The 115343-nt window shown below is 52.6% G+C and carries 104 protein-coding genes, 4 tRNA genes and 6 pseudogenes (2 of these 114 cut by a window edge); 62 read left to right on the top strand and 52 right to left on the bottom strand.

The window, feature by feature from the left end:
* The 7 genes and pseudogenes from KRAC_RS22635 to KRAC_RS22590 all read left to right on the top strand — a co-directional run.
* Positions 1-67 carry the final stretch of an RNA-guided endonuclease InsQ/TnpB family protein gene (locus KRAC_RS22635; RefSeq protein WP_007911105.1) on the top strand. Its footprint begins 1229 nt before the window's first position, so only the last 67 of its 1296 coding nucleotides appear in the window; its start codon lies beyond the left edge, outside the window; it ends in the stop codon at positions 65-67.
* A gap of 182 nt (positions 68-249) precedes the next feature.
* Positions 250-942: a phosphatase PAP2 family protein gene (locus tag KRAC_RS22630; protein ID WP_007911102.1), complete on the top strand. Its 693-nt coding sequence runs from the start codon at positions 250-252 to the stop codon at positions 940-942.
* 593 nt (positions 943-1535) lie between these two features.
* The gene (locus tag KRAC_RS22625) at positions 1536-2741 is read left to right on the top strand and encodes an RNA-guided endonuclease InsQ/TnpB family protein (RefSeq protein ID WP_007911101.1); all 1206 of its coding nucleotides are present in this window, start codon (positions 1536-1538) and stop codon (positions 2739-2741) included.
* 406 nt (positions 2742-3147) lie between these two features.
* A pseudogene (locus KRAC_RS79655) lies at positions 3148-4361 on the top strand (ISAzo13 family transposase).
* A 33-nt stretch (positions 4362-4394) separates the two neighbouring features.
* A pseudogene (locus tag KRAC_RS22610) lies at positions 4395-4967 on the top strand (IS607 family transposase); the annotation flags it as partial.
* A 35-nt stretch (positions 4968-5002) separates the two neighbouring features.
* On the top strand, positions 5003-6421 hold the full coding sequence (locus KRAC_RS22605) for an RNA-guided endonuclease InsQ/TnpB family protein (protein WP_007911097.1): 1419 nt from the start codon (positions 5003-5005) through the stop codon (positions 6419-6421).
* An 872-nt stretch (positions 6422-7293) separates the two neighbouring features.
* Positions 7294-8488 (top strand): annotated as a pseudogene (locus KRAC_RS22590) (IS3 family transposase).
* A gap of 63 nt (positions 8489-8551) precedes the next feature.
* On the opposite strand, the pseudogene KRAC_RS79650 reads toward KRAC_RS22590, so the two are convergent.
* Together KRAC_RS79650 and KRAC_RS22585 are read right to left on the bottom strand one after the other, a co-directional pair.
* Positions 8552-8698: pseudogene (locus tag KRAC_RS79650) on the bottom strand (HIT family protein); the annotation flags it as partial.
* 64 nt (positions 8699-8762) lie between these two features.
* On the bottom strand, positions 8763-8960 hold the full coding sequence (locus KRAC_RS22585) for a hypothetical protein (RefSeq protein ID WP_007911089.1): 198 nt from the start codon (positions 8958-8960) through the stop codon (positions 8763-8765).
* A 432-nt stretch (positions 8961-9392) separates the two neighbouring features.
* Here KRAC_RS22585 and KRAC_RS22580 point away from each other — a divergent pair, with 432 nt between their 5' ends.
* Positions 9393-9797 carry a hypothetical protein gene (locus KRAC_RS22580; RefSeq protein WP_007911088.1) on the top strand — a complete coding sequence of 135 codons (405 nt, stop codon included), beginning with the start codon at positions 9393-9395 and terminating at the stop codon, positions 9795-9797.
* 257 nt (positions 9798-10054) lie between these two features.
* On the opposite strand, the gene KRAC_RS22575 is transcribed toward KRAC_RS22580, so the two are convergent.
* Together KRAC_RS22575 and KRAC_RS22570 are read right to left on the bottom strand one after the other, a co-directional pair.
* On the bottom strand, positions 10055-10828 hold the full coding sequence (locus KRAC_RS22575) for an SDR family NAD(P)-dependent oxidoreductase (RefSeq protein WP_007911087.1): 774 nt from the start codon (positions 10826-10828) through the stop codon (positions 10055-10057).
* A gap of 60 nt (positions 10829-10888) precedes the next feature.
* Positions 10889-11734, bottom strand: coding sequence for a cyclase family protein (locus KRAC_RS22570; protein WP_007911086.1), 846 nt, complete (start codon positions 11732-11734; stop codon positions 10889-10891).
* A gap of 532 nt (positions 11735-12266) precedes the next feature.
* On the opposite strand from KRAC_RS22570, the gene KRAC_RS22565 reads away from it, so the two are divergent.
* Positions 12267-13091 (top strand): maleylpyruvate isomerase family mycothiol-dependent enzyme, encoded by an 825-nt coding sequence (locus tag KRAC_RS22565; RefSeq protein ID WP_007911085.1) that lies wholly within the window; start codon positions 12267-12269, stop codon positions 13089-13091.
* 2038 nt (positions 13092-15129) lie between these two features.
* Positions 15130-15495: a glutathione S-transferase family protein gene (locus KRAC_RS22555; protein ID WP_007911082.1), complete on the top strand. Its 366-nt coding sequence runs from the start codon at positions 15130-15132 to the stop codon at positions 15493-15495.
* Positions 15496-15587: 92 nt separating this feature from the next.
* Here the strand turns inward: KRAC_RS22555 and KRAC_RS62240 are convergent, their stop codons facing one another.
* From KRAC_RS62240 to KRAC_RS79640, 3 genes and pseudogenes are all read right to left on the bottom strand, one after another.
* Positions 15588-16847, bottom strand: coding sequence for a serine/threonine-protein kinase (locus KRAC_RS62240; RefSeq protein WP_007911081.1), 1260 nt, complete (start codon positions 16845-16847; stop codon positions 15588-15590).
* A gap of 343 nt (positions 16848-17190) precedes the next feature.
* Positions 17191-17439, bottom strand: coding sequence for an acyl carrier protein (locus tag KRAC_RS79645; protein ID WP_040444736.1), 249 nt, complete (start codon positions 17437-17439; stop codon positions 17191-17193).
* A 138-nt stretch (positions 17440-17577) separates the two neighbouring features.
* A pseudogene (locus KRAC_RS79640) lies at positions 17578-17832 on the bottom strand (Dabb family protein); the annotation flags it as partial.
* A 348-nt stretch (positions 17833-18180) separates the two neighbouring features.
* Between KRAC_RS79640 and KRAC_RS71540 the strand changes: the two are divergent.
* Positions 18181-18354, top strand: a complete 174-nt coding sequence (locus tag KRAC_RS71540; RefSeq protein ID WP_007911079.1) for a hypothetical protein — start codon at positions 18181-18183, stop codon at positions 18352-18354.
* An 89-nt stretch (positions 18355-18443) separates the two neighbouring features.
* On the opposite strand, the gene KRAC_RS22540 is transcribed toward KRAC_RS71540, so the two are convergent.
* A complete protein-coding gene (locus KRAC_RS22540; RefSeq protein ID WP_007911078.1) occupies positions 18444-18665 on the bottom strand; it encodes a helix-turn-helix domain-containing protein in 222 nt (73 codons plus the stop codon).
* A 145-nt stretch (positions 18666-18810) separates the two neighbouring features.
* On the opposite strand from KRAC_RS22540, the gene KRAC_RS22535 reads away from it, so the two are divergent.
* Positions 18811-19218: a response regulator gene (locus KRAC_RS22535; protein ID WP_052568517.1), complete on the top strand. Its 408-nt coding sequence runs from the start codon at positions 18811-18813 to the stop codon at positions 19216-19218.
* A gap of 176 nt (positions 19219-19394) precedes the next feature.
* The gene (locus KRAC_RS22530) at positions 19395-19802 is read left to right on the top strand and encodes a hypothetical protein (RefSeq protein WP_007911068.1); all 408 of its coding nucleotides are present in this window, start codon (positions 19395-19397) and stop codon (positions 19800-19802) included.
* A 477-nt stretch (positions 19803-20279) separates the two neighbouring features.
* On the opposite strand, the gene KRAC_RS22525 is transcribed toward KRAC_RS22530, so the two are convergent.
* Complete coding sequence (locus KRAC_RS22525; RefSeq protein WP_052568514.1) at positions 20280-21443, bottom strand: RNA-guided endonuclease InsQ/TnpB family protein; 1164 nt, start codon at positions 21441-21443, stop codon at positions 20280-20282.
* Positions 21444-21667: 224 nt separating this feature from the next.
* Here KRAC_RS22525 and KRAC_RS22520 point away from each other — a divergent pair, with 224 nt between their 5' ends.
* The 3 genes from KRAC_RS22520 to KRAC_RS22510 all read left to right on the top strand — a co-directional run bounded on the left by KRAC_RS22520 (position 21668) and on the right by KRAC_RS22510 (position 25035).
* Complete coding sequence (locus tag KRAC_RS22520) at positions 21668-22255, top strand: hypothetical protein (RefSeq protein ID WP_007911063.1); 588 nt, start codon at positions 21668-21670, stop codon at positions 22253-22255.
* Positions 22256-22703: 448 nt separating this feature from the next.
* Positions 22704-23336, top strand: a complete 633-nt coding sequence (locus KRAC_RS22515; RefSeq protein WP_007911062.1) for an FMN-dependent NADH-azoreductase — start codon at positions 22704-22706, stop codon at positions 23334-23336.
* 229 nt (positions 23337-23565) lie between these two features.
* Positions 23566-25035: a cytochrome P450 family protein gene (locus KRAC_RS22510; protein WP_007911061.1), complete on the top strand. Its 1470-nt coding sequence runs from the start codon at positions 23566-23568 to the stop codon at positions 25033-25035.
* A gap of 100 nt (positions 25036-25135) precedes the next feature.
* Here the strand turns inward: KRAC_RS22510 and KRAC_RS22505 are convergent, their stop codons facing one another.
* Positions 25136-26263: an RNA-guided endonuclease InsQ/TnpB family protein gene (locus KRAC_RS22505; protein ID WP_007911060.1), complete on the bottom strand. Its 1128-nt coding sequence runs from the start codon at positions 26261-26263 to the stop codon at positions 25136-25138.
* Positions 26264-26318: 55 nt separating this feature from the next.
* On the opposite strand from KRAC_RS22505, the gene KRAC_RS78400 reads away from it, so the two are divergent.
* Positions 26319-26534, top strand: a complete 216-nt coding sequence (locus KRAC_RS78400; protein ID WP_274532128.1) for a ribbon-helix-helix domain-containing protein — start codon at positions 26319-26321, stop codon at positions 26532-26534.
* Between the two features lie 201 nt (positions 26535-26735).
* On the opposite strand, the gene KRAC_RS22500 is transcribed toward KRAC_RS78400, so the two are convergent.
* On the bottom strand, positions 26736-27575 hold the full coding sequence (locus KRAC_RS22500) for an alpha/beta hydrolase (RefSeq protein WP_083814787.1): 840 nt from the start codon (positions 27573-27575) through the stop codon (positions 26736-26738).
* Positions 27576-28464: 889 nt separating this feature from the next.
* Between KRAC_RS22500 and KRAC_RS74650 the strand changes: the two genes are divergently transcribed.
* Together KRAC_RS74650 and KRAC_RS62235 are read left to right on the top strand one after the other, a co-directional pair.
* On the top strand, positions 28465-28779 hold the full coding sequence (locus KRAC_RS74650; RefSeq protein WP_007911059.1) for a hypothetical protein: 315 nt from the start codon (positions 28465-28467) through the stop codon (positions 28777-28779).
* Between the two features lie 273 nt (positions 28780-29052).
* Positions 29053-29880 carry a pentapeptide repeat-containing protein gene (locus tag KRAC_RS62235; RefSeq protein WP_007911058.1) on the top strand — a complete coding sequence of 276 codons (828 nt, stop codon included), beginning with the start codon at positions 29053-29055 and terminating at the stop codon, positions 29878-29880.
* 348 nt (positions 29881-30228) lie between these two features.
* Here the strand turns inward: KRAC_RS62235 and KRAC_RS22480 are convergent, their stop codons facing one another.
* From KRAC_RS22480 to KRAC_RS22470, 3 genes are all read right to left on the bottom strand, one after another.
* The gene (locus KRAC_RS22480) at positions 30229-30738 is read right to left on the bottom strand and encodes a hypothetical protein (RefSeq protein ID WP_007911056.1); all 510 of its coding nucleotides are present in this window, start codon (positions 30736-30738) and stop codon (positions 30229-30231) included.
* 21 nt (positions 30739-30759) lie between these two features.
* Positions 30760-31113, bottom strand: coding sequence for a hypothetical protein (locus KRAC_RS22475; protein WP_007911054.1), 354 nt, complete (start codon positions 31111-31113; stop codon positions 30760-30762).
* Between the two features lie 185 nt (positions 31114-31298).
* Positions 31299-31544 carry a MerR family transcriptional regulator gene (locus KRAC_RS22470; protein WP_007911052.1) on the bottom strand — a complete coding sequence of 82 codons (246 nt, stop codon included), beginning with the start codon at positions 31542-31544 and terminating at the stop codon, positions 31299-31301.
* A 206-nt stretch (positions 31545-31750) separates the two neighbouring features.
* On the opposite strand from KRAC_RS22470, the gene KRAC_RS22465 reads away from it, so the two are divergent.
* The 7 genes from KRAC_RS22465 (at position 31751) to KRAC_RS22440 (ending at position 33998) form a co-directional block, all read left to right on the top strand.
* Positions 31751-32080, top strand: a complete 330-nt coding sequence (locus tag KRAC_RS22465; RefSeq protein WP_007911050.1) for a hypothetical protein — start codon at positions 31751-31753, stop codon at positions 32078-32080.
* A gap of 115 nt (positions 32081-32195) precedes the next feature.
* Entirely contained in the window at positions 32196-32633 is a 438-nt protein-coding gene (locus tag KRAC_RS22460; protein WP_007911049.1) for a hypothetical protein, read from the top strand.
* A complete protein-coding gene (locus KRAC_RS22455) occupies positions 32634-32879 on the top strand; it encodes a hypothetical protein (protein ID WP_007911047.1) in 246 nt (81 codons plus the stop codon).
* Positions 32880-32945: 66 nt separating this feature from the next.
* A complete protein-coding gene (locus KRAC_RS22450) occupies positions 32946-33170 on the top strand; it encodes a hypothetical protein (protein ID WP_007911045.1) in 225 nt (74 codons plus the stop codon).
* A 61-nt stretch (positions 33171-33231) separates the two neighbouring features.
* On the top strand, positions 33232-33408 hold the full coding sequence (locus KRAC_RS71530) for a hypothetical protein (protein WP_007911044.1): 177 nt from the start codon (positions 33232-33234) through the stop codon (positions 33406-33408).
* A 48-nt stretch (positions 33409-33456) separates the two neighbouring features.
* Positions 33457-33705, top strand: a complete 249-nt coding sequence (locus KRAC_RS22445) for a hypothetical protein (protein WP_007911043.1) — start codon at positions 33457-33459, stop codon at positions 33703-33705.
* 26 nt (positions 33706-33731) lie between these two features.
* A complete protein-coding gene (locus KRAC_RS22440; RefSeq protein WP_007911042.1) occupies positions 33732-33998 on the top strand; it encodes a hypothetical protein in 267 nt (88 codons plus the stop codon).
* A 96-nt stretch (positions 33999-34094) separates the two neighbouring features.
* On the opposite strand, the gene KRAC_RS66380 is transcribed toward KRAC_RS22440, so the two are convergent.
* Positions 34095-34667, bottom strand: a complete 573-nt coding sequence (locus KRAC_RS66380; RefSeq protein ID WP_007911041.1) for a DUF3761 domain-containing protein — start codon at positions 34665-34667, stop codon at positions 34095-34097.
* Between the two features lie 570 nt (positions 34668-35237).
* Between KRAC_RS66380 and KRAC_RS22435 the strand changes: the two genes are divergently transcribed.
* The 3 genes from KRAC_RS22435 to KRAC_RS22425 all read left to right on the top strand — a co-directional run bounded on the left by KRAC_RS22435 (position 35238) and on the right by KRAC_RS22425 (position 38131).
* Positions 35238-35726, top strand: coding sequence for a MarR family winged helix-turn-helix transcriptional regulator (locus tag KRAC_RS22435; protein ID WP_040444014.1), 489 nt, complete (start codon positions 35238-35240; stop codon positions 35724-35726).
* Positions 35723-36628 carry an alpha/beta fold hydrolase gene (locus tag KRAC_RS62230; protein ID WP_007911039.1) on the top strand — a complete coding sequence of 302 codons (906 nt, stop codon included), beginning with the start codon at positions 35723-35725 and terminating at the stop codon, positions 36626-36628. The genes KRAC_RS22435 and KRAC_RS62230 overlap by 4 nt, the downstream gene beginning before the upstream one ends.
* A 189-nt stretch (positions 36629-36817) precedes the next feature.
* A complete protein-coding gene (locus KRAC_RS22425) occupies positions 36818-38131 on the top strand; it encodes an NF041680 family putative transposase (RefSeq protein WP_007911037.1) in 1314 nt (437 codons plus the stop codon).
* Positions 38132-38212: 81 nt separating this feature from the next.
* Here the strand turns inward: KRAC_RS22425 and KRAC_RS22420 are convergent, their stop codons facing one another.
* A complete protein-coding gene (locus tag KRAC_RS22420; RefSeq protein ID WP_007911035.1) occupies positions 38213-39586 on the bottom strand; it encodes a transposase in 1374 nt (457 codons plus the stop codon).
* A 678-nt stretch (positions 39587-40264) separates the two neighbouring features.
* Here KRAC_RS22420 and KRAC_RS66375 point away from each other — a divergent pair.
* Positions 40265-40516 (top strand): hypothetical protein, encoded by a 252-nt coding sequence (locus KRAC_RS66375; RefSeq protein ID WP_075164333.1) that lies wholly within the window; start codon positions 40265-40267, stop codon positions 40514-40516.
* A 931-nt stretch (positions 40517-41447) separates the two neighbouring features.
* Here the strand turns inward: KRAC_RS66375 and KRAC_RS22415 are convergent.
* From KRAC_RS22415 to KRAC_RS22385, 7 genes are all read right to left on the bottom strand, one after another.
* Positions 41448-41822 carry a VOC family protein gene (locus KRAC_RS22415; protein WP_007911032.1) on the bottom strand — a complete coding sequence of 125 codons (375 nt, stop codon included), beginning with the start codon at positions 41820-41822 and terminating at the stop codon, positions 41448-41450.
* A 100-nt stretch (positions 41823-41922) separates the two neighbouring features.
* The gene (locus KRAC_RS78395) at positions 41923-42054 is read right to left on the bottom strand and encodes a hypothetical protein (RefSeq protein ID WP_007911030.1); all 132 of its coding nucleotides are present in this window, start codon (positions 42052-42054) and stop codon (positions 41923-41925) included.
* 272 nt (positions 42055-42326) lie between these two features.
* On the bottom strand, positions 42327-43511 hold the full coding sequence (locus KRAC_RS22405) for an MFS transporter (protein ID WP_007911025.1): 1185 nt from the start codon (positions 43509-43511) through the stop codon (positions 42327-42329).
* A 142-nt stretch (positions 43512-43653) separates the two neighbouring features.
* A complete protein-coding gene (locus tag KRAC_RS22400) occupies positions 43654-45300 on the bottom strand; it encodes an FtsK/SpoIIIE domain-containing protein (protein ID WP_007911023.1) in 1647 nt (548 codons plus the stop codon).
* Positions 45301-45311: 11 nt separating this feature from the next.
* A complete protein-coding gene (locus KRAC_RS22395) occupies positions 45312-45878 on the bottom strand; it encodes a hypothetical protein (RefSeq protein ID WP_007911021.1) in 567 nt (188 codons plus the stop codon).
* Positions 45879-46214 (bottom strand): hypothetical protein, encoded by a 336-nt coding sequence (locus KRAC_RS22390; RefSeq protein ID WP_007911019.1) that lies wholly within the window; start codon positions 46212-46214, stop codon positions 45879-45881.
* Between the two features lie 183 nt (positions 46215-46397).
* Positions 46398-47504, bottom strand: coding sequence for a tyrosine-type recombinase/integrase (locus KRAC_RS22385; RefSeq protein ID WP_007911010.1), 1107 nt, complete (start codon positions 47502-47504; stop codon positions 46398-46400).
* 226 nt (positions 47505-47730) lie between these two features.
* Here KRAC_RS22385 and cutA point away from each other — a divergent pair.
* Positions 47731-48048 (top strand): annotated as a pseudogene (gene cutA, locus KRAC_RS76195) (divalent-cation tolerance protein CutA).
* 134 nt (positions 48049-48182) lie between these two features.
* Here the strand turns inward: cutA and KRAC_RS22375 are convergent.
* The 3 genes from KRAC_RS22375 to KRAC_RS22365 all read right to left on the bottom strand — a co-directional run bounded on the left by KRAC_RS22375 (position 48183) and on the right by KRAC_RS22365 (position 50600).
* A complete protein-coding gene (locus tag KRAC_RS22375) occupies positions 48183-48695 on the bottom strand; it encodes a fascin domain-containing protein (protein WP_040444011.1) in 513 nt (170 codons plus the stop codon).
* 381 nt (positions 48696-49076) lie between these two features.
* Positions 49077-49523, bottom strand: a complete 447-nt coding sequence (locus tag KRAC_RS66370; RefSeq protein ID WP_244422226.1) for a Fur family transcriptional regulator — start codon at positions 49521-49523, stop codon at positions 49077-49079.
* Positions 49524-49691: 168 nt separating this feature from the next.
* On the bottom strand, positions 49692-50600 hold the full coding sequence (locus KRAC_RS22365; protein ID WP_007911004.1) for a metal ABC transporter solute-binding protein, Zn/Mn family: 909 nt from the start codon (positions 50598-50600) through the stop codon (positions 49692-49694).
* 226 nt (positions 50601-50826) lie between these two features.
* Between KRAC_RS22365 and KRAC_RS22360 the strand changes: the two genes are divergently transcribed.
* From KRAC_RS22360 to KRAC_RS22335, 6 genes are all read left to right on the top strand, one after another.
* Positions 50827-51798 (top strand): ATP-binding protein, encoded by a 972-nt coding sequence (locus KRAC_RS22360; RefSeq protein ID WP_007911002.1) that lies wholly within the window; start codon positions 50827-50829, stop codon positions 51796-51798.
* A gap of 201 nt (positions 51799-51999) precedes the next feature.
* Positions 52000-52389, top strand: coding sequence for an SCO5389 family protein (locus KRAC_RS22355; protein WP_007911000.1), 390 nt, complete (start codon positions 52000-52002; stop codon positions 52387-52389).
* A 230-nt stretch (positions 52390-52619) separates the two neighbouring features.
* Positions 52620-53315, top strand: coding sequence for a hypothetical protein (locus KRAC_RS22350; protein ID WP_007910998.1), 696 nt, complete (start codon positions 52620-52622; stop codon positions 53313-53315).
* A 169-nt stretch (positions 53316-53484) separates the two neighbouring features.
* Positions 53485-55359 (top strand): copper resistance CopC/CopD family protein, encoded by a 1875-nt coding sequence (locus KRAC_RS22345; RefSeq protein ID WP_040444009.1) that lies wholly within the window; start codon positions 53485-53487, stop codon positions 55357-55359.
* A gap of 152 nt (positions 55360-55511) precedes the next feature.
* On the top strand, positions 55512-56021 hold the full coding sequence (locus tag KRAC_RS22340) for a vitamin K epoxide reductase family protein (protein ID WP_007910994.1): 510 nt from the start codon (positions 55512-55514) through the stop codon (positions 56019-56021).
* A gap of 123 nt (positions 56022-56144) precedes the next feature.
* Positions 56145-56657 carry a hypothetical protein gene (locus KRAC_RS22335; protein ID WP_007910992.1) on the top strand — a complete coding sequence of 171 codons (513 nt, stop codon included), beginning with the start codon at positions 56145-56147 and terminating at the stop codon, positions 56655-56657.
* Positions 56658-56729: 72 nt separating this feature from the next.
* On the opposite strand, the gene KRAC_RS22330 is transcribed toward KRAC_RS22335, so the two are convergent.
* Both KRAC_RS22330 and KRAC_RS22325 read right to left on the bottom strand, forming a co-directional pair.
* Positions 56730-57521, bottom strand: a complete 792-nt coding sequence (locus tag KRAC_RS22330) for an ABC transporter permease (protein ID WP_007910991.1) — start codon at positions 57519-57521, stop codon at positions 56730-56732.
* Between the two features lie 2 nt (positions 57522-57523).
* Positions 57524-58504, bottom strand: coding sequence for an ABC transporter ATP-binding protein (locus KRAC_RS22325; RefSeq protein WP_007910989.1), 981 nt, complete (start codon positions 58502-58504; stop codon positions 57524-57526).
* A gap of 489 nt (positions 58505-58993) precedes the next feature.
* Here KRAC_RS22325 and guaB point away from each other — a divergent pair, with 489 nt between their 5' ends.
* Positions 58994-60496 carry an IMP dehydrogenase gene (guaB, locus tag KRAC_RS22320; RefSeq protein WP_007910988.1) on the top strand — a complete coding sequence of 501 codons (1503 nt, stop codon included), beginning with the start codon at positions 58994-58996 and terminating at the stop codon, positions 60494-60496.
* A gap of 472 nt (positions 60497-60968) precedes the next feature.
* The gene (locus KRAC_RS22315) at positions 60969-61412 is read left to right on the top strand and encodes a transglycosylase SLT domain-containing protein (protein ID WP_007910987.1); all 444 of its coding nucleotides are present in this window, start codon (positions 60969-60971) and stop codon (positions 61410-61412) included.
* Between the two features lie 58 nt (positions 61413-61470).
* Here the strand turns inward: KRAC_RS22315 and KRAC_RS22310 are convergent, their stop codons facing one another.
* Positions 61471-61989: an N-acetylmuramoyl-L-alanine amidase gene (locus KRAC_RS22310; RefSeq protein WP_007910986.1), complete on the bottom strand. Its 519-nt coding sequence runs from the start codon at positions 61987-61989 to the stop codon at positions 61471-61473.
* A gap of 294 nt (positions 61990-62283) precedes the next feature.
* Between KRAC_RS22310 and KRAC_RS22305 the strand changes: the two genes are divergently transcribed.
* The 3 genes from KRAC_RS22305 (at position 62284) to KRAC_RS22295 (ending at position 63795) form a co-directional block, all read left to right on the top strand.
* Positions 62284-62649: a roadblock/LC7 domain-containing protein gene (locus KRAC_RS22305; protein ID WP_007910985.1), complete on the top strand. Its 366-nt coding sequence runs from the start codon at positions 62284-62286 to the stop codon at positions 62647-62649.
* A 61-nt stretch (positions 62650-62710) separates the two neighbouring features.
* Entirely contained in the window at positions 62711-63205 is a 495-nt protein-coding gene (locus KRAC_RS22300; protein ID WP_007910984.1) for a roadblock/LC7 domain-containing protein, read from the top strand.
* Between the two features lie 14 nt (positions 63206-63219).
* Positions 63220-63795, top strand: coding sequence for a GTP-binding protein (locus KRAC_RS22295; protein ID WP_007910983.1), 576 nt, complete (start codon positions 63220-63222; stop codon positions 63793-63795).
* A gap of 182 nt (positions 63796-63977) precedes the next feature.
* Here the strand turns inward: KRAC_RS22295 and KRAC_RS22290 are convergent, their stop codons facing one another.
* From KRAC_RS22290 to KRAC_RS22280, 3 genes are all read right to left on the bottom strand, one after another.
* Entirely contained in the window at positions 63978-64913 is a 936-nt protein-coding gene (locus KRAC_RS22290) for a DMT family transporter (protein WP_007910982.1), read from the bottom strand.
* Positions 64914-65128: 215 nt separating this feature from the next.
* On the bottom strand, positions 65129-65590 hold the full coding sequence (locus KRAC_RS22285; RefSeq protein WP_007910979.1) for an HAD family hydrolase: 462 nt from the start codon (positions 65588-65590) through the stop codon (positions 65129-65131).
* A 203-nt stretch (positions 65591-65793) separates the two neighbouring features.
* Positions 65794-66309, bottom strand: a complete 516-nt coding sequence (locus tag KRAC_RS22280) for a ribonuclease FAU-1 family protein (RefSeq protein ID WP_157506962.1) — start codon at positions 66307-66309, stop codon at positions 65794-65796.
* Between the two features lie 251 nt (positions 66310-66560).
* On the opposite strand from KRAC_RS22280, the gene serS reads away from it, so the two are divergent.
* From serS to KRAC_RS22260, 4 genes are all read left to right on the top strand, one after another.
* Positions 66561-67823 (top strand): serine--tRNA ligase, encoded by a 1263-nt coding sequence (gene serS, locus KRAC_RS22275; protein ID WP_007910977.1) that lies wholly within the window; start codon positions 66561-66563, stop codon positions 67821-67823.
* Between the two features lie 109 nt (positions 67824-67932).
* A tRNA-Ser gene (locus KRAC_RS22270) sits at positions 67933-68016 on the top strand.
* Positions 68017-68284: 268 nt separating this feature from the next.
* Complete coding sequence (locus KRAC_RS22265) at positions 68285-69787, top strand: DUF4388 domain-containing protein (RefSeq protein WP_007910976.1); 1503 nt, start codon at positions 68285-68287, stop codon at positions 69785-69787.
* Between the two features lie 123 nt (positions 69788-69910).
* Positions 69911-70939: a sigma-54 interaction domain-containing protein gene (locus KRAC_RS22260; RefSeq protein WP_169460929.1), complete on the top strand. Its 1029-nt coding sequence runs from the start codon at positions 69911-69913 to the stop codon at positions 70937-70939.
* A gap of 55 nt (positions 70940-70994) precedes the next feature.
* Here KRAC_RS22260 and KRAC_RS22255 read toward each other — a convergent pair whose 3' ends face one another.
* A complete protein-coding gene (locus KRAC_RS22255) occupies positions 70995-72215 on the bottom strand; it encodes a molybdopterin molybdotransferase MoeA (RefSeq protein WP_007910974.1) in 1221 nt (406 codons plus the stop codon).
* An 83-nt stretch (positions 72216-72298) separates the two neighbouring features.
* A tRNA-Glu gene (locus tag KRAC_RS22250) sits at positions 72299-72372 on the bottom strand.
* Between the two features lie 437 nt (positions 72373-72809).
* On the opposite strand from KRAC_RS22250, the gene KRAC_RS22245 reads away from it, so the two are divergent.
* From KRAC_RS22245 to KRAC_RS22230, 4 genes are all read left to right on the top strand, one after another.
* Complete coding sequence (locus KRAC_RS22245) at positions 72810-73802, top strand: DUF929 family protein (protein WP_007910973.1); 993 nt, start codon at positions 72810-72812, stop codon at positions 73800-73802.
* A gap of 178 nt (positions 73803-73980) precedes the next feature.
* The gene (locus KRAC_RS22240; protein WP_052568510.1) at positions 73981-74790 is read left to right on the top strand and encodes a histidine phosphatase family protein; all 810 of its coding nucleotides are present in this window, start codon (positions 73981-73983) and stop codon (positions 74788-74790) included.
* A gap of 82 nt (positions 74791-74872) precedes the next feature.
* Positions 74873-75709 (top strand): hypothetical protein, encoded by an 837-nt coding sequence (locus KRAC_RS22235; protein WP_007910969.1) that lies wholly within the window; start codon positions 74873-74875, stop codon positions 75707-75709.
* Between the two features lie 279 nt (positions 75710-75988).
* A complete protein-coding gene (locus KRAC_RS22230) occupies positions 75989-77212 on the top strand; it encodes a glycosyltransferase (protein WP_007910967.1) in 1224 nt (407 codons plus the stop codon).
* Between the two features lie 116 nt (positions 77213-77328).
* Here the strand turns inward: KRAC_RS22230 and KRAC_RS22225 are convergent, their stop codons facing one another.
* Entirely contained in the window at positions 77329-79200 is a 1872-nt protein-coding gene (locus KRAC_RS22225) for a S53 family peptidase (RefSeq protein ID WP_007910965.1), read from the bottom strand.
* Positions 79201-80253: 1053 nt separating this feature from the next.
* On the opposite strand from KRAC_RS22225, the gene KRAC_RS22220 reads away from it, so the two are divergent.
* Positions 80254-80535 carry a hypothetical protein gene (locus KRAC_RS22220; RefSeq protein ID WP_007910963.1) on the top strand — a complete coding sequence of 94 codons (282 nt, stop codon included), beginning with the start codon at positions 80254-80256 and terminating at the stop codon, positions 80533-80535.
* A 119-nt stretch (positions 80536-80654) separates the two neighbouring features.
* Here KRAC_RS22220 and KRAC_RS22215 read toward each other — a convergent pair whose 3' ends face one another.
* Positions 80655-81071, bottom strand: a complete 417-nt coding sequence (locus tag KRAC_RS22215) for a hypothetical protein (protein ID WP_007910958.1) — start codon at positions 81069-81071, stop codon at positions 80655-80657.
* A gap of 405 nt (positions 81072-81476) precedes the next feature.
* Between KRAC_RS22215 and KRAC_RS22210 the strand changes: the two genes are divergently transcribed.
* From KRAC_RS22210 to lepA, 3 genes are all read left to right on the top strand, one after another.
* Positions 81477-82451, top strand: coding sequence for a PP2C family protein-serine/threonine phosphatase (locus KRAC_RS22210; protein WP_007910956.1), 975 nt, complete (start codon positions 81477-81479; stop codon positions 82449-82451).
* A gap of 477 nt (positions 82452-82928) precedes the next feature.
* Entirely contained in the window at positions 82929-84104 is a 1176-nt protein-coding gene (gene mnmA / locus KRAC_RS22205; RefSeq protein WP_007910955.1) for a tRNA 2-thiouridine(34) synthase MnmA, read from the top strand.
* A complete protein-coding gene (lepA, locus tag KRAC_RS22200; RefSeq protein WP_007910953.1) occupies positions 84101-85912 on the top strand; it encodes a translation elongation factor 4 in 1812 nt (603 codons plus the stop codon). Before mnmA ends, lepA begins: the two co-directional genes overlap by 4 nt.
* 58 nt (positions 85913-85970) lie before the next feature.
* Here the strand turns inward: lepA and KRAC_RS22195 are convergent, their stop codons facing one another.
* Together KRAC_RS22195 and KRAC_RS62225 are read right to left on the bottom strand one after the other, a co-directional pair.
* Entirely contained in the window at positions 85971-87896 is a 1926-nt protein-coding gene (locus KRAC_RS22195) for a bifunctional homocysteine S-methyltransferase/methylenetetrahydrofolate reductase (RefSeq protein ID WP_007910951.1), read from the bottom strand.
* A 975-nt stretch (positions 87897-88871) separates the two neighbouring features.
* Entirely contained in the window at positions 88872-89525 is a 654-nt protein-coding gene (locus KRAC_RS62225) for an SRPBCC family protein (RefSeq protein WP_007910950.1), read from the bottom strand.
* 665 nt (positions 89526-90190) lie between these two features.
* Here KRAC_RS62225 and KRAC_RS22185 point away from each other — a divergent pair.
* Positions 90191-90391 (top strand): hypothetical protein, encoded by a 201-nt coding sequence (locus KRAC_RS22185; RefSeq protein WP_007910948.1) that lies wholly within the window; start codon positions 90191-90193, stop codon positions 90389-90391.
* Between the two features lie 337 nt (positions 90392-90728).
* Here the strand turns inward: KRAC_RS22185 and KRAC_RS62220 are convergent, their stop codons facing one another.
* Together KRAC_RS62220 and KRAC_RS62215 are read right to left on the bottom strand one after the other, a co-directional pair.
* A complete protein-coding gene (locus KRAC_RS62220; RefSeq protein ID WP_007910945.1) occupies positions 90729-91943 on the bottom strand; it encodes a tRNA dihydrouridine synthase in 1215 nt (404 codons plus the stop codon).
* Between the two features lie 269 nt (positions 91944-92212).
* Positions 92213-92959 (bottom strand): glucosaminidase domain-containing protein, encoded by a 747-nt coding sequence (locus KRAC_RS62215; protein ID WP_007910944.1) that lies wholly within the window; start codon positions 92957-92959, stop codon positions 92213-92215.
* A 316-nt stretch (positions 92960-93275) separates the two neighbouring features.
* On the opposite strand from KRAC_RS62215, the gene KRAC_RS22170 reads away from it, so the two are divergent.
* Positions 93276-94469 (top strand): acyl-CoA dehydrogenase family protein, encoded by a 1194-nt coding sequence (locus KRAC_RS22170; protein ID WP_007910942.1) that lies wholly within the window; start codon positions 93276-93278, stop codon positions 94467-94469.
* A gap of 6 nt (positions 94470-94475) precedes the next feature.
* Here KRAC_RS22170 and KRAC_RS22165 read toward each other — a convergent pair whose 3' ends face one another.
* The 9 genes from KRAC_RS22165 to KRAC_RS22125 form a co-directional block, all read right to left on the bottom strand.
* A complete protein-coding gene (locus KRAC_RS22165) occupies positions 94476-95048 on the bottom strand; it encodes a class F sortase (RefSeq protein ID WP_007910940.1) in 573 nt (190 codons plus the stop codon).
* A gap of 124 nt (positions 95049-95172) precedes the next feature.
* Complete coding sequence (locus KRAC_RS22160; protein WP_007910938.1) at positions 95173-95889, bottom strand: DedA family protein; 717 nt, start codon at positions 95887-95889, stop codon at positions 95173-95175.
* A gap of 344 nt (positions 95890-96233) precedes the next feature.
* Complete coding sequence (locus tag KRAC_RS22155) at positions 96234-96887, bottom strand: hypothetical protein (protein ID WP_007910936.1); 654 nt, start codon at positions 96885-96887, stop codon at positions 96234-96236.
* Between the two features lie 64 nt (positions 96888-96951).
* On the bottom strand, positions 96952-97638 hold the full coding sequence (locus KRAC_RS62210) for a P-loop NTPase family protein (protein ID WP_007910934.1): 687 nt from the start codon (positions 97636-97638) through the stop codon (positions 96952-96954).
* Between the two features lie 16 nt (positions 97639-97654).
* Positions 97655-98467 carry a YveK family protein gene (locus KRAC_RS22145; protein ID WP_007910932.1) on the bottom strand — a complete coding sequence of 271 codons (813 nt, stop codon included), beginning with the start codon at positions 98465-98467 and terminating at the stop codon, positions 97655-97657.
* 48 nt (positions 98468-98515) lie between these two features.
* Positions 98516-99652: a glycosyltransferase gene (locus KRAC_RS22140; RefSeq protein WP_007910929.1), complete on the bottom strand. Its 1137-nt coding sequence runs from the start codon at positions 99650-99652 to the stop codon at positions 98516-98518.
* 6 nt (positions 99653-99658) lie between these two features.
* A complete protein-coding gene (locus KRAC_RS22135; protein ID WP_157506956.1) occupies positions 99659-101254 on the bottom strand; it encodes a sugar transferase in 1596 nt (531 codons plus the stop codon).
* Positions 101255-101421: 167 nt separating this feature from the next.
* Positions 101422-102597: a glycosyltransferase family 4 protein gene (locus KRAC_RS22130; protein WP_007910924.1), complete on the bottom strand. Its 1176-nt coding sequence runs from the start codon at positions 102595-102597 to the stop codon at positions 101422-101424.
* A 397-nt stretch (positions 102598-102994) separates the two neighbouring features.
* Entirely contained in the window at positions 102995-104296 is a 1302-nt protein-coding gene (locus tag KRAC_RS22125; protein ID WP_007910922.1) for a zinc-binding metallopeptidase family protein, read from the bottom strand.
* 396 nt (positions 104297-104692) lie between these two features.
* Here KRAC_RS22125 and KRAC_RS62205 point away from each other — a divergent pair, with 396 nt between their 5' ends.
* The 5 genes from KRAC_RS62205 to KRAC_RS22100 all read left to right on the top strand — a co-directional run bounded on the left by KRAC_RS62205 (position 104693) and on the right by KRAC_RS22100 (position 110581).
* Positions 104693-107086: a Stp1/IreP family PP2C-type Ser/Thr phosphatase gene (locus KRAC_RS62205; RefSeq protein ID WP_007910920.1), complete on the top strand. Its 2394-nt coding sequence runs from the start codon at positions 104693-104695 to the stop codon at positions 107084-107086.
* 198 nt (positions 107087-107284) lie between these two features.
* Positions 107285-109093 carry an aspartate--tRNA ligase gene (gene aspS, locus KRAC_RS22115; RefSeq protein WP_007910919.1) on the top strand — a complete coding sequence of 603 codons (1809 nt, stop codon included), beginning with the start codon at positions 107285-107287 and terminating at the stop codon, positions 109091-109093.
* A gap of 459 nt (positions 109094-109552) precedes the next feature.
* Entirely contained in the window at positions 109553-109981 is a 429-nt protein-coding gene (locus KRAC_RS22110) for an ArsR/SmtB family transcription factor (RefSeq protein WP_007910917.1), read from the top strand.
* A gap of 400 nt (positions 109982-110381) precedes the next feature.
* Positions 110382-110457: transfer RNA gene (locus KRAC_RS22105), tRNA-Arg, on the top strand.
* Between the two features lie 51 nt (positions 110458-110508).
* Positions 110509-110581: transfer RNA gene (locus tag KRAC_RS22100), tRNA-Arg, on the top strand.
* 84 nt (positions 110582-110665) lie between these two features.
* Here KRAC_RS22100 and KRAC_RS22095 read toward each other — a convergent pair.
* The gene (locus KRAC_RS22095) at positions 110666-112012 is read right to left on the bottom strand and encodes an MFS transporter (protein ID WP_007910915.1); all 1347 of its coding nucleotides are present in this window, start codon (positions 112010-112012) and stop codon (positions 110666-110668) included.
* Between the two features lie 382 nt (positions 112013-112394).
* Between KRAC_RS22095 and KRAC_RS22090 the strand changes: the two genes are divergently transcribed.
* Entirely contained in the window at positions 112395-113750 is a 1356-nt protein-coding gene (locus tag KRAC_RS22090; protein WP_007910913.1) for an RNA-guided endonuclease InsQ/TnpB family protein, read from the top strand.
* An 8-nt stretch (positions 113751-113758) separates the two neighbouring features.
* On the opposite strand, the gene KRAC_RS22085 is transcribed toward KRAC_RS22090, so the two are convergent.
* Both KRAC_RS22085 and KRAC_RS69200 read right to left on the bottom strand, forming a co-directional pair.
* Positions 113759-114622, bottom strand: coding sequence for a tyrosine-type recombinase/integrase (locus tag KRAC_RS22085; RefSeq protein WP_157506952.1), 864 nt, complete (start codon positions 114620-114622; stop codon positions 113759-113761).
* Between the two features lie 11 nt (positions 114623-114633).
* On the bottom strand, positions 114634-115343 hold the 3' portion of the coding sequence (locus KRAC_RS69200) for a transposase (protein ID WP_244422293.1). It continues 376 nt past the right edge of the window; 710 of the gene's 1086 nt are visible here — the last part of the coding sequence; its start codon lies off the right edge, out of view — the gene reads right to left on this strand; it ends in the stop codon at positions 114634-114636.

Raw genomic sequence — 115343 nt, 5'->3', positions numbered from 1 at the left:
GGATCTCAATGCCGCCTTGAATTTGCTGTGGTTCGCAACAGAAGAGCTTCGCCAGCTTCACGCGTAAAGCTGGTTGTCCTGGAGAGTGGCTACCGCCGGACGTAAAATGCCTGGGGAGTTGATGTGAGACCAAAACGGGAGGGCCGATCCAAAGGTTCCCGTGCGCTGGCTATCGACGATGAAGCAGGAAGAACTGACCGCTCGAGGGTGTTTACACACGTTCGAGTATGAGAAAGGTAGCAGAAGTGTATGTCAATTTTATTACAAGAGAACTATCAGCTTTTTCAAAAAGTGAACAGCTATGCAGGTCATTGGCCGTGGCTTGACCTGATCATGGTATTTTGTGCCAATACACTCATTTTCTTCTGGCCGGTCATCCTTCTGCTGCTGTGGGGACGCCCCCTTTCATGGAGAAAGCGGCTCTTACGCCCCGGTGAAGAAGCGATTGCACAGGTGTGTCGTGCGGTCGTGCTTTGGGTGCCCCTGGCATGTGTGTTGGCCTATCTTCTCAACCTGAGCGTTGAGCAATTCATCTTCGAGCCGCGCCCTTTTGTGTCACACCAGGTGCATCTGCTCACCACGCATCTTGCGGATGACTCCTTCCCCAGTGACCATACTGCGTGGTCTTTCGCGGTGCTGGGGATGATGCTCTTCTCGCTTCCTTCGCTGTTGCTTTCAGCATGGTCCCAGCGCATCAACGAGAAACGTGCCGGAAATACGACGGCGTTGCTCTTTCCGCTTCTTCTTATGGGGATGGCGCTGGTCATGGCAGGGAGTATCGGGCTCGCGCGCGTCTTTGTTGGGGTTCATTATCCAGGCGATATTCTGGGAGGAGCGAGTAGTGGCTTGATCGCTGCGAGTATTATGACTCTTCTTCGCCACAGGATGCGCCAATTGACCCAGGGCATCATGCATAGGATGCAACGCATCCATCTTGCCTAGTAGCAGCCCGCCACTCGTAAGGGCACTTTTGGGAAACCTCTCTCAACCAATTCAGGGGAGAGGCTTTCCTTTTTAGTGAAAGACCCGCCCGCCAGAGCGATACCCGGTTCCTGATGAGTTGCGTACAGAGGCACACGCGACCAGGGGAAAACAGCGCAGAAAGTACAACGCTCCTTGTTTGCAAGTAGTTCGGCTACGGTGAAGAAGGACGGGTGTTTTGTCAGTACGCCCCTTCTGTGTCGGCCGATGAAACCAAAGCAGGCTTGTCCTGAGTTGAGGCGGAGGCTAGACACAAGCTCGTCCCGTTCCACGGGATGGAGTATCTGACGTTTATGGGCTTTAGCCCGCCGCAAGCCGCAGGGATTTATCCCTCGCGGTCAGGCGTCCCTGGTTTTAACCCTTGCTTGTTGTAATGTTGCTAAATTAGTGCTATACTGGCAACATGAAAGAGGAAATTATAGCAACCAATACCCGCTATCCAAAGCAACTCCATGATGCTTTGGTCCGATTAGCGGGAAAGCACAAGCGTTCATTTAATGCCGAAGTCATGTGGGCCTTAGAGCAATACATTGAGAGAGAGGAGGGGAAGCGACATGTATCAGATCAAACGGGTCAAGATCGGCAAGACGAAACAACTTGATGAACTGGCCCATGCTTGCGGCGAAGTCTATACCGCTACCCTTGTCTCTTTCTGGCGTACGGTCAGGAAAAAGGGTATCTGGCTCAAGCCTAAACACCTGATGCGCTGGCACAACTCCAACACACTCCACGCTCATACGGCTGATGCCTGCGTACAAGCCTTCTTTGCTTCGCTCAAAAGTTGGAGGGAACGGCGCAAAACGGACACGACTGCCAAGCCACCACGGCGGCGTAAGTGGTACTTTCGCATTGAGTACAAACGCTCTGCTATGAGGATGAAAGATGGCAAGCTTCTCCTCTCCAATGGCAAAGGCAATGAGCCTCTTGTTCTCGATTGGCCTTGGACGATGCCACAAACACTGGTGATACGCTGGACTGGCGCCGAGTACGAAGCCATTGCAACCTATGAACCCTGCTTCTTGCCAGTCCCAGAGAACGGAGACAAGATCGCTGGTATCGACTTAGGTGAAATTCATATGGCTGTCAGTCACGATGGGGAACAGACCTATATCCTCAATGGACGGTTACTCAGGTCGAAGCGGCAATATCGGAACAAATTGCTAGCAAGGTTGCAAAAGAAGATTGACGCGAAAAAGAAAGGCTCGCGTCGTCGCAAAAGGCTTGTCCGATCAAAGCAAAAACAACTGAAGAAATTGGCAAATCAGATCAAAACTATTGAGCATCAGAGCACGTCAAGATTGATCTCCACACTTCAGAAAGACGGTGTGCAGACCTTGGCAATAGGTGATGTGCGAGCTATTCGACAAGACCTCGATGTTGGCTCCAAGAACAATCAAAAATTGCACCAATGGTCCTTTGGCTCTCTTCGACACAAACTCACCTACAAGGCTGAAAGAGTCGGTATGGTGGTAGAGATACAGGAAGAGTCGTATACCAGCAAGACGTGTCCTGTCTGTGGGAAACGGCGCAAAAGCCCGGTTCAAGGACGCAATTTCTGTTGTACGAACAAAGCATGTGGGTGGAAAGGGCATCGTGATTTGGTAGGAGCCTGCAACATTCGGTACAAGTATCGTGGGGAAATGGGTATCCCTCACGTAGTTGGGGCTGATATGGCTGCCCCCATCGGGCTGAGGTTCATGCCTCATATCGGTGTAGCTCGCAAGGAGGAAATGTACTTGCGAGAAGCCGCTGGTCTTTAGACCATGCGGAGAAGTCACTAAGACAAATTGTCTCAGCGAACTCTAGCGCCTCCTACTGTGGTAGGCATTGATCCGCATCCGATAGATGGTGGTCGTCTTTGTAAACCCTCTCTTAAATGCTAAGGGCCGACCCGGATGGGCCAGCCTCCCTACGAAATCAAACTATCTAAAAAGCGGCTGCTTATACACAAAGCGCCATGTATCCAGAGCTTTCTGAAGAGAAAGCTCTAGTGCTCCGTTCGCTAAATATGGGGTTAAAAATATTTTTAGGGCACATTGACTAATATGGATATTTCATGGTAATCTATGGACATGAAGTTAGGGAAACTAAAAAAATAAATCACCCCAGAAACGCCCTTGCCAGAGATGATAGACTAGAAGCAAAAAAGCTCTGGAAGGATGGAAGATGGAACTGGCAGAGGAAGTGAAAGAGTTACTGATCAAGGCAGCAAAGGAATTAAAAGGCAGCGCTCGTCGTCTTTTTATGGCACGGACGGTACGAGCATTGGGAGAAGGAGGGCAACGTCGAGCCGAAGAGGAGTTGGGCTGGAATCGTGCAACGATCAGGAAAGGCGAGCATGAACTGAAAAGCGGACAGGTGTGTGTGGATGCCTTCCAGCTTCGAGGCAGAAAACGCAGCGAAGAGCATCTGCCGAACTTGCTGAAGGATATCACCGCCATTGTGGATGGGCAAAGCCAGGCCGATCCGCAGTTTCGTAGTACCCGGCTCTACACGCGTTTGACCGCCACAGAAGTCCGTCGCCAGTTGATCACAACGTTCCATTACACCGATGCTGAATTACCAACGGTAGTCACGATCACGACCAGGCTCAATGCGCTGGGATATTCCCTCAAAAAGGTGGCCAAGACGCAACCCCAAAAAAACTCCCGGAAACGGATGCCATCTTCGAGCATCTAAAGCAGGTCAATGCTCAGGCAGATGCGCAGGACTCGACCTTACGCCTTTCGATGGATGCCAAGGCAACGGTCAAAGTCGGTCCCTTTGCACGAGGAGGAAAGAGCCGTGTGCTGACCAAAGCGGCTGACCATGATTTTGAGGCAAAAGCCACGGTGACGCCGGTGGGCATTTTCCTGCCCGCTTCCGATGAGTTCTTTCTGTACGGGGTCGTCTCCAAAGTGACCAGCGACTGTCTGGTGGATCGCCTGGTGCAGTGGTGGGAGAGCGTGAAAGAGCGCTTTTCCCACATCAAGACACTTGTCATCAATGTGGATAATGGACCAGAGAATCACAGTCGTCGGACCCAGTTCATGCAGCGTTTGCTCGCATTTGTGCAGCAGTATCAGATCACCGTCCGTCTGGCATATTATCCACCCTATCATAGCAAATACAATCCGGTTGAGCGCTGTTGGGGCATTTTAGAACAGCACTGGAATGGGACCTTGCTCGATTCGGTGGATGCTGTCATCCAGTTTGCCAAAACGATGACATGGAAAGGGAACCATCCGATGGTTGATTTGGTGACGACCACGTATCAAACTGGTGTGAAGCTGACGAAGGAAGCCATGCAAGTGGTGGAAACCCACCTCCAGCGATGGCCTTCCCTGGAGAAATGGTTTGTGGATATCACCTATTCTCTGTCTGTTGGCAGGGATAATTAATTATTTGAGAGTCCCTTAAGTCAGTATGCCAAAAAAGCTGGAGTCACCTATAAAACCGCCTGGCGGTGGTATAAAGCCGGGACGCTCGATGCCTACCAAACGCCCACAGGGACGGTGATCGTGCGCGATCCGGTGGCGGAGAAGCCAGAGACGGGGCGCATCGCCTTGTATGCGCGCGTGTCCTCTGCTGATCAAAAAAGCGATCTCGAGCGCCAGGTGCAACGCCTGCGCAACTACGCGGCGGCCCGTGGCTACCCAGTGGCCAAAGAAGTCGTCGAAATTGCATCGGGCCTCAACGACAACCGCCCGAAATTCCTCAAGCTGCTGGCCGACCCAAGTATTGGCACCATTCTTGTCGAACACCGCGATCGTGGCACCCGTTTTGGGTGGAGGTATCTCACAACGCTGCTCGAAGCCCAGGGACGCCGCATCGAAGCCATCTTTCCCCATGAGACGCAGGACGATCTCGTCGATGACGTTGTCAGCCTCATTACCAGTATGGCGGCCCGGATGTACGGCAGGCGCGGCTCTCGGCACAGAGCCGAACGAATCAAGCAGTGCGTGGAATCTCTCATGAAAGAGGAGCGGACCGAGGAGTGCGTTTGATGAGGCATTCTTAAGATGCAGGCAGGACCGGATCGATGCTGATTACACGCGGCTATCGCACGCAATTAGATCTCAATCACCAACAAATCACCCTCTGCAAACAGCATGCAGGCGCAGCGCGTTGGTCCTGGAATTGGGGGCTCAGACGCAAGCAAGAGGTCTATCAACAGGAGAAACGCTGGATCAGTGCGATGGAACTGCACCGGGAATTGAACACGCTCAAGCAAACCGAGATTCCCTGGATGTACGAGGTGTCAAAAGCCGCGCCGCAGGAGGCGTTACGCGATCTGGATCAAGCTTACAGGAACTTTTTCCGCCGCTGTGACCTCAAGAAAGAAGGCAAGTGGAGGGGCAAGCCGGGGTTCCCCAAGCCGAAGACCAAACGGAAAGGAGTGGGCAGTTTCCGGCTGACAGGCAGTATTCATATTTACGAGCAAGCCATTGAACTGCCGCGCTTCGGACGGCTGCGCCTGCACGAGTGTGGCTATTTGCCTACCGGCGGCGTCGCTGTGCTCTCGGCCACGGTCAGTGAAAAGGCAGGGCGCTGGTTTGTCTCGGTGCAGGTGAGTGAGCAGGTGCCCGATCCCCCACAGGCAGCTGGTCCGCCGATCGGCGTAGATACCGGGATCAAAACCCTGGCCCAATGCTCCGATGGGCGTGCCATTGCCAACCCCAAAGCCCTCACATCCGAACTCAAGCGGATCAAGCGGCTGCATCGCTGGCTCTCCCGGAAACAGAAAGGGAGCAAGAACCGCGCCAAAGCCCGTCAAAAATTAGCGCGCAAGTATGCCCGCGTCGCTTATGTGCGCGAGGATGCTCTCCACAAAGGCACAAGCCAGCTCACCCGCGCCCAACTTCCTCCAGAAGAACGTGAAATCCGCAAAGCTGAGATTGCTGCTACGTTGCCAGAGCCGAAAGCCAAGGTGAAGCCAAAGCGTGGCAAGCGATCGAAGAAGAAGCCGCCCCCAGAGCCCCTGCCGAAAACCATTGCGAACAAGGTCAAAGCCAAGCAGATGAAAAAACTGCTGCGCCAGGCTCGCATCTCGGATGCCCAGAGGCGTCCTGCCGTGGTCGTGCTTGAAGATCTCAATGTGGCAGGGATGCAACAGAACCACAAGCTGGCTCTGGCAATCAGCGATGTCGGATTAGGCGAGTTCAAGCGGCAAATGGGCTACAAAACGTTCTGGCAAGGAGAAAACCTGCTGTGGGCAGATCGCTGGTTTGCTTCCACCAAACTGTGCTCTGGCTGCAACCATATCAAAGAAGAGATAGACCTTTCAGAGCGCATCTATGTCTGCGAGCATCCGGCCTGTGGGCTGGTGATTGATCGTGACCTCAATGCCGCGCTGAACCTGGCAGCGCTGGCGATCTTGTATCTGAGCGGCCAGCCAGGTCCCTACCGGGAGTTCCTCGGGAAGGGTGAAACGCCTGTCGGAGAGGGCAGCTCTGGCTGATCCGTCGTGAGATGGTTCAGTGAAACTGCCCTCGGTGAAGCAGGAACCGATCCGGGTGAATGTGGCTTGTCCATATTTGTCCAAGTGTCGGAGAACGGTCCGTCAAAAGTTTAGCCGGCCTGAAAGGATAGGTCGCATGAGCCGCAGTGGTGGTCATTATCATGCCCTTTGGCTTTGGTGCAAATACTATCCGTAAATGGTTGCTTGCAAGATGTATGGGCTGCTTGGCATTTTTCCTGGTATCCTGGTAGTTCTTCCATCTCCTTTATTTCATTTCGCTTTTCGACTCTTTCTTTCTCGATGTTAGTCATCTACTGTTCACTTCCTTTCCTTGATTCAAAAGTCGTTTTCTAGTTAGAAATTAGTTCCTATCCTCTGCCGGGAACCCCAAATTTTTCATCTGCCCTACCTCTACTGTAGCCGGGGAAACCAAATGTAAATCACTGTTCCCGTTCTAATTAGCACCTTCCGCGGCAGTACGTAGGGCAGTAGACATTGATCCGCGTGTTTTGATGGTGGTCTTCTTTATAGTGATGTGCGTGCGTTCAAGTTCTGCAATGCTGGGAGGTCGGACAAGCTAGAAATGTAGACCGTATCACCGCCTGTACTCACCAGGGAGGTATCAGATACAAGCGTCTGCTGAAGGACGGAACGGCGGCGTAGGTTTTTCTCAAGTGCAGGCGCCCAAAGTTTGGGAACAAGGGCGGACAACCGGGAGGTAGTTATATCAGAAGCCGCTTTCTGAAGGAGCATTAGCAGCAAGTGATATTGTGGGGAAGAACCTTTCAAGGGATTAATTGAGAGGTGGAATTACCCCGAATTCGGGGGGTCGGAGAAGAGAAATTTGGTACAATTAGGAACAGGAGGGTTCTATGGGCAAATCTCAACCGACCTACACCAAAGAATTCAAGCGACAGGCAGTCAATCTATTTGAAACTAGTGGAAAGAGTAAAACACAAATAGCAAGAGATCTCGGTATTTCTGATAGTGCTTTAAGCAAATGGTGTAAAGAATTTGGAGAACAAGGCGAAGAGGCTTTTCCAGGAAAAGGACATCAGATCTTAGTAGAGGAAGAAAATAAGAAATTAAAGCGTGAAATTGAAATATTACGGCAAGAAAGGGATATAGTAAAAAAGCGGTGAGCATCTTCGCGCAGCCCCATCCGTAAAATTCCAATTTATTCATGAGCATCGCCAGGCGTTTCCCATCATCCGCATGTGCCAGGTGCTAGAAGTCTCAGAAAATGGCTACTATAATTGGCGTAATAGAGGCGAAAGCCAAAGGAAATGGGAAAACAAGCAGCTTGCGGAGCGTATTGAAGATGCGTATCACCAAAATAGGGGTCAGTATGGAAGTCGTCGCATCCATGCAGAGCTAAAAGCGCAGGGAATTTCTTGTGGAAGAAAACGTGTAGCACGGCTGATGCAAGAAAAACAACTCAGTGCCAGAAGGAAGAAGCGAAAAGCACGAACAACGAACAGCAACCATCGTTTTCCACTTGCTCCCAATCTCCTGGAGCGAGATTTTACCGCTGATGCTCCAAATGAAAAGTGGATGGCAGACCTGACCTTCATTGAAACGCGGGAGGGGTGGCTCTATCTTGCAGGAATACTCGATGCGTATTCACGGAAGATCGTTGGATGGTCTATGAGCGAGCATCATGATACAGAACTAGTAAAAGCAGCACTTCGTATGGCTCTGCTTCAGCGGCGGCCAGGAGTTGGCCTCATTCATCATTCAGACAGGGGAAGTGAATATGCAAGTACCAGCTATCAAACTCTGCTGCATGAGAAAAATATTCAGGTAAGTATGAGTAGAAAGGGTGATTGCTATGATAACGCGATGATCGAGAGTTTTTGGAGAACACTGAAGGAAGAGTGTTGTGGGCAGACCATCTTTTCCAGTAGAAATGAGGCAAAATTAGCGATTTTTGAGTATATAGAAGTGTTTTATCATAGAAAACGAAGGCATTCTTCTTTAGAGTACTTGAGTCCAGTCGATTATGAAAAACAAGGAGAGCAGAAAGAAGTACCATCTATTAAAAAAATAGGTGATTCCATGCTATAATTGTTATATAGGTATGGTATTTATTTCCCTGCTTTTCATCTCTTTTGATGAATCTCCTCTGACTCAATTTCCATGTTTGAGTCCCCCCCAAAATCGGGTCAATTCCACATCCTGGTAGCGCTGTCTGAGCCAGAAAAAGCCCTTGAGTCCGTCTTTCCTGTGGCGTGGAACGAGATGGAGGTGGAGATGAGGGATGCTTTCTAGAAGGCGAAGCGCTTGGCTGTGAAGGCTTCTCTCCTATCCTTTCCTCCCGCCCAAAGGGAAGCGATCGCCTCTAGAAGCCCCGTTCCTCCTGTGTGCCCAGATGAAAATACACGAGAGCGAGCAGCAAAGGGAAAAAGCTGAGGATGAACACGGCCGTGCGTGTTGATGAGGACCAGTCCAGCGCCACACCTATGAAGATGAGGACCAATGTGATCCCGAGAAAGACCAGGCCTAATATCCTGTAGAGCATGGGATGACGATGGACCATCCTTTTCTCCTATTTCGAGGCGAGCATGCGGAGACTTTCACTATTCAGGATCGCGGCAGATTCCTAACATAGCCAATCCTAATGCTCCCTCTCGTGCGCTTACTGCTGACAGCGGAACCCACACCATGAGTATCAGGAGCAGGATCATACTTGCAATAACGATACCAGCTTTCCACACATCTCTTTTGAATCTGTGCATGGTAGAACCCTTCCAACGTTTTCATCCTTCACAGATAGTTTACACAAAGTGCAAGTGGTGAAAGAGAATTCTCTACTGCCTTTGAACGCCTGACAGGTGAGCAGGTGCCTGGTTGACAAGTTCTTACTGCCCTCTACCGCTCGCTAACGCCGCCTAACGCCACCTGACACAAGTGCCGTTTTGTCAGGGAGTGTCAGGCAGGATTGGGTACACTTGAGAGGGGAGGCGTGGGTGTGTTCACGAGTATCGTCAAAGGCGCTGCCGCCATCTTGCCTCCGTGGCGAGATGAAGAAGGAGTATGCTTGCTGTTATGGAGTGGGCCAGGGGTGGTGGTAGGGGTCGAAGGCGAGTTGAGTTTGATAGATGGTAGGCAGATGGGTGATGGAGATGTCAAACTGGGTGTGCCAATCGTCGTTGTCGAGGGCGCGGCAGACCAGTTCATGCGGGTGTGTTGCTCCTGCAATGACCTGGAAATAGCAGGAGTCGGAAAACTCACTGTCGATCTCCTGGGGAGTAGGGGCAGGATGGACATTGATGCTGAGGATCTCTTCTGGAGCCACTACTGTCTGGAGGGAGAGGCGGTGGGCGGCGGGTGGATCGAAGCCAAGGAACTGTTTTCCGTGTCCGGTCGGGCATAGCCAATCGAGGCTGAGGGCACATACGAAACGGCAGACCAGATGAGATGCAGCATGACAAAAACGTAGTGTCCAGATTCCATCTCGGCGAGTGTGGCAGCGATAGAAACTCGACGCTCGATGTCGGAAGCTGGTGCTACTGGTGGCGGTGGAGACGATGTGTCTGATAGCTGAAATCGAGAAATGGGCTGCTACGCTCTGTGCGCGCCTTAAACCACTCCTACAAGAATTCGGCGCTTCCCAGGTCACGGGCTAGAGACTTAGAATGCGTAGTTTACAGAGCCGCCGTCAATAAATAAATTCTGCCCTGTTATATAGCTAGCGCTATCCGAACAAAACATAATAACAGGTGCAATCAGTTCTTCTAAGTTTCCTAGTCTCCTCATCGGTGTCCTTCTCTCAACAAGGGTACGGAACTCTTCATTCTCTAGCATTTTGGCATTAAGAGATGTTTTGAAAAACCAGGGGCTAATAGCATTCACCGTAACTCCTTGTGTTGCCCATTCATTTGCTAACTGATGTGTTAATTGAACAACACCTGCTTTACTTGGTCCGTATGGAGTTCCTGTCGATAAAGTTAAAGCAGAAGCAGCAGATGCAACATTTACAATTCGACCATATTTTTGTGCGACCATGTGCTTTCCCACAGCTTGAGACATTAAAAACACAGATTTTAAATTAATGTCTATTACCTTATCCCAATCGTCTTCCGCTAACTCTAAAGCAGTTTTTCTCATGCTGGTTCCAGCGTTATTAATGAGAATGTCAATATGTCCAAAGTGTGCGATCGCTTTTTCAACTACTTCTGTCACAGATGTGCCGCTCGCAACATCACAGGTTAAGGCGAACGTTTTTCTTGCCGTTCCTTTAGAAATTTCGTCGGCTGCGCTTTTAATTTCCCCTTCTGTCCGTGACACCAGGACAATATCTGCTCCAGCACTTGCCAATCCTTCAGCAAGCGTTCTACCAATTCCTCTTCCTGCTCCAGTCACAAGAGCTACTTTGCCACTCAAATCAAAGTTTGCCTTGAGCATTTCTATTTCCTCCTCATTATGAGCCTCAAGCGCTCCTCAAAAATCAACATGCAAAGCTTCCTAAAAAAGGGCGATTGGCCGCAAGGGAGAACCAGATCTACCTTTAATTTTGAGGGGCAATGCGAGAAGATAGAAGCAAGCTGGCACCTTTGCTAACCCATACAGGCCCTCTACAATGAAGATACCATTGGGCAAAAAATAATGCGCATGACCGAAGTCTGCCGTTACTTGGCCGTTGATCTGAGCAGTATCGCACGCAGGCGTATCTGATCCAACGGCTTTAACGCCCACCTCCGAGAGAAAACGGCAGACATCTTCGGCCAATCCCGGCTCGTTCTCTCCCCACCAGTTTCTTTGATGTGCGGGTTTCTTCTCCACATCGACGAGATACCTGTCATAGCCGAAATCAAAAACAACAATATCTCCATTCTCAATGGTTATTCCCGTGTGTTTCATCACTTCCTCAACCTTGCTCAACGATGCGAGATCACCGGGGGCATAGTTTTCTTGCGAGAGATCGATCTTCTTTGCTATGCCACACAACGCGTTTGCAGGAAAGATATCTATCGTCTGATCGGCTTTGTCAGGAAGGATATGGGCAGGAGCATCGACATGGCAACCGCTATGCTCCGGCAGAAAGAGGGTCTGAAGAAAATACCCGTTCTGTGCAAAATTTCGCGCATCCTCCACAATCATTACATTTGGGTGAGAATGCCAGCCTGGCATATTCGTATAGAAGGTTGGTGAGAGATCAACACATGCATACTGCTCAAAAGCTGCGCTAACATTTGTATCGATTCCATCAGTGCACTCCAGAGGAAAAGGAATGGCGGTGTACCCAGGTTTGGTGACACCTGATTTCCAGTAACAATGCTCGTTGTTAACTATCCACAAGCGTTTTCTCACCGTTTCTTTCCTGGCACTTGTGGCATTGGCAGCGATGCGCTTTATGCCAAAGGGGAGAAAAAAGGAGCCAGAAGACGCTTCTTCTCCTTAGAGGATATGACATCCAGGGATAGTGTCAACATCAGCCTAAAATATTCACTACTGCAAGAGTTTGGTGCTCTGCTTCCCAGGTCAAGGACTAGAGACAAAGCCCTGAGGCAGGAAAGCAGGAGCATACGAGCATCTTTAGCCTGTGCCATCACGCTCAACTGAAATCTTGCTACAGTAATTAGAAGAAAATTGCGCCCTCCACTTGCTCCCAGTCACTCCAAAACTGCACCCCATTCACTCTAGTGCAAAGTCACAATCTACAGCAAGCCCCGAGGCTTTCGGGCGTTTGGCTATCTCAAGAAACGGCCGAGAATAAAACGATCAAAGTGAGTGCATAAGATGAACAAGGAGAAAGAGGAAGGTTCTTGAAGAAAAGAGGGAAGTATGAGATACTCATTCAGTCAAGCTGTGTTCTTTTCTGGAGAGCAGGAAAGGTCTTTATATGAAGGCTGTTGAGCCAATCATCGTGATTGATTTATTTGAACCATTGCTTGGGCATCTGCTGGGCCTCCTCTCTCGCCTCGATGAGCAGGATTGGGGTCGTGCGACGCCATGTCAAGAGTGGACAGTGAAGGACGTCGCACTACATTTGCTTGGAGATGACATCGGCCTCCTGTCACGAGGCCGAGATAAGGAAACCACTTCGCTCCTTCCCCCTGGTCCTGATCTGGTCAGCCGCATTAATGCGCAGAATCAGCTATGGGTTGAAGCGGCACGAAGGATGAGTCCACGTCTGCTCTGCGATCTGCTAGAGCACACTGGGCACCAAGTCATCGACTACTTCAGAAGCCTGTCCCTTATGGAAATGAATGGCGTGGTCAGTTGGGCTGGTCCCGATCCTGCTCCGGTATGGTTCGATCTGGCTCGTGAGTACACGGAACGCTGGCATCACCAGCAACATATCCGCGAGGGGGTTGGGCAGCCAGGACTCACCGAAGCGACCTTTTTAACGCCAGTCTTAGATACCTTTGGGCGAGCCTTACCTTGGACGTTTCGTGCCGTTGAGGCGGCCGAAGGGACAGCGGTTGCGTTGCATGTGATGGGAGATGCTGGCAACCAGTGGTTTTTAGTGCGACAAGAGGGAAAGTGGTCCCTGTTTACCGAGCATGCTTCTGCTCCCATGACCGTTGTGACGATGAAGCAGGAGATGGCTTGGCGACTCTTTACCAAGGGGATGGCGAAAGAGCAAGCCATGGAAGACGCATCCATTGAGGGAAACAAGGCCTTCGCCGAAGTGTTGTTTGAGGCGGTGGCTATCCTTGCGTAGGATCCCTGGTGAGAAGGGCAAAGGAAAAGGTGAAGGAGCCCCACCTGGCAAACCAGGCCCTGGTCGCGCTATAACAGGCAAAGGCACCTGAATACTATTCAAGTGCCTTTGTGCCTAAACATGATCACTTGAGTCGTTGAACGACGTCTGGGCGAGTGAAGAAATTGCTTACAGCGCATGCTACAGTCTTGGATAGCATGATATGGGGAAGGGTTGGATCAGTCTGGTAGCCTATATCTTCAATGGCTATGCAGCCGTCCTCGTAAAGTGTGATAACGAATCCTTCATGTACTTCTTCGAAGACAACCTTTGCAATACCGTCGCTGTTCATAAGTGTCCTCATTTCCTCATAGAAGAACAGTAAAAAAACGGAGTCGTGTTTTTTCTGGCATGTGAATGTACTATCTGCGTCTTCTCTTTCTCCTGAGAAGTGACGAACAAAAAGGCTGATTTCGTCACTCCATCCTCCTTTACAGCTTCTTTCTACCTTCCCAACTGTGCTATTGCACTAGGGGATGCGTGCATAAGTACATCAGTACGATAGGTGGAGCGTTGGGATGTCACATAAGTGTCATGATCCTCCTTATTTGTAAGTGCTATAACGAGCATCGTATATGGGCTTTGACTTTGTCATAAGGTAATCCACACAGTTGTAGATCCTGGCCGGGTTTCTCCTCTGTGTATGTCACTCTACAAGAACCAAGGTGAGGATATTCTGCGACGCTATGGGAAGAGGCCCCTCCTGAGAACGATGCACGCCGAGACATCCTTTTCTCAGTGTTTCAACTGTTTATATCCCCATCTTTGCGATATGAATAGAACCGTTGAAACGGGCTGCAAACGACCTACAAGGGTGATATCCAATCCTGCCAGAAGACTCTCACTCCTGGCAGGTCTGCACTATAAGGCCAATAGAATAAATCGTTGTAACATCTCACATAAGGCGGAGACAGACCTGCATCGCCAGGTGCAACGCGAACCCATTCGTTACGGCGAATGCCACCAGCTCCTGAGGAAGCGACTCCCATCATTGCCTGATGTAGGCGAGTAGATGCGGCTCCGTTCCATTCGGCGAGTTCATCTGCGTACTCGAGCACTCAAACGCCCTGCTTGGATCCCCACTGACGTGAGGAGAGTACTGTAGTCCTACTATCGCAGCAACTACATTGACTTCTTAAGCCACCTGGGAACGACCAGGGGTAGTTGTAAATCCCCAACTACTAAGGATAGACTGTCCAGTGGCAAGAACTTCGTTCTACCAGCATATCAGCCCTGTCTTTGCGCTTTGCGCAAAACGTTTCAGATGTCATATGCCGCCAGCAATGTCTCATCACTTCTCGGCTCCAATGCATCTGATCTCTACACCCAGAAGTATATCTGATCAACATGGGTGCAACATAGGGAAAAGATGGGAAAAACGCGGGAAAAACGCGACAAAAAACGGATGAAATTCGAAAAACCTGGAGGAAATCTAGGAATGATTGCATCGTCCTTGATAGCGCGTGGCGCTTCTCATCTTGCTTATGACATGCTTCTCCTGTTCGGTCTCTAGCATAACACCTGAGATCTGAATGGCATCTGAAAACGCACTGAAATGGAACTGAACTGGAGTAGAACAACGACTGAAAACGCGCTGAAATGGATCTGAAAGGAATGCAGACATCGGCGTCCGTTTGAATTGCAACTGAAATGAACCTGGAAGAAAACCAGGAACGAGCCTGACAAAAGAATAATAAATCTGCAAAAGGGGTATGGGGCGCTTACAGCTACACGCAGTGAAGCCTTTGTTATTGGGGAGTATGGTGCCTGTCGTAGGAGCCCCAACGTGTCAGCTTAACACCTATCCTCCAGTGAACTTCTTTTCAGCGCTGTATTTTAGAGAGAGTGATGCCGAGAAAATTATAAGTCTCACGGGATGTGCAACGAGGTTACAGAACTGAACAATAAATGAGGAGAACTGGCAAAAACAGAAGAAATGTGCCTCATGAGAGAAAAGGTCAAGCGATTGATTTCCAGATAAGGAGAACACATCACCAGTATGACGCAATCCGCTGTCACCATCCAGATTACGCCCGTCTCAGTTCCCTCAACTCCATCCTGGCTGGGAGAAGCGGCTGCTTTCGCGCAGGTTCTCATCCATCTGGGGCTGCTCAAAACCATCCAGGAGCAGGTCCGCTTCACCCGCGCACGCTTTGGGACCTACGACACGATCGATTTTGTGGTGGTTCTGATCGGCTATGCCCTCAGTGGAGAACCCACCCTGAAAGCCTTTTACGAGCGGCTGAGCAGTGGGTCACTTTTTACAACCAGCGGCGACCACACCAAAGCCTGGGATATCCGTTCTCCCAATCAATTTGCCCAAGAGAATGGGCTTTCTCTTGTCTCTTTTTCACCCTTACGTTGAAGTTTAGGGTTTTTGGTTCTCCGTCATCTTCCGTGCAGGAAAATATGGTAGAATGAAAAGAAAGATACCCGTATTGTCCGCTACTCTGCACCTCATTTACTAAGTATCTCGAGCACTAAATCTCTTCCCACCCGCGCATCTTCATGTTTAGGGTTGAGCCTTAGAGCCGTCTCGAACATTTCCAATGCTTCATTGTATCGCCTCAATTTGTTGAGTGTGAACCCCTTGTTAGTGTAGTAGAGAACATTCCTGGAGGCGAGGCGAATGGCTTCATCGTAGACTGCAAGTGCTTCCTGATAGAATCCAAGAGAATAAAATTTATTCCCTTGTCTGTTGTAATCACTCGCGCTCATACCGGGTGTTTCAGTAAGTGGGTGAGCAGGCAATGGCGTGTGTGTAGGTGGATGATGCGCCGTCGTGTGGGGGTAAAAAGCAGGTGGGTTAAGGGAAGCGCTTAGGGTTGGAGGGAGTGATGGCTGCTGAGGAGCGCTAGCGGGTGCATAATGTGTCACCGCTTCGAGGGGGGCAGAGATAGCTTTAAGAAAGGCGGCAACGTCGGGGTAGCGGTGGCTGCGCTCCTTGGCGAGCGCTGTAAGCAGGGCGGTCTCGCAGTCAGCAGGGAGTGCGGGATTGCGTTCGCGTGGTGCGGTGGGCGGGACTTTAGTGTGTTGAAACCAGTAGGCCTCCAGGCTGGGGGCTGAGACAGCAAAGGGCCTGCAACCCGTGAGCAGTTCATAGGCCACGCATGCCAGGGCATACTGGTCGCTTTTGGGACTAACATAGCCCTCAAACTGTTCTGGGGCCATATAGGCGGGCGTGCCGCCCAGGCCCATTTTGCGTGTACTGGCTGTTTCCAGTACGACCGCGATGCCGAAGTCGGCCAGCAGGGCCTCGCCACGCGCGTTGAAGAGGATGTTGCCGGGCTTGAGGTCGCGGTGAATCACCGCTTGCTGGTGCGCGTAGTGCAGAGCCTCTCCTATCTGGGATATCAATTGCAGGGCCGTTTCGAGCTGAAAGGGATTCCCTGCCTGCTTGCGAATGCGCTCATAGAGTGATCCGCCTGTGGCATACTCAGTCGCTAGGAAAGGTTGCCCCTGATGGATTCCAGCGTCAATAATAGGCAAGACATAGGGGTGCCTGAGTTTGCGCAACAGCTTAGCCTCTTGCAGGAAGCCACGCTGCTCTTCAGGAGAATTGAGATGGGTGTGCAGTAATTTGAGCGCGACGAGCGGGTCATCATCGAAGACGGCGTGTCGTGCCTGGTAGACACTGCCATAGGTCCCGCTCTGTACCTGTGCCGTGAGAATATAGCTTCCAATCTGCTGCCCAACCAGGCTGCGATCGTGTGTCATAACACCACACTTTCATGTGCAATTGTGTATCTGAAGAGGCAAAAATACTTTATTAGTATGTTTTATATGATGCATCTATGCAACAATGACAAACGTTACTAAAAGAAGCAACCTCCGCTCTCTCTAAGAGTGTCAATGTTGAAGTTCTATGGTTCTTCGTCGTCTTCCGTGCTAGGAGACACAATGCTTGAAAATGCCGTTTGCAGAATTGGCTGCTGAAGCCAACCAGCGTGAATTACCTTTTCTCTAAGCATAAGTTTAGCACGAAAGGTGGCGGAGAACCAGGTTTTTGGGACTAGACAGTCTTATATATGCAACTCATTTTAGATGATGCAGCTTTGGCTCAATTCTTTGCATCCTGCAAGACGCCTTTTTCTACAAGATAGTTCTGTATGTCGCCAATAGATCTCATCAGGACAGAAATGTCTTCATCGGGAATTTTAATGTGAAATGTTTCCTCAAGAGCGAGCATGTATTCAACTAAATCGAGTGAATCAGCGTTGAGATCCTCAACGAACGAGGCGGTAAAGACGACTTCCATCTCATCCACTCCCAGTTGCTCGACGGTAAGTGCGACAATTCTTGGATCTATCTGACGATACGCTCTTGTAGTTCCCCGTTGACGCTTTGTCTGTTTCGATGTAGTGGGTGACGTCTGTGGTTGAGCAGAGGGAGTGGGAGGTGGTGAAATGACCTGATTGAGAGGGAGGATCTGTGGAATATCAAAAGTAATCCATGTGTCGCACAAAGAGGCCAACTGCTCAATGATATTCTGATAGAGGCTCTGTTTCATTGCCTGTTGTAGATGCTGGTTTTCTAAAAAGTGTAAAAGAATGCCATGCGTCCATCCTTTGTGCTGGAGGCTGTGATTTTCTCCAGTAGTAACTGCAACGAGGTGTGGAATGTAATGTTGCATAGCATGCATTGATTGGAAGAGGGAGTCTATATCTCCATCCGTCGTCGTTGGCTTGAGCTGAAGAAGCATAATGTGCGTCATAAGCGAATGCTCTAGCCTTATCTGTGTATCACTCGTGTTTTTATCTACAGGCATACATCCTCCTCAGATAGGTAAGCAATAGATTTTATAACAAGCATACATCATAAATTGCTGGTGTTGCATGCAAAACTTTTGGAACGTAATAGAAGGAGTTTATTGAAAATATAATTCATGTACCTGGAGCTTAGAAGATGCCAAAAAGAAGAGGATAGGCGCAACTCGCTATGACGTCTCTCTCGATGAGGAGAGGTGGTGGAATTAAGGTCGATTGCAGGCGTACATTTGCGCAAGAGTAACAGGTGATTTACACTAGTATTCCGGAGGTGCGGCAGTATCATGAGCCTGGCTTGCCTCTATCTAGCGGAAGGACGTTCCTCTGATGAAGAGATCGACGACAACCACGGCTACGCATATACACAGATCGTTTTCCCCATCTATTCTAGGCAGAACCAGCGGCTCATTACCCATTCGAGAATTGTACGCCAGCCAGGACTGTTACCAGGTGATTAGCCGCTATATCTCGCTCAATGAAAAGGGGGAGTGCAAGTGTTCACTTGGAGACCACCACACCAGCGGAGAAGGTACCCCTGCAAGGAGGACTAGGCATTGGGATCCTCTTCGTCTGGGATGCTTTCCAATAACGTGCTAGCGTCAACCTGCAGCACTTTTGCGATCTTATCCAGGGTCTCTGTTGAGACAGGCAATGTCGGCTTTTGATAGATGCGCCGAACTGTCTTGATGTCCATGTCGGCGAGCCTGGCCAGCTTCCCCTGACCAATCCCCTTTTCTGCAGCAACTTCTTTGACTTTCAACCTGATCATAGCTACCCCCTCATGTGTAGTGCTTGTGCTTGCATTGTATGGGGGTGTACCAATTGACAACAGATTGAACGTAATGGTAGTGTATGTAGCGGTAGCAGTTGTAACTGTAGGGAATGTATTCCCCTGTGTGGAAGTTGTGAGGGATATGAGGATACTCGTCATTGATGATTCGCCACTGATCCGCAAAATACTTGAGACGTGCCTGCAACGTGCTGGCCACCAGGTCATGTCATACCCTGATGGCGTAGAGGCCATGCGCCAACTTCTCTCTCCCCAGGCTCTCCTCCCTGAGTTGATCTTCCTCGATATTGACCTGCCCAAACTCAATGGCTATGAAATCGCGCGAAAGTTCAAAGCCAAACCTGCCCTCGCCGCCATCCCCATTGTCATGATCTCGCGCCATGCTGGCATCATGGATCGCCTTAAAGCGCGCTTGGCTGGCGCAAAATCGTTTCTTGCCAAACCCTTTACGACCCAACAAATTCTTGAGGAGGTTACCAATGTCGCATCACCAAACAACACCCCAGCTGGAGCACCAACAGAAAATCGATGAATTGAACCGTGCAAGGGCTGCGTTCCAGGAGCTGGAGATTGGCAGTCTTGAACACAAACACAAAAATCTCGAATTCTATCAGCTCGCGCAAAAACTCAAACGCGAGGGTATAGTTGTACAATACAACCCAGGGACTGACTGCTATATGCTGGCCGCACCAGAGGAGAGTTGACACCATGCTCAAAGTGAACTGCTGGTATCAAACCGAAAGCAACAGCTTCGTGCAGATCCTGGGGAGAGATGAGAAGAACAATGTCTTTATCGGAAGCATCGAAGGCAAGCTGCTCTGTTACGATGCAGACGGTAAACCGTATTTCCCAAGCACTCAGATTGTAGAGGAGGCTCCCGAGATTTACCGACTCAAACACGTTGAACCAGTACCAGCTCCGCTGCTCCGGGAATATATTCTGCATATCCGCATTGAGGCCGCCATCAAAGTAAAAAGTATCAACGTACGCGAGGCGGCAACGCTCGCGCCAGACCTGATTGATCTGAGGGCGCTGAGTGATGACGTTTTAGAGCACAACATCAATAGCATAAAAGTGATCGATGGGCACCTGGCTCGCGCAAAAGAACCCCTCTAATCTCTATCGCTTTATGACCAGGGATACCCGTGCAGGGGGTCCCTGGTTTTTTGTTGCCCGCAAACTACAGAAACTACAGAAGCCCCAAAACCACAAATTTTAGCTCATTTTTGATACTATACTCCGCTTCCCAGGCGGAACGAAAAGACAAACTACAGAACCACAGAAACTAAAGCTGGGGAAAGGCGTGAAAATATTTGGTATTTTGTCCGAAACTTCGAAGAAATTTTGCCTGAAACTTCGAAGGTTTGTCTGAAACTTCGAATACACAACCATAGCAGGCGCGTTGGCCGTCTCCAAAGATGAGTGCAGATTATCGCTCTTTCCCCGCAAAACGAAGCTGAGTTTTTCATGGCTCGCACTCATCTCTCCTGCTCCGATAAATGTAGTAAAACATATGCAAGCACAGTTTTACTGCATCGTTCGTTGTTGCTGCTTCATTCCCAACAGCCTCAAGACCCATGAGCCTTTTTGGTCTTACGTCAAGTCCACAGCCAAGTTTCCGTCCTCGTCCGAGCCAGTACCGCTGACGACTTGATCAATCAGCCCGATCAAGCGAAGGGCTTCACCCAAAATATTCAAGGCCGCATTGCGATCTCTCTCCTGGGAGAATTGATAATAGGCGCAGTGCGCGTTTTGGCAGAGAAACACCCGATCAGAAAGCTGCATGTCTTCCCACTTCCACCCGCAACCGTGGCACGTTTTGCTGGAAGCAAAGAAGCGATCTACCTTGATCACTTGCCCACCACGCTGCTCCACTTTCGTGGTGAGCAAGGACAAGAGCTTGCCTAAAGCCGCATCCGAGAACGAACGGGCAAGCGTGCGATTCTTGAGCAATCCTTTGAGATTGAGATCTTCAATGCCAATGATTCCATAGCAATTTGCTAGCCCGGTCGTGAGCTTGTGGAGGACATCATCTCTTAAAGAGGTGATGCGATAATGCAGTCGTGCCACCTGCCTGCGTGCTTTCTCGCGGTTTTTTGATCCCGGTTTGCGACGATGCAACCGTTTGTTCGCCTGGCGCAGTTTCTTAAGCGCCGTTTTGAGGAAGGCTTGGTTCTCAACTTCCTCTCCTGTACTCAAGGTTGCCAGCCGATTGAGCCCCACATCGATGCCAATAGCCGCCGGTCTCTTCACAGAGATAGGGTCAGGCATTTCGACCTGAATGGAAACAAACCACCAATCTGCCGTTTTGGTGATACGTGCGCCTGTGATCTTCCCGACAAAGCGTACCTTCTCTGCCATATTCACCCATCCGAGCTTGGGGACCCAGATCCGATGATCACCCAGCTCAAATTGATCGTTAGCAAGATAGAAGCTTGGCCTGCTGCGCTTTTTGCTCTTGAAGCGTGGACGGTGAGCATGTCCCTCAAAAAACGCGGCGAATGCCCTGCCCAACTCTAGAAAGGGCTGATCAGAGGCATTCTTGGTCACTTCCCAGGTCCAGGGGAATTGCTCGCGTCTGATCTCGTTGAATTGCTTCTTGAGCTTGTAAGCAGTGGGTTTTTCTCCGGCCTCATATTGCTGGTTCCACTCAGCCAGCGCCCAGTTCCACACAAAGCGAGCAGTGCCAGCGGCTTTGGCAAAGTACACTGCCTGTTCAGCTGTGGGATGCAGTCTGATCTTATGGGCGCGAATCATACGGTTCTGCTCTTTCTTTTGCCTCATATGTTCTTCAGTATAGGACAAACGTTCTCATCTGTCAAGAAGCCCGAAAGCGTGGCGTTTTGCCCATGGTTGATCCCTTTTTCCTCCTTTTTTGGAAACAGTTGCATTCTCTTTTGCTCTGTTTGGTAGGCGGGCGAATAATTGATATGTGTAAATTCATACATCTGATATGTCCGTCGTACGAGAGAAGGAATGTGATGGAGACTCAGCAAACGCCCTCAACGTGTGCTGGAACACCAGGTCTTGATGTGTTCAAGATTGCTGGAAAGTCCGTCTCCGGTTATGTGCCCAGTCGCAAGACTGGTGATGACCATCGCGTCCGAGTGCCATATACGACTCTTTTAGAGCAACGACTTTCGATCTACTTAGAATATCATCCTCATGTTCGTTGCTACCAACGTGGAGACGCGAGCGAAGCCTTTGTTCCGGCCCATCATATTGCTGTCCCCCTCGGGACTCCTTATCCCATCGACTACTTCTACGAGGGAAAAGCTCATAAATATTTACCAGATTTTATTGGTACCCTTTGCGATGGAGGGCTGCTCATCGCAGAAGCTGGCCGCGAGGAGGAAAAAAGCCAGAGGCGAGCAATCGCAAAAGCAGAAGCAGCCCAGCGTCTTGCACAACTGAAAGGAGGAGTCTATTGGCTTGGTACGAATGAGAACCTTTCGGAGTGCCGCCACTACAATCTGATTTATCTGCATGCACGTCGTCGATCATTTTCCACCTACCAGGAAATCGTAACAACGCTACCCGCTCAGTGGCCTTGGGGGCGAGACATATAGCGTAAATGAACTCATCCAGCGTTTTGGTACTCGTTGGTCTGAAGGAGAAGTTGAGGCTGCTGTGTGGAAATTGGTTGGAGATGCTGCGGCAGTAGGTCGGCTCCTTGTCGATCTCTCTGAAATCGTTTTGGATCATACAACGCCGCTTGCCTTGCTCGATCCCACTTCTCCCCCTATTCTGCCTGATCCTCTCCCGAGTTCATTAATCTGTCCATGATGGAAGGGAAGAGAAGTACAAGCTCATTCCATGAGCAAATTTCATCGGGAGAGAAACGTTTCTTTCCCTCCAAGAGTGTCTGTAAACACAAATTTTAAACTGGCGGAATTTAAACACCTACAGTTAAGGAGACAACTCACCCACAGGATAATTACGAAAGAAATCACCAGTTTAATCCCAAATTGACAGAATCGAGTCTTTCTAGTGACAGCCCATTTGCGAGGCCAGGTCATGCGTCTACTCAACATCGAATCCTCTCCGCGCGGATCCAGGTCTGCGTCTATCGCCGTCACCAGCGCCTTCCTCGAAGCCTACCGTCAGGCTTGTCCTGGGGTCATGGTCGATACCTTGAATGTCTGGGAGGAAAGGCTGCCGGACTTCGACCAGGAGGCCATCGGGGCGAAGTACAAAGGTGTGAACAAAGAACCGATGGACCAAACCGAGACCGCCGTCTGGAACAAAATCCAGGAGTTGGCGGTTCGCTTCCAGCAAGCAGACCGCATCGTGCTCGGTGTGCCCATGTGGAACTTCGCCTACCCTTACAAACTGAAGCAATTGATTGATCTGGTCTGTCAGCGGAACATGCTCTTTACCTATGACGGCATCGAGTATGGCCCTTTGCTGAAAACGCCCCGCGCTTTCGTGGTCTATGTGCGAGGCGGGACCTACGCGGAAGATTCGCCGACGCCCGCTTCCCGGTTCGACCATCAGAAAGGATACATCGATTTCTGGCTGAAGTTTCTCGGGGTCAAGGAAGTTCAGACGCTGGTGGTGGAAGGCACGACGTGGGGCGGGAAAGAGAAGGGGGAAGAGGCCATCGCGCGTGGTCAGGAGGAGGCAAAGAAGGTGGCTGCAGATTTCTAAGCGTTGCCCACCTTTCGACGCGGACGTTCAGTGATCGAACCCGCGACCCATCGAGGGAAACAACCATGAGCGGCCCACAAAATAAGCTTTCGTTTTGCCGGCAGCTAAAATGAGTCTCTTTTTCACTGTTCTTTTCTCGGGATGGTCTTGACTCATGCTTTTCGGGTCAAGTCCACACTCGGATGAATATCGTGACTTCTATGGTCTCTCAATCAATAAGGAGCAGAACATGAGTGATCCATCAAAAACGACCGAACGGCAAGACAGGCCACCCGACACCAGGATGATGCCGTCCACCTTCAACCCGGCCTATGTCCAGGGGGCCGTGAAGCCGTTTTTTCTCAGCGCGACATATCAGGGCGAACGGCCCCTGCTTTCCACGATCGACCTCACCTTTAGCAAGGAGATGGCGTTGCCGGCTCACTTCTTCGGGATGTTCTACGACCATTGGAAGCCAAATGTGGAAGAGGAGGGATCCGCGGTCTTCTTCCGAGGGTACCAGAAGCGTGGACCAAACAACGAGAGAAAAAGGATCTACTACTCGGCTCTCACGCCGGATCTGTATGGTCCGATGTACTCAGACAAGATCAAACGCTTCCTCGATGCCCTCTTCGACGAACCGAACGAAGGTAAGCCACTGATGCAACAGTACTATCAAAAATACTTCGACTTGTACTGGAACCTGCATCTCGGCATCGCGGGGGACGACATTCCGCCCGAAGTCAGGCAGATCGGGCAGAGCTTCATGGTCGTCCTCGGCTTCTGGTACCCGACCCTGCAGATCGTCCATGACAGCTACATGCGTGTGCGCCAGCTCCGTCCACTCCTCAAGGACTGGATTGACCAGCGGGTGCAAGATATAATCGACAGCCGTGTGCCCAATCCAGAGAAGACCATGGTCTACTACTGGCTCAAGAACGGTGCGCTAGGAGAGAACTTCAGGAGGAAGGACATTGTCTTCGAGTGCTTCCACAACTTTATTGCGTTCAGCCAGTGGGGCAAGATGTTCTACAACACGATGGCCCGTCTGGAGGAAACAAATGGGGACCAAACTGTTCGCTCGTGGTTTGAAAAGGCAATGAGGTATGGCCCCGACGAAACGGACAACTCCGCGTTCACACGGCTTGATCGTTTAGTGATGGAATTGTTCCGGACCATCTCGCCCAACGCAGGCAGCGCCTCAATGCTGTCTGCTCAGGAACAAGCTTTTCATACTGGAGACACTGGCTTTAGCACCATTGTTACGCCTCATCTGGAAACTAGCAGAGACCCTCTTCACTGGAACAACCCGAATGACTTCGACCCGGATCGCTATAAGCAGGCTCCGACGAGTGAACAGAACGACGAGGCCAGATGCAAGCAAGTCGGGTTGGCCCAATGTCCCTTCAGCAAGGAAGTCTTTCACGTCAAGGACGGACGGCAGGTTTCGATAACCAATAGTGCGTTCGGCGCCGTGTATGCGCGTGTCGGCGACCAAGCCTATCCGGTGTGTGACGCCACCGGGTATGCGCCATTCGGCTTCGGATACCGCCGTTGCCCAGGCGAATTCCTCAATATTGGTTTCTTCAAGGATCTCCTAAGAAAGGTGTGGAACGAAAAAATCGCCTTTACGAGGCTTCACATCGACGATGCCGAGTTGTTACCGGTGGGATCAGGAACGGTTGTGCCGGATAATATAAGCTTCAAGAGGCTATCTTGACACTCCCCCAGATAAATCCAGGGGGATTCTTCCTTCATCCAGGTGACTTGCACCATCCCATTGCTGAGACAGTGTAGAGGCCTTCCTGTCCAGAAGCGTTTCATGCACTCACAGGTGCATCAGTTCCCGTATGCCCTACGGTACTGAGAGCCTTTTGCAAAATGTTCAATGCGGCGTTATGATCCCTGTCTAAGACCACACCACACCCCGCACACACATGTGTGCGCACACTCAAGGTTTTCTTCACGAGTGTGCCACATGTAGAACACTCTTGACTCGTATAGTGTGGGGAGACTGCTATGACAGGGATTGTATGTATCGCTGCATAATACTTGACCCAAAGCAGAAATTGCTCCCATCCAGCATCGTGGATACTCTTGGCAAGGTGCCTGTTCCTCACCATATTGCGAATCTGCAACTCTTCAAAGGCAATCAAATCGTGAGATGTGACGAGCACGTTTGCCTGCTTTCTGGCAAAATCTTCGCGCTGCCTTTGGACTTTCAAATGAGCATACGCCACGGCTTGGCGGGCTTTTTTGCGGTTTTTACTCTTCTTTTGCTTGCGTGAGAGGCGACGTTGCAAGCGTTTGAGGCGATTTTCTGCCTTACGATAGTGGCGGGGATTCTCGACGGTGTTCCCTTCAGAGTCGGTGAAGAACGCTTTTAACCCAACGTCAATTCCGACCTGTTTGCCAGTGGGAACATGTTCCACCCTTCGCTGTGCCTGGATACAAAACTGAGCATAATACCCATCGGCACGCCGAATGAGGCGAACACGAGTGATGGCGGGTATGGGGCGAGTCGCAAGATCACGACTCCCGATTAAACGCAACCTCCCAATGCCACACCCATCGGTGAACGTGATATGTTTGCCATCGGGGTCCAACTTCCAACCTGTCCCCTTATACTCCACCGAGCGGTTATCGTGCTGAAAACGGGGATAGCCTTTCTTGCCGGGCTTGTTCTGTTTGCAGTTGTCATAGAAGCGTACAATGGCAGACCACGCCCGATCCGCACTGGCTTGACGAGCCTGAGAATTGAGCGAAAAGACAAAGGGGTGTTCTTTGGCAAGGAGAGCGCAATACATTTGCAAGTCATTCCTGGTGGCGTGGTCATCCATCCACAAGCGGAGGCACGTATTGCGAATGAACTGCACACTGCGAATAGCTTCATCAATGGCGGCGTATTGTGCCTTGGTGCCATCAATCTTATATTCGTAGATGAGCATTGCGCCCCTTGCTCCTTCCCTCTGTGTGATGCTCTAATTATACATCAAAATTTTGATGTATGCAAGAGGTGAAAGAGTGAGACGTACAAACATTTACCTGAATGAAAAGCAACACCAAAAATTGCATGAGCAAGCTGAGAAAGAGGGGGTCTCTGTCGCAGAATTAGTACGGCGTGCCGTGGATGCATTCCTGTTGTGGTATGATCCGTCCTACTGTCCAACTCCACCCAATCCACCCCAAATAAGGAAGAGCCATTCATCCCCCGGATAAATGAAACGTGGTGCGCCGCGCCAGCGGCGCATGACGTTTCATAAATCACGGGGCTTTCTGGCTCGTTTTCTGTAACATCGCGCGTGAAAATGCGGGGCCATTCCAGTGAATAGGTTCGCACGTATCGCCAAACGGCGGCCTATGAGAAAGCAAGGGAGAAGTGCAAAGTCTGGGTTGAGCCACGTCGAGGGTCATTTGGGATCATCTTTTGCGAGATGCTGCCAGAATGAGTTGGAAGACATCTTCGGGATGGGAAACTGGCGATGCGTGGCTTGAGGCGATCTCAAGAGTTGTCGCACCTATTCTTTTGGCCATAAAACGTTCGAGATCCGGATTAATCGTGCGATCATTTTTGGAAACGAGATACCACGATGGCACCTGTTTCCAAGCGGGTGCTCCTGATGGGGTACTAAAACATACGGGCGCAATTGGTTTCTGACTCACTGCGAGGACCCTGGCTACCGGTAACGGCACATCTTGGATAAAATCTGATGGAAAGGCTGGTGGATCAACCCAGCGGAATCCGCTACGATAGGAGGGACTGATATGTTTGGCTATTGGCGCTGGGGGGAATTTTGCGGTGAGGTCGTTGTGACTTTCTCCTTGCTCTGGGGCATAAGCCGCAGCATAGACCAGGCCAAGAAGGTTGGAGACATTGGTCCCAGCATTGGTGATGACCATTCCAGCGTAGGAGTGGCCAACCAGGATAGTGGGACCGGCGATTGAGGCGAGCGCCTGGCGAGTCACGGCAATGTCATCGGCTAAACTCGTGAGCGGAATCTGGACAGCGAGCGCATTATATTGGTGGGCTTGCAGTAAGGCGACCACCTTACTCCAGCTAGAAGCATCGACAAAGCTCCCGTGGACCAGGACAACAGTGAGTCCGACTCCAGATGCTGAGCTTTGTAGCACTTCCTGCGAACTTGAACTTGCGGCAGATGCTGAGAGTGTATTGTGACCCAGGAAAGCTGTGGTGGCAACCGCAGCACCTGCACCTTTGAAGAACGTACGGCGTGTGAAACGCGAACCCTTTTCGAGCATCTTTTCCTCCATTCCTGGTAAATGAACTGATTGGCGGAACAATTTTGCACTGAAGCAGAGAAATGGACGCTTCGATGGCTGGGAAAAGCACTCCAGAGGCGGATTTTTGTGCACCGTTTTTGTCCATTCGAGAAGTCAATGCTGAGTCGCATCACGCGCAAAAACATCACCAATCTACACAAAGAAACGGACTGAAGGTTCAACTGAGACTCTCGATCTCTCAGTTCATCTGTGCGCATTTCGCTTCTTTTCAGCGAAAAGAGGCGAATATGAGACGGGCTATGTTGCTGTGAATGTACCCATGTAGAGTGCCGTGAACCGTTCCAAAGGCTGTTTCTCAACAAACGATTAATATTTGAGCTGCTCAACATTTCCCCTTCAGTGCAAGATCGTTCCACTCTTCCGTTGGTTTGCCAATCCATGAGTGTAACTATTGAAATTCCGTGAGGTAATTTGACAATTATCTGAGGTAATCTTTTATCAAGAAAAACCGCTTCACAGGCCATTCGGACTCCTTTCCCACGTGGAGATTACCTCACATAATTCCCAAAAGAGTACCTCATCGAATTTCAATAGTTACACCATGAGAGTAGAGAGCAGATGAAAACTTGATACAGAATGAATAGCTATCAGCATAACGTCACAGTAGATTCCAAAGTTTCTGGCTCAGTTATTCATAACTGTGGTAATTGACCTGAATATCGGGCCCTGAGAAGCGGTTTGTCTTACGTTTTTTACTGAGTATGTTCTACTCCACAAAACCCAGGCACTGTGCTCAGGAACTCTCCGAGATCGAACGGGTGTCGCGACGGACGCTACGCGAAGTGCGCAGGCAGTAGCCGGATATCGGCAACCAACACTTGCAAGCGAGTTAGAGGGAGCCCCGCAAATGCTGGAAGCGACGGGGATCGATGTGCAGATCGAGCACCTCAAAGAGTCCTTTCCACAAGCTCTGGAGGCCGCACTTGCCTGGACAGTACGTGCTCGCAAACCAGAGAAGCCGTCGTTTTGCAGTTTCTTCTCAATGAAAACGTTTATTGCGCTGACAGTTTGCCAGGCAGGTCGTTCCTCTTCTCTCTTGAGGCTACAATTCATTCGAAGTTTCGGGCAAACTACCAATATTTCTGTTGTTCCTTGCAAAGGGGTCTTGTCCGTACAAGTCAATTTCTCTCTTTATAAAAAAGAAGAATATCTTCTTTATTAGTATGCCATTTTGTTGGGTTGTACGTATGGGTGGTGCTATATAGGGCAAATTTAGATAGGTTACCTACCTATTCCCTTGCAAGGGAGAGGATATATGTGATTTTTAGAAAAATGTCTGTAGTTTCTGTACTCTGCCCTTGCACGGCTTGTGGAGCGGAAAGAATCTAAAGAAACTGTTTCTGTAGTTTTCTTCGTTTTCTTTAGTTTACGCCTGCTATTTTTGACAAAATTTCACGTTTAACCAACAATACAGAATATTGTAAAGAGGAGTGCGATGATCGCAAAATTTCATTTGTCATGGCAGGTCATTAAACGCCCATTAGTAGTTGCTGTTATTGTTGGGATCGTTTTGGTTTTAATAGTTGTCGATTGTATGCTCTATGGGACCGGATTAGTAGGAAAAACGCTGTGGGATTGGTTGCAACTGGCTATTATTCCTTTCATGCTTGCCGGTGGTGGATATGTATTTAGCCAGGTACAGAAGAACAATGACCAGAAGATTGCCCAGGATAATCAGCAAGAAACAGCATTGCAGGCATATATAGATAAAATGTCAGAGCTTTTGCTTCACGAGCAGCTAGGTGAATCCTCACCTCCAGATAAAGTGGTTGCTATAGCGCAAGCGCGAACGGCAACAGTACTGCGTATCTTAGATCCTGCTCGGCGGGCAAGTCTCATTCAGTTTTTGAGTGGAGCCAATATCCTTTTAGTTTGCGTAAAAGATTCACTGGAAGGGATTGATCTCCAGGGAGCCAACCTTGCCCGATTGGATTTAACTGGAATCTCTATGAAAAAGGCGAACTTGCAGCATGCAAATTTGAGAGAGACGCGATTGGTAGATACAACATTGGATGGCGCAAACTTGCGAAGAGCTTATTTGACAGATGCTGATTTGAGCAAAGCCCGGTTGGTAGGAGCTGATTTGCAGGGTGCTCGACTCTTAAGTACCAATTTGGGGGAAGCCAAATTCCTAGGTGCCAATCTAAAAAATGCTAATTTATCGTATGCGGCTTTGCATAAAGCCAGTATCTCACAAGAACAATTGCAGAGCGCGATGCACCTTCAAGGTGCAAAAATGCCTGATGGCTCAACACATTCATAGTTCTTTAACTCGCTTATTATCGCCGCCCGGTACAATGACTACAGAAGCCGTTCAGCCTCCCCGCAAAACAACGGCGTATTGCGCCCTGGATGGCTTCACGCTTGCTATACAATGACAGAGAAGCCATCCAGGCCTCCATAAATGGTCCATGCCTCTCCTGGGTGGCTTCTTGTTGGACTGTATCAGTATCTATAAACACTATCGTTTCTTCTTCTTTGTATCCTAAGTAAGGAAAGGCCGTTTTATCCCTCGACCAACTGTACATTCCGTCCCTGATAGCCGTGTTTACTGCTCACAAAAAAGAGCGCCCAGGCGATACTCCCAGGCGCTCTTTCCCCTTGCAAGGATTCATACTGACTCTTCACATACAATAACCTCAACATTTAATCTGTTTGCCATTGCAACGTCTACTTTTTCTTTCCTATGGGGATATCCAACCACAACAGCTTTGGCTGAAGGATTGATACAATCTCGGTAGAGTAAAACCTGAGCAATTGCTTTGTGCAGTGTGCTTCGAGAGAGAGAGGCTTTGATCTCGTATATGGCGTCAGGGGTTACTATATCGGCTCTCCCATGTTCACAACGAACCTGATATTGAACAGGAATACCCTGGGCGGTAAGTTTTGCTCCAAATTCCTTTTCTAATTTTTCCTCTTTCCCACGTGGCTTTTCTGCCTTGACATTCTCTTCTAACACCTCTTCTAATGTTTTGTTTTGCCCTTTAAGCATGGCGAGAATAATTGGAAGTGAAACTGCAAGATAACCCTGTTTATGTTTAGCTAATTTATTAGCTACATCATGTGATAGAAGGCGAACCGATTCAGCAAGCTCATCTAGCACATGATAAACACCATACATACTCTCTCTCGACTCTTTACTTTAAGGAATACTTATTGCATCAAAGCAAAGTAGAAGAGATACATGCATTGGAGGGAGCATCGCAAATTCTTCTTGAAGAGATGTTGCCCTTAAATCATATTTATCCCATTCAATGTCATTGAACAGAAATTTGAATTTAGAGAGCATTTTTATCTTTTTGAGCGCTAATTTGAAATTTTGAACCTCTTTAAGAAATGCAATCCACTCATCATGAGTTTTGTGAACGTGAGGTTTAACGCCCTGAAAAATGAAACGAGAATCATATTTTGTCGTCTCAGCTGTTCTGCTGTCTTTGGATCGCTGATGGTCCATATACGTTAACACTTCGTAAACAATAGGGTGCAATTCTGGCATCTATTTTTCCTTTCTGGGAGAAAACGTACAACCTGCCTTGCTGTCATACGGACAAACTACAGAAATTAAAGAACTAAAGATCTGATGGTGGGAAAATGCTCTAGAATATGTTATGATAGAGGCCGTTGATAGGGCCTGTGCAGTGGCTACTCAGTTGTCCAGACCGTGAGCACTGCACAGGCGACCTAGGCCGCCTCATCAGCGTTTTTTGAAGATCCTCTCTTTTCTCCTGCGGTCCAGGGCTTTTCTTTTATCTCTTTTAATCGCTCTACATCACTGACTTTGAGATAGGTCTTCCTGTTACGCAGGAATTTGTGCTTTTCCATTCCCAGTTCTTTTACCCACTCAAAGACAGTCGCGCGATTCCATCCAATGATTTGAGCAGCTTCGTCTATAGACAAGTACTCTTGTCCCGCTATGTGCTCGCTCATAAGAAGTACCTCCATCTTGCGAACTGTCGTGCATGTGTTTTCTAGCACAGATAAATTGTAGCAGACATGAAAGACATGTGTCAAGCTTGCGTGTCTTAAATGTCGTAAAGTGACATCGAATTATCGGTAAAGTATTGAAAACTGTCGCATATGTGGTATACTTAGATCAGTAAATGAAAACAACGTATTCGAAGGAGATAAATCAGATGTCAAGATTTCAGCCAACCCCTCGCCACTCGCTCACCCGGGGAGCCGCTGCCGCTGCCGCTCGTGCAATCAACGCCCATCGCGTTCCTTCACTCCGCGCCCTGGCCGAAGTCATCGCCGTGACTGTTAAGATCGAGGGCGAGAAGCCTGACATCATCGTTCGCAATGGCCGCTTTGGTACCCTATATCTGCCCTGCTCTGCGATTACACCCACCCGCTTTTATGCAGTCAACTGGACAAACGGTCAACATACATTCGATTGCGATGAGGTTACTGGCCGCCACCTGGTCAAGCGCATCGAAGCGTACAGCCAGACACTCGCCGCCTAACGATTCGCCAAAAATAAAAAACGCGCTCCCTGCTCTTCAGACCTGGAAAATCGACAGAGCAGGGGCGCCCTCACCAAGCCACACAAGTGGCCTGTTTCAAGGAGAAGTATACCATATGAGCACTGAGCAACCTACCTCCATTTTTGATACTGAAGCACCGCTTCGTGTGAATCGCGCCCTCCATACAAGGCAGGCGCAGGAGATAGAATTTACTCTTTGGGAAGATGGAAGCCTTTCTGTTGAACACTGGATGCACAAGTTCGTTGGCGATGACACCCTTGCGCATGCCCAACTCACCAATAGTCAAGCGCGCTCCCTTCGTAGACTCCTGAATAAGCCTGTTACCAAAGAGATGCTTGGCATTCCTCAACTCAAGCCAGAGCACATCATAACAGAACATGAAGTACAACTTGGAGAGCATTACGTTGAAGTCCATGAAGATGGCAGTGTTGCTATTGGCAATGCTCGCACCGTAGCAGAGTTGGGTGCAGGCGAAGCCTACCGTCTCTATACGGTCCTGCACGAACTCTTTGCACACGGAAGGGGCGCGTAAATGTCAGAACAGACCCTCGCCTCTGCCGTTGATTATTCCCTGGATATCAGCCATGTCACGGGTGGCTTTCTGCACATGTCGCTTTCCAAAGCTGCAGATAACACTGTGACTTTGATTTTCAGTTGGAGTAAAGGCCCTGAAGTGGATGCCCCTGTCGATCAGGAAATCACCCTGACCGCCCATGAGACACAATTGTTGCGTGGCCTGCTCAATAGCCCTATTGCGCAAACATTGCTTGAAAGTTAATCAGCACGGAGGTGCTGAGATCTGAACTTTAGTACCTCATCTAGTGCACCTGGCAAGGAGATAAATATGCCAAGAAATCTAGGTATGGCAGGACATACGTCACCATGGAATGCTTCAGATCTGCAAGCGCACCTGGAAGATGAGTTTCCTATAGTTTTGATCGAAGAGGACGATGAATCTATCCATAGCACAACAGGCTTTTGTGTGGATCCAACCTGCCCCTGTCACGAAGACCCTGACCTCATTGGAGAGGTTAATCAGATGTACCAGGAGGGCCTGCTTACCGACTAGGAAGCGACGGATCTCGTTGCCGGCAAGACAATTTAACCGCCCAACAGGAGAGTTAGCAACCATGGAATTCGAGAAGAAAGCATTGGCGCAAGCAGCTGCGCGGTACGGTGCAGAGAATATGAAGCTACGAGCACTGCTCGCTGAAGTCGAAAAAGAACTTAAGCATGCATTGGTCTCTGATGCTCCTGGGGAAATTCTTGAAGCGCTACTTTGGAAAGTGGAAGCGGCCAATAAGTAGCACCACACACCGGGCGGAACTGCGCAGTTCCGCCCCTGGAGGATAACGATGGCAGAAACACAAATCACACCAGCTTTTAAAACTCCAATGAACTTTACCATTGTAGAGATGATCGAATTGAAAGTTATCCTTTCTTTACGCAAGGATGCGCTGGAGAAGCAACTCGCGGGTTTACCCAAGGAGATGGCCGCATCGAGAGAAGTTGTTGAGGATTGGCTCACCAAGGTCTCTGGACTTATCGAGACGGTTGAACAGGCAGACAGAATAAGTATCATGTATCCGCGTGAACGTATGTAGTTCTGCCTTTGGAGGATAAAAGCACGATGAAAGAGCAAACGTTAGCACTCAACGACAGAGTGCAGGTCATAGGAGCATGGCCCCGTAACGCAAAGGGCAAAGTTGCCATTCTCATTGGCGGGCGTAGCCCGATTGTGCGCGTGGATTTCGATCGTCCCCACAGAATCGAAGAATGTGCATATCCCTATAGCTGGTATAAGCTAGAGCAGATACAGCGTTTACAGCAGGCAGAGGAGAAACACAATATTTCGTTAAAAGCGGTAACCAACATCAAGCGGCCCATCTCGACATGAGGATAGCAGAAGAAGTGGAAGAAGTCAATATAGTTCTTTACAGACCACTCGTATCTATATAGCTACCCTCTCCGAGGCCTCGGAGAGGGCTTCTTGTTAATGCTGATAAAGTGTTTGGGCAATGCCTCCATTGCGCGAACAGGTACTTCGCCTGTCGCCCGATTTGCTATATTGACCATCGCTACATTGCACTACGTAGCCTGCTCCATTCCAAAAATTGGAGATGCACTTGAAGTAACTGCAAAAATCCGGATTGGGGTTAGTGACCACCTGTCCTGGATTAAAATCATATCCCCAGGGATTCCCATTCACACCTGTTGTGGCCGGGATAGGTGTTGGAGTAGGAGGCGGAGCTAGCGGTTGTGTTGGCGTTAGCCTGGTCGGATTTGTCTGTGTGTGCTGCATTGTTGCTGCAGGCAGGGCTTGCTGGGCTAACAAGTTGTCTGATGACGTGTCTTCGCTTGCACTGGTGCACATAAAACAGAGCAGCAATGCTCCCAGTAGCGTAAAGCAGCCAATGTTGTCCTGAACCTTCTTTGATCGTTTTCTGAACCAGGCCCAGGGCGCAAAACACGAAGGGTGAGATGGTGTCATTGGTGCGTGTGTTATTGAAGAGTAAGGCGGAGGCGGAGATGGAACCTGAAATGGATGCGTTAAATCATTATTCATCCCTAACATCTTCCTTTCCAAATCAACATGCCAAAGGGTAGACGTAAGTTCTAGAAGAAATTAGGGGATGAACAAAGAGCGCCTTCTTTATTAGAAGTATGCCAGGCCAAAAAACAAAAAGAAGATGCCTGGTGGGGGTAACCCCAGACATCTTCTCAAAGCATCTTCTCTCGTCTTTATGGAAACAAGTCTTCGCATCACCAAAGTTTGCTTTTACCGATTATACCAAAAATAGGCACCTGTTCCAACGTTGTGGCACTTTTGTGGTATCAATAAAGAACAAATGAGAAAAGCTTATTTGATTTGTCACTACCTTACTGTACAAGCGTTCTGAGATATTTTATACTGCTTGTCAGTTCTCGTTTAGACTAAATAAGCTCAGCTATCCTCCGGAGTGCAGAGGATAGCCTCGTAGGGTACTGTTGCTGTCATAGCAAAAACAGGGTTCTCCGGCGCAACGAGTTGAAAGCAGCGTACACATTGGCACAGTGAAGAAACATACAGTAGTGTACCATTTTGACAGCATACTGTCATTTTGACAGTATGCTGTCAAAATGGTACACTACTGCTATGAAGTCAACAGGAAAACCAAACGATCCTCTCGGCAGGTTCGCGTTAAGCATTTTTTGGATCAACGGGTTGCTTCTGCGCAACGGCGATAGACTGACGCGATCCATCGGCCAAAGCAGCGCCAGGTGGCAAGTGCTTGGTCGAGTCGGCTATCAGCCGCAGACGGTGGCGCAGATCGCGCGGGACATGGGCCATGCTCGTCAGAGCGTGCAGCGTGTTGCGGACGTTTTGGCAAAAGAAGGCCTGGTTGTCTACCGGGAGAACCTGGCAAACCGGCGTTCACCATTGCTTGAACTGACGCCGCACGGGGCAGACATTCTCAGGACGATCTATTCCCTCAACGAAGAATGGACGCGACATATGATGACCAAACTCAACCCGGAGCAATTAGACGTGGTAGCTGACGCACTTGAGGAGATTGCACACATCATGGAGGCTGATGAACAACAGATCAGCCAACACGAGACGAGAAAAGAGGAACGACTATGAACGACCCGTACTTTATTGGGCTAGACAGTAAGGATCCGGCGAACGTTGTACTCGGCGCGGCGTTTCAGTCCTACACTGTACAATTACGTGATGCGTCAGTACATTATGTCTCGGGCGGTAGCGGTCCGGCGATTCTTTTTCTGCACGGATTTTCGGAAGACTGGTACGAGTTCAGCAAGGTGATGTGCCTGCTTGCTGGCCGATACACCGTGATTGCCGTTGACTTACGGGGCATAGGAAAGTCCAAAGCGACGCGAGACGACTATGATGCGGAGACACAGGCGCATGATATTCACGAGCTGACCAGCCAGCTTGCTCTGAAAGATCCCTACCTTGTTGGCCATGATATGGGCGGCATGATCGCGTACGCGTATGCTCGCCTGTACCCGTCCGAAACGCGAGGGATCGCGATCTTGGACGGCCCGCTCCCCGGTACAGCCAGCACCGACCTCATGGTCAAGATGCCATTCCTCTGGCACTTCACCTTTCACCGTCTCCCCAAACTCCCCGAACGGTTGATTGGTGGTCGTGAGTACACCTATTTTAAAAGGGCATTCTTCCTGCGCTTCGCAAAGAACAAGCAGGCCATGACAGACGCAGACATGCGTCACTACGCGAGCGCCTATCAACTTCCCGAACAGCTGCGAGCTGGGCTTGGCTTGTATCGAACCTATCAAAAGAACCGGGTCTTCATGAGATCTCACCGCGACGAGTTGGATGTGCCTCTCTTGCTCATCGAGGGTGACCATATGGGCTCCGGGAAGCCGGGGCCAACGGCCAATGAGCTCACCAAAAAGTTTGGTTGTCGCAAGGTGATCGCACAGGTAGCGGCAGGCTGTGGGCATTTTATGGCCACTGAACAGCCACAGGTTATTGCCGACCTTCTCCAAAACCAAGCGTAGTCATGTTGCAAGGAGAAGCTTGTCGCGACCTTACGGAGAGCCTCGTGGGCTCTCTGTCCTTCCGGGTGAAAGCAGACGGAAGGGACGAATTGACGTGTAGACCAGAAAAGCTCAAGCGATCCTTCACAAGAGGGATCGCTTGAAGCGAGTAAGGTTCCAACCAACAAAAAAAGCAGGAGCATTCCTCAAATGAACCTTCACACATTGCAAACCTTTCGTCACGAGGTCTACGCCTGCTTTGGGACAGCCAAAGATGTCTTGTTCAACACGGTGGATGCGTTGCTGACCGAAGATCGTGCGCGCTCGTTCCCAGAATTGTCGTTGTCGGCCAGCTTTGAGCGGCGCTGGCCCAGTTTGTACGAGGGTTTGGAAGATGGACAAATTAACTCGTCGCGTTTGTGCGAGGTCTTTACCCAGTTTTTGCCAGCCTGCATGCGGGAGCAGACCCTCTGGGTGGGCATCGATGTGAGCGGGATTGCCCGTCCTCGTTCGCGCACCTCGGCGGATCGCAGTGCCCAACATGTGCATAATCTGCCGGAGTGCAAAAAAACGGTCACGTATGGATGGCAGTTCTCGACTGCGGTCGCTTTGCCACCGACGCCAAGCAGTTGGACCTACGCCCTGTGTGAACAACGGGTCACGACCGAGACCACGCCTGCTCAGGTCGCGTTGGCGCAGATGAAACAGCTGGTGACGTTGTTGCCAAAGGATACCATCTGTGTCCTGGATCGCGGCTACGACTCGACCTGGTTCTGGTGCCAATGTAGCGCATTGCCCCACAAAGGAACGTTGATCCGCTTGAAAAGCAACCGCTGCTTCTATCGACCGGCTCCCGAGAAAACGGGCAAACGCGGTAGTCCCCGCAAAGATGGCGACAAACTGCGCCCAGACACCGAGGCCACCCATGGCAGCCCTGACGGACAGTGGGAGGGTCTGGATGAGAAAGAGCGACCTGTCCGCCTGCGCTGGTGGAAACACCTGCATCTCAAAGAGGCGCGCTATCTGGACTTGACCGTCATTCGGGTTGAACGGCCTCACGCCAGCAATACCGAGCGTGATCCGCGCGTGAGTTGGTTCGTTTGGATTGGTGATCCTGAGGTCGATCTGGTGACCATTGGCCTGGGGTACGTCTTGCGCTTTAGTCACGAGCATGGCTATCGCTTCCAGAAGCAGTCCTTGCTCTGGGATCAGCCACGTCTGCGCACTCCTGAGCAGTTCGAACGCTGGACGCATCTGGTGGCGATTGCCCACAATCACCTGGTTTTGGCCAAAGAGATGGTCGAATCCGTCCTTCGTCCTTGGGAAAGCAAGCACCGGCCTGCGACCCCGCAACAGGTGCATCGCGCGATGGACAAATTGTTGCCGCAGTTGGGGACGCCTGCTCGTCACCCACAACCACGCGGGAAATCGCCGGGGCGGGCAAAAGGGACCAAAATCGGCAAGGCTCAGCGCTTTTCGATCGTCACAAAGACGCCAAAACTGCCAAAACTGGTCCCGATCTAGCCCTTTGGCTCGCTCTCTCATGGCTTTGCTATCTTTTCACAGAACCCCTGGAGGAGTTCTGGTGGAGGGCGTTTAGTCTACCTAAGTTTCGCCCAAAATAACAACAATCTGGAAGGGAGCAAGCAGCTCCTGCAAGGGATAGAGGAGTGAGTGAGCCAGGGGAGCGTCCTGATTGAGCTCGATCTCAACCACCTGATGCAACGCATTGAAACGGAGCAAACCGCTGACATGAAAGACATCACGCACCATACGCAAGATGCCATAACGATGGATTTTTGGGCTGTTCAGCCAGCGACGTGCCCAGACCACCACGTTGTGAGCCAGTGAGCCGAGCAGCGCCAGCATGTACTGCGCCTCAAAGCGCTTCTTATTGCGTTTCGTCAGTCCCAATCCCTGTTTATCACCCTTGAAGGAGGTTTCGATGCCTCCACCACGCTGATCATAAAAGGTCACATAGGCCAAGAGCACCGCCGTGGGATCAGCTGCTTGCGATGCCTCCCATCCCAGAAGGGGAAGAACCTGCTCAATCGAGAGCGAACACATCAGAATGCCATAAGCAAATGTGCCATCTCTTCTGCGACAGCGTACCGCAATACGTCGCATGGGACGGACGTAGCCAGCGGCTTCCTCGCTCACCCAGCCAAAGGAACGTTCCGACCAGGTGGGGTCCTGGACCCATTCCTTGACCGTTTGAGACAGTCGCGTGATACGTCGTCCCGAGTATTCTTTCGCCATGACCTCGTAGCCTCGGGAGAGCAGCCAATGGAGGTCGTCCTCGGTTCCCGCACCTGCATCGACACGGATAATGGTCCGTCTGCGTTTGGCATCGTCCAATTGCAAGGTCGTCTCAGCAGTCTCTACCAGCGGTTGCAGAGCCTTGATCAGTTGGACATTGCCTGCAAAAAGCTGATCGACCACGACTTCTTCATACTGGGTCGCCAGCACACGACCCAATTGCCGCCCTCGGCGATGATAGAGTCCTGCAAAATAGCCGCGCGTGGCAAACGCCGCTTTTGGTCCACAAGGCATGCCCGTCAGGTCCACGTCCAAGAGTTGAAAAGCGGCCTGATAGTCATGATGAAAGCCTTGGCTCTGAGCGCGGTAGATCTCATCGAGCGCCTGATGCAACTGAAGGACATTTTCCTCAGCACAGGCAGAAAGCGTCTCTTGCACCACCGACTGCTCAGCACAAGAGGTTCGACCGAAGGCTCGTTGCAAGCCCGGATCGGCTCGCAGCCGACTGTTGATTTCTACCAGTCCATGGGCTCCAGCCAACAGACTGATAAACGCATCCATCAGCTTGTCGAGAGGCGTATGCTTGATGGTTTTCTGCCTGATCTGCACTCTCTTGCGGATCGGGCTCAAGACATCCAATTGCTGCAATTTGGCTCCTATGGCGGCCAGGATGGCGCATCCAGTGAAATGGTTCGTTGTTGTTGTGATAGACTCGTTCATGGTGATACTCCTTTTTCTAATGAAAGCTCCTTTGTTCCTTCATTAGCTATGGAGTATCGCTCTGCTTTTTGCAAGCTCTGCACTGGCTCGCTGGACTGTCGTCAATTTGGGCGAAACTTAGGTAGGCTAAACGAGAAAGCCTCGGACAAAGAAAAAATCCGTTCACGTCATTCCCACATTTACATCTACGCGCCTCGACCATCTGCAGATCTTCGCTAGAGCAACACTTTTCAGATCAGAAGCAGATGGAGATGGAGCGGGAGACTCCATAGTTCAAGCTATTTTGTGCTTGTGAATTTACCAAAACGAAAGTGGTCAACCTCGCTTTTTGAGCCGCGTTGGTCGGCAGTAACAGACGAGCTGCTCAAGTGGGAGGGCAAGTGCTTACATCGGAGGGCCAAACTCGCTCATGTCGCAAGTCATTTACCAATTACTCTTATTCATGAGGCTATGCCAGTGCCCCCTCCTTGCAAGGGAGAGGGCTTTTTGTTGGGCTAATGGGAATAGAGTGGCCGCATGTCGCCCCCATGTCGCGAACAGCTTCCACGTATCCCACCAGACTTGCTATACATCCCATCCTGGCACTCTTCAACGTATCCATTGCCATTCCAGAACGAGGCGATACAAGAGAAATAGGAACAGAACGCTCCAGGTGGCGAGTAAATCACGTTCCCCGGGTTGAAATTATATCCCCATGGATTACCATTTACGCCAGTTGGCGGCGGCGGCGGTTGTGTTGGCTTAGGAGCCGGCGGTTGTGTCGGTACTGGCGTGGGTGTAGGTGGTACAGGTGTGGGCGTTGGTTTAGGCGTAGGTGACGGTGTTGGTGTTGGCGTGGGGCTGGTCGGGTTGGTTTTGGTGTATTGCACCTTTACCGCGGGCGAGCTGGAGGACTGCTGGGCTGCAAGTGAGTTGCCCGATGATGGATGAGCATTTGCCATGGCGCATGTGCAACAAAGCATTACGGCTACCAGTATGGTCAGCGTCGCGATGCAGCCTTGTGCCTTCTTTGATTGCCTTCTGTACCAGGCCCAAGGTGAAGCAGGTTTATTGGGTGGAGGACCTGGTGGGGTTAATGGCCTATAAGGCGGCGGAGGTAGGAATGGAGTCTGATACGGTTGGGTTGGGTCGTTATTGTTCATCCCTGACATCTTCCTTTCCATCTTTAAAAATGCAAAGGAGTAGACGTAGGCTCTAGAAGGAATTAGGGGATGGATAGAGGGAACTCTCTTTATAAGACGTAAGCCAGGCGCAAAAATAAAAAAAGAAGATGCCTGGCGGGGGTAACCCCAGACATCCTCTCAAAGCATCTCTTCTCTCTTTATGGAAACAAGAACTCGCATCACCAAGTTTTGCTTTGATCGATTATACCAAAAAATAAGAAGCGGTTCCAACGTTGTAGCACTTTTGTGGTGCTATTGAAAAACAAATGTGAAAAGCTTGTTTGATTGGTACTAACCAACTATACAAGCGTTCTGAGATGTTTTATACTGCTGTACAGCGCCCACAACAAAGGTCTATCCATGGTTGTTAAGGTTCAAAAAAGAGCAAGTCGTAATGACTTGCTCTTTTTTTCGGGAGTGGGGTACTGCAAATAGTATAATAAATTGTTGTGTTTATTCCAAATGTAAACCTACTCCAGCATATGCTTCCAGCCGCACACGCAAAGGTTCAAGTGTTTTCTTGAGCTCAGGGACAGTAAACAGATGCTCTGTGACCTGTTGTAATGTTGGCATAAGTGGATCCAGGAAGGCGCTTACCGCGGCCTCGCCCACGAGACGGTACACTTCTTTTCAGGTCAATCTCATCTAAAGCAGGAGAGGGGCTTCATATCATCTTTCCTGCTTCTTTTCTTACCTTCTTATTTCTTCTGACTGACGAGCAAAACATTCCCATCAGGATCCTTAAAAGCTAGGAAATACATTGAGCCAATATCTTCAATATCGCTTACCAGTTCGATATCTCTGGCCACCAGAAAATCATGTGCCGCTTCAATATCAGCTGTTTCGAGCATCAACAGGGGGGGCCTGCCATCTGGTTGAGTGAGCGTCACGTTGGCATCCAGCGTTAAAAAAGGACTGTGTTGGCGATCCATAGGCACATCATAAATGGTGCCTTCGTGGGTAGTGCTGCTTTGGGAGACGCCGAGCAACTCATTATACCACTTACTGGAGCGCTGCATATCCGTCACATGCACAAAGACACTGGTGACGCGATTTTGGATTGGACTCTTCATCGTTTTGTTCTCTCTTTAAAATTGGTTCTTTCTACCCACAAGGCGGGCAGATATGATACTATTCTTGTGTTACATGAAAAAAAAGGAATGTTAGGGTTATTTAGATGCGATTGCCTTGGACTTCTTTTGCCTCTTCTGGCATCTCAAGCCAGGAAATCTCTAGCATCCCTGGGCGCATGAATCTTGCATTGTAAACAGCCTGGCCGAGTTGATCACGAAGTTGTTTATCCACTGTCATCCTCCTAAAGAGTAGGCCCGTAGGCCCTGGCCAACATCGACCAGGGCAAGAGACTATTTTGCTTGCTTCTTACCTTGAAGGTCGTTCAGTACAAGCCTGAACACTGTTACTATGGCGTCATTTGGGGACGCTTCAGGGTGGTACTCCACATATTTGCAGAGGGCCGTTAGAACGATCAGAAGAAACATACCGACTATACCAACGATGCCACCAAAGATGCATGCAAGAATGATTGCTGTAACCATGTGTATACCTCGCTTTCTTGTTTACCCTTCCGTTTCCTGTATACCCTCTTCTGTTTCCAGTTCTGTTACCACTATGGCATTGGGTACCGGGCGTAAACGCTGCAGATGTTTACTTGCCGTCTTACGGGTACACCCCAACCGTTGCTCAATGATGGTCGTGGTAACGTGGGGGGCCTCCTGGTACATCTGCTCGATCAGCGTACCATAATCAATGGTTTGTTTACCCCTTTCTGGCTTCTCAGGCGCGTCTACTGCCTCTTGCTCTGTTTCCTGGTCCTGAGTATTTCCAGCAGGTAACGCCATGTGTGTTGTTGGTTCTGGGAGCGCGACCGTCGCCACAGTCCGTTCAATAGTTTCGCGTACCAGCTCCACCGTCACCGTCGAGAAACGGTTAAGCGTTTCCTGATTCATTGTCTGCATCGCCACCAGGTTCTGGGTATTCATCTCTTGCATAGCCTGGATGACCTGGGCGAGGTCGCTGGTCTGTATACCCTGTGTAGGTTGTGCGTTTACCAGTTGTTCCTCTTCTGTTACGTGTGCCTGTTTACCCTGCTGTTTGTTTCCTGCCGCGATCTGCATACGCCAGCGTTCCATGGTCCTATCGACTGCCATCAGGATAAGCAGAAATGTCGCGAGCGCGGCACGTTCGTATACAAAGCTCGTCGAGTTGATGTTGAGTATACTCATCGCCTGCGCGATCGTGCCCGGTACGTCTCTACGCTGGGTAAACACGGCGCCAATGATGATGGAGACATAGGCCAGGAACGACAGGAAAACAATATTGAAGGTGACCAGCACCCACTTGCCGACAGGATGGCCAACCATACGCGCGAGATCTGGCACACGCCCGATCACCAACAGGATCTGGAAGTCAACGCCCAGGCCCATGATGAGAAGCCACACATAGAACAGGAACGGGACGTGGCCCAGCACCTCGCCATTGCTCAGGACATCCATAAAGCCCAGGACTGAGGCGATGGCCAGGAGATACCCCAGCACCAGGTTGATGATTTTGTCGGCGCGGTGTGTCCATTCGATGGCCCGCTCATAAAAACTATCAGGATCGGTTCGAGTGACATCAAAGGAAGCGTTGGCAGCCTGTTCTTGTTTCTTGTTGGCGCGGGCAATTTGTTTGGCAAGTTTGGCCTGCGCACGTCTCTCCGCCCGGGTAAGTTGCTTTTGATCTTGTATCTGTACTTCTTGCATTTCTCTATCCTTTCGCCTGTGTGGCGGTGTGTATAATGTGTGTGCACGTTTGTGTGAGCACTGTGCGTGTGCCTGTGTGCACAGAGTTTTGCGTGTGTGCCTGAGCCCAAAACCCTTGCAATGAAGATACACACACACAACCTCACACAGCGTTACTTTTCCGAGTGATAAGTCCAAGTTTCTCCATTTCGTCTAGCAACTCGCGTGCCTGGTTGAAGTTAAGATCCAGGGCCTCTTTCATGGTTCGAATAGACTGGGCTCCGCCCTCCCAGGCTTTTAAGGCTTTTTCATATAGTTGTTCACGCTCTGTCAGTTCCGGCTCTGGCTTACGTGGCTGTAAGTCTTCCATAAAAGGCCGTGTCTTTGGCAGCGCATAGAGCCGACGCGTAGCCGCTGGTGGCAATGATGGCCTGGATAGTGGCTCTTGAACTACTGATGTAACAGGCACAGGTGGTGCTTCACGTTCGCGTTGGGCCTGGATCTGTTTGTTTAAGGCTTTGAGCCTTGCCCTCAGGTCATAATCAGGGGCCAGGATCAGATCTTTGCAATCAGGCATTTCTACGACGGCCTGGCCAACCTGGTCCTCTCGCGCGTTTCGTTGAAGCAGTTGCGTCTGGTAAAAGCCCGCGGCCTGAGCAGCTGATACACGTACAGAGAACGACATGCCCGAGGTAACATTGATCAGGGCTTCCTGCAGATCCTCATCGCGATAATCAACCTGAGCACACATAAGGAACTGGACCAACACTTTCAGTCCTCGCCGGGCAAGCTTTTTGATGCAGAAAACCAGGCGCGCATAGTCGCGTTTCGCGCGCTCTTTCTCATCAGGCACAACAGCATCAATTCGCTGCTTAAAGTAGTCCTTGAGGTCGATAAACTCCTCCAGGTAGACAATGATGAGTGGCTGTTGTTCCAGCTCCTCCTCGCTCAGGTTGTTGTAGCGATAGTCGACCAGGGCCAGCAGGTACTCCAGGTACCGCAAGACTTCGTCCTCGTTTCGTGCGTGGAGGCGTACCGGGAAGCCTGCGACATCCATTTTTACAATGTGTGGCGCGCTGGCAAACAGGCGACTGGTTTTATTTTCCAGGTCCAAGAGCGCGATCTGCACACGATCTGGATCATGGGTGCGAATAATGGCATCCAGGAGGGCCGCGGCCATGCTCGACTTGCCATGCTGGCTCGCGCCAATGAGCTTCAGGTGGCGCTTATAGAAGTTAATTTTGACCGCCGGATTGCGCGGCCTGGTCAGTGATCGGCCAATATAGACCTCATAGTTGTTGCGCTGGGTGTGGCTGACGATACTGTCGATGGTAATCCTGGGCGGCGTTGCCTCGGTTTGTGCTGTGCTCGCTTCAAATGGATTGGCCTCTTCTGTTGATTCATTTGTCTGTTCAGGATCTGGATCCACCTGATGGATCTCTGGCTCTGGCGAGGAAGCTGGGGCGGTAGTCTCTTGTTGTGGAGCAACAATATTGCCCTCTTCGTCGATCTGTCCCAACAACGCGCTCCAGTTAGCATTGCGGAACTGCTCAATAATGGGAATGTTGATGTTGTGTCCATTGGCACGTTCCTTATCGATAACGTGTTTGCCTACCAGGCCAATGGTAACAGCTCCAACAGCTCCAATGGCGACTCCTGTCCATCCTAGATTAAGGGCTTCCGCAGCCCCTGCCAGGAGCGGCAGGCCAACAAAGCCTGTCGCAATCTCAACCGGGGTACCCGTACTCAGGTCCATGAGACCGTTGCCATAATCTTCTTCTTGTTCCTGGTTAATGATGTCTTCGCTCATTGCCTACCCCGCTATGCGGTTCGTGGTTGACGGAATACAGGGGTCAGTATTTTCTCAAGGCGATAAAAACCACGGATACCCATGAAAATGCTACCCGCGCTCATTGCTGCGATGTAACAGAGACTGACGAGCCACCCGCCATTGCCCCAATTGAAGATCCAGACGAACGCGCCGCCCAGGGTTGTATTTGTGGCAATGCTGTACCACAAGTCAGTTGTCACTTCAAGCACAAAAAAAGCCCCAATGATCCAGCGATGCAACAATTTGCTATGAATTGGCGAACCAGGCATTGCCAGGCCCCAGAAAATGACCTGACAAACCACTGCAACTGTCCATCCAATTTTGTTGTATTTATCCATGTTTGATTGCAGAAACATGAGTAGTTGTTGTGCGGTGATGTTGGAAGGAACAATCGTGCCGCCTTGCATGATGCCAACAATACTGTCGTGAGTGGTGACAATCTGTTGAAATGAGCAATAGAGCCATGTGCCAACCTCAAGCAATGCATAAAGTCCTTGCATAAGAACCAGCTGCTCGCCAGATGTTGCCCTGGCTGTTGCGGTTGATGATGTTCGCATTTATTCAACCTCCTCCGTGCGTGCATAAACTGAGTAATCTTCTACCAGTTCTTCATCCTCGAGAATGGCGAGAAAAAGCGGATCGATATGGCAGTACTCCCACTCCAGGATGATAAAACCAAGATTCCCTTTACCAGACCTGCCTGTTGCGACCAGGATCACCTCATCTCGATTCGCGAACCAGGCCTTGATCTTTCCCAGCAACCAATCCAAGCGTTCAACGGCCACGGTAAAATGCACCCCTTGATAGACTCCTTGCTCAATAATGAGCATAGGCATTTCTGAAGAAACTACATCTTCTAGGGTTTCAAAAGAATAGGGAACAAGCCCTGACATGCGTTGTCTCCTTAGGCTAGTTTTGCAGAGCTTTCGTGTGATAAGATGCACGCAGCCCTGCAAGCTGAATGGCTCATGGGTCAACTCTTGCCCTCCCGGTATTGACAGCTGACGAGGGCAGGAGTCTCCTCAAAAAATCTCCAAGGCGAGAGCCGAAGCCCTCGCCGGAACGAACTTCAATGTTTACAGATTATCCAAGACTGATTTTGCTCCTTTCCTCGCCTCCGATTGTCTGAGGCTCTTCAAGTACTCCTCCGTTGTGCTCACAGAAGCATGTCTGAGGAGTTTCGAGAGCTGATAAATGTTGCCCCCATTCCTTATAAACATGGCTGCCATGGTATGGCGGAATGTGTGCGGACTACAACGTACGCCCTCAATACCGGCCCAGCTGCCCAGGCGATCCACCATCCGGTACAATCCGGAAATCGTAAGCGCTTTTCCGGATCTGTTGACAAACACCAATGCTTTGCCGAGTGCCTGGCGCTTGATTTGTTGTGCCTGGCGAGCTGGGAGCCGTTGCAATTGCTCCCTTATCTCGTACTCAATCGTTGGCTCGCGAAACATGCGAACATACTTCTGGATGGCGCGCCTGGCCTGCTCTCCCAGGCCAACTTCCCCCCACTTACCACCTTTCCCAAAAACGCGAATATGAGCATCTTTCGAATCAAGGCACACATTTCCTATAGTAAGTGTGCACAGCTCATGGGCACGAATACCACTATCCAGTAAGCATGCAAGTATAGCGCGATCGCGCACCTGGAGGTGTTCAGATTCTTCTCTGTCACAGGCCGCAAACAGCGCTTCTATTTGCTCTATGGTGAATGTTTCAATGATGACTTCCTCAACCTTTGGCTTCTTGATGCGCTGGATGCTGATGGAAAGCACATACTGACTGTATTGCTCATCAAGTACGCACCAGTTGAGGAAGGTTTTGATAACACGAGAGACACGCGAGAGGGTATAGGTCGAAATCTCCTCACGGTCCGCGCGAGATGGTCGGTGCGTTTGCTTAAAATCATCCAGGTAGAGCATCATGACTCGATCATTAATTTGATCAAGAGAAATCTGACCTTTGCCAGAAACGACATGCCACTCTTTTGAGGTTGGATTCTGCGCTAACCCATGCGTATCGCACCAATTGGCAAAGACCACCAGCTCTAAGGTATAGCCAATCTGCGTTGTGTGCGCCAGGCGTTTCACGTTTGGTGATGCCAGAAAATCTTTTACTGCATCAGAAACGGATATTGGTGCTCGCTCATCTCGTCTCTTGATGGCACGGATATTCTTCATGGCATCACCATGAAAGGGGGAATTGTACAAGAGGAAAGAACTACCTGTCCCCACCCTTGCAAGGGGAGTAAAATGGCTCTAGAAGCCATTTGAGTGGGACGGGATACTCCGAAGCCGTGTGCGCTGGTTCGATTCCAGTCGGGAACACCATAAACGTATCACTGTAAACCCGCTCTAAAGGCGGGTTTATTTGTGTCACCGGGTTTCCATCAGGGAGAGTGAATGAATGGACTTTATACAGGTGTATACCGCTATCGATTCCAAAGGGGCGGCTCAGAGAATAGCAGACGCGGTTGTTACCAGGCGGCTCGCGGCCTGTTGTTGTGTCTCCGGTCCCATAACGAGTACGTACTGGTGGCAGGGAAAGCTAGAGTAGGCTGAAGAGTGGGTATGTACGATGAAGACACGTAAGGAACTCTACGACGAGCTAGAGAAAGCCATCAAAGAGGTTCATACGTATGATATACCAGAGGTGCTTGCAACCCCTATAGTGGCGGGGAATAAGAGCTACCTGGATTGGATTGCGAACGAGACGCAGAGATAAGCAGACACAAACAGGGCCTGGATACTACTATCCAGGCCCTTTTCTATGACATGTTCTTATGTTTGTCTTTGGATATAAAGACCTTTCCTCAGTTAGCGTCCATAAATGTCAATGTCAAGCCACAGCCCTGGAGCTTATGCGACTTTGGTGAAGGTGAACGAGGTTGAATCAGGGGTGGAGAGGTCTTCACCAATGGGTTCTATCATATTGCGGTCGTCGTAAGAAGTAAGCTGCCAATAGGCGTCATTGTCGGCCTTGAGACCAAATCCGTCATCGGTCTGTTCAGCGGTAACCTGGCACGTGGGATCAGTATTGGGTAGGTCCGACTCCATAATTATGGGGGAGTCAGTAGTATCATGGCAAAGGTGTTTCCCATCAGGTGTGCGAAACGCGAGTTTGCCACCAGCCAGGACCTCGACAGTGAACTTGACCGGACTTGCCGCACCAGATGTTAATACTAACTTTCCGTCATTGAGCTGTTCAAAGCCAAAATCTCTTCCATCTAATGTGAGTTGCACCTGGTCACCATTGCCTGGGAGATAGTGGGAATCTGCATCAGCATGTGCGTTTGCTACCCAGAGCTGCGTCGAGAGGAGCAGACCCGCGCAGCAGAGTATGCCAGCCAGCAGGCGTACCACAAAGAGCATAGTTTTTTTCTTTATAGAGACCATAGGTTTTTCCCTTTCGAAAAGCACACGTTAAATATGAGCAAGGCTAAATCCTGCTCTTACTCAAAGTTTAAGAAAAGCTGCAAAGGTGACAAAACGAATAGTATTTCTTGTATGGCGTTTTTGTTGCCTATTTGCGCTCCATGTGTAGCGCCTGAAAAGTGCGGACGCGTTTCAGCGAAAAGACATGCATAAGTCTTGTTTTCTCCATCCTTAGAAAAAGTCATATGTACATCAGGGGAAAAAGAAGTGCTAGAAGATGACGCACGGGAAAAAAGGTCGTAGGTGTTTAAACGTGCGACCGGAGGAGGCGTAACAGGCTTATGGAGTAGCCGCGTACGCAAGTAGCGGGCCGAGATGCTACTCGGAGCGGCACTCGGAGCAGCGGCCGAAGAGGGAGAGGGAGTGTCCCTCGATGGTGAAATCAGTCTGGTTGCCGATCTTCGTGAGCTGTTCTTTAGGGAGGCAGATATCTACCTCGACCACGCGATGACACTGGTTGCAGGTCAGGTGATGGTGGTGGCTGTGCCCGCAGACGCGATAGTGGTGCGTGCCATCGGCGAAGTCGACGCGGTTGAGCAGGCCCTTATTGACGAGCTTTTCTATCGAGCGGTAGACGGTCGCGCGACCCAGGTTGGGATCATCTTTGCGAATATTCTGCCACAGGTCATCAACGGTAAAATTGGTTTCGTTCTCAGCGAACTCAACGAGCCGTTGTTCGATAAGCCGACGCGGGCGTGTGCGACGCTGACTGACTTCATCGAACGCGGCACGGATTTGTTCTTCGATGGAATGTGCCTCGGTCACGTTGCTTACTCTCTTTCTGGACTGGCTACGCACGGGGTAGAGATCGCCTGTGCAGGTCTATTGAGATAGTATATCACGAACAGGCGCTCTAGGGAAAGTTTTTATGTTGCAGGGAAAGGATATTGGCGGGCAGCTGCCCGCCAATATCCTTTCCCTGCAACATTATGTCTATTTGCTGGTGCTGCTCTTGAGGACCTGCTCCAGGCTATTCATCTGGTCGAGCTGCCAGGACTGGTAGGTCTTGCCCTGGGGCATGGTCTCGGTCACAGGCACAATGGGAATGTTCTTGCTCTGTGCATCCCGCTGGAGCTTGCTAGTGATGGGCGTATTGGTCTGCTCATTGTAGATCAGGACTTTGATCTCGCCATGCGTGATCTGGTTATTGGCGATGGCGACCGTGTTAGCAGGGGGATCATTGCCCTCGGCAATGGCTTTCTGAAGCTCGCCTGGCGTCTTTACATCCAGTCCCATCGGGCCAGTCTGATAGAGGAAGATCGTCTCGGTCAGGCCCACAGGGGTACCCGCGTACTTGCTCTTGATTTCGCTGATCTTCTGCTCAAGCGCCTGAAGCGAATCGTCGAATTTCTTCAAATTGGCGTCATAGTCGGCGGCATGGGCCGCGTCCTGCTTCTTGAGAACCGTGGCGATGGAGCTGGCAATGACCTTCACATTCTGGGGACTATACCAGACATGCTCGTTGTCGGGCAGCTTCTGGGGAGCGATATCGAAGGCCGTCACGATGCTGCGGTTATCATTGGGCGAGGCATCGAGCAGTTTCTTCATCCACTCGTCATAGCCGCCCCCATTCTGGATGACAAGCTGGGCGGTCGCCACGGCCTTGCCATTCTCCACGCTTGACTCGTATTCATGTGGATCGACGTTGGGATCGGAGAGGACGCTGCTCACATTGACGTGCTCACCTCCAACCTGTTTCGCAATATCGCCATAGAAATTCTCTGCCGCCACCACATTCATCTTGCCTGAACTCTGAGCCAGGCTAGAGCTGTTGCAGGCCGTAAACAGCCCAAGAAGTGAAATAGAGAGAAGTAGTGCTATCCCTGCTCTTTTTGCGTGCATGATCTATCTTTATCTCCTGAGTATGCTAATGCCATTAATTGAGACGATATCTCTTTAGCTTTGAGGAGAGTATACCCTCCTTCGCCATATTTGTCAATGAGATATTGTCTCAATTGTATATTTGATATGTGGTCTCAATAGTCTTGATTTTGGTGAAAAAGCATGTCATACTTGTATTGGTCAATAAGACTTGTATCGTCAAATTTGTAGGAGTAGAGTCTGAAGTATGCGAGTGGCTTTTGTTGGAAAGGGTGGCAGTGGGAAAACCACGCTCTCATCGTTATTCTGTCGTTATCTAGCGAGTAGTCAGTGGCCTGTGATGGCCATGGACGCGGATATTAATCAACACCTGGGCATGGCGTTGGGTCTCTCCGAAATGGAGGCCGCTACGCTTATCCCGATGGGCCTGGAAATAGAGCGCATCAAAGCGTATGTACGCGGGTCTAATCCCCGTCTGCCTTCGACGGCGTCGATGCTCAAGACCACGCCTCCGGGAACTGGTTCGCGTCTGTTGCGCCTGGATGAGCAAAATCCGCTTTGGGCGCATTTTGCACGCGAGGTAGCTGGTGTGCGCCTGCTTGTCACTGGCCCATTCAGCCAGGAGGATTTGGGGCATCGCTGTTACCACTCAAAGGTAGGTGCGGTCGAGCTGATTCTCAACCACTTGCTGGATGGTCCAGGTGAGTATGTGGTGGTCGATATGACGGCTGGGGCTGATTCATTTGCGTCTGGCATGTTTACCAAGTTCGACCTGACGTTTCTGGTGGTTGAGCCAACGCTCAAGTCGCTTGGCGTCTACAAGCAATATCAAGAGTACGCGCGTGAGTATGATGTGCTTATCCGCGTGATTGGGAACAAAGTTGAGTCGGAGGAGGATGTGCAGTTCTTGCGCGAGCAGGTGGGTGCTGATCTACTGACATGGCTGGGACGCTCAACCTATGTGCGAGCGCAGGAGAAGGGGCAATCTCTCCCCTTTGAGTGTTTAGAGCCTGAGCATGTCCAGGCGCTTGTGACAATGAAGCAGGCTCTAGATAGTGGTCAGAAGGACTGGGAGAAATTGTATGTGCAGATGGTGGAGTTTCATCGCAAAAATGCGCTGGGCTGGGCCAACGCCTCGCTAGGCGAGGACGTTACCTCCCAGATTGATCCCACGTTCTCTCTCTCCGAGGCGGCACGAGGCTATGTGACTGCCAGTTAGTAGGGGCCTGCAAATGTGTTGTATTCCTGCGCGGTGCATCGTTCTGTGCCGCCAGAATACATAAATGGCTGTTGTGGAAGGCGAGTATGCTGATGCCTGTCTTCGATCATGGGATTATCCGGTATACCGTCAACATGTAGCGGCAAAACATCCCTGAGTACCGATGGCGACGAATTCGCCTCAATGAAAGGAGTACCCTCGATGTCATTAGACGTTTCTCCAGCGCTGCTTGAGCAGGCTCAACAGGGTGAGGTACGCACGAGTGATTTCTTGCAATGTATCCGTGACTCCCTGCCCTACGCGTGGAATCTCATTGAAGGCCTGGCTCTTCGTCTGTGCCAGGGGGATGACACGTTTGTGGATAACCAGGTTCCGCCTCCCAGCGAGTATGAGCGTGGGCAGCTCCTGCGCGTGCTCTCAAGCGACGCGATGCGCAACGCCCTTGAAGCCCACTTTGGCGTAAAACTGGCTTTCCAGAACTGCCATCGCGTAGCGCTCTTCCGCCAGGACCAGCTAGGCAAGACTTATGAGGAATTTATTTCTCCTCGTAGTCAGCTCCTCAACCAGTCCCCCGAACTGCGCGATTGCTAACAAAAATTTGTAGGGCCATGCTTACATGGTCCTACAAATTCCCTTACAGGAAAGATGGGGGAAAAGATAGGTAGAACTCCCAATGACACTTTGCAGAAATTGCCCTATGATAGATATGTACATATTCTAAGGGCTTGTATGCCTGGTAATATTTTGTGGTGCCGCCAGTGGTAATGCTGTGGCTTTTTTTACCCTTCGATGGCACCAGTCTCATAGATAGGGAGTTTCTGATGAAGAAGAAGTTGTATGTGGGTGTTCTTGGTTGCCTGGTGGCGCTATGCGCCTTGTTGTTGACGACGCAGTCGGCGCTGGCGCATGAGAAGCGTCATGTTGGGAAGTATACCTTCGTGGTTGGTTTTCTGGATGAGCCGGCCTACGCGAATATAAAAAATGGGCTGGACCTGACTATTTGTAATGGCGATGCCTGTACCTATACCGTGACGGATGGGCAGAAGGTGGTGTCTAACCCGGTCGAGAATGCCGAGCAGACCTTGAAGGCAGAGGCCATCCAGGGCGGCGCGCAGCCTCTGCCTCTGACAGTCGAGCCACGCTGGGCTAATCCGGGCAAATATGCGGGCTACTTTCTGCCCACGACCGCAGGTGCCTATACCTTCCACATCTATGGTACACTGAATGGGCAGCAGATCGACGAGAAATTTACCAGTAGCCCCAACGGCTTTAGCGAGGTGGGGCAGATCACAGCCTATCCTGCGACCACGAAGAATGTGAGTACGAGCGCCGCTGATACGAGTGCGCTGGCACAGCAGGTCAAGGATGCGCAGAACAGTGCGCAGGTGGCTTCCACACTTGGCATTGCTGGTATCGTGGTTGGCGTCGTTGGGATGGCGTTGGCGGCGTTTGCCTTTACGCGTAAATCTCGCGTTGTGCAGGCGACACAAGAGCCTGCCGAGAGCCTGCGTGGCTAGAAGCTAGCTTGAATGAGCGCCTGGGGCCAGACAAATTTCTTCGGGGTATCCTCTCCTAATGCCGATACAGGGTAGATTCTGTGATCTACCCTGTGTCTCTGTTTCTTTGAGGGATACGTTCTGTTTATGAGGGCATTCTATCTGACCCAGGAGTGAAGAAGTGGCAAATATGTCTGTTTTAACATCTGCGAGTAAACACTATAGATGGACGCTGTGGCGCAAGGGTGTGTGCGCGCTGCTGTTCTGCCTATTGATCTTTCTTCTCCATCCGCTGCCCGCCCTGGCGCATGCCCAGTATGATCATAGCGATCCCGCGGCGAACGCAACCCTGCCTTCTGGTCAGCCGCCAGCGCAGGTCAAGGTCTGGTTTACCGAGCGCATTGAGCCTGCCTTTAGCAAGCTTGAGGTGTATAACAAGGCGCGCCAGCGGGTCGATGCAGGCGATAGCCATATGATCCCCACCGACGACTCTGGCCTGATGGTTTCGCTGCGCTCGCAGTTGCCCGACGGTGGCTACACGGTCGTCTTTCGCAATGTGTCGCGTGACGATGGTCATGCCGTGGTGGGCAGCTTTAGCTTTGTCGTGGGCAATATGCCTCAGCCGCCGCCCGATAACGCGCTCTTGCAGCAGCTTCAAACCTCCGGCGATAATTTCAATGTCTGGAGCGTCGCTATTCGCTGGCTGAACTATCTGGGGATGGCGGGCCTGGTGGGCGCCCTGACTTTTCTCTTGCTTGTGCTTCGTCCCGCGCAGGTACGCCTGGCCGCCGATCCCCTTATCAAATCGGATCGCGAATTGCTGCGTGTTCGGAGTGAGCGCGCTATCCAGGCCATTGTGGTAGGGAGCCTGGCGCTCTTGCTCGTTGGCTGGGTTGCCTTCACCTTCTACCAGGCGAGCGTGGCGAGTGATAGTAGTATCTGGCAGGCATTCGGTAATGGCACGGTGCGCAGCCTACTCTTTGAGAGTCACTTTGGCAGTATCTGGCTTCCGCGCCTGGGGCTTATCGCGTTGGGCGTGGTCCTGTGGCTCTTCTGGCGCTATGGTGTGCATGAAGGCGGCATCAGCTATCTCCTCCCGGTCTATCTCTTCCTGCTGGGAATTGGTGTGATGACCACGACCTCCCTTGACTCGCACGCGGCGGCGAACCATGATCCGGGTCTCTGGATCATGTTCGATGTCCTGCACCTCTCCGCGACCGGCTTCTGGATCGGAGGACTCTTAGCCTTTGTGCTGATCCTGCCTGCAACACTGCATATCCTGCTCCCCGGAACCGGTGATCGCACGCGTTTCTTCGCGGCCCTGATTCCCCATTTCTCGCGGGTCGCGCTCGCCAGCGTAATCTGTCTCTCGGTAACGGGTATTCTGGAGGCGGGGAGCCATGTCTCTGGCGATGGCTGGCTCAGCGCGCCAGCCTGGTGGCAGTTGCTGACCAGCCCATATGGGATCGCCCTGGAGATCAAGGTCGGGCTTTTTGTGATCCTGATTGGGCTGGGCGCCTTTGCCTTACGCAGAGTCAGCCCGCGTATGCGCCGCTACGCCGCCGATCCCTCTAAGGAGACAGGGGCGGCCTCCTTCGCGGCAGGGAGCTTGCAGAGAACCTTCAGACGTTCGATCTTGATAGAGGTAGGCATAGGGGTGCTGTTGCTGCTTGTGGTGGGCGGCCTGACGAGCTTGAGTCCACCTACCCAGGCCAGCACGCGGACCGGCAACGCGTTGCTCCAGCAGGGACAGGTGGGCGACCTGAGCTATCGCCTGGCGGTCACTCCCGGGACCATCGGCAGTAATGCCTTTGAGCTGTCCATGACCGATGCCAATGGTAAGCCTGTGACCAAGACGAATGCGGTTCTGCTGCGCTTCACCATGCTGGATATGGAGATGGGGGTGCAGGAATTAGTACTCCAACCCGTGGCGGGAAAGCCCGGCCTGTATAGCTCGACCGATAGCATCTTGAGCATGGGTGGCGACTGGCAGATCGCGATCCTGGTCAGGCGCCCCGGTATGGATGATGTGCGCACTTCGTTCAAGATTGTCGTGCATGTATAGGTCTGGTAGATGGTGTGGAGCCCCTGGTCGCCTGTGGCTGCCAGGGGCTCCACACCATCTACCAAATTTTTTAATTGTGTCGATTGTGCCGATAGTGCATAATGAGGATGTGTAAGATTGGTGCTTCAGCTTAATTTGGGAAGAGGTTTGGCATGACATTCGCGCGACGTTCCGTGGCTCAGATTATTTTGCTTGTGCTTTCGGTCATTGGTATTGGCGTCTCTATTTACCTGACCTATGTGCATTATAATAGCGGCGCCCTGGTCTGTACGACGAGTGGGCTGGTGAATTGTGAGCGTGTGCTCTCTAGCATGTATTCCGTTGTGCCTGGGACCTCCATTCCGATCTCGGTTCCGGGTCTGCTCTGGTTCCTGGTGAGTGGTGCTCTGGCCGCTGTGGCCTGGCTGGCCCGCCCCGCCCTGCGCCTCGTGCGCCTCGCTGAGTTCGCCTGGTGCTGTGTGGGTCTGCTGACCGTCCTGTACCTGGTGTATGTCGAGCTGGTGCGTTTGCATACCATCTGCGCTTGGTGTACCTCGCTGCATGTTATCATCCTGGTCATGCTGCTAATTACCGTCGTCTCCCTCTACAACGGCGAGGGCAATGCATATGATGATGAAGAGGACGAGGAAGTGCTTCCCTCAAAAGCTGCTTCCCGCCGCTAGGTATAGTGTGTGACGGCTGGCGTTCCTGGCACGTGTCATGGCTATGTGCTGGACTCGTAACGTGTATGGACTGTGTAAGGGCTTGCTGCCTTGCCTGGCCCTTGCTTCAAGGGGGAAATGACCATGAAACGCTGGTTGTTGCTGGCGCTTGCTCTGGCGCTGATGCTTCCTCTCGCTTTCTGGGGATGGCAATTCGCTACGCTGCATACCTCGTCTGGGCCGTCACCCACCCTCGCCAGAGCGGCCAAAAGCCTGTATAAGTATGATATGTGCGCACAGGCCTATGCCTTTCCTTACGCCGATGCTTCTATCCCCTTCAAGACCGACTATACCTTCGCCGATCCCTTCCGCAAGACGCAGGATACTATTATTCCCCGTATGCTGGCGTACAATTCCCAGACGCAAACCATTAACATGAATGTTGATGTGGTGTTGCCCCAGGTGAATACCTATCACCTCTCGCTGACGCGTGTGCATGAAGAGGATGGCATCTTTGTGCTGTTGCCGGACCAGTCGAACCATCTACGGCGTGCTCAGATTCCCCAGTTTATTGTCGCATCATTTCTGCATGGCCGCCTGGCAATTGTGGACTATACCTGTCCCCAGAAATGGGTCTGGAAAGAGGCTAGCATATGATCAGGCAATGGATGTGTGTAGAAAAAATGGCGTCCCGGCCTTAGTCGGGACGCCATTTTTTCTACACATCTACTATTCCCATTTGAATGTGCGTATGGCGACCAGGAGAATGACGACCGCCCAGATGGCCAGGATGAGGAGCTGGAAGCCTGGGAAGGCGTTGGAATCGGTCAGGGTGCTCTGGAGGGCCTGGGTGAGGGCCGTCGAGGGCAGGAAGCGTGAGACCGCTGCGATAGGCGCGGGTAGGTGGTCCAGGGGCAGGATGCCGCCGCCGATGAGCAGGAAGAGCAGGAAGAGGCCATTCGCCCCCGCCAGGGTCAGCTCCGCGCGTAGAGCGCCCGCCATCGCCAGGCCCAGGGCCGAGAAGGTGATGGTTCCCAGGATAATGAAGAGCAGGGCCAGGGGGAGCGAACCCAGAGGATGCCAGCCGTAGAGCAGGACCGCGACCCCCACCAGCAGGATCACCTGTACAAGCTCTAGCGCGAGAATGGAGATGACCTTGGCCACGATGAGTCCCCCGCGCGAGAGGGGCGAGCTGCCCAGGCGCTTGAGCACGCCATAATAGCGCTCATAAGCCGTTGCGATGCCCAGATTGACCATGCCAGCCGCGATAATCGCCACCGCCAGCACGCCTGGCAGCAGGAAATTGACCGCGCTCCCCTTGACGCCTGGTACAATGTTGAGCGAGGCGAAGAAGATCAGGAGCATGACCGGGATAATCAGCGTGACCAGGACATTCTCGCCACGACGCGAGGTCAGGAGCAGTTCGTATTTGGTCTGTTGAAGCACCTGGCGCAGGGATGAGGCCGGGCGATTGCTGCCTCCGGCGGAAGGGTTTATCTGTTTCTGTGTTTGCACTGCCATGATTAGTCTCGAACCTCCGATCCGGTGAGGCGCAGGAACAGGTCTTCTAGTGAGCCATGACCCGTGCGCAGTTCGGAGAGGGTGATATGCTGGTCGCGGAGCCAGGTTGTCAGCTCGACGATTAGTTGTGGTACCTCCTGGCCCTCTTTTGTCTCCAGGAGATAGCTGCCAGGGCGGATCTCCTGTGCCTTGCTTGCCGAGGGCAGAGAGGCCAGGCGCGCGCAATCCAGCCCGGCCGGGGCTACGAAGCGCACCACATTGGCGTTCTGAACGCCCGTAATGTTGGCAGGCGTATCCAGCTTGATCAGCTCACCGTGATCGATGATGGCGATGCGGTCGGCCAGGCGCTCAGCCTCATCCATATAGTGAGTTGTCAGCAGGATAGTAACGCCGCTGGCTTTGAGGTCGCGAATGATCCCCCAGGTTGCCAGGCGGGCCTGGGGGTCCATGCCAGCCGTAGGCTCGTCCATAAAGATAAGCTCGGGATTGCCGACCAGGGCCAGGGCCAGGGCCAGGCGGCGCTTCTGACCTCCCGAGAGACGGCGGCAGCGTGTCTTCTGCGCGTTTGCCAGTCCCACCAGTTCGAGCAGGTCGGTAACATTGCGTGGTTGCGCAAAGTAGCCCGCAAATAGCTCAAGGACCTCGCGGGCCGTCAGAGCTGGATATAGCCCATCCTGCTGGAGCATTACGCCGAGGCGTGGCTTCAGTACCTGGGCTTCATGTATGGGATCGAGGCCCAGGACGCGAATCGTGCCTGCATCGGCCTTGCGATAGCCTTCTAAGGTCTCAACTGTGGTGGTTTTCCCGGCACCGTTTGGTCCCAGCAGGGCAAAGACCTCGCCCTGGCGGACGCTAAAACTCAGGTCCTTGATGACCTCGTTAGAGCCATAGCGTTTCTTAAAATTCTCAACGACAATGGCCTCATTCCCAGTGGAGGGGCTGCCTGAGACCTTTTGACTCGTCGTCTGCGCTCGTGCAGACATACTCTTGCTCCTTGTTAATAGAAATGGAAGAATACTGCGTTTGTTCTGCCTCATACCTTACCGCAGTTCTCATTTACTGACAAGAGTAAACTTTCGTGCCTGCGGCGCTCAAGGGTAGGAGGGATGGGCATGTGGCGCGGGCATTGCCCGCGCCACATGCCCATCCCTCCTACCCAGAGGCGAGCTTGCGAGCCGAGATCTAAGAGCAAAGATATAGCAAGATTGTGCCGATTAGGAGAGATATATCCCTGGATGAGGAGCGGTAGGCGTCATATTTACGGCGTGATGAGAAGATTGGGTAGATAAAATTTGACGTCACCCAATCTCAAGTGTTACACTAATCGGAATATTCGATGAACTTTGTCCTGTACATCTTGAGATGTGTAGGTTGTTTTAGGGTAAATGATCTGCGTACTGCCTCCGTGTGAGGCATGTCCAGCATGCGTTGTTGACGTGTGCTGGCCTTTTTTTAAGGAGGATATTGCCATTATGTCTTCGGAGCACTTGTCCGGTGCGTTTGCTGATAAGTTCGCCAAAGAAGGTCTTACCTTTGACGATGTTCTCATTATCCCCGCTGCTTCCTCTATTCTCCCTAGCGGAGTCTCGACGCAGACGCGTTTCTCGCGTAATATCACCATCAACATTCCTATTGTTAGCGCGGCCATGGATACGGTAACTGAGGCGCGCCTGGCCATCGCCCTGGCCCGTGAGGGTGGTATTGGTGTGATTCACCGTAACCTCTCGATTGAGAGCCAGGCGGCTGAAGTCGATAAGGTCAAGCGTTCAGAGTCGGGTATGATCACCGACCCCATTACTCTGTCCCCCGAGGCTCCCCTGCGCGAGGCACTGGATGTGATGGCACATTTCCATATCTCTGGTATCCCCATTACTGAGGAAGGGAAACTGGTTGGTATTCTCACCAACCGTGACATGCGCTTTGAAACCAATGTTGGGCGCCCAATCTCTGAGCTGATGACGCGCGAGAACCTGATCACCGTTCCCGTTGGTACCACCCTGGAGCAGGCACGCGAAATCCTGCATCGCTACAAGGTCGAGAAGCTGCCCGTGGTCGATGATCACAATATGCTTAAGGGCCTGATCACGATGAAGGATATCCAGAAGAAGACTATGTTCCCCAATGCCACCAAAGACCGCTTTGGTCGTCTGCGCGTGGCCGCGGGCATCGGTGTGGGTGCCGACTCGGTGCAGCGCTGTGGCGCCCTGGTGGAAGAGGGCGTAGACGTGATCGTGATTGATACCGCGCACGCGCATTCGCACATGGTCATCGAGAGCGTGGCGCGTATTAAAGAGCTTTTCGGCAAGAAGGTAGATGTGGTTGCCGGTAACGTAGTTACCGCCGAAGCCACACAGGCCCTGATCGAGGCTGGCGTTGACGCCGTCAAGGTTGGCGTCGGTCCTGGCTCCATCTGTACTACGCGTGTCATCGCTGGTGTGGGTATGCCCCAGGTCTCAGCCGTCTTTGATTGCGCCCAGATCGCGCGCAAGTACAATGTGCCTGTGATCGCTGATGGCGGTATCCAGTACTCTGGTGATATCGCTAAAGCCATCGCTGCTGGCGCCGATACCGTTATGATGGGTAGCTTACTGGCGGGCGTGGACGAGAGCCCAGGTGAACTGATCATCTCGCATGGCGAGCGCTTCAAGGACTATCGTGGCATGGGTTCCGTGGCCGCTATGAAGCAGCGCAGTTATAGCAAGGATCGCTACTTCCAGGAGGGCCGCGAGGAGGGTCAGGTGATCGCCGAAGGCATTGAGGCACGTGTCCCCTATAAGGGCATGCTCAGCCCCTTCGTCTACCAGATGGTTGGTGGTCTGCGCCAGTCCATGGGCTATGCAGGCGCGGCGACGATCCAGGAGATGCAGGAGAAGACGCGCTTCGTGCGTATCACCAGCGCGGGCCTGCGTGAGAGCCATCCCCACGACGTCATGATTACCAAAGAAGCACCCAACTACGGCAGCAAAGGCCGCTAAGTTTTTTAATGAGAAGAGGGTGGTCTGGCGGCTAGAAGCCGCCAGACCACCCTCTTCTCATTACCTATAGTACTACCAAAGTACTGGGCAAATTCTTGAGAAAAATTGCAGCTTTTAACGTTATAAATGTTTATATCCCCGTAGGGTCCCACTGTTTATGTTATTTAAAACATTATAAATTGCAAATTACTTGTTATATACAGTATGTTAGGTAGCCCGGGGGTACTAGGTTTTCTCAAGTATGCAGAGATTTAGCCGTATATCTTTAGTATCAAGACGCGGTGATGAAATACATAGTAGTCACCATATACCTTTCCTAAGAAAAACTACAATCACAGATTTGTTATAACTATTTCTCGGAAGACAAGATTAAGGCTTCTGGGACAGTAAGATCTTATTCCGAAACCCAACATCACTCGCGTGACTAGCGCTTCGCGCCCAGGTTTTCGGAGAAGAAGTAAAAGGAGTATTCGTGAAAGAGCATACTATCCAGACATCCAAACAGCCTAAGAAGATGAAGAGCTTGCTGCTGAAGCTTGGAATGGCAACACTGTTTGGTGTTATGATGATGACCGCCATGCTTGGTTTGGGTGCGCGGACAGCCTCTGCTAAAGTTCACACGGCTAATGCCAATGCGGACGTCGTTTCGATGATTCGCCAGGTCTTTGGTCCTCACGCCAACCAGGCGATCAACATTGCCCGTTGTGAATCGCACTTTAATCCGAACGCGACCAATACGCAGCCCATTGGTAACAGCCACGCGGCAGGCGTCTTCCAGATCCTCTACCCAAGCACCTGGAATGGGACGCCTATGGCTGGTAGCTCGCCCTATGATGCCTATGCCAACATCAAGGCCGCCTACCACATCTTCCAGCGCGATGGCTACAGCTGGTACGAGTGGCAGTGCCAGCCCTAATCAAAAATAAGTAAAAAGCAGGAGAAAGGCTCCCCGAGGGGAGCCTTTCTCCTGCTTTTTATCGGGCAAGATAGGAGAAGAGTTCTTCCCAGGGGTAGGGGCCGGGACAGAAATGGCGGCCAACGGGGTCCATGGAGTAGTGACCAGTGATGCCACCAGTGGCATCGGCGCGCCGCCTGGGAATTTCGTGGCGTTCGCAGATGTTTTTGACCAGGCGGAAGCTGACCTCGGTCTGGATGGTGGTCAGTGCATCTGAGTTGTCACGACTGGGCTTCACGTGCTCGATCGAGATAGTGACATAGTTGGGGTTGAGGCCCTTACTCCACCAGGGATCATGTCCCTCGCTCACATAGCCATTGCCCCAGGCCGCGTCATGTTCGCGCACGGACTGCACGATCACACCATCGCGCCCAATGGTATAGTGCGTACTGACATCGGTGCGTTGAAAGAATTCCCCAACCTCCTGCGCGCTATTAAAGCCAGCCGTGCCGTGGATAATCAGCCAGCGCACATTATGCTTTTCACGTCCGGGGAAATAATTATTGGAGGGTAGCCAGAGGACTCCTGGTTCATCCATGAATATGCTCCTGCCTATTGTTAGAAGTCTCGACGCTTCTATAGGACGTCTTTGGGTATACATATACCACATAGCCGCCCGGTGGTGTAGCCATTATAGCTAGCCTAACAATAAAGAATGCCTAATTATAGATTAGCCAAGATGTCCCAGCCAATTGCGTCCCGTTCCTCTATAGAATAGAATAACTAGGGTCATACCCTGATACCACACACGCTCAAATATAGAATAGAATAACTAGGGTCATACCCTGACACCACACACGCTCAAAAAACCTGCCGGCCGCGGAGGAAAAGAATGGTTGATTTAAAACAGACACTAAGCCGTTTTCTGGCTATTCCTGGAGTGCGTCTCGCGATCCTTGTAGGACGAGACGGCCTCTTGATCGAAGGCATGACACGTGATGGCAAGGATAATATGGAAGCTGTCGGAGCCATCATGACGACGGCTTTGAGCACCGCCGAAGCCCTGGGGCAGGAGATTTCGCGTGGTGGGGTAGTTGGGGTTGTGATGGAATATGAACAAGGCCTGGTCAGCATTGATCCCCTGGGCGATTTCGCCCTGATGGTGACCCTTTTTGATAATGCCTCAAATCTTGGGCGCATACGTCATCTAGTCAGAACGAGTCGCAATGAAGTGCTTGAGGCTCTTGATATTGCGTAATTTAGGTATAAGATATGGTCAATAACATCTGTTTGGCGTGTATATGGAGGGCGGCGCGTTCATGGAACAACTGACAAACCTGGTCATTTCTGATCGCGAACTCGTGGCGATTACGGCTTTGCTGACAAAATTGATGAACGATACCAATGCAACTTCTACGATGCTGATCGATAAGAGTGGGCAGGTGGTTGCGGTTCAGGGTTCTGAGTCGCGCAGTAAGGCTACGACCCTTGGTGCCTTGCTGGCAGGCGTCTTCTCGTCTTCGCGTGAGGTGGCAAGGCTGCTCAATGAGAAGGATTTCCGCAGCATTTTCCAGCAAGGGGTCCAGGAAAATATCTTCACGTCTATGGTTGAGGAGCAGTGGCTCCTGGTAATTATTTTTGATAAACTAACGCATATTGGCCTGGTAAAGGTGCTCTCCAAAAAAGCTGCTGACGAATTAGGACGTATTCTCGAACGCGTGCGTAGCGATACTTCACGCACAAAGTCCTCAGTCATCAACTTGCAGTTCCGCTCGTCTGTTGAAGATACCATTGATCTGCTCTTCCGCGATTAAGGGGCCTGGCTTACATGGCGTTTATAAATATTGCGACCCGCGAGATCCATTGTAAGATTGTTTACTATGGCATCGGCTACTGCGGGAAGACAACCAATTTGCAGTACGTTCACAAAAGTATTAATCCCCAGGTGCGTGGGGATCTACTCTCGATTAAAACCGACACCGAACGTACGCTTTTCTTTGACTTTCTTCCTCTGGAACTAGGTCAAATCCAAAACTTTCGCACGCGCTTCTATCTCTACACAGTTCCAGGCCAGATCCTCTATGAGCGCACCCGCCTGGCTGTCTTAAATGGCGCGGACGGCATCGTCTTTGTCGTCGATTCTCAGGCTGAGAAGTTTGAGGAGAATGTGCAGAGCATCGCCGAGCTTGAGATGAATATGCGCCGCTTGGGCAAGGATTTAGGGAACTTCCCCTTTATCATGCAGTGGAATAAGCGTGACCTCCCCAATGCGCTGCCAGTGCCGGTGCTCGACCGCTATTTGAATCGGCGGCGGGTTCCCTCCTTTGAGGCTGTGGCGTCCTCCGGCAAGGGCGTCTTCGCATCCCTGCGTGCTATCAGCAAGGGTGTCATGACCCAACTTTAAACTGCCTTTTTTTTACCCCTCTTCTTGTGTATTACATCCTTCCAGGAAGAGGGATAAAAAGGTTTTTGGGGACACCCCAAACCCCCGGCAGGAAGTATCCTGCACCTCTTGTAAGGTTCACAGATACAATGATGGTGGTGTGTGGGCAAAAGCCCACACACCACCATCATTGTATCTGTGAACTAAAATATGACGCTGGTGATGCCGAGGAGGGTGATGATGATGCCGATAACGGCGGACCAGGAGGGGATTTCGTGGAAGAAGATGATGCCGAGAATGATGCCGATGGTGACCTCCTGGGTGGCGATGAGATTGGCGTAGGTGGCGTGGACGTAGCGAATGGCGGCGTTGTAGAGGGTATGGCCCAGACCCAGAGGGAAGACACCTAGCGCGACGACTGAGGCAATGGCGAGCGGGCTGTAACTGTGCTGGAAGGCCAGGTAAGTCCCGATAGGTAGGAGCCAGAGGGCCGCGAAGCCGTACACGTTTGTGGTGTAGCGGAACAGGGGGTGCGCGTCACGAACGCTGCGCCCAGCGATGGAGTAGATGCCAAAGCAGAGTGCCGAGAGGATGGCAAGTCCATCCCCCAGGATCATGCACCTGCCTCCGTTGAGGTTACACGTCGTATAGTTTGGCTCAAAGCCGGCCAGGATGCCCACGCCCAGAACGGCGACGCCAATGCCCACATATTTTCGCTTGGGTAGCGGCTCCTTTAAAAAGATGACTGAGAAGAGGGTCACAAAAATAGGCGAGGTATAGGTGAGGGCCAGGGAATGGGCGATGGTGGTGAAGCTGAGCGATGAAATATAGAAAACAAAGTGGAGCGCCGTCACCAGGCCGTAAAAGGCAAAGTTACGAATCTCGCCTCGAGCGATGCGTAGGGGCTGGTGCGTGATGAGGCCCATGAGCGCGACCAGCAGCGTCGCGATAGCCAGGCGCCAGAAGGCGATCTCAAGCGAGGAAAAGGGCGCGGCCCAGCGGACAAAGACCGGGTTGGAGCCAAAGAAGATGACTGCGATACAGACAAAGAGGAGGCCACGCCGGGCTAGCTCTGGTGAGGTCCCTGGCGCTGTTGAAGTGCCGCTGGCTTCTGGTGAGGCGCTGAAGCGAGTTTTCATCAGTCATAGTATCCTGTCAAACTGAAAAAGCTAAATTTAGTTATGCTAATGTTATGTGCACGTTTTTGGCTTGACCTCTCGCGTCTGCGGCGCTCGACTGGGTAAAATGGTGTAGTGGGTACTGGCGGCCTCAGACCGCCAGTACCCACTACACCATTTTACCAGAGAGAACTTTGTACTTAAGGTTGGTCAAGGTATGAAATAAGCTGTACGTTTTAGCCGCGTAGAGTCGCGATCAGGCGCTTAGGCTTGAGTAGGAGATCAATGGCATCAAGGGGACTACTCACCACGACGTCAGCAGCCTGCAGCGCGCGGATGGAGACGCCCTCGGTGGTCATGACCGCGATGCCGAGTCCGGCCAGGCGAAGCATGGTCGTGTCGTTGGCGCCGTTGCCGATGGCGATAACCTTGGAGGGGCCAAGATCGCGGACATAGCGTAGTTTCTCCTCGCTGCGATGCGTGACATGGATAGGAAAGCCCAGGTCGCGCTCCAGCTCTTGCAGATGATCGTGGGTTCCCGCGGTAACAAGGTGGATGGTCAGATGCTCCGAAAGCTCTTCAAGGCGTTCCGCGACGCCTGCGATGGCGACGCCATCAACTGCCAGCGTTCCATTGATGTCAATGACTGCGTGCTGGAGTTCAATGGTCTCGCGCTCAGGAATGTCAAGTTTTAACATAATGATCCTATCATTTGTAAGAAAGGGGAGACTCAAGTAAGTTCCCTACAAACGAACAACCGTACAATTGACGTACTTCGCACTATAGCCGTGTGATAGCCCGACGCCACTATAAAGTACGCGTCGACATATAATGGCACAGAGAATGTCTAATGGCGCAGGGAATGCCGTATCATCAAGGATCGATATTGTTGCTGCGTTGATTAGTCACCTGGATTGCCCAGGATGGTAAAAGGCTCCTGGTGTGTGTGTAGTAGATGCAGCAACATTTTAAGACCTCCCCTGGCGCCCTGGCGCTGGTCCTCGCTCAGGTCGCTAGCCTGGTTGAATTCATCTTCATCCAGAGTGAGCGCTGCTCCTGTTGTGCTAATCCATACGTCTAAAAATAAATCGACTTGCTGGATAGAGGTGTTACTGATGATGGCCGGTTCGGCTATATTGCAGTACCAGCCTTTGGGTCTGCCATCTGCGTGAAAGATGGCGAAGATGTTGAACCAGTGATCGGTGTAGTAGTACTCCAGAAAGCGATCACCTGGCTCGAAGCGTGCATAACCCAGGTCACGCGCTGGGAGCGTCCAGTATGCCTCAATTTTGGCCCCATTGGGGAAGTATGCTACGACCTCGCCTTCATAGCGAATAGCTACCTGTCCTTGAGGAGTTAGTTTCACGATAGTGATCATGTCGTTTTCTGCTTCCCTGGTTGCCTGGTCTGCTGACAAGATTTCCTCTCTCCACGTGCCGCCCTGCTGTATAAATTCATCCACATGCACCTCAACATATCATGCGTTGTCTCTTTGCTTGACCTTTGTAAGTGTATCGCAAATTCCCTCTATTGTGCAATGGTTTCCTGACGGATGAGAGAAACGTCTGCTTTGGGCGGAAGGATAGAGGATGTGGTGACGAGAAGTCCCGAGATGATGCATTACGTTATGGCTCTTAGTGCCCCTTTTTATGCTATACTGTAGTTGTTATGATGAGTTTGGACTTTATTTGTCAACATCCACAGGTGGTTCGCGAGGCCTTGGAGAGGCGGCGCGAGTCCTACAATATTGATGAAATTCTACGCCTGGCTGAGCAGCGTCGGGGGTTGATCACGCGCACGGATGGTCTCTATACGACCTTGAAGGGCGTGCGTGAGGAAGTACGCAATACATCAGGAGAGAAGCGCGCTGGTCTCAATAAGCAGATCAAGGCGATTATGCGGGAGATACGGCAGCTCGAATTGCAGGTGAGCGACGCCGATACCCGGTTGCGCCTGTTGATACAAACCCTGCCTAATCTGCCTCAGCATGCCGTGCGCGATGATACCGATGTCGAGCTGCGGCGCTGGGGGGAGAGCGCCGCTTTTCAATTTCAGCCGCTTGCGCATTGGGAGCTGGGCGAGCGCCTGGGAATTCTCGATCCCACCAGTGCCGCACAGGTGGCGGGCAGCCGTTTTATGACCTTGCGTGGCTATGGCGCGCGGCTGGAGCGTGCTCTGCTCTCATTTATGCTGGATCTGCATACGTGCGAAGCCGAGTATATAGAGGTTATTCCCCCTTTCCTCGCCAAACGTTCGGTGATGCTGGGCGCCGGTCAACTGCCCAAGTTTGAGGAGCAGGCGTATGCCTGTACGATGGATGAACTCTACCTCAATCCAACGGCTGAAGTGGCCCTGGTGGGGATGCATACCGATAGCATTCTGATGCGTGAGGAACTGCCTCTGCGCTACGCTGCCTGGACAACGGCTTTTCGCCGCGAGGCGGGCTCGGCCTCCCGTTACCAGCGGGGATTGCTGCGCCTGCATCAGTTTAACAAGGTTGAGCTATTTCAGTTCACTACGCCTGAGCAATCCTATAGCGCCCATGAGCAGATGCTGCTGCACGCGGAACAGGTGCTGCGTTTATTAGAGTTACCATACCGTGTGGTTGAGCTTTGTGCACTTAACCTGCCCTTTGCCGCGTCGCGCTCCTTTGATCTGGAGGTCTGGCTCCCCAGCCTGCAAGATTATATCGAGGTCTCCTCAATCAGCAACTGCGAGAGTTTTCAGGCGATACGCGCCAATATCAAGTATCGGCCCCAGAACGGCACGCGGGCCGAATATGTGCATACACTCAACGGCTCGGGACTGGCGGTGGGGCGCACCATGGCGGCGATCCTTGAGCTGAACCAGCAGGCCGATGGCTCCGTGGTTATCCCTAAAGTACTGCGTCCATACATGGGAACCGCCTTGATAGGACCGGTGAAGCGCTAGATGGACCCGAGCGCGGGCGTAATCTGGCGCCACCAGTGGGCCGCGTCCAATGGTACTATTTGGGCTTGCCCTCTTTTCATTTGGAGAATGTTGTGGTATAGTATGTCTTGGAAGGATGGCAGAGTGGTCTATTGCGGCTGTCTTGAAAACAGCTGGGTGATGAGCCCCGGGGGTTCGAATCCCTCTCCTTCCGCTTTTTCTTTTTAGGGACCTGCAATGCGATTTTCTTCTTTACTCTTGTACTATTTTGCGGAGGAAGAATGGCTGGAAGGTCTCTTTTTTTTATCCTGTTGCGTATTCTATCGAAATGGGCAATTAGGTACTTAAAAAGGTGTAGTAGTCTCTGGCGCGACGCCGGTATGTGAAGCCAGGTAGGAAGATGTATACATTAGGGAGGATGGTCATAGAGACGGCTTGGCGCGGCGCTTGAGTAAATTTTCTGGACGGACGGTGAATTTACGGTGTCACTTATAGGTACGTTAAGTCAATTCAATCTGTCTAGTGTTCTCCAGCGCATAGAAGCGTATGCGAAAACTGGATTGCTTACAGTCAAACAAGGGCCACACCTGATTGAACTCTATTTTCGCGACGGACGATTGATGTGTATCGGTCCGGTTCGTACAAATGTGACCCTGGGCGAGCGTTTGCTTCAGGATGGTGTCATTACATCCCAGATGCTGCGCGAGGCGCTGCAAGCCATTGGTTCGGCTGAGCCAAGTGAGACGCGCATAGCTCTGACACTGATGGACCGCCATGCCCTGGGTCAGGAGGCCCTGCGCTCCTGGGCGAATCGCAACGCGCTGGATGTGCTTAATGTGCTGATGCTCTGGCCGGAAGGCGAGGTCCATTTTGATGAGGGTGTGCTGCCAGGGGCTGAGCGCTTGCTTATCGCTGTCTCCGTTTCGCAACTCCTGACCTCGATGCCGCTCGCGCCTGTTCCACCTACGCCTGTGCTGCCAGTGCAGCAGACGCCCGCGCCGCAGGCCACACCTCCTGGACTTCCACGGGTGCAGACGACTCCCGTGCTTTCAACGGAGGAGGCGGATAGAGCACAGTCCTGGAATATTGCGCTACCTCGTACGGCGATCCCTCCTGGCATTCCTACACCACAGCAGGCGACCACTCCTCGGGTTCCCCCCTCTGCTCCACCTGTACAGCTTAGCCCGGCGCCTGTGAAGAAGCCGGCGGAAGTCAAAGAAGCCCCGGCCAAGATTAACGCGGCCTCACTCTTTGATGTGAGCGCGGTTCCCACATCGCTGCCTTCGACGGAGGCTCTTGCTCCGGTTGCTCAGGGCGTTGAGATGAACCCCATGGGTGGCGCCTCGCTCAGTGGTATGTTGCAGAATAGCTCGGCTGCGGCTCCTCTGCGCCCGGAGCCAGTGATGAATCCTGTTCCTCCGCCACGCATGGATACCTCGTTTATGCGCCCGGATATGGTGCTCATTCCCGCCGATCTTTCATCATTTCGCGCGCAGAATCCCCAGTTTCAAATGACGCCTGAGCAGTGGCGCTTGCTTACCCGGGTAGATGGAAAGACGGCCTTACAGACGGCATGCCAGGATCTAGCCATAACGCCCGATATGCTGTGTCAGGTGGCGGGTGAGTTGATGGCGATGGGGTTGATTCACGTGGCTCCGATCTCGGTGCTCAATAACGCGGAAGAAATGTTTGCCCCCACACGCGAGGCGTCGCCCGCTCCGACTGACCCCATGCAGGGAGGCTATATGGCTCCAGGCTATGCTGCGACGACCGCCTCTCCCTGGTCGCCTGCAATGCCTTCGATGCCTGATCCCATGCAAGGAGGCTCACCCTTCTCTTCGGGATTGCCCTTTGAGACCGAGTCACAGTGGGGCAATGGCGGGAATGGCGCGACCTTTGTCCCAGGTCAGGGCTGGATCGCCTCGAATGGACAGCCCTCGCAGCCATTGAATACAACTGGTACGCTGGCAAGTGGGATTTATTAGATAAGTGGTATGGTGTCTCCTGGCTGCCTGCGGCAGCCAGGAGACACCATACCACTTATAGTGGGTTTGAATATCGGCTTTGTGGATAGTGTGTTGTTTGTTGGGTTGAGAAGGGTATGTGTTGTGAAGGGACGTGTTATTTCGATGAACCGTAAGGCGTCTGAGTCTCCTGACGCCGAGGAACACCTGTCGCGCTTAATGGTTGGACAGAGTCCAGCTATGAGCGAGGTGATGACCATGATCCGGCAGGTGGCGCAATATCCAACCACGACTGTGCTTTTGCAGGGCGAGAGTGGCACGGGTAAAGATGTCGTGGCGCATGCCATTCATGCTTTAAGCAGCCGTTCGACCTACCCCTTTGTTGATATTAACTGTGCTGCAATTCCCGAGACGCTGTTGGAGACGGAGCTTTTTGGCGTTGAGGCGGGCGCCTATACCGATGCTAAAGCCTCGCGCGAGGGCTATCTGCTTCGCGCGGATGGTGGCACGCTCTTCCTCGATGAAGTCGGGTCTATGCCCCTGGTGCTCCAGGCAAAACTACTGCGCTTTCTGGAGACGCGTAGCTTCAGGCGTGTGGGCAGTACCAAGGAGATGCATGTCGACCTGCGTGTGATCTCGGCCACCAATGTTGACCTGGAAGCCGCCGTTGCGAGCAGGGCGTTCCGCGATGATCTCTTCTATCGCTTGAAGGTGATTACCATTTATCTCCCCCCACTCCGCGAGCGCCTGGAGGATATCGAGCCGCTGGTTGACTACTTTATACAGAGCTACAATAATGGCTCCGAAATCCCTTTACGCATCCATCCCGACGCCATGGGCCTTTTGATGCGCTATCACTGGCCGGGCAATGTCCGCGAGCTGCGTAGCGTTATCCAGCGCGGGCAGATCCTCTGCGAGGATGGAGAGATTCGCCCCGAGGATTTACCCGAGAGTGTACGTTATGTGGAGAAGAGCGACCAGCAGCGCCTACGAGAACTCCAGGCCCAGATGCATCTCCCCATCGAAGGCCTCGATCTACGTGCTTACCTGGCGGGCATCGAGCAGATATTTGTACGAGAGGCCCTGGAGCGCTACCAGGGCAACCAGGTGCGCGCGGCGGCCTTGTTGCGCCTCTCGCGCGACCAGTTGCGCTATCGCCTGCCGAAGGAGTAATTTGCGATCTCTACTGGCCTGGGGAGCCATGTGGCGTGATTGTGTGCTTACCTCCCTAATCTTCGGGCCAGTTGAGCATAATGGCCTGGATATGCTCGCCTGCCTTGAACGTGGCTCCGCCCTCGGGAATGACCAGGAGGGCGTTGGCTTGTAGCAGCGAGGTCATGATATTGGAACCCTGGTTCCCCGTTGGGCGGGCGATAAACTTGCCCGCGCGTTGTGTGACGTGTGCGCGCACATAGTGGCGGCGCATGGCACGCTCCTGGATATCCTGTTCAACGACGACCTCTATCTGCTGGCGCTGTAAACGTGTATGCCCCTGCAATTTACGTACGACCGGGCGCCCAAAGAGCTCAAAGGTGACGGCGCTGGAGACTGGGTTGCCTGGCAGGCCCAGCAGGGGGATACCAGAAATTTTGCCAAAGGCAACGGGCTTGCCGGGCTTCATATTGATGCGCCAGAAGTTGATGGCTCCCTGCTCATGCATGATGTCTTTGACGAGGTCGAAATCGCCAACGGAGACGCCGCCAGAGGTGAGGATCAGGTCGGCATGAACGGCCTGGCTGAACTTCTCGCGCAGGCTCTTGGCGGTATCGCGGGCCACGCCCAGACGCTGGGGAATACCGCCAGCCTGGCGAACGGCGGCCTCCAGCAGGTAGCTATTGCTATTGCGAATCTGGCCCGGTTGCAGTTCAGCATCGATATCCACGACCTCGTCACCCGTGCCCAGGATCGCCACACGTGGTCTACGCACCACCTGCACCTGAGCATAGCCCAGCGTGGCCAGAATGCCTATCTCCCAGGCGCCAATCTCCTGCCCACGCGTTAAAATCGTTTGCCCGCTGCGCATGTCCTCGCCCGCGGGACGAATATTATTGCCGGGTGGAACCTCTTGCAGAATCTCGACCCACTCGCTCTGGGGGCCATCGGAGTTAGTCAATTCTACCTGAATAACGGTGTCGGCACCAGCCGGGACGGGAGCGCCAGTCATGATGCGCATGGCCGTACCAGCCTCGACGCGTGTTTGCGCAACATAGCCAGCGGCGACACCACCGATGACGCGCAGGCGTGGTGCTTGTCCCGCTTGTGGCTTGCTATCCTGGCTGAGGAGCGCGAAGCCATCCATGGCGGAGTTATCGAAAGGAGGCATATCTTCGTGCGCGACAATATCTTGAGCCAGGACAGAACCGAGGGCCTGGTCAAGGGGAAGCGAGACGCTTTCGAGCGGGCGAATCTCCGCCAGGATGCGGGAAAGGGCTTCTTCAACGCTAAGCATGGCTTTTTCTCCTGCCAAAACAAAAAAGGAGAAGCCTGACACGCCGAAATAAACAAGCGATGCCAGGCTTCTCTACAAAATAGTACCTCGTACGGGATTCGAACCCGTGGTCTCCACCTTGAAAGGGTGGCATCCTAGGCCGCTAGACGAACGAGGCGGGCTTTGTGTCGCCGATGATTTCTCATGCCGACGTCTAGGATTGTACCCTAGTACTCGTGATTTGTCAAGCGTTTCGCGGCGGCTATAGCTGATTTTGCCAAAAGTAGTTTGGCGCTTGTGTCTTTCGAGGCAAAGTATACTAGTCACGGATAGTGTAGCATGGTCCTTGTGCATGTCAGCCATATTTGTCTTCCCTTGCGCCTGCGGCGCTATGAGTTCAGGGTTAGGGTGTGTCTGGTGGTGGGCTGTCTTCGCCAGCCCACCACCAGACACACCCTAACTCTGAGGCGAGCGTAGCGAGCCGAGGCAGGCGCCAAAAGAGCATTGGAAAAGCTGGAAATATAAGCAGACAGCTATACGCAGGTCGGAGCGGGTGTGTTACAATACGACGCGAATTGATTTACGAATTGTATTTAGAGGGGTCAGAGAAAACGCATGGCAAATCCGAAACAACGCGATTCGGCGGCTCAGCGTCGCGAGCAGGCACGCAGGCAGCGCGATCAGCGTCTCAATACAAATCAGAATGGACGTTACCGTGGGCGAGGTAGCGGAAAAAAACTCAGTGAAGCCTGGCTGCTGGTTGGTGGCATCGTTTTGATGGTCGCCATCGTCGTGGGTATTTTTGTCTGGGCAGCGAATCAACAGACCGGCAGCGCGACCAAGGGGAACGTGGATATTCAGAAGGCTCTCACCACTATCAGTCCCCAGACTTTTAAAACGGTGGGCGCTGGAAGCGCAAAGACCCTCTTCAAGCCTCTTCCTTCCAATGCTGATATCCCTAAGGGGCCAAATGGTAGGCCGCAGGTGCTCTATATCGGTGCCGATTGGTGTCCCTACTGCGCGGCGCAACGCTGGGCTATCATCGCCTCGCTGAGCCGCTTTGGTACTTTCAGCAAGCTGGATACGATAGCCTCTGCCGAGCAGAATATCGTCACGTTCTCATTCCACGGTGCGAAGTATACCAGCCCGTATATTGATTTTGTCCCGGTCGAGACCGAGGATAACGCGGGCAAGGCGCTCGATACGCCGACAACGGAGCAGCGCAAACTGGTGGATACCTACGATGCCCCGCCCTATGTGGGGGCTAACGAGAAGGGCTCGATTCCCTTCCTGCTTATCGACAAGGTCGCGATCTCTTCGGGATCATTTTATCCTCCACAGCAGTTGTTGAACCTCTCCTACCAGGATGTCGCTAATGGCCTGAAGGATCCCAATTCGGATGTCAGCAAGGGCATAATTGGGGCCGCGAACTATCTCACGACCGCCATTTGTCGCGCCACCAATAATCAGCCTGCCGATGTGTGTACGCAGGAGCCGATTCCTACGTTGGACAAATCCCTCTTCACTAAGGCGTCCAATGGTTCAGGCCCGGCGCTGGCATTTAATGATGTGCAACTGGCACTGCCAGAGCGCCGCCGCTACGCATAGAGTATATAAGTAATATATGGGTAAAGGGCCTGGTGGCAGGCTGGCGAAGCCAGCCTGCCACCAGGCCCTTTACCCATATAATTTGCGTCGTTTCTCTTTGTACTGATACAATACAGTACAAATATGTGCTCTTGAGTAGTAGGGGCGTCGTTATGGTGACAGACAAGGGAGATGTGCTGTGCTTCAGGTATTGTGGCTTATTCTCAAGGTGCAGATCCGCTTTCTCCGCTGGCGCTGGCGACTGTGGCGACGTATGCATGGTATGAAGGAAGAAAGTACACAGGATTCTATGAAACGAACACTGCTCATAGTTCGTCATGGGCAAACGACCTGGAATACAGAGCACCGCCTGCCGGGCCTGTTGCCAGGTGTGGCGCTCAATGAAACTGGCCGCAAGCAGGCGGCCCGCCTGGCGGAGGCGCTCTCCGTGATGCCCATTAGTGCGATTATTAGTAGCCCCCTGGAGAGGGCTAGAGATACAGCGGCCTATCTTGCCCAGGGGCGTGATATTCCTGTTCAGATTGAGTCTGACCTGGTGGATACTGATGTGGGTCCCTGGGCGGGGCGCGTCATTAGCGAGCTTTCAAAAGAGGACTCGGCCTGGCAGGCGTATGTGAAGGATCCCACCACCGCGCCCGAGGGTGTCGAAACCTTTCCCCATGTGCAGCAACGTGTGGTGGCTGCCATCGAGCGCTGGCTGGCCCAGGACAATCTTGGCACTCATCCCGTTTTTGTGGCCCATGCCGATGTGATCAAGCTCTTACTTGCTTATTATATGGGACTGGAGACACGACGCGCTGGCTCACTGCATATTGATAATGCCTCTGTCAGCTTAATTGAGCTTGATAAAGATCAACCTCCTCATGTTGTGGCGATGGGTTGGAACCCTCAGCCAGGCTGGTTGAAGCCCCCCGCTCCACCTGCACCAACTCCGCAGGAGCCTACGCTGTCTAATCATGCGCAAGAGGTTGGCGAACAAAAGACCTGATCGCTTGTGAAGAGAACGTAATATTGTGTGTCGTTTGTCGCCTGGTGCTATTGAAAACGTACACCTGGAAGGGAAGCATAGTATGTTTGATCCGCGTGATCCCTATGAACGCTATTACTGGCATTATGAGTCTCGTCGCCCGCTTTCGATGGCGCAGATTATCGCGCTTGGGAGCGTTGACGCGAAGACCGCCGCCCTGATCTGGCTTTTGCTTGAAAATGGTTCTTCCTTGACGGTTGCTGGCCCGACCGATCCCCAGCCAGGTGTTGGGAAGACAACGACGCTTAATGCCCTGCTCCAGTTCTTGCTCGAGGGGACCTCCCTGGCGTATATGGCGGGCATGTATGAGAATTTTGCCTTTACCAATATTCCAGATATCGATCCTAAGACCACATATGCGCTTTGCAACGAGGTGAGTGATCACCTGCCTATTTATATGTGGGGGCGCGTGGCGCGTCGCTATCTAACCCTGCCCGCGAAGGGGTATCATATCGCGACCAGCGTGCATGCCGATACTATTGATGATGTTATGCGTATGTATCAGCGTACCTTGCGAGTTGGCCCGGAGGATACGCGTCGCCTGGGCCTGGTGGTGAATATTGGCCTGGTGGGGCGGCTCTATCCCCCGCGTCGCCGCTGGTTTAGCACGCATTTTATTCAGCCAAATATTGATCCCGCGAAGCCGGAGGTGGTCGAGCCACTACCGCTCTCCCTCTGGAATCAGGTGGATGATACATTCCTGTATGCAGACCAGGCGATTCTGGACGACCTGGCGAACTGGATAGGAATCTCAAGCCAGCAGTTTGCTACTGAAGTGACGCGACGGACCGAATTCCTCGAAGAGATATCTCAAGGGTCGGGCCTCGATCAGGAGGAGATGTTTGAGGCTGTCGCCCAGTTTCGCGAGCAGCAGCCCTAGCGTAGGGCGACGCTGCTAAAGCACGCGTCTACATATCATGATACGGACAATCTCGTATCATGATATGTAGACGCGTGCTTTAGCAGCGTTGTCACTGGTTCAATGGGAGCGTGAAATAGAAGAAGCCCTGCAATTGTTCTTGTTAATAGGTAATCAAAGATCAAGAAAGGAAGGTGTGTCAGATGTCGCACTCCTATGTGGCCCTGGCTGGTGAAGGACGCTGGCCACGCATCTGCAATCAACACTAGCACCAATTGAAGAAAGAGGAGCCTCTCTAACATGTCATATTCTGTTGCCATGCTCAGCGTCCACACGTCTCCGCTCGATGCTCCAGGACGTACCAAGGATGCTGGTGGTATGAACGTCTATATTCGTGCTCTCGCCCATGCGCTCTCGCAGCGCGGTATCCAGGTTGACATCTTTACCCGCAAAACTGATCCATCTACTCCCCAGGTTGTGCACCTCGATAGCCAGGTGCGTGTGATTCATATTCCCGCAGGTCCTCAAGCTCCCACACATAAGAATGAGCTGTACCAATACCTCCCCACCTTTGTGCGCAACATAGATGAGTTTCGAACCGAAGAGCAGGGTGAGTACGACCTGGTGCATAGCCACTACTGGCTCTCTGGCGTTGCTGGACTCGCGCTGTCTGAACTCTGGCAGGTCCCCCATGTGACCATGTTCCATACGTTGGCGCGCCTCAAACAGATGGCGCATCCTGATGAGCCAGAACCCCCTCTACGCCTGGAGATGGAGCAGCAATTAATCCAGCAGGTGGATCGGATTATCGCCGCGACTGGTGACGAACGCTCCCAGATCCTGCGCTTCTGCGGCGCGGCCTCGCGCAGTGTGCGTGTGATTCCCTGTGGTGTAGATATCGAGCTCTTTCAGCCATATGATCGGCGCCAGACACGCGCTCAACTGGGCTTTTCAGATCAGCAGCCACTGCTGCTCTTCGCCGGGCGGCTGGACCCGTTTAAGGGACCCGATGTGCTGTTACGCGCCGCTGCCATGATGCAGGAAGAGGCGCAGATCGTGATCGTGGGTGGTCGTTCAGAGCAGGATGAGGATGTGCGTAAGCTACGCGAACTGGCTGCCCAACTGGGGATTGCCGAGCGCACCCACTTCCTGGAGGCGCAGCCCCAGGGGAGGATGCCCTTGTTCTATAGTGCCGCCGATGTCACCGTGGTTCCCTCCTATCACGAGAGCTTTGGCTTTGCCGCCGTGGAGTCGCTGGCCTGTGGCACGCCCGTGGTCGCGACGCGCGCGGGCGGATTGATGACCGTGGTGCGCCATGATGAGACCGGCTTCCTGGTGCCGCGCGCCCCTGGTTTCTTCGCCGAGCGCCTGGATGCGTTACTGCGTGAACCCGCGTTACGTGAGCGCATGACGCAGGCCACGCGCGATTCTGTGTTACGCTTTAGCTGGGACAGCGTGGCGGAACAGGTGCAGCATCTCTACGAGGCTCTCCTGGATGAGGCCAGCTGCTTGATCGCACAATAGATTGGGGGGAGGGACAGGTGAGTGGAGTGGGACGATGCTGCTAAAGCACGCGTCTACATATCATGATGCAAAATTCCCGTATCATGATATGTAGACGCGTGCTTTAGCAGCGTTGGTCAGCTCTCCATGCTCAGGATGGTGGCGAAATTGGGGGAACCCCAGCCGGTGGTGTAATCCCAGCCTTTGGTGGCGGGATAGAACAGGTTATCGCCCTGGGTGATGTCGGTATAGGGCTGGTTGCTGCCTGCTTTGTTAGCCAGGCGATAGAACTCGGGGATACCACCAAGCGGGCTCTTTCCGCTCTGGCGAAGCCCTTGATCGACCAGGGCTGTTCCGGCGGCGGCGATGGGCGCTGCCGCGCTGGTGCCACCGCTGCGCACCCAGGCGCTATCATAATAGATGCTGATATTGGGATAGGCCGCCGCGGCGATATCGGGAACCTGGCGTAAGCCGTTGGGGGCCTGAAGCGTCTGAGGTGGCAGGGTGCGTACAAAGACGCCCTGAGTTGTGCCATTATAGGACGTGGTCACGCCATCTCCGGCCTGCCAGCCCGGGCGCGTAAACGCGGAGTTCTGACTCACGCCACCACCTGAACCCCAGGAGTTCTGGCAGACGGGCGTGCCATCATCGCCACCCCAGACGGTTTCGCTGGAGCGCTGAAGATCATCACCGACCTGTAAGTAAGTGCCACCAACAGAGATGGCATAGGGAGCACTGCCGGGAAAAGAGACCTCCGCGATCTGGGGAAAGCGTGCACGCAGGCTGTACGCGCCACAATCGCCGCTACTGATAAAGACCGAGATGCCCTCGGCGGCGAGATTGCGCAGACTGTTATTGATCGCGATCTGATCACTGGTGCTAAACATCTCCTCGCCCAGCCCATAGCTGACGCTCAGCACCTGGACTTTATGATCACTGGCCACGCGATTAAAGACATCGAGCATGCCCTGTGCAAATGAGGTGACCTGCGAGATAGGGTTATTGGCGTCCTGTAACTGTGTCTGATAGACCAGAATACTGGCTTTGGGTGCCAGCCCGGCGATCAGCTCGACATCCATTGTGGCTTCGCCCTCGCCCGTGCCGGGAGGAAGAGGTGTGCCCACATCGATATTCTGGATTGAAGGCATGCTCTGCCCTGTGCAGGCGATATAATTCTGCACATCATTGATGTCATATGGATCGCCAAACTCGGCGATGCCAATCGTGGTCCCCTGGCCTTGCAGATCTTTCTTGTATAGTTGATCAACCTGATAGGCTGCCGCGAGCTTTTGCTGGGTGAGAGTTTGCTTCGCGCCATATTTGGTGCAATCGCTCTCCTGGCCCAGTTGTTGTATATGCGTGCTCTGGCGTGGCGGTTTGATGTCGGGAAGCGCGAGATTATTCAGGCCTGCAATGGTCTGAATATAGGATTCAATGGAGCTGGGAAGGTGCGGATCTTTGTTCTGCATGTAGAATTGTTGATTCAGAAGAGAGAAGGTGTAGAGCTGGGTTCCCAGAGAGGTCTGAATGGTCTGGACCGTGGCCTGAGCCTTGATAGAGCTATGCAAGGGATCGGTGCTGATCTGGGTGTAGCCCTGTTGCGTCAGCCAGGCCTGGATCTGTTTGGTCTGGGCATCTGGCATCGCGAAGCGCTGGACTAACTGCTCGGGCGTCAGAAACTGGTGGAAGCTTGCCGAGCCAGGTGTATAGAGTTGAGTGACGAAGGCATTCAGCGCATCATCGTCAAAGGCCAGGTTAAAGGTCAGCGTCAACTGGCTCCCTGGTGACAAGGGCGAACCAAGAAGCGCGGCTTGCGCCTCTAGCGGTTGATTGGCTAGAGGACCGGGCTTGCGCGTGGGAGCCTTGCGTGGCGCTCCACCCGGGCTGGTATTGGTAGTGCTGGTGTTGCCTCCACTATTATCAGCGGTGCAGGCGCTTACTAAGGCGCCCAGCAAGACAGTTATCAGTAATAAGAGCGCGGAGAGGGACGCTCGGTTACGTGTGGTCACATCAACCTCCAAGTAGTAGCGATAAAGGTAAGTTGTACTCGCAAGAAGTGTACGCAACCTTGATGAGAGGCGCTATGAGAGGAGCCATACATTGAATGTGAAATAGCTAACCTTATGCGCACCTAATTTTGGCTAAGCTAGCGTCATGTGCACTAATCTCAGGTAAAATAATGCCGTGCACACTGATTCTGGGTAAGCCAATGTTATGTGCACTAATCCCAAGTAAGCTAATGCCGTGCACACTGATTCCGGGTAAGCCAATGTCATGTGCACTGATCCCAGGGTAAGCTAACATCACGCACACTAATCCCAGGTTGTGGTGCGTGCTGGCAGCCGCAGGCTGCCAGCACGCACCACCACTTCTTACCCTGGCGAGCGCCGCAGGCGCGAGGAGTCACGACCGAAAGTTGCACATTGGATTAGCTAACAGTGATCTTACTGATACATAAACGCTATGGATGCGGTTATTTTCGGTGTGAGGATATGCGAGGGTGGGGAAGATGTATGAGTGCATGGGAAAATGTAGAAGGGTAGACTTTCAACTTTCTCTATGGTATAATCATTTCATCACGAGACACTATTGATCAGGCATCCATGCCGAGAAGCAATGTTCTGCTTCTCAGGCGTTTACACTCGAGAGTACGAGTGGGAGGCTACATGCTTATGGGTTCAGTCTCAACAACTTCGCCACACTATCAGCTGAAATATACGCTGCTGGCGTCTGACGAGACGAACACCGATGCATAGCAACACGCACTAGGGACATTTCGCCCTGGTGTTTTTTTTATACCTTGAAAACCGGATAGTCGCTCTTACGTGGACGGGTACATCCCTACATTGCTCCTTTGGCATTTTGAGCCCTGGCTCGGAGGATCGCTTCTGCTTCGATCCTGAGCGGTATTTGTCCTGCAAAGAAAGGAGGCCGCATCTCTTTTTTGAGCGTTCGGCACTGTACTTCGTTGAATACAAGGGTGTAGGAGACGTAAACAGGCCTAAGTGATAAACGGTATGTGGTACGGTAGTGGTTTTTAGAATTCAAGGAGAGTGCAGACCATGAACTCGAGCATGATCAATAAAATCGCCAAAGCCAAACGTTACGCAGAGGAGCCGGAGCGCATTCAGTTTACCCGTTTTGAAGCTAATTTCCACGGCGAAAACGACGTTCATACCACCACTTTTGATAATGGGACGTGGGATTGCACGTGCCGCTTCTTCCATGATTGGGGTGATTGCTGTCACACTATGGCGATGCAGCGCGTGCTGGGCGTGACTATTCCCGCCGCCTATCGTCACGGTGTCCCCTCAGGTCTGGGCACAAGCCCGCTGGTACACTAGCAGCCCTTTCATAACCTTTTTCTCTTTGGCGAAAGACACTGACCGTATTTCATGTCTCTAAGGATAGGACGGTCAGTGTCTTTCTTTTTTATTGCTTGATTGGTTATTTTTAGAGCAGACTAGAGCACACTGCCATAGGCAAAGTAAAGCACAATAATTACCACGAAGAGCAGGGTGGCAAGGATGCCAATGGTAATCAGGTCGCGTTTCACATACGCAAAATGCTCAACCGTAATCAACTGGGGGGCCGCGCGCTGGCTTCTATTTTTGGTCTGGCGACGTGCTGCCAGCCGTGCGCGTGCACTTCCCTGCTCGGGAGCGACCGTTACCGGGGTGCTTACCTCTTCCTCGACAACGCTGGGAGCGGCGTTCTCGATTTCAGGTTCGGAAGTGACGATCTCTTCTTCTTCTACCTCGAGGAGAGCCCTCTCCTCTTCGCGCTCCTCAACGGCTGGTTGGACCAGTTCAAAGCCTTTGGCGCGGGTCGCTTTGGAGCGCTGAGCACTTCTGCGCGCTGTTGCTGACTTCTTAGCCATGATTGTACTCTGCCTTTCATTCGGTCAAAATGGTGTAAAGATGCTCTTCTGCTCAACAGCATTGTGTAGAAGATCTGATAGAAGAATAGCAATGATAATGGCGTTCTTCGATGCACGTTGCTGGCATTGGTGCCATTATACACGAATCCAGGATATCAGTCGAGTAGGTAAGGTAGTAAGGTGTATCAGGTGGCGAACTGGCTCCGCCAGTTCGCCACCTGATACACCTTACTACCTTACCCTTCCCTTCTTGCTCTTTGCTGGTCGCTCTGGTTATAATTGCTAGTAAATGTTTATTTGTGGCCTGGTTTATTACTCTATCTTTTTATGCGGAAACTAACGCCACTTTCGTGGCTAGCGCTCCGCGCTCAAGTTTCCTATTAGGCAATAAGGAATCTAAAAGCTATGTTAAAAAACGCGCAAAAACCTGCATCCCTTTCTCGTCGAGTTCATTCTCCTGTCACTGTGACTCCGACTCTCGCGCCGCGTTCGCGCAAGACTCCCCCACCCCTGACCTTTGCCCGGTATTCGCTGGCGAAGGCGACCCGCCCAGATCAAAATGAGGACCGTATCCTGTCCCTGCCCCGGACGAGCTTAGGCGCCGTCTTTGATGGGGTGGGTGGCGAAGATGGGTATATTGGTTCACTTGTGGCCTCACAAACAGTTCGCTCTCACTGGAAAAAAGTACTGTCCGTACGCCAGGTCTCGACCAACGATGAAGAGAACGACGCTTCAAACATTGATCTGCTGTTGCTTTTAGAGTATGTTATCTTGCAAGCCCATCACCGGCTCTGCGCGGAGAGCACGCGCCGCACAAAAGAAGATGGCACGCCCCTGCGTCCCTGCACCACGATTGCCCTGGCCGCCATTGACTATCAACCGAGTAGCTCTGAGTGTCGTTTGCTCTGCGCGCACGTGGGTGACAGTCGTATCTACCTGCTCAAGGCCAATGGTGATTTTCACCGATTAACCGATGATGATGGATTCTTCTCGCTGTTAGTAGCACGTGAGATGCTGACGCTTGAAGATGCCTGGCGTATTGACCAGGCGAGTGACGCCTCGCAACTGAGCCAGTTAGAGCGCGCCTACTTTGAGCGCCGTAACGGAATCACGCAAGCGCTGGGCGACCAGGTTGAACCTGTAGTCCACCTGGCTGAACTGACGTTTGAGCCTGGTGATCGCGCCTTGCTCTGTACCGATGGCGTTCATGATAACCTGACTGATATCGAGATCGCGGCTATCATGCGCTCGTCCGCGCGTACAACCGCCGCGAAGAAACTGGTGCAGCACGCGCTTGAGTTCTCACTCCAGGAGCACCAGGGCGTGCTTCGCGCCAAACAAGACGACATTAGCGCCCTGGTCATCAGCCGAAATTATTAGAAGGCCTGACGCTGCTAAAGCACGCGCCTACATATAATGGTACGGCATTCTCGTAGCATCATATGTAGACGCGTGCTTTAGCAGCGTTGCCAGCAACCTTCCCTATGTATCATCGACAGGCGAAGGGAATTCATCCAGTCTATGTGTCTCTCCTTCCTCGCGCCGCAGGCGCGAGCCGAGGCAAGGTTTGAAAGAGAATTGGATGGCCTTGCGCTGGCCTTGCGCTGTTTGACAACTTGTCTCTACTATGCTACCCTAGATGTTGGCAGTAAAGGTCTGAAGAGGCGTATACTCGTCTGAGGGACTGGAACTGAGGGATTGAAATCAAGAACAGGCAATGCCTGCTCAGAATCATAGGCTAGCCCCCCATCTGGCTAGTCTTTTTGCTATCATCGGTCGTATCTCGTTCCACTCTCTACGCTTGCTGCGACCGCGGTCGTCATGTTAGTCAACTACAACTAGGCAGGGTATTATATTATGGCTCGGATAGTCGTCGCTATGAGCGGCGGCGTAGATAGCTCGGTCGCCGCTGCATTGCTGAAAGAACAAGGACATGAAGTCATCGGTATGATGCTGCGCCTCTGGTCAGAGCCAGGGGTGATTGAGGCAGAGGACGATGGCGTTGAACGCGTGGTACAGAACAAGTGTTGTTCGCTGGAGTCAGTGGATGACGCGCGTCGCGTCGCGCGTATGCTGGATATTCCTTTTTACCTGGTGAATGTCGAGCAGGAATTTAAAGAGCGCATTGTTGACTCCTTTTATGAAGATTATGTTGCTGGTCGGACGCCCAACCCGTGCCTGACCTGTAACCGGCATATTCGTTTCACAGTATTGCTCAATAAGGCCCTGGCGCTGGAGGCCGACTACCTGGCGACGGGTCACTATGTGCGCGTGGATGATCATCCCCAGACGGGGAGGCGTCGCCTGCGCCGTGGCCTCGATCCCGACAAAGATCAGTCCTATGTGTTGCATGTGCTCAACCAGCACCAGCTTAGTCACGCCTGCTTCCCCCTGGGAGGCTATACCAAGCCCCAGGTGCGGGCCATGGCGGCCGAGCGTGGCATGAACGTTGCGACCAAGGCTGAGAGCCAGGAGATCTGCTTTGTGGCGCAGAATGACTATCGTGGTTTTATTGATCGCTATGCGGCAAGCAAGCAGGAAGATGATGCCTTGGTGCCCGCTGGTGTGACCGCTACCGCCACAGCTGCGCAACCACTGATCACGATACCGCGTCCGGGCCCCATCTATGATCAGCAGGGGACGCTCCTGGGACGCCATCGCGGCCTGGCTTACTATACTATCGGTCAGCGCAAGGGGTTGGGCTTGACATCACCTGCTCCATTGCATGTGCTCAAGCTGGACGCTGACCAGAACGCGCTGATTGTAGGTCCTGCCACCGCTCTGGATCAGCAGGAGTTTACCATCGGCAAGATGCATTACACCACTGGCGACGTGCCTACGGCTCCTTTTGAGGCCCTGGTACGCGTACGCTATAAGGCCCCCGAACAACCCGCGTTAGTCACGCCTCTTGAAGGGCAACGGGCGCGAGTACAACTTGTACACCCACAGCGCGCAATCACTCCAGGCCAGGCCGCCGTGCTTTACGGAGGCGAGGATGGTGATGAGGTCTTGGGTGGAGGGATTATCGAATGACCGATCAAGCACATATTCGCAATTTTTGTATTATTGCGCATATCGATCATGGCAAGTCCACGCTTGCTGATCGCCTACTAGAGTTCACGGGCACCGTGACTAAGCGTGAGCTGATGGCGCAGACGCTCGACCAGATGGATCTGGAGCGCGAGAAGGGCATTACGATTAAGGCCCAGGCCGTGCGTATGCGCTATACCTCTCAGCAGGATGGCGAGGAGTACGAGCTGAATCTGATCGACACGCCTGGACACGTTGACTTCGCTTACGAGGTTTCGCGTAGCCTGGCGGCCTGTGAAGGCGCCCTGCTCGTGATTGACGCGACCCAGGGCATCGAGGCCCAGACGCTGGCGAACCTCTACCTCGCGTTAGAGGCCGACCTGGCCATTATTCCCGTGATCAATAAGATCGACCTCCCCAGTGCGGAACCTGAGAAGGTGATGCAAGAGGTTGAGGATGTTATTGGGATCCCCAAGGAAGAGTGCATCCTGGCCTCGGCCAAAGAGGGCATCGGGACGCAGGATATCCTGGAGGCGGTCATTAAGCATGTGCCGCGTCCCAAGGGTGATCCCGAAGCCCCGCTGCGCGCCCTGGTCTTTGACTCACATTATGATGCCTACAAGGGCGTGATCGCCTATGTACGCGTCGTAGATGGGGCGCTGCATACCGACGAGCGCGTGACGATGATGGCGACCGGCAGCAACACCGATATCCTCGAAGCTGGCTACTTTCATCCGCGCCTGACCTCCGCAGGCGAGCTGACCACGGGCGAGGTTGGATATATCGCGACCGGCTTTAAAAAGGTGACGGATTGTCGTGTGGGCGACACGGTCATCCTCCCGGCCTACGCGGGCAAGATCGAGGCGCTGGCAGGCTACCGGCCAGTCAAATCCATGGTCTTCGCGGGCATCTATCCAGTTGAAGGCAATGACTACCCTTTATTGCGTGAGGCTCTGGATCGCCTGAAAATCAATGACGCGGCGCTCCAGTACGAGCCTGAGACCTCAAATGCGCTGGGCTTTGGCTTTCGCTGTGGTTTTCTGGGTCTGTTGCACATGGAGATCATTCAAGAGCGCCTGGAGCGCGAGTATAACCTGGATATTCTAGCGACCGCCCCAAGCGTGGCTTACCGCGTTATGAAGACGGGTGGCGAGGTCATCGAGATCGACAATCCATCCGATATGCCCTCGTTTGGCGACATCGAGCAGATCGAAGAACCCTGGATGGATGTCTCTATTTTTACGCCCTCGCGCTACATTGGCACTATTATGGATCTGGTCAATAGCAAGCGCGGTGTGTATAAAGAGCTTAAGTATATTGAGGCCGAGCGCGTGCTCCTGACCTACAACCTGCCCCTGGCCGAGCTGATCATCGACTTCTATGACCAACTGAAATCGCGTACGCAGGGCTATGCCTCGCTGGATTATGCCTATGCCGACTACCAGCCATCGGACCTGATCAAGCTGGATATCCTGGTCAATGCTGTCGCTGTGGATGCGCTCTCGCTCATTTTGCATCGCGAGAAGGCGTATTATCAAGGGAGAGCGCTGGTCGAGAAGTTGCGCAGCCTGATTCCACGCCAGATGTTTGAGGTCCCCATTCAGGCAGCCATCGGCTCACGCGTCGTCGCGCGCGAGACGGTCAAAGCCATGCGTAAGGACGTGCTGGCGAAATGTTACGGTGGTGACATTTCGCGTAAGCGCAAACTGCTGGAGAAGCAGAAAGAGGGCAAGCGTCGCATGAAGATGGTGGGAAGCGTAGAGATTCCCCAGGAGGCCTTCATGGCGGTCCTCTCTCTGGGCGAGGAATAACGCAGAAGATAGCAAAGGGCCCCACAGACGCGTCTGTGGGGCCCTTTGCTATCTTCTTTTAAGAGGAAATGGCGCTTTCGCTGCCGCGATCCACGGTCTGCTGGCGAATATAGGGGAGAAGCTCGCCCACGAGATCGTAGCGGTCCAGGGGCATGATATAGGTACCCTGGATATAAGGCAAGGTGGCATCGAAGAGTTCTTTAATAATCTCCAATCCCGTATCGCAGGCCTGGTCGCCCGCCAGGCGCAGGCGCTCCCGGACAGCCTCGGGAATGACGATGCCGGGCACCTCGTTATGGAACTTCTCGGCCTGCTGGTAGGAGTGAAGCGGTTGCAGGCCAACCAGGATGGGAATGGTGAGCGGACCATACTCCTGCTTGTAGCGCTCAAAGTAGCTGATGAGCGTCTCGGGATCATAGACGGGCTGGGTCATGATAAACTGTGCACCTGCCTCAATCTTGCGGTGTAAGCGCTCCAGGTCAAGCGCGATATCGGTCGCGGGAGGGGTAGCCGCGCAGCCTATACAGAAGGAGCCGGGCGTTCCCAGCTTGCGCCCGCGCCCATCAAGCCCCTGATTGAGATTATTCAAGATGGCAATCAGACCAATGCTATCGACATCCCAGATGCCCGTGGCGTTGGGAAAATCGCCGTGGGTGGGAGGATCACCGGTCACGGCCAGGACATTGCGAATATCGGTGGCGTGGGCGCCAATCAGATCGCTCTGCACGGCCATCAGGTTGCGGTCGCGTGGCGTAAAATGCACGATAGTCTCCACGCCAACCTGCTGCTGAATCAGGCGGGCTGCGGCGACGTTACTCATACGTACACGGGCCATGGCGTTATCGGTAATATTGATGGTATCCACGCCAATGTCGCGCAGGTACTCAGCATTTTGCAGGAAGCGCGTAAACTTGACGCTGCGCGGGGGGCGCATCTCGGCGCTCACCACGAAGTGTCCTGTGGCGAGGCGTTGTGAGAGATAGGTGCTGTGCGTCTGGGTGCCGCTGGAGCTTTCGGGATCGCGCTCGAAGATCGTCTCAAGACGAGGCTGGCGTTTGGGGACTGTGATCTCGCGTGTCCCCAGCTCTGGGGCGTATTCGGCCAGAACTTTACGCATAGCGGCGATATGCTGAGGCGTCGTGCCACAACAGCCGCCGAGCAGGCTCACCCCAATCTCCAGGAAGCGACGCGCGTAGTCCGCGAAGTAGTCGGGCGAGGCTCCGTAGATGAAGCGATTGCCCACGCGTTTGGGCAGGCCCGCGTTGGGCTGGGCTGCCAGGAGAAAGTGCTCATGCTCTCCCGTGCTCATGCCCTCGATAACGCTAAAGGTGCCGGCGGGTCCCAGGGCGCAGTTGACGCCCACGACATCGGCCCCCAGTTCCTGCATCGTCTGTGCCACCAGGAGCGGCTCCTCACCGCTTGAGACCGTATTCTCTTCATCGAAGGACATCAGGGCCACGATGGGCAGATCGGTCATGCCGCGAATGGCTGAGAGCGCCTCGCGCATCTCCTCCAGGTTGGTGATGGTCTCAATGATCAAGAGATCGACGCCCGATTCTAGCAGGGCTGCCGCCTGCTCTTGAAAGGCGTTACGGGCCTCTTCTGGCGTAATGTCTCCCAGGGGAGCCAGGTGGCTACCGAGGGGGCCAATATTGCCAGCGAGAAAGATGGGCTGCTCACTCAGTTCACGTGCCTCGCGTGCGATCTTGGCTCCAGCCCGGTTGATGGCATGGACCTGCTCTTCGAGTCCATGTTCGCGCAGGCGAAAGCGATTCGCGCCAAAGGTATTGGTCTCGATGATTTCGGCCCCCGCGGCCACATATTCCAGGTGAATGGTTTTAATCAGCTCGGGAGAGGTGAGGTTGAGTTGCTCGAAGCATCGCTCATAGGAGATACCTCGGGCATAGAGCTGGGTCCCCATTCCGCCGTCGCAGAGAATAGGACCTTGCACCAATCGTTCTATGAAAGGACTTGTTCTTCGCATACTATACTCTCTCTTATGCCCGTGTCGCTGGCTGGATTATTCAGGTTAAAAGGTGATCAAGCTGCATGCTAACCAGTCGAGTATATCACCAAAAAGCGTACGCAGTCCAGCCATAAGACTCTAGAGAGTGATATAGTTGGAGCGTGGGCATTCGCCCACGCTCCAACTATATCACTCTCTAAGGCATAAAAAAGCGCTGGTAGCCGAGACAGTTCTCACATGTTCCAATCGGCCACCAGCGTATTTTGTCTTATTCTACACAACTCCTGTGCTTCTTCAACCTTTTTCCTGATTCCACGTAGGCCAAGAATTATTGGCTTTCCAGGCTTGTGTTCCTGTTGGTCCCCACCAGATGTACGGCTGTAGTAGCCGATAGACTTCACTATCTCGTGTATTACGAGTTGTTTTCTTCAGGTGGTGTGAGACTCAGGATGGTGCGGCGAGCCCGCCTCTACGGGCACTACCTGTCAATTTGATACACCATCCCTAGCACGCGAATTGGTTTCTTCAATGGAAGAGTCATAAGCCCTCCTTCCGGATTACTTATGCAAGGCGTATAGCCAAGTGCCAGAGTATCTTTCCTCTCTGGAAGCGTTCCTAATCGAATCATTTGGAACACTTTGATATTAACATATACAATTTGGAATGTCAATACCTAAAGCGTAAATTTTTTCAAGGCTCTAGAAAATTCGGACTCAGCAATATTGTATTTGTGTATTCTGTGTTGCAGCATAATGCTGCGCCTGTCTGGTATAAAGAGTCATGGTAGGCGCCAGGAACGTGAGAAATTGGCCTGGGAGGGAGAAGCGTTGAGGTCATTTGTGAGGTACCCGCATGCCTGGATCTGGCAAAAAAGGAGCCATGACACATCTATCTATTTAAGATTTAAGGTTGAGTTTTTATAGAATAGCATCTCTACTAAAAGCGGCGACCCTGGCAGGGGTCGCCGCTTTTAGTAGAGATGCTATTCTTCAGCTATATATGTTCGGGGGGAATATCGTCTCTGCGCTGAAGTGGTGGGGTATCGGTGGTTGAGGACATGCCAGTGATGTCACTGTCCAGAACTGGTTCACGACTGCTCAGATTCGGCTCATCGGTCATGGTCTGGTTCTGTTTGCCGGTGGTTTTTCCTTTCGAGGCCGCGCTCTCTTCATGGAAGAGGTAGCTTGACGAATTGGGATCAAGCGAGCCTGGAGGAGCCTGTTCCACCATCTGAGCAAAGTGGTTGAGATCGCGCTGGAGCTTCTGCTCAAAGTGGCCTCCGACGCCAAGCTTCTCACCAATTTCGCCTACAACTCCGGCGGGTGGGTTATAGTTGACGAAGACATCGACCTTCGTCTGGCTCGTGCTGGTCGGCTCAAAGACTACCTTGCCAAAGTTGTCGAGGCCCTGAATTGAGTGCCAGCCGATCTGCCTGTCCTCAATCCAATTTTCATTCTTCGCGTCCCACTCGTGATTACCCGCCACATCGGCTACCCAGTGACTATTCTGGTCGTCGTAATAGGTAACCTCTTTCACAAAGCTCATAAACTTAGGAAAGTCGTTAAAGTGGGAGAATAAGGAGTAAACCTGGTGTACAGGTGCGTCTACTGTTACGGAAGCATGATGCTCTGCATATGTCTTCGCCATAAGAATTGGAACCTCCTGATATCTCAGTTACTATTACAGTAACAACTCTGCTCAGTCAACCAAACCTACCCTTTTCACATTCGCCACTGCCCTCTTCCCATTTCTGGGTAGATATTCCTTATGTGTATGTACACTTGCCAGAGAGCTGTTTTTGTTACAGGCTCTCCATATGGGCACATATTTTCTCAGCGAATTCTCAGGCGAAAACTGGCATTCCTGCCTTATAATAGGTATAGAGTGAGAATGTGAAATATGTCGATCGGGCTGATCGAGTGGCCCTGAAAGAACCTATTTTTATCCTGGTTGCGTGTTTGGAAATAACCTGAGCCCTGTGTGCGTTATAGAGTTTGAGGAAAGTAACCCTCTGACAAACATGCAAGGGGCCGCTTTCAGTCGCTTCGTGTCGGCTGTCAATAGGAATGTTGGGCGGCTTTTGGGGCTTTTATTTTGGGATTTTTTGCTTCTAGTGTAATATAGACGTAGATACAAGAGGTTTTACTCTCTTTACTAAAACTTGGCGTCATAAGGAATGGAATGTGGCAAGGGGAATTAGAAGTAAGGAGCAGATCTCAAGAGCCTACTAGTTTCTAGTAGCGTAGCGACTGGATAGACATTCTTTACATTCGAGACGTTACATATTTTGCGATGATGTGAGGTAACAGATTATGTCAACCGCAACCCTGGAAACCAAGCTAGACAAGGCTTTGGAGCTTGTCGGTTCAATTGACCCGGAAATTGCTGAGTCATATCCTTCGCTAGAGGCTCGTATCCTGGCGCAAGCCCTGGAAAATGTGGAAATTGCTGAGCGTCGCTTGCGCGAAATCCAGAAGCTGGTAGGTGATTTTAGCGAGGTCGTCCTGGTGTAGTTGACTACCTCGCTTGAGAGAGGCGGCTACACCACTCATATCTCTAATCTAGCTATCCTCTCTGGCTCTCTCTGGTGCCTTCTCTCCCCAGGAGAGGATATTTTTGCACTGATACTGGTCGTCGCTTTATCGTTTGATTAACTGTTTTTACCCTTTTGTTTCTTCTATGATTGGTAGCTCATGACTGATTGTCATGATTGATAGTCTATAAGCATCTTCTGAGATTGTCTCCCTATTAAAGAGTATTAACAAATTCTGCTAAAAACGTGTCATGTGAAAAAGCAGAGTGAGGCCCTCGTTTCGGGAAACGAGGGCCTCACTCTGCTTTTTCACCGGTTTAAAGGGAGCAACTGAGGTCGAGTTCGGGATCGCACAGCTCTTCCTGTATGATGCTCTCATCGCTGCCTGGTGTGTCGGCGGGTTCCTCTTGCGTAAGCGCACGCTCGATAATCTCCTCAACGTCTGCCAGGCTGTTGATTCTGACCAGCTCATTGCGGACCTGCTTGGCGCCCGCGAAATGGCCCAGGTACCATCCCATATGCTTGCGTAGCTCAACAAAATGATCCTCGCCTTTGAGACGAGCGTGCACACGCGCGTGCTTCAGGGCCATCCGTAGCCGCTCTTCGCGCGAGGGCATAATGCTGGGAATATTCTCAGGTGTTGGCTCAACGTCATTATTGAGGATCTCTTTCATCTGAGCTTTATTTTGGAAGAGCCAGGGATTGCCATAGGTCGCGCGTCCGATAAGCACACCATGCACGCCTGTCTCGCGAATACGCTTAGCGGCATCATAGAGATTATGGATATCACCATTGCCCAGGATGAGCGTATCGGTCTGCCGAACGATCTCGGCCGCCTGGGCGATGGCGTCCCAATTGGCCTCGCCTTTGTAGTGTTGCGCGAGGGTGCGCCCATGCAGGGAGATATTAGCGGGTTCCATTTCCAGCAGATCTTTCACCCAATCAGTAATGGTAATGGAGTCGTACCCCAGGCGGGTCTTCACCGAGACTGGCAGGAGGCGCCGCTCAATCACTGCCTTATCCCCCCAGATTCGCACACGCTCCTCGTTCATCTGGCGAATGCGCTGAATGCGCTCGGGCTCCATTCCCAGCTCTTCGAGCGTCTGCCCATTGGCCCAGTCGCGCACACCTGCCTGCGTCGCCCGAATAATGGCCTTCGCGGTATCAGGCACACGGATGAGCGCGGCCCCGCCACCTTTGTTAGCGATCTTGGTCGCGGGACAGCCCATATTGATGTCCACCCCATCGAAGCCGAGTTCACACGCGACGTGCGCGGCAAGATAAAAGTATTCGGGGCGGCAGCCAAAGATCTGGGCGATAGCTGGGCGTTCCGCAGGGGTATAGAGGAAGTCACGGAAGATACGGTCGCTCCCCTTCCAGAGGCCCTCGACATTGGTAAATTCGGTCAGGACGATATCTGGTCTGCCATGCAGGCCATGCATTGTGCGACAGGGGGCATCCGTGACGCCATCCATGGGCGCCAGGCCAATAATAGGTTGTGGAAGCGTATTCCAGAAAGAGGTTGGTTTCATTATGCCAAACTTTCGCGCTGAACTTTCTTTTATCTTCTATCTATATGTATGTGAAATCGGCAGTTAGTCGTCTTTACTTTTGTGTTTCGACCGTTTCGATCTTTTATGATACATCCTTTCGTGTTTCTGGTCAATTTTCGCCTTTGGGTATTGCGGGGCTCGCCAAAGTCGGCGTAAGTTTTCGCGCCTGCGGCGCTCAAGGAGTAAAGGGATAGGGGCGTGGTTTGCGGGCATCCGCCCGCAAACCACGCCCCTATCCCTTTACTCCTTTATTTCTTTGGGGTGATTTCTGTGCGCCATTTGTCGACGGCGACTTTGACGGTGAGGATGTAGGAGGCCTCGTCGTTATTATCTTTCCTGGGGGCATAGGTAGGGATGATCTGGTCGACGGTCACCAGGCCCCATCCCTGGACATAGGTCTGGGCGATCAGGCGATACCAGTCCTCAAAGCCCTCTTCCCAGGTTTTATAGAGCCGGTAGCCCTGATAGGCTGGCTCGTCTGGACGCTGGCGAATATTGCCCAGAGAGTGGGTCTCCTGGGCGACGCCCAGCTTGCCAAAATGGCTCTCCTGCCAGAAGAAGGCCAGGGCGTAGGCGGGGTCAACTCCGTATTGCACGCCATAATCATAGAGTGCCTGCCCCTTGCCGGAGGCGGGCGAGTCATTGCGTGCGAGGACGAGGTTGATAAAAGCCGGAGTCAGGGTCGGCTTGCCCATGACCCGGTAGACGGCGTCTTTGGGTGTACTGCCGAAGGTGCTCGCTTCATCATAAGGAGGGGTGTATGAGGGCTGCTGGGGCGCGGGATGGAAGGTGAACGATGGCAGAAGGGCAATGCCCGCTAGTACGCCTCCCAGGATGCATACCAGCAATAGTAAACAACCACCCGTGCCGAGCAGGACATAGAGACAGGAGGAGCGCTTAGGACGGCGTGGGGGCTGGGGGGTCATAGGCAGGCCCGGTGCAGCCTGTTGCCACTGGCTATCATTTCTTAAGGGCTTTGTCGGCAAATCGTACATGCAATGTCCTTCTGAGTAGTATGATTTCTGGTCCTCTTCCGTATATACGCAGAGCAATCCATGAGGTTCGATGTAGAGGAAAGGGTGTGGGTGGGAAACGCGGCATTGCCGCGTTTCCCACCCACACCCTTTCCTCTACATCCTTCTCGCCTGCTTTTGCGATATAATAGCTACAGGCAATGTGCCCTCAAAGGGGAGGGTGCATGAACATCAGGTATACCGATCTTATTCCGAAATCCAACGCCACTTACGTGTCTAGCGCTTCGCGCTCAGGGTTTTCGGAGAAGAAGACCACAGAGGGGAATTAGGAATTCATATGTCTCAGATAACTGCCCAGCGACTGGCCCAGATCCCATCAGCAACTGACCTCTATAACATTGATCACCTGCTCTCTGATGAAGAGCGTATGGTGCGCGATACTGTGCGTAAGTTTGTACGCGAGCGCGTCCTGCCCATTATTGACCAGCACTTTGAGGCCGGTACCTTCCCACGCGAATTGATTCCAGAGATCGCTGAACTGGGGTTGCTGGGAATGCACCTCGATGGCTATGGTTGCGCTGGCTTGAGCGCGGTGTGCTATGGGTTGGCCTGCCAGGAGCTTGAGGCTGGCGATAGCGGCCTGCGTTCATTTGTCTCTGTGCAGGGCTCGCTGGCCATGTATCCTATTTATGCCTTTGGGTCAGAAGAGCAGAAAGAGCACTGGCTGCCGCGTATGGCGCGAGGCGAGGTTATTGGCTGCTTTGGTCTGACGGAGCCTGATTTTGGCAGCGAGGCCGCTGGCATGCGCACCAGCGCGCGCCGGGACGGCGATGAGTATATCCTGAATGGCACAAAGATGTGGATTACGAATGGTGGTGTGGCGGATCTGGCGGTGGTCTGGGCGCGTGCCGAAGATGGTATTCGCGGCTTCCTGGTCGAGCGTGGGACACCGGGCTTTACGACCAGCGATATTCATCACAAACTATCGCTGCGCGCCTCGGTTACGTCTGAGCTGCATTTCGAGGAATGCCGTGTGCCAGCCAGCAATATGTTGCCAAACGTGAAGGGCATGCGTGGCCCCCTCTCCTGCCTCAATGAGGCCCGCTTTGGCATCTCCTGGGGTGTGACTGGCGCGGCTCGCGCCTGCTTTGAGACGGCGCTGGAGTATGCTAAGACGCGTGTCCAGTTTAAGCGCCCTATCGCCAGTTTCCAGCTGGTGCAGCGCAAGCTGGCCCTGATGGCCACTGAGCTGGTCAAGGCGCAGCTCCTGACCTTGCAGCTTGGACGCTTGAAAGATGAGGAGTTGTTGCACCCGGTGCAGATCTCGCTCGCTAAGCGCAACAACTGTCGCGAAGCTCTGGAGACGGCGCGCGAGGCGCGTTCCATTCTTGGCGCGAACGGCATCACGCTTGAATATCCGATCAGCCGCCATATGAATAACCTGGAGTCGGTCTTTACCTATGAGGGCACTGACGATATCCATACCCTGATCATAGGCCAGGCCTTAACAGGCATCAACGCCTTTGAGTAGTCTCCGCTAAGGTGCTACCTGGTGGCTAAAAACGACCAGGCGTTGATCATAGCCAGTGCCGGTCCAGGCTCCGCTACAGGTAATCAAGTTCAGGCGATGCTCGGTAGTGGAGCCAAAGACCTCATTTTGGGCTTCACTGCCGGGTTCGTTGGCTGAGTAGCTTTTGACGCTGTCCACCACATAGGTCAGGGTTGTTTCTCCCCCTGTATCGATGTAGATGCGTGCGCCAGGCGTGAGCGTGTGGAGGGACCAGAAGATGGCGGGATCGCCACCCACGCGGTCCACATGCCCGGCGATGATGGCGTTCCCCGCCTGCCCGGGAGCCGCACCTAACTCATACCAGAAGACGCTGGTCCAGTAGGGGGAGTTGAGCGCCTGCGAGGTAGGAGCATCCATCTTCCCATCGGGTGTCGCGCCAACCCCCAGAACAGACGCATCGACATACAGACTAGGGATGCGGATCTTCGCCGGCTGCCAGGAGGCGATCTGCGTGGTATTAACCTGGCGGTTAAAGTTGTAGATCAAGACTCCCACAATCACCACCAGCAGGAGTCCACTATACAGTAGCAGCTTCCTCATTGCTTCCTATAGACGTAAATAAAACTACGGTGCAAACTTACTTTTAGTATATGCTCATACCGCTTTTCCGTCAATATATGAGATTGCAGTCACCCAAAGGATCTATCATAGGAGTCTGTTGCTTTTAGTGCCCTGGCTCCTGGTGATGGTTTTCTTTCGTTGATGAAGGGGAGGTTGATGAGTTCTTCTTGCGCAGACGTGTGATGACGTAGGCCAGAATAGCGCCCAGGACCACGACGCTCGCGATAATCCAGCCTGCTGTTCCCACCAGATGCTCGACCTGGGCGAAGTTTTCATGGAAGATGCGACCCGCGTAGTAGCCGACGAGGCCGACTATAGTTGCCCAGAGAATGCCGCCAGTTGCGTTATAGATGAGAAATGCTCGCCAGGGCATATGATTAACGCCAGCCAGGAAGGCGGCCCAGGCACGTAAGATCGCGGTAAAGCGTCCCAGAAAGACGGTCTTGCCACCATGATGCTCAAAGAACTGCCCGGCTTTCGCCAGGTGTTTCTGCCGGATGAAGACGTATTTCCCATAGCGCTCGACAAAGGGACGGCCACCTTTGCGCCCAATTTCAAAGCCGATATTATCGCCCACAATCGCCCCCATAGCGGCACAAACGATCACAAATACAATATTCAGGCGGTGGTCGATAGCGGCGTAAAAGGAGCCAAGCAGGAGCATTGTCTCCCCAGGAATGGGAATCCCGATACTCTCAATCATGACAAAGAGGAAGACCATCGGGTAGCCGAAGGAGGCCAGCAACTGTTGCATGGTCTCAAGTGAGATCAGGGCTGCCTGGACCTGTTGGCGTATGAGTAGAGCACGTAAGATGTGCATGTATTTCTCTATCCTTCCGGCAAAGAGTAGGTCACAGTTGGCGCGTGGTAGTGGGACGACGCTGCTAAAGCTCTTTTAAAAAATAACGTGCGTGGACTGTGCTGCCGAGGGGCCGCGCTGGTCGGATGGTATGTTATCTGATTCTTTTCTAAAACTTCATAAGCACGCGCCAGGTTTCTCTAGTTATTACGCCTATCCAGTACAGATAGTTGTGCGTGGAAAGGTAGCGGAGGATGAGAAGAAGGCTGCGCGGAGTAGCAACTCTGCGCGGCCTTCTTGCCTGGTCTAGCTATGTGTATGAACCTGCTGACGCGTCTCAGAGATGTAGAGACTGCGAGAGGGTTTTAGCTCTTACAGGCGGGAAGATCTTTCAGGCCCTTGGGACCCAGGTCATTGCCATAGTCCGAGATTTTCCAGGTGCCATCCTGATCCTTCACCAGGGTGAACTTTAGCTCATAGGTCTGTTGGAGATGTTCACGTTTAATGGTGTAGGAGTAGCTCTGAGTATTCCCGTCGTTGGTAGCGCTACCAGCGACCTCTGTGTAATCAGTAATGGCGCCATAGCATTTGTCGCTTGCCTGAGCCTGGTGGGTAAAATCGCCCTCTGAGAGTTGGATCGTGATGGACGGTCCAAGTGTGCGATAGGCCTGGGCGTAGTCCCTGGTCGAAAGCGCTGAAAGGAAGCTCGTATTTGTGCCAGCAGGACCGGAACCCGCGGCAATTCCCTGGAAGAGGTTCATTGCGACAAAGAAGCCAAATACAGCACAGACTAACAGGATCGCCGCGACAACAAAAACAGCCTTGCGAAAGGTTTTCGGTTGTGGCGTTTCGCGTTTGGGCCGCCCGACTCGCGGCGTTGGTGGGGGTTGGTTTACACGTACCATGCCGGGAGGACGTTGGGGGATGGCTGGTACCTTGCCGGTACCATTGAGAGCCGCCATTTTCTTACTGGCCAGCTTCTCCCATGACTCCCCTCCCTGTCCTTGTCGTCCTTGCATGCTCGGTCCTCCTCGTGTGCGAAGTTGTTAGCGAATCGTGGTTTCTACTATACACGTTTTGTCATTAAACGTCTAGCAAAATAGTCCCTGCGACTGAAGTATGGGTGCGCTCCAGGTGCCGCAGTGCATTGCGGGCCTGGGTACGTGTTGTTTGCCCTTTGGTGATTAACAGGTAGGTCTGGTCGGCGTGAGCGGCGAGTAGAGAGGTATTCAGGCCCGTGAGCACGGGGGTACCATGTAAAATAAGCAGGCTTAATCCAGGGTAACGGGCCGCCATATAGGCTTTTAGTGCTTGTATCGCCTCGTCTATGTGGCGCATGAGCAGCCGGGAGGTTTCCTGACTGGATAGGGAAAGCGTGCCCGCACTCAGGAGTAAGAGTTCTGGCAAAAATGTGGGACGCACGTACTGCTCAATCTGCTGCGACTCTTTATTGAAGGAGGCGAGCAGATCGCTGAGTCCACTGGTCTGACCCATGCCAAAGCGTTGCTGGATATGAGGGGTTTGCAGGTTCGCGTCTACCAGTAAGGCTGGCAAGCCATTTTGTGCTGCTGCGATGGCCAGGTTTGTCGCTGTCAGGCCGGGTTCGTGCTCACTCGCGGGTGAGGCTAGCACAATCGCTTGCGGTTGTTTTTGTGCCGCATCGAGAGAGAAGCGAATATTGGCAATGATCTCGGTATACGCGAGACTATAAGTTGAGCTTGTGTTGTAATCGCTAAGCAGAGATGCTTGCTCCTTTTTTTGTAAAGCCACGTCTATGTTCCTTCCCTTAGGATACTGAAGCCTGGCGAGGCTTGCTCTGGCCTTTCTCCGTTGCGGAGGCGGCCGGAATTTCACCGATGATAGGCAGTTGCAGAAGATCTTCAAGCTCCTCTTTGTTGCGCACACGATCATCGAGATATTCCATGAGGAATGCCAGGGCGATGCCAAGTAGCAGGCTGACCAGGATCAGGGCCACCAGCTGGAGCGGTTTATTGCCAGCAGGACCACTAACGAGGCTTGGATCGGAGGCACCACTGACCAGTTGCGCTTCGACCTGGGGATGAATACTGGCATCGCTCACGCTACTGCCATTGCGAATTTCATAATCGAGGAAAGAACTGCCTTGTTGCGTAAAAACCTCGCCTACTGCCGTAGCAATGGCTTTAGCGCCTTCAGAAGTTTGATAGGTCGCGGTGATGGTGAGTATGCTATGAGTGTGTGTCGAAGCCAAGGCACCAGCAATAGCACCCTCATCAATCTGGTTGGCGCCTTGCGGATTGCCATTATGAGCATAATCCTGGTCTACTTGTTGCTTTACCCGGGCCACAAAATCCTTGGAGGTGAGGGTTGGTCCGGTGACGATTTCATCGGCCAGGGTCTCCCCGGTGCTCAGGTAATCGGTGGCATTAGCATTTTTATCATTGGTATTTGCCTGTAGGCCAATGCGAACCGTCACATTTGACTGGTAGGTCTTGAGTGCACCAGGCGTCTTGCTCAATTTATAGTACTGGTAACCGGCGAAAGCCGTTGCGATCACTACGAGGGCTACAATGATCCAAAGCCTTCGTCGTATTACTGCCCAATAGGCTCGTAGTTCCACGTTTCTCTACCCTTTCTACTAGCTTCTTATGCGCTGGTAGTGTTCTATTTATGAGATGACATCATTGCTCGGCTGGATGCTTCTCTGCGATTGTCCAGTCTGCATTTTGGCTTCTATAAACTGCAAGATGCGACGCTGGAAACGCGGTGTGTCGAACTCCAGGGCATGATTGCGTATAGCCATCGGATTAAAGTGGCGCTCGTCAAAGGAGGCGAGCGCGTCGGCCAGGCTCTCGACGGTCTGTTCGCGGAAGAAGACGCCAGTGACGCCTTCTACAACGGATGCCAGGGCGCCTCCCGCGCCATAGGCGATGACCGGGCGGCCCGCTGCCTGTGCCTCTAAGGGCGTAATGCCAAAATCCTCTTCGCCAGGGAAGAGAAAGGCACGACAATGACTGATATAATGGGTAACTTCCTGATCGGAGAGTCCACCCATGAAGCGAATGGTTGGGCCAGCGAGCTTTTTCAGTCGTTCTTTATCTCGGCCTTTTCCAATCACGACTAGCGGCAATTGTAGTCGATTGCAGGCTTCAATCGCCAGATCTATACGCTTATATGGTATCAGGCGACTTAAGACCAGGAAATAATCTCCTGGCTGCGTGGCTGGATCGAAGGGAAAGCGCTTTACCTCAACTGGAGGTGGAATGAAGATGGCCTCACGTCGGTAGTATTTGCGGATGCGGTCGACGATGGACGGTGAGTTGGCGATAAAATGATCGACGCGCATCGCGGTCGTCTGATCCCAGAGACGCAGGCCCGTGATCATCAAGGGAAGAAGTGTGCGCGCCGCCTTGCCCAGTTGTTCGCGCTCGACATACTCCTCATAGTTCCAGCACCAGCGCATAGGGGTATGGCAATAACAAATATGCATTGTCTCTGGCCTGGTGATGACGCCTTTGGCAAAGGCGCTTGAACTGCTGAGCACCAGGTCATAGCCACGGAGATCTAAATTCTCCATTGCGAAGGGATAAAAGGGTAGATAGGGCTGGTGATGCCTAGTCACCATGGGCAGTTTTTGCATAAAAGATGTACGAACATCTATGTTTTTGAAGGCGGGATCAACGCGCTCAGGATCATAGATAGAAGTATAGATAGGGGCGTCGGGGAAGAGCTCATGCAGTGCCAGGACCACACGCTCCGCCCCCCCCATTTGATTGAGATAATCGTGTACCAGTGCGACTTTCATTGAATATTAATACGCTCCTCGTCGTAGTAGGACTGCCGGGATAGTGCTTAGTAAGATCTGGAAGTAGAGACGTAGCGAGAAGTTCTCAATATAGTAGAGATCCATAAGCACGCCCTCGTCGAAACTGAGATTGCTGCGCCCGCGTACCTGCCACAGGCCGGTCAGGCCCCCCTTCATCGCGAAGCGTCCCTTCTGCCATTCCTCATACTGCGCGACCTCGGCGGGAACAGGCGGACGGGCCCCAACCAGGCTCATATCGCCCTTGAGCACATTAAGAAGCTGGGGGATTTCATCCAGACTTGTTTTGCGTATAAACTTCCCAATGGGGGTGATACGCGGATCATCTTTCATCTTAAAGAAATGGCCCTGGGCCTCATTCCTGGCCTGGAGAGCAGCCTTGCGCTGCTCGGCATCTTGATACATGGAGCGGAACTTATACATCTTGAAGGGTTTCTCGTTCAGCCCGATGCGCGTCTGCTGGAAAATGACCGGCCCTGGGGAGGTTAATTTGATCAGGAGGGCAATGCCGAGCCAGAGTGGCGATCCAAGCAGGAGCACAGATGCCGACCCCAGGATATCGATCAAGCGTGTAATAATACGCTGAGTGGTATTGAGTGAGGCCTGGCGAATACCAATCAGGGGAATGCCCTCAATGGCCTCCATATCGATGCGCGAGAGGCTTAGTTCGTATAAGTCTGGGATTAACTTAAACGAGGTTCCCAGGCGCTCGCAGAGCTTCACACTTCTTACAGCCTGCTGGTGCAGGTTGGAGGGGAGCGCGATAATGACCTCGTCGATTTGCATCGAGCGAATCACCATCGCGATATCATCAATCGTGCCCAGCATCTTAAAGCGCCCAAAGTCGCCTGGCTCCTCGCTCATATCGTGCAGAAAACCCACGATTGAGTAGCCGAGATTGGGGCTGGCTGTAATATGCTGCATGACCATTTTGCCCAGGCGCCCCGAGCCTACGACCAGCAGGCGCGTCTCTCCCAGGCCCATGCGGTAGAGCATGCTCATCCCCTCGGAGACAAGGAATCGCCCCAAAATGAGCATGAGGATGGTGACCAGCCAGGTGAAGACGAAGAGCAAGCGCGAGGTCGCTGGCGGCTGAAAGGTAAAGTAATAAGTGATCAAGAAGGCCAGGCCCAGTGTCGTGGAGCCAAGGATAATTTGTGCCTGGCGGAACCAGGTACCGGTCAGGCGCAGGCGGTAGAGGCCACGGAAGATGAAGATGACGAGTAGCCCCAGAATGATACCAATCTCCAGTCCCAGGAAATGATCTGGCCCTTTCAGGCCATCTATCGCCGTGTCATTATTCAGGAGATTTGTGCGTACATTGATCAGGAGATGACTGAGAATGCTACCAGGTTCGTCAAAGGCCTGGCGTAGCGTGTAGGCCAGTTGAAATGAAACATGAATAAGCCACGCATCCAGAACAAGCATCGCGACGCATTCAAAGATGCGCCATTGTCTGCGATGTGATCGACGTTTGGAAATGGTCTGGGTGATGGGACCTGTCGCTCCTGTCGTACCAGAGAGGCCGGGTTGAGGAGCGTTCTGGGTCCGGGTGATCCCCGTTCTGCTCGTATCTATCTTCATGGTCTCTTTTTGCATGGTCTCTTTATTTCATCTATTACTATGGCGCTTTGGCTTCTCTGTATATTTCTATGCAGGAGTGGCGCCTGAATGCCTTCAAGTTCGTTCAAATAATAAAGACGCTTTTTGCGGTCAGAAAGAAACGCGTGTCAATCTCACAAAATAAATTTTTAGTTAGTCACTCGTTGTCGAGGCCGTTCCCGGGCGGCCTGCTCATATGCCGCAATAGTTTTTGTGACCATCCTTTGGACGGAGAAGCTCTCCATTACTTTGTGCGCCTCCTTGCGACAACGTTCTTGTAGTTGGGTATCGGTCAAGGCCTGGTGGAGGGCTGAGGTCAGGGCCTCGCTATCCTGAGGGGCGACGCAAAGCGCCAGGTCCAGACCTGCCTCGGGGAGGCTTGATACATTGGTCGTGACCACTGGCGTACCTCCTGCTAGCGCCTCGGCAACCGGGATGCCAAACCCTTCGTAAAGCGAAGGAAAGGCAAAGACACTGGCTGCTTGATACCAGAGCTCCTGATCCTGATCATTCACATAGCCTGGAAAGATGACATCCTGCTCCAGCCCCAGTTGTTGAATGCGGGCGAAAATCTCATCGTAGAGCCAGCCTTTGCCGCCAGCCAGGACAAGCTTCTCACGGCGCCCTTGATCTTGCCGCAAGCTATGATAGGCCTCGATAAGGGTTGGAATGTTCTTCCTCGGCTCAAGCGTTCCCAGGTAGAGAATATACCCATCCGTAAGCCCGTGTTTCTGACAGAAGCCTGCACGTTCCTCTTCTGAATGAACGTTTGCGAAGCGCGAATCGATACACATATGCACGGTGTGGATCTTCTCCAACGGAATGTGTGCCAGAGTGTGGGCGTCGGTGCGTGTACTCTCTGAGACACTGATAATCGCTGTAGCTTGGCGCAGGCTGCGAAGCGTAAACGTGCGATGATACAGGCGTTTACTTGTTGTCAGTACTTCAGGAAAGCGCAGAAACGCGAGATCGTGCAGGGTAACAACACTGGCGCAGCCTTTGGGAAGCAGAGCCGGTAACACATTTACTGGGGAATGAAGAACGTCGATGCGTCGCTGGCGTAACTGATTTGGGAGCGTGAATTGTTCCCAGGTTACACGTGCGGTTGGTTGCGTCTCTGGCCAGGGTGCGGAAACATAGGTAATCTGTGGGTGATAGGCATGTAGCTGCTCAATGACATCTTCTCCGTTGACGAAGACTGTGTAGTGGTGCTCCCCTGGCTGCCTGGCTAATTCGCGGAGCAGGTAACGTATATAGCGGCTGACACCGCCATTGCGATAGTTTTGACCGAAGGATAGCAATTGAGCATTGATACCTATATGCATATCGATGACAGTCTCCTATAGCTGCATAACGTCGCTTTTTTACAGTAACAGCCAGTAGCTCTGGGCTTCTTAATGAAATATTGGCAGTAAGTGCCTTGATGCAGATAGATGAGAGTGATAGGCTCTTGCTGTGAGAGCTTTAAAAAGTTCGATGTTGGACGAAAAATCAGAGTTATAACGAACGACCAGGACAGAAAATGTTGCGTATTATGCTCTCATACTAAATATCGGCTGTTAGCTGTAACTGTAGACCCTGATCAGGGCCCTGACAGTTTTTAGTATACTCTCTAAGCGATGAGTTGTATAATAAATGGCCCTATTAGCCTGTTTCCTATATGGGAGGAATTCCTCTTCAATTGCAACTATGCTCATAAGAGAGAACGAAATATATGGTTATTTATCGCTCTCCACTTTTTCTCTGCGCAAAGCTAGCAAGGAGTAATGCTGTCTGTCTGGTGAAGGCTGAGACCTCAGCTTCTCCAGCTAGCGCAGTGATAACAAAGGGTAAGGAATGCTGGGGAGCAAGGAGGGCAAGCGGCTGACTACTCGCGGTTGTTGGAAGCAAGGCTGATCGTTGCCCATACGCTAGCTCACTACTTGCGCGTGCCAGTTGTACAAAGGGTACATCTGGGGCCTGCGCAGGGGTTGGAGGATAGCCATAGCGCCAGTGAGTCTGAATATCGTGGAAGGCTCGCGCGTCAAGATGATGGCGTAATTGCGTATAGACCCGCTCGGGGATCTGCCCCGCGACTAGGTGAAAATCCAGGTTTGCTTGCGCGTGCGTCACCACGTGCTCGCCATTATCGCTGGCGTTCGCAGAAAAAGGCAAACCTATAAGTGTAGTGAGGCTACAGGTGGGGACCAGTAGCTGCGTGTAGTGGAGTTGTAGACCCTCGAGGTCAAGGGCTAAGGCTGGTAGGCCCCAACGCTGGCGCAAGAGTTCCGCGCTATCTGGTAGCTCAGCCGTTGCCTGCAACAGCTCCTCAGTGGGCAGTTCGATGGCATCATAAAAGCCCTTAAGGTGGATCTGTTCGTGCTCATCCTTGATGCTTTGCAGGGCCCAGAGCAATCTCCACGAGGCGCCAGGCGCGATGCCACCGTGCATGCTATGGCTGGCTGCCTGGGGCGAGGTGGTATGCAGGCCGACGCCCAGGCGGCCCTTGCTACCAAGCAGAAGGAGTGGGGCGCTAGCGGCGTTGAGACCAGCCTCAGAGGTACCGATGGTATCATCCCAGAGGCAGGCATTGGCCTGAAGTCGGGACTGGTTAGCACGCAGAAACGCCGGGAGAAGATCTGTCTCTGTATCCTGCTGGAAGTGGATCAGCCATTTGATGGAGAGCGGCAGATCGCCCAGGATATGCTTAACTGCTTCCAGGGCTTGTAGGTATGCAAAAATAGGAAGACTGTGCCATAGTTGGTTTCCTGATAGGGAGTAGCTGTTATAGAGTAACAGGGTCGAATGTGGGTGTGCGCAGCGTTCACTATAGAAGAGCGTAGGTATTTTACCTATCGGGGGATGGGACGTGGTGGAGGTCGCGAGAGGCGGCTGGGTAAAACCAAGCTGGACCAGGCGGCTCTGGAACTGATCCAGCCAGGCTTCTGGCGCGGAAGAGAGCACCTCGCCGACTCTCTCGGTCGGGATAAATGGATGCGTGCGCTCAAAGGCCTGTAGCTGAGCGTAAAAGGTAGTATCGATCATGTACGTGGCTCCATAGACTCTATGTCTGGCCAGCAGGAGCAAAAGCGGCGTGTTTCCAGGACTTTTGCTCTGGTTTTGCTAGTACCGCAAGCTAAATATCTTGCATGCTCTCTATTGAAAGAGTATACTCTGGGACAGTAACGGGACAGGCAGTACACGAAAGAGAAAATCTCACCACGTGCTCTATGCGCTACATTGCGTTTTTCTCTGCATCGGTGTATTATAGCGTAAGGTTCCAGCAACCGCCTAGTGTGTTCTGTGTGTCTATTTACTTCTTCTCCGAAAACCCTGAGCGCGAAGCGCTAGACACGCAAGTGGCGTTGGGTTTCGGAATAAGATCTTTGTACCACGTCTTTACACACTATGAGAGCTACTGATTGACGGGAGAGATGCGCGTTGTCCAAACAACTTCGGCTCGATGTCGCACAGCTAACTGATGTTGGCCGTAGACGTCCCCATAATGAAGACAATATGGCCTACGTCATTCCTAAGGATGCCCAGATGATGGCAAAGAAGGGGGCTCTCTTCATTGTGGCCGATGGGATGGGTGGGCATGCCGCAGGCGAAGTAGCAAGCGAAATTGCTGTCGACACGATCAGCAAAGTGTACTATCAAGATGATAGGGATGACGTCGCCGAATCACTCGTATATGCCATTAAGCGTGCGAATACTTCAATTCACCAGCGAGCCGCGGAAAGCGTGATGCGTAGCGGGATGGGTACTACCTGCGTCGCCGCTGTTCTGCGAGGAAGCACGGCCTATGTCGCGAATGTAGGCGATAGCCGGGCCTACCTGGTGCATAAGGGGCAGGTACGCCAGGTATCGCAGGACCACTCCTGGGTTGAAGAACAGGTGCGTGCAGGTTTGCTCACGCAGGACCAGGCTCGTTCTCATGCGCAGCGTAATGTGATTACGCGTTCGCTGGGTACGAATGCCGAGGTTGAGATCGACATATTTGCGGAACCCCTCGATGAAAATGACTCACTGCTCCTCTGTTCTGATGGCCTCTCGGGCATGGTTGATGATGAAGAACTACGCTCAATTGTTGATCAATATGTGCCACGTGAGAGCGTCTATCACCTTGTCGAGCGCGCCAACGAGAATGGCGGAACTGATAATATTACCGCGATTGTGATCCGCGTCCAGGAGTTGGGCTGGGAACCGCCCAATGCGCGTCGTCCAATGCGCATGACCAGCCGTGAAGTCAGTGAAGAACCCACGAAGATTATGGGGAGTCTGGTGGGCGCCCCGGTTGGGCTGCTGGCCCCCAATGCTGACGCGTCCTATGGCAACACACCCTTGCGTGTGGCAAGTGGTCCCCTGACCTCGACGGAGGGGATAGCGTCGCCGCAAACGGCGGTCCCATTGCCATCGCCACGTAGCAAGCGACTTCTCTTTCCCACACTTGCGCTTTTCGTGCTCTTAATTGTGGCGCTGGTTGGTGGTGGGGCCTTCTGGTTTCTGGGGCTTGGGCAACTGGGCGTTAATGTCAATGAATCGCTCACTTCTGCCGATCAGCATATAACAAGCGCCAGGGCAAAGCTGACCGCCAATCCCGCAAATGCTCTCCAGGACTTGCAGACAGCACAACAGCAACTGCGAAAAGTCCAGACGGTTTCGTTGACGAGCGATCAGCGGGCAAAACTAGACAGCCTCAATAGCGACCTTGAGACCAGCACGAAGAGTGCGATCACCAATTATAATCAGCGTTATTTGATTTCAAACCTTCTCTGTGCGAACACCACCACTGTTCCTATTGCCAGCGGTGACGCGAAGGTGCAACCATCTGGGCTGGCGGTAGTACAGCATAATAACAAGAAGTTTTATTATACCGAAGGGTATGATTATCGCTCGCTCTATCTTATGGATGATAATCAGCATAAGTTAGGCGATAAGCTCAAAGGCGTGGATGGGCAGATCACCTCCATCACGGGCGCCGACGGGCATCTTCTTGTGCTTACCCTGAATAGTGGAACGAGCTATAGTTTACAGGTGTTCACGCCAGATGATAGCGGAGCACTCACAACATCAGACGCAAAAATCACTATTCCTGAGGATCAGATCAAAAAGGGCTATAAGCCGCTCCTCGTCTCAGCCTGGGATAAAGACGCGTATGTTTTGCTCACGTCGACTAACGCTGACAACACCGCGCTCATTCTAGACTATGCCCTGGATAAGGTTGTTGGCGCTACTGATGCGAATGCGGCGCCACCAGAGATGCAACTGTCTTCGGCTAACATCCTGAATATGGCAGCCTTCCCAGGCAAACAGCTCTTCCTCTTGCTTGACAATGGTACTGTGCAGAGTGTGCAGTTCAATGGGGGCAAGGGTGCAGCGGTCAACGTCGGAGTGCAACAGCCCATTTATGCTCCGCTCAATGCCAGTGCGCAGGCCTTTACAAGCAAAATGGCCGTGCCGGCTCCTGCTCCACAGATCCAGGCGACGCTCTTGATCTCACGCGCGACCTCGTCTGTTCTGTCCGCCATGAAGGTGGGGGGGACGCCCCACTTATTCGTCGCGGATGGTGCCAGCCATCGTTTGCTTGATTTGAATCTGGTTTCGAGCAGTTCGCAGACGGCGCCAAAGGGACAGACAACTGGCACACCCCCCATTAAGGTCCAGCTATCGCGTCAATATGTGTCGGCGAACTTACTGGGTAATGTGAAAGGCATCGCCGCAGATCCAGGGGAGAACATACTCTACCTGGTCTCACAGACGGGTCCGGTGGATGCCCCACGCACACAGCTCACTATTGACGCCAGCAAGGCTTCGACTGATTGCCAGCCCTGAGCGGGCCAGGAAGTTACCTCTCCTCTGACAGTTTCCCGACAGCGCAAGAAACAGCAAGCCGCTGGCTGGGAACTGACATGGGAAAGGTAGCTTTTTTTTGGTGTTCGCAGTATCATTATCCGTAATCTTTATATTTATGCGGTATCGTCCGATACATGAAAATAAAAGGCAATAAAAAGCAGTAAGGAGCATTGTAACGTGGCTTTTGAGGTGCATTTTCGCAGCGCCACCTGTGGCGAGTTGACCGCGAAGGATATTGACCGCGAGGTGACGCTCTCCGGTTGGGTCAATCGTCGCCGTGACCATGGTGGTCTGATCTTTCTCGATTTGCGCGACCGTTATGGCTTGACGCAGGTTATTTGCGACCCCGAACGTTCGCGCGAGGCGCATCAGATTGCGTCTGAGGTGCGTTCAGAGTATGTGGTGCAGGTAAAAGGACTGGTGAAGCATCGTCTTCCTGGAACAGAGAACACACAGTTGCCCACAGGCGAGATCGAGATCGTCGCCCAGTCGATTGAGATTCTCAATTACTCGCGCACGACGCCTTTCCCGATCAATAGCGACGCAATCCAGGTCGATGAGCCTCTGCGCCTCAAGTATCGCTATCTCGACCTGCGCCGTCCTCATATGCGCGATAACATCATCCTGCGCCATCGCATCGTCAAGGAGATGCGCGACTATCTCGATGAGCGTGGCTTCCTGGAGATTGAGACGCCTATCCTGATGAAGAGCACGCCAGAGGGCGCGCGCGACTACCTGGTGCCAAGCCGCCTGTATGAGGGCGAGTTTTACGCGCTACCCCAGTCGCCTCAGCAGCTCAAGCAGCTCCTCATGGTCGCGGGACTGGATCGTTATTTCCAGATTGCGCGCTGTTTCCGCGACGAGGACCAGCGTGCTGACCGTCAGCCTGAGTTCACTCAGCTCGACGTCGAGATGGCCTTTGTTTCCGAAGAAGACGTCATGGGTCTTATCGAGGATATGCTGATTAAGCTGATCGAGAAGACGACGAAGAAGCGCATCAAGCAGCGTCCCTTCCCACACCTGAGCTTTAAAGAGGCCATGGATCGCTATGGTACGGACCACCCCGACCTGCGCTTTGATCTTCCCCTGGTGGAGATCTCAGACCTGGCGGCGGCGGGTACCTTTGGCGTCTTTAAGAGCGCGCTCTCCGCGAGTGGCATGGTCAAGGGCTTGAAGGTGCCTGGTGGTGCAAGCTATACCCGCAAAGAGGTCGATGAGATCACCGAGTTTGCGCGTACACTGGGGGCCAAAGGCCTGGTGCAACTGGCGATTCAGGAGGGCGGCACAATTAAGTCTCCGCTGACCAAATTTATGGCTCCTGAAGAGGTGCAGGCCATTGTGGAGCGCCTGGAGGGCCAGCCTGGCGATCTCCTGCTTTTTGTGGCCGACAGTGCCAAGGTTGCCAACGATGTCCTCTTCCGTCTGCGTGTCAAGATGGCGGAGCGCCTGAAGCAGATCGATCCAGAGGAGATGGCGCTCTGCTGGGTTGTGGACTTCCCGCTGTTCCACTACGATGAGGATCTCCAGCGCTATGATGCGGAGCACAACCCCTTCTCGGGCATGGATGAGGCGCATATCGAGCGCCTGGACTCCAATCCGCTGGACATTCGCGCCAAGCAGTATGACATCATCTGTAACGGGTTTGAGGTCGGCGGCGGTAGCGTCCGTATCAATGTGGCCGAACTCCAGCGCAAGGTCTTCTCGTTGATGAAAATGAGCGACGAGCAGATCCAGGAGCAGTTTGGGCATATGCTAGAGGCCTTTGAGTATGGCGCGCCCCCCCACGGTGGCATCGCCCTGGGTGTCGACCGCCTGGTTATGCTCTTCGCCGACGAGGATAACATTCGCGAAGTAATTGCCTTCCCCAAGACGCAGAGTGCGCAAGATCTGCTGATGGGAGCGCCCGCACTGGTTGATGACAAGCAACTCAATGAACTGCATTTGCAGGTGCGCCCACAGGCCCAGCCAAAGGGCGAGCGTGTCTAGCAGCGTCCGATCCCCATCATCGCTGGGGTAGCGCGCAAGTGTGAGATGCAAGAGAGAGGTAGGCATTTGCTACCTCTCTCTTTTTTCGTTGAAACGTGCCTTCATCCAGTAGCAGGCGTGTGGCAGTATCGCCCAAATGCCTCTTATAGCCCTCCCAGAGGGCCCAAAAAAACTGGCCGTTCTCCCATAACCTCTTTTGAAGATTCCCTCGCTAGAAGAGTCTCTGAACGCCAAAGAACAGCTGGTATACAACAAAGGAAATTGGCTAGGGAGAGATGTGTCAGGGAGGAGAAAACCCAATTCCGGCAATTATGTAAAGTGTATTTACAAGGCCGATTTGGATAGAGTTCTATAATTATTATAGGTATCTAGTTATTATAGGTAAAGGTACCATACGAAAAACCCCAGACTCAATCGTAGGTTTGACATCCGGTTGGGAGGATGGAAGGAGAGAAGTTTATGACATCGATGAATCAGGGAAATACCAATCGTATCGCGACAGCAGCTGTGAATTCGGCACCATCTGCCGCCAATGCTTTACACCGCCAGGCGGCGGCCGCTCTCGGGAGCACTACCGTAGGTATTGCACCTAAATTTGTGCCCACTCTAAGTGAGGATGACGCCGTGGTTCAGGCGCGCCTGCTCAAGGCGCTGGCTGATCCGACACGCTTGCGCATTTTGAGCCTGCTAAGTCGACACGAAGGAGAAGTGTGTGTCTTTGAAATAGTAGAGAGCTTCACACTAGAGCAACCAACAATCTCGCACCACCTGCGCATTCTGCGTGATGCGGGACTGGTCGATTGCCGTAAGAAGGGCCTGTGGGCCTACTACTATGTGCGTCGCGATGCTCTGGCACGCGCGCGTGATGTCATTGAGGGGCTTGCGTAGTCACTTATGATGTAGGGACTGGGTTGCATGCGCACTGATACGATTCGGGCAATACGCGCTGAGCGTGTTTAGTGCGCCCTGCTCGCTTCTTACGCGTTTCTGGTTGGTCTTATTGTGAGTTCTTGTGTCTGCCGCAATCCTGTAACCTGGTTACCCGGTGTAGAGTATATGTCTGCTTATTTTATCTCTGCACCAACAGGGGAAGTGCCTATACAGAACCCTGAGCGCGTTAGCGTTAGCCACGAGAGTGGCGCCGCGCCCCCGAATGGGGGTGGGGTTCTGTTTAAGGATGCGGCAGCCATTTCTGAAGAGTTGAAAGCTTAGAAAAACTAATTTTGAAAAAAGGCCTTCAAAGCTCTTGACAATTCTCCACGAATGCTGTAGTATACAACCCGTGATTGATCCCGTAGCTCAGTGGATAGAGCGACAGATTGCGGATCTGTAGGCCGGAGGTTCGACCCCTCTCGGGATCGCCAGATATCAGTCGGTAACGATTGGTGTTGAAAACAATTGAATAGCATATGATTGATCCCGTAGCTCAGTGGATAGAGCGACAGATTGCGGATCTGTAGGCCGGAGGTTCGATCCCTCTCGGGATCGCTAAATACAAAAGAGAGACCAGCTTGTACAAGCTGGTCTCTCTTTTGTATTTAGCGATCCCGAGAGGGAGGGCGCCTACAATTGCTATTGAACTGGGAGTTCAGACGCTTCAGCTATTTCGTTTTGGGCTGTGAGCGCCACGGCCTCGTCTCCTGTCTCGCGTAGTGTGCCCAGGCGGCGCATCTCGGGCCAGATGCCGGCTACGGCTAAGACAACCAGGACGGTGCCGATGCCACCGATTACCGCAGAGAGAACAGGCCCTAAGAATTGGGCCGTGACTCCCGACTCAAAGCCGCCTAACTGGTTGGATGAGGCGACGAAAATGGAGTTGACCGCCGAGACCCGCCCGCGCATATGATTGGGTGTCCGAGTCAGCATAAGGGTGCTGCGAATAATGACGCTAATATTGTCCAACCCGCCCAGGCAGAAAAGCATCACGAGCGAGAGCCAGAAGGACTGTGAAACGCCGAAGATGATTGTGGCCAGGCCAAAGCCCGCGACCGCCAGGAGCAAGGTCCGCCCGGCGCGCTGAAAGGGTGGGCGATGGGCGATGAATAGTGTTACGCAGATAGCGCCAAGCGAGGGCGCGGCCTCCAGCCACCCCAGGCCTGTAGGTCCAACCTTGAGAATGTCCTGCGCGAAAATGGGCATTAAGGTTGTCGCGCCGCCCAGGAGCACGGCGAAGAGATCAAGCGTAATCGCAGCCAGGATGATTGGGGCATGGCGTAGAAAGGCAAAGCCCTCGCCAAGATCCTGAAGCGTGGTCTTTTTACTGCTTGTCTTCTTGATACTGGTCGGGGCCAGGGTTCGTATCTGCCAGAGCAGGATGACGAAGAGGAGGCCTGTCAGGGTGTTGAAGAGATAGACCTGAATGGTGCCATGAAAGAGAGCGATGGCGAAGCCGCCCAGGGCCGGGCCGAGAACCGAGGCCAGTTGCCATGAACTGCTGAACCAGGTCGCCGCGTTCTCAAAGCTACCTTCGGGTACCGTTTCCGAGAGAAAGGCCTCGGAGGAGGGACTGTTAAACGCGGACGCGCATCCCACAAGCAGGAGGCAGAAATAAACCATCCAGATGGGGGCCTGGGTGTAGGAGAGAGCCGCCAGGGCCAGTGAGATGAGCACCAGGGCGGCCTCTGTCACCAGAATGATACGTTTGCGGTTATACGTATCGGCGAGTTGGCCACCGGGAAGCGATAAAAATATGACTGGTAGGACCTGTACCAGGCCTACTCCGCCCAGAATAAGTGCTGAATGTGTGCGTACATAGAGTTCCCAGCCGATAGCCACGCTCAGCATGCGCTGACCTATGCTCGCGATGAGCGAACCCAGGAACAGGAGACGAAAGTCGCGAATACGGAGCGCACCATAAGGATCGATTTTCTCCGGTGGGGGAACACCATTTCCCCCTTGTATTGATTGTTTGTCTGCCACGAATACCTCGTTAATTCTAAGAATTACTATGTATTATAGTTGACTTAATTGAGTATTAAAATTTTCCCATGAATAGTTTAACACAAGCAGAGAAATACCGATTGCATCCGCCCAACAGGCTACTTTAAGCAAGAGAACAATAAAAATAGCTCTACCCTCCTCATAAAGAAAGGTAGAGCTAAAAGACCCCAAAATTGGCATTGCCTTGCTTTAAGTCGCGAAACCTTACCAGAAATTGTCGTCGTTTCGCAGGCTTCACCGGACATCGCCTGCGGATGCCCCCGTTTTCAAACGCGGGGAGGAAGCAGGCGTTCCTTGTCGGAGTGGGGCAACGGAGGGGGAGCCTTTCCGGTTCGCTGCCCCGCAAAAAGAAAAGTAGACCATGAAACAAACCATCATTGCCAAACTCAAGTTGCACACCACCAGCGAGCAGCTCGCCCAGCTTCGTAACCTGCAGCTGGCCTATCGCGACGCGCTGAATTATGTCAGCCGCTACGCCTTTGAACATGGCAAAATGAGCAGCAAAAGGCGCTTGCAGGAGGGCACCTATCAAGAGCTTCGGGTGCTCTACGCCTTGCCGGCGCAGATGGCCTGTTCTGTCCCTCGCCAGGTAGGAGCGACCTACAAGGGCTTGTGGACCAAATACAAAAAGCATGCCGCCAGCCGCAAGGCCGGGGTGACCAAGAAACGCTACAAAGGACTCGACCAGCCGCCCCGCTATCTCTCTCCCACCGTGACCTATCAGCAGGGCCGGGACTACGGCTTCAAAACCGAGCAGCGCGTTTCGGTCCTGACCCTCTCCGGTCGGCTGATCCTTCCCTACAGCGGCTACGAGCGCCATGTGGCCCTCATCGAGCAGGGAACCTCCATCGGTACGGCGCAGTTGTGGTATGACCAGCGGAAAAAGCGCTTCTACTTGCTGGTGGCGCTCTCCCTGGAACTGCCCGACCCCGAGCCAGGCGACCTCCCCCAAGTGGTTGGGGTGGACGTCGGACGGCGGTACCTGGCGGTGACCTCGACCACTACTGGCTCGGGTGATCCTCTCTTCTTTTTGGGCAAAGAGGCGGTTGCCCAAGCTGACCACTACACCCGCCTGAGAAAACGACTTCAGCAGAAAGGCACTCGCGGCGCAATGCGCAAAGTGCGTGCGATTGAGCAGCGAGAGAGACGGTTGAAAGCTGAGACCAACCACTGCATTTCCAAGCGCATCATCCATAGGCACCCCGCGTCCCTCATCGGGCTGGAAGAGCTAACAGACATTCGAGAGCGCACCAAGCCAAAGAAGCACCGGCGCACAAAGCAAGGCAAAAGCAGCGAGCTGGTCTCCCCCAAGCAGCGCAGGGAAAACCGGCGGCGCTCCCAATGGTCCTTTGCCCAACTGCAGGCCATGATTGCCTACAAGGCGATGCTCGCCGGCTCAGTGGCCATCAAAGTCGATGCCGATTACAGCAGCCAGGCTTGCCCCAAGTGCGGGCACACCGCGCGGGCCAATCGGCCAGGCAAGGGCCTCGTCTTTGTCTGTCAGAACTGCCATTACACGCTCCATGCGGATCTGGTGGGAGCGAGGAATCTGGTGCTGCGAACGCTTCTGGTTTGGCAAGACTGGGCCAGAACGGGGCTGTTGTCGGTAGCCCCTGATACGTCGGACAGCGAAGCCAAAGCGGCACGCCTCTCAAGGTATGCCGAGTTGCGGTGGAGTCCAGACGCAAGCCCCTCGCTTCAGCGATGGGGTCACTGACTATCCCTCTATCGCTTACGCGATGTACGCCACTCCCTTGCCTTTCTTCTGTGATCTTTTGTAGAATGCTGAAAATTCAACCCATCCACAGGAGAGTAGCGAACATACAAATCACGCGTATCTTGTTCCGCCAGATGGACGTAAACTTCTATCATCTCCCAGGTTTCATGTCCGAGGAGATTCTTAAGCGCTATAGTAGGCATTCCGTTTTTAATACAATTCACTGCAAACCAGTGACGACAAGTATGAGCGCTTACCCTCTTATCTGTGATATCAGCGATACGCTTTAACCTTGCAAACATCTGATTTATGGTTGGAGGCGTTACTGATTTACCGAACACACTAATGAAAATTGCCTCTTCAGTATTAGCAGGAACACCACGCCAATATGTGATGTAGGTATTCAAGTGTTGCCTTGCGACTTGCCCTATCGGCACCCGTCGTTCCTTTGCGCCCTTACCATGCACATTAATCATGCCATTATCCCAGTCAACATCCATAAAACGTAGGCCACACAGCTCCGAGAGTCGTATACCAGTAGACAAGAGAAGCCAGAATATAGCACGATCCCGAGCAGTCAACATCTTACGCTCATCAGGTGTGATAGAACGTCCCTTTATTGGGCGAGTACAAGCCGCATCAAGCTTTTCCAATTCTACAAGAGTAAAAACGCGAATCAGTGGCTTATCAACCTTTGGCTCCTTAACCTTAGCAGCAGGATTGAAGGCAATATAATCATGTGCAAAAAGCCACTGAAAGAAGATGAGTACATGTCGACAGTATGTCAGAATAGAACGACTGCTGTATGGTTTACCTCGACTGCTATTAGTATTGCGCAGGTAGGCCAACCACTCTAGTGGGTCAGTTGCCAAGTTTTGTCCGGTTAAGCTGCCTTTCGGTAGTAGCGGACCGAGCGAAGACGTCGAGGAATGACGTAAGCAGCGGTGGCACCAGAACCTCCCACACGATGGCGCCGTGCATAGGCTCGATCCCGGCGTGCATGCCGCTTGCCGCCCCAGATAAAAGGCGTGGGACGACGATTCCAACCTGCGACGGCATCAGTAAGCCACTGCTTGAGGATCTCGACATCATAGGTATGATAGCCTTGCAATGCTCTCCGTTTGATGATCCGTTGCACCGACTCCGCCATGTTGAGCCAGGAACCTGCATTGGGCGTGGAAAGTAAGAGAATGCCATGCTCTGCACACCACTGCACCAGGCTGTGGCTTTTGTGCCCGGCCAGATTGTCCCAGATCAAGAGGATTCTGACGGGAGGGAAAAAGCGATCCAACTGCTCGGCGGCTGGATAGATATCCCAATCCTGCCAACGCCGGCCAGTTGGAACCGTCTCGGGAGCAGGAGGACACTGTTTCAAGATGTCTGTCAATTCTCGCTGCAACCAGGGATGCAGAATGGCATTGGTACTTTGCTGAACCACTTCGGCGCGCAGTTCTCCAGTGGCAGGGCGGAACAAGGTGAGTAATTTCGCCGTTTCCCCTCGCAGGTATTGATGCGCCTGGCGTGCCGGTCGATTTTCCACCTGCCAGGAACTGCCAGGCTGTGGAATGGTCTGATACGGACCAGCCTCGTCTT

It is taken from the genome of Ktedonobacter racemifer DSM 44963, from assembly GCF_000178855.1.
Taxonomy (GTDB): Bacteria; Chloroflexota; Ktedonobacteria; order Ktedonobacterales; family Ktedonobacteraceae; genus Ktedonobacter; species Ktedonobacter racemifer.
Note: the sequence above shows the minus strand (reverse complement) of the source record. Positions and strands in the feature narration are given on the sequence as shown.

Excerpts from the sequence above, each read along its gene's own strand:
- KRAC_RS22630 (WP_007911102.1), top strand. The coding sequence starts at position 250 with ATGTCAATTTTATTACAAGAGAACTATCAGCTTTTTCAAAAAGTGAAC.
- KRAC_RS22625 (WP_007911101.1), top strand. The coding sequence starts at position 1,536 with ATGTATCAGATCAAACGGGTCAAGATCGGCAAGACGAAACAACTTGAT.
- KRAC_RS22605 (WP_007911097.1), top strand. The coding sequence starts at position 5,003 with ATGCTGATTACACGCGGCTATCGCACGCAATTAGATCTCAATCACCAA.
- KRAC_RS22585 (WP_007911089.1), bottom strand. The coding sequence starts at position 8,960 with ATGGTCCATCGTCATCCCATGCTCTACAGGATATTAGGCCTGGTCTTT.
- KRAC_RS22575 (WP_007911087.1), bottom strand. The coding sequence starts at position 10,828 with ATGCTCAAGGCAAACTTTGATTTGAGTGGCAAAGTAGCTCTTGTGACT.
- KRAC_RS22565 (WP_007911085.1), top strand. The coding sequence starts at position 12,267 with ATGAAGGCTGTTGAGCCAATCATCGTGATTGATTTATTTGAACCATTG.
- KRAC_RS22555 (WP_007911082.1), top strand. The coding sequence starts at position 15,130 with ATGACGCAATCCGCTGTCACCATCCAGATTACGCCCGTCTCAGTTCCC.
- KRAC_RS62240 (WP_007911081.1), bottom strand. The coding sequence starts at position 16,847 with ATGACACACGATCGCAGCCTGGTTGGGCAGCAGATTGGAAGCTATATT.
- KRAC_RS71540 (WP_007911079.1), top strand. The coding sequence starts at position 18,181 with ATGAGCCTGGCTTGCCTCTATCTAGCGGAAGGACGTTCCTCTGATGAA.
- KRAC_RS22540 (WP_007911078.1), bottom strand. The coding sequence starts at position 18,665 with ATGATCAGGTTGAAAGTCAAAGAAGTTGCTGCAGAAAAGGGGATTGGT.
- KRAC_RS22535 (WP_052568517.1), top strand. The coding sequence starts at position 18,811 with ATGAGGATACTCGTCATTGATGATTCGCCACTGATCCGCAAAATACTT.
- KRAC_RS22530 (WP_007911068.1), top strand. The coding sequence starts at position 19,395 with ATGCTCAAAGTGAACTGCTGGTATCAAACCGAAAGCAACAGCTTCGTG.
- KRAC_RS22525 (WP_052568514.1), bottom strand. The coding sequence starts at position 21,443 with ATGATTCGCGCCCATAAGATCAGACTGCATCCCACAGCTGAACAGGCA.
- KRAC_RS22520 (WP_007911063.1), top strand. The coding sequence starts at position 21,668 with ATGGAGACTCAGCAAACGCCCTCAACGTGTGCTGGAACACCAGGTCTT.
- KRAC_RS22515 (WP_007911062.1), top strand. The coding sequence starts at position 22,704 with ATGCGTCTACTCAACATCGAATCCTCTCCGCGCGGATCCAGGTCTGCG.
- KRAC_RS22510 (WP_007911061.1), top strand. The coding sequence starts at position 23,566 with ATGAGTGATCCATCAAAAACGACCGAACGGCAAGACAGGCCACCCGAC.
- KRAC_RS22505 (WP_007911060.1), bottom strand. The coding sequence starts at position 26,263 with ATGCTCATCTACGAATATAAGATTGATGGCACCAAGGCACAATACGCC.
- KRAC_RS78400 (WP_274532128.1), top strand. The coding sequence starts at position 26,319 with ATGTATGCAAGAGGTGAAAGAGTGAGACGTACAAACATTTACCTGAAT.
- KRAC_RS22500 (WP_083814787.1), bottom strand. The coding sequence starts at position 27,575 with ATGCTCGAAAAGGGTTCGCGTTTCACACGCCGTACGTTCTTCAAAGGT.
- KRAC_RS74650 (WP_007911059.1), top strand. The coding sequence starts at position 28,465 with ATGCTGGAAGCGACGGGGATCGATGTGCAGATCGAGCACCTCAAAGAG.
- KRAC_RS62235 (WP_007911058.1), top strand. The coding sequence starts at position 29,053 with ATGATCGCAAAATTTCATTTGTCATGGCAGGTCATTAAACGCCCATTA.
- KRAC_RS22480 (WP_007911056.1), bottom strand. The coding sequence starts at position 30,738 with ATGTATGGTGTTTATCATGTGCTAGATGAGCTTGCTGAATCGGTTCGC.
- KRAC_RS22475 (WP_007911054.1), bottom strand. The coding sequence starts at position 31,113 with ATGCCAGAATTGCACCCTATTGTTTACGAAGTGTTAACGTATATGGAC.
- KRAC_RS22470 (WP_007911052.1), bottom strand. The coding sequence starts at position 31,544 with ATGAGCGAGCACATAGCGGGACAAGAGTACTTGTCTATAGACGAAGCT.
- KRAC_RS22465 (WP_007911050.1), top strand. The coding sequence starts at position 31,751 with ATGTCAAGATTTCAGCCAACCCCTCGCCACTCGCTCACCCGGGGAGCC.
- KRAC_RS22460 (WP_007911049.1), top strand. The coding sequence starts at position 32,196 with ATGAGCACTGAGCAACCTACCTCCATTTTTGATACTGAAGCACCGCTT.
- KRAC_RS22455 (WP_007911047.1), top strand. The coding sequence starts at position 32,634 with ATGTCAGAACAGACCCTCGCCTCTGCCGTTGATTATTCCCTGGATATC.
- KRAC_RS22450 (WP_007911045.1), top strand. The coding sequence starts at position 32,946 with ATGCCAAGAAATCTAGGTATGGCAGGACATACGTCACCATGGAATGCT.
- KRAC_RS71530 (WP_007911044.1), top strand. The coding sequence starts at position 33,232 with ATGGAATTCGAGAAGAAAGCATTGGCGCAAGCAGCTGCGCGGTACGGT.
- KRAC_RS22445 (WP_007911043.1), top strand. The coding sequence starts at position 33,457 with ATGGCAGAAACACAAATCACACCAGCTTTTAAAACTCCAATGAACTTT.
- KRAC_RS22440 (WP_007911042.1), top strand. The coding sequence starts at position 33,732 with ATGAAAGAGCAAACGTTAGCACTCAACGACAGAGTGCAGGTCATAGGA.
- KRAC_RS66380 (WP_007911041.1), bottom strand. The coding sequence starts at position 34,667 with ATGAATAATGATTTAACGCATCCATTTCAGGTTCCATCTCCGCCTCCG.
- KRAC_RS22435 (WP_040444014.1), top strand. The coding sequence starts at position 35,238 with ATGAAGTCAACAGGAAAACCAAACGATCCTCTCGGCAGGTTCGCGTTA.
- KRAC_RS62230 (WP_007911039.1), top strand. The coding sequence starts at position 35,723 with ATGAACGACCCGTACTTTATTGGGCTAGACAGTAAGGATCCGGCGAAC.
- KRAC_RS22425 (WP_007911037.1), top strand. The coding sequence starts at position 36,818 with ATGAACCTTCACACATTGCAAACCTTTCGTCACGAGGTCTACGCCTGC.
- KRAC_RS22420 (WP_007911035.1), bottom strand. The coding sequence starts at position 39,586 with ATGAACGAGTCTATCACAACAACAACGAACCATTTCACTGGATGCGCC.
- KRAC_RS22415 (WP_007911032.1), bottom strand. The coding sequence starts at position 41,822 with ATGAAGAGTCCAATCCAAAATCGCGTCACCAGTGTCTTTGTGCATGTG.
- KRAC_RS22405 (WP_007911025.1), bottom strand. The coding sequence starts at position 43,511 with ATGCAAGAAGTACAGATACAAGATCAAAAGCAACTTACCCGGGCGGAG.
- KRAC_RS22400 (WP_007911023.1), bottom strand. The coding sequence starts at position 45,300 with ATGAGCGAAGACATCATTAACCAGGAACAAGAAGAAGATTATGGCAAC.
- KRAC_RS22395 (WP_007911021.1), bottom strand. The coding sequence starts at position 45,878 with ATGCGAACATCATCAACCGCAACAGCCAGGGCAACATCTGGCGAGCAG.
- KRAC_RS22390 (WP_007911019.1), bottom strand. The coding sequence starts at position 46,214 with ATGTCAGGGCTTGTTCCCTATTCTTTTGAAACCCTAGAAGATGTAGTT.
- KRAC_RS22385 (WP_007911010.1), bottom strand. The coding sequence starts at position 47,504 with ATGAAGAATATCCGTGCCATCAAGAGACGAGATGAGCGAGCACCAATA.
- KRAC_RS22375 (WP_040444011.1), bottom strand. The coding sequence starts at position 48,695 with ATGCTCTTTGTGGTACGCCTGCTGGCTGGCATACTCTGCTGCGCGGGT.
- KRAC_RS22365 (WP_007911004.1), bottom strand. The coding sequence starts at position 50,600 with ATGCACGCAAAAAGAGCAGGGATAGCACTACTTCTCTCTATTTCACTT.
- KRAC_RS22360 (WP_007911002.1), top strand. The coding sequence starts at position 50,827 with ATGCGAGTGGCTTTTGTTGGAAAGGGTGGCAGTGGGAAAACCACGCTC.
- KRAC_RS22355 (WP_007911000.1), top strand. The coding sequence starts at position 52,000 with ATGTCATTAGACGTTTCTCCAGCGCTGCTTGAGCAGGCTCAACAGGGT.
- KRAC_RS22350 (WP_007910998.1), top strand. The coding sequence starts at position 52,620 with ATGAAGAAGAAGTTGTATGTGGGTGTTCTTGGTTGCCTGGTGGCGCTA.
- KRAC_RS22345 (WP_040444009.1), top strand. The coding sequence starts at position 53,485 with ATGTCTGTTTTAACATCTGCGAGTAAACACTATAGATGGACGCTGTGG.
- KRAC_RS22340 (WP_007910994.1), top strand. The coding sequence starts at position 55,512 with ATGACATTCGCGCGACGTTCCGTGGCTCAGATTATTTTGCTTGTGCTT.
- KRAC_RS22335 (WP_007910992.1), top strand. The coding sequence starts at position 56,145 with ATGAAACGCTGGTTGTTGCTGGCGCTTGCTCTGGCGCTGATGCTTCCT.
- KRAC_RS22330 (WP_007910991.1), bottom strand. The coding sequence starts at position 57,521 with ATGGCAGTGCAAACACAGAAACAGATAAACCCTTCCGCCGGAGGCAGC.
- KRAC_RS22325 (WP_007910989.1), bottom strand. The coding sequence starts at position 58,504 with ATGTCTGCACGAGCGCAGACGACGAGTCAAAAGGTCTCAGGCAGCCCC.
- guaB (WP_007910988.1), top strand. The coding sequence starts at position 58,994 with ATGTCTTCGGAGCACTTGTCCGGTGCGTTTGCTGATAAGTTCGCCAAA.
- KRAC_RS22310 (WP_007910986.1), bottom strand. The coding sequence starts at position 61,989 with ATGGATGAACCAGGAGTCCTCTGGCTACCCTCCAATAATTATTTCCCC.
- KRAC_RS22305 (WP_007910985.1), top strand. The coding sequence starts at position 62,284 with ATGGTTGATTTAAAACAGACACTAAGCCGTTTTCTGGCTATTCCTGGA.
- KRAC_RS22300 (WP_007910984.1), top strand. The coding sequence starts at position 62,711 with ATGGAACAACTGACAAACCTGGTCATTTCTGATCGCGAACTCGTGGCG.
- KRAC_RS22295 (WP_007910983.1), top strand. The coding sequence starts at position 63,220 with ATGGCGTTTATAAATATTGCGACCCGCGAGATCCATTGTAAGATTGTT.
- KRAC_RS22290 (WP_007910982.1), bottom strand. The coding sequence starts at position 64,913 with ATGAAAACTCGCTTCAGCGCCTCACCAGAAGCCAGCGGCACTTCAACA.
- KRAC_RS22285 (WP_007910979.1), bottom strand. The coding sequence starts at position 65,590 with ATGTTAAAACTTGACATTCCTGAGCGCGAGACCATTGAACTCCAGCAC.
- serS (WP_007910977.1), top strand. The coding sequence starts at position 66,561 with ATGATGAGTTTGGACTTTATTTGTCAACATCCACAGGTGGTTCGCGAG.
- KRAC_RS22255 (WP_007910974.1), bottom strand. The coding sequence starts at position 72,215 with ATGCTTAGCGTTGAAGAAGCCCTTTCCCGCATCCTGGCGGAGATTCGC.
- KRAC_RS22245 (WP_007910973.1), top strand. The coding sequence starts at position 72,810 with ATGGCAAATCCGAAACAACGCGATTCGGCGGCTCAGCGTCGCGAGCAG.
- KRAC_RS22235 (WP_007910969.1), top strand. The coding sequence starts at position 74,873 with ATGTTTGATCCGCGTGATCCCTATGAACGCTATTACTGGCATTATGAG.
- KRAC_RS22230 (WP_007910967.1), top strand. The coding sequence starts at position 75,989 with ATGTCATATTCTGTTGCCATGCTCAGCGTCCACACGTCTCCGCTCGAT.
- KRAC_RS22220 (WP_007910963.1), top strand. The coding sequence starts at position 80,254 with ATGAACTCGAGCATGATCAATAAAATCGCCAAAGCCAAACGTTACGCA.
- KRAC_RS22215 (WP_007910958.1), bottom strand. The coding sequence starts at position 81,071 with ATGGCTAAGAAGTCAGCAACAGCGCGCAGAAGTGCTCAGCGCTCCAAA.
- KRAC_RS22210 (WP_007910956.1), top strand. The coding sequence starts at position 81,477 with ATGTTAAAAAACGCGCAAAAACCTGCATCCCTTTCTCGTCGAGTTCAT.
- mnmA (WP_007910955.1), top strand. The coding sequence starts at position 82,929 with ATGGCTCGGATAGTCGTCGCTATGAGCGGCGGCGTAGATAGCTCGGTC.
- lepA (WP_007910953.1), top strand. The coding sequence starts at position 84,101 with ATGACCGATCAAGCACATATTCGCAATTTTTGTATTATTGCGCATATC.
- KRAC_RS22195 (WP_007910951.1), bottom strand. The coding sequence starts at position 87,896 with ATGCGAAGAACAAGTCCTTTCATAGAACGATTGGTGCAAGGTCCTATT.
- KRAC_RS62225 (WP_007910950.1), bottom strand. The coding sequence starts at position 89,525 with ATGGCGAAGACATATGCAGAGCATCATGCTTCCGTAACAGTAGACGCA.
- KRAC_RS22185 (WP_007910948.1), top strand. The coding sequence starts at position 90,191 with ATGTCAACCGCAACCCTGGAAACCAAGCTAGACAAGGCTTTGGAGCTT.
- KRAC_RS62220 (WP_007910945.1), bottom strand. The coding sequence starts at position 91,943 with ATGAAACCAACCTCTTTCTGGAATACGCTTCCACAACCTATTATTGGC.
- KRAC_RS62215 (WP_007910944.1), bottom strand. The coding sequence starts at position 92,959 with ATGTACGATTTGCCGACAAAGCCCTTAAGAAATGATAGCCAGTGGCAA.
- KRAC_RS22170 (WP_007910942.1), top strand. The coding sequence starts at position 93,276 with ATGTCTCAGATAACTGCCCAGCGACTGGCCCAGATCCCATCAGCAACT.
- KRAC_RS22165 (WP_007910940.1), bottom strand. The coding sequence starts at position 95,048 with ATGAGGAAGCTGCTACTGTATAGTGGACTCCTGCTGGTGGTGATTGTG.
- KRAC_RS22160 (WP_007910938.1), bottom strand. The coding sequence starts at position 95,889 with ATGCACATCTTACGTGCTCTACTCATACGCCAACAGGTCCAGGCAGCC.
- KRAC_RS22155 (WP_007910936.1), bottom strand. The coding sequence starts at position 96,887 with ATGCAAGGACGACAAGGACAGGGAGGGGAGTCATGGGAGAAGCTGGCC.
- KRAC_RS22140 (WP_007910929.1), bottom strand. The coding sequence starts at position 99,652 with ATGAAAGTCGCACTGGTACACGATTATCTCAATCAAATGGGGGGGGCG.
- KRAC_RS22135 (WP_157506956.1), bottom strand. The coding sequence starts at position 101,254 with ATGAAGATAGATACGAGCAGAACGGGGATCACCCGGACCCAGAACGCT.
- KRAC_RS22130 (WP_007910924.1), bottom strand. The coding sequence starts at position 102,597 with ATGCATATAGGTATCAATGCTCAATTGCTATCCTTCGGTCAAAACTAT.
- KRAC_RS22125 (WP_007910922.1), bottom strand. The coding sequence starts at position 104,296 with ATGATCGATACTACCTTTTACGCTCAGCTACAGGCCTTTGAGCGCACG.
- KRAC_RS22110 (WP_007910917.1), top strand. The coding sequence starts at position 109,553 with ATGACATCGATGAATCAGGGAAATACCAATCGTATCGCGACAGCAGCT.
- KRAC_RS22090 (WP_007910913.1), top strand. The coding sequence starts at position 112,395 with ATGAAACAAACCATCATTGCCAAACTCAAGTTGCACACCACCAGCGAG.